The sequence below is a fragment of the Streptomyces sp. NPDC015345 genome, from assembly GCF_043078805.1.
Lineage (GTDB): Bacteria > Actinomycetota > Actinomycetes > Streptomycetales > Streptomycetaceae > Streptomyces.
Window position 1 is genome coordinate 56995 of sequence record NZ_JBIBTX010000007.1, and the last position, 112470, is coordinate 169464.

Here is a 112470-nt window from a genome sequence, read left to right on the forward strand (position 1 = left end):
CCCGCATGTCCGCAAGCGCCCGCACCCCGCTGCCGCCTTTCGACCCCGCCGACCCCCTCGGCATCGACGACCTCCTCGACCCCGACGACCTCGCGATCCGCGACACCGTGCGGTCCTGGGCCGCCGACCGGGTCCTGCCGCACATCGCCGACTGGTACGAGAAGGGCGAACTGCCCGGCATCCACGAGCTGGCCCGCGAGCTCGGCTCCCTCGGGGCGCTCGGCATGTCACTGGAGGGGTACGGCTGCGCGGGCGCGAGCGCCGTCCAGTACGGGCTCGCCTGCCTGGAGCTGGAGGCCGCCGACTCCGGCATCCGCTCCCTGGTCTCCGTGCAGGGCTCCCTCGCCATGTACGCCATCCACCGCTTCGGCTCCGAGGAGCAGAAGCAGCGGTGGCTGCCCGGGATGGCCGCCGGCGAGACCATCGGCTGCTTCGGCCTGACCGAGCCCGACCACGGCTCGGACCCGGCGTCCATGCGGACGTACGCGAAGCGGGACGGCACCGACTGGCTGCTCAGCGGCCGGAAGATGTGGATCACCAACGGCTCGGTGGCCGGGGTCGCCGTCGTCTGGGCGCAGACCGAGGAGGGCATCAGGGGCTTCGTCGTACCGACCGACGCGGCGGGATTCTCGGCGCCCGAGATCAAGCACAAGTGGTCGCTGCGCGCCAGCGTCACCAGTGAGCTGGTGATGGACGAGGTGCGGCTGCCCGCCGACGCGGTCCTGCCGGCAGTCGTCGGCCTGAAGGGCCCGCTCAGCTGTCTGTCCCACGCGCGCTACGGCATCGTCTGGGGTGCGATGGGCGCCGCCCGGTCGTCCTTCGACGCGGCGGTGGAGTACGCGAAAACCCGCGAGCAGTTCGGCCGGCCCATCGGCGGCTTCCAGCTCACCCAGGCCAAGCTCGCCGACATGGCGGTCGAACTGCACAAGGGCGTCCTGCTCGCCCACCATCTCGGGCGGCGCCTGGACGCCGGCAGGCTCCGGCCCGAACAGGTCAGCTTCGGCAAGCTCAACAACGTGCGCGAAGCGATCGAGATCTGCCGCACGTCCAGGACGATCCTGGGGGCCAACGGGATCTCGCTGGAGTACCCCGTCATGCGGCACGCGACGAACCTCGAATCGGTGCTCACCTACGAGGGCACCGTCGAGATGCATCAGCTGGTGCTGGGCAAGGCGCTCACCGGCCTCGACGCCTTCCGGTGACCCCGGCCGGGTCCCGGTGAGCGGCCTTGCCCTAGCTCTGGTTGAAAAAGCCGTCCGAGGGGCGGCTCGTGGCCTCGCCGTTGACGATGTGCGTGTCGGCGGGGGTGAGCAGGAAGACCCGCGTCGCCACGCGCTCGATCGAACCGCGCAGGCCGAAGGTGAGACCGGCGGCGAAGTCGACCACGCGCTTGGCGTCCGTGGGCTCCATGGACGTGAGGTTCATGATGACCGGGACACCGTCCCGGAAGAGTTCGCCGATCGCGCGCGCGTCCCGGAAGCTGTCCGGGGTCACGGTCCCGATCCGGCGCCCGTCGTCCACGGCCTTCTCGTCGGCCACCCGCACGCGCGGGTCGGTGACCCAGGCCTCCGGCTGACCGGGCCCCTCGTCCCGGTCGTCTTCGTAGCCGTCGTCGTAGTAACGCTCGTCGTTGTTGTCGTCGACGAGCCCAAGCCAGGCACTCGCCTTGCGCACCGATCCCATGGACGCCTCCTCTCACAGCGGTTTCCCTGCGTTCCGCATCCCTATGCTCGTCCATGATGCGGATGGTGCGCCAAGTGGATAGTCGCCGCGCGGGGTTTTCGTGACGGTACTGGTGCACAGTCAACACGCCGACGCATGCCGTACTTCAAGGGCCGTACTGTGCACGGACGCTGACATAGAGTGAAATATGATTGTCGACGGCGTATGGGTGACGGTGGGTGCGGACGGGTGAACGACTCTCGCTACGATGCGGGAGTTGATCAACTACGGGCCGCTCGGGGGAGTCGTCGTCGTGTTCGGAATTGTCAGGCCTTGTAGCCACCGCCTCGGCGAGGGACTGAAGACCCAGTGGATGGCGCACCTGTGCGGCCTCTGCCTCGCACTGCGCGGTGACCACGGGCAGTTCGCCCGCGTCGTCACCAACTACGACGGCCTCATCGTCTCCGTCCTGACGGAGGCTCAGGCCGGGCGGTCGACCGGATGGCGGCGCACCGCGGGGCCCTGCCCTCTGCGCGGCATGCGGACCGCCTCCGTCGCGCAGGGCGAGGGGGCGCGGCTGGCCGCCTCCGTCTCGCTGGTGCTGGCCTCGGCGAAGGTCAGGGACCATGTCGTCGACGGGGACGGGCTGCTGGCGCGGCGTCCGGTGGCCGCCGCCGCGCGGCGCGTGGCCAGGAGCTGGGACAAGGCGGGCGCCCGGACCGGCTCCGCGGTGGGCTTCGACACGGCGGTCCTGGTGGACGCCGTCGAACGGCAGGCCGGGATCGAGGCCTTGGCGGGGCGAGGCACCTCCCTGCTCACGGTCACCGAGCCGACCGAGACCGCGACCGCGGCGGCCTTCGCGCACACCGCGGTCCTCGCCGGACGGCCGGGCAACGCGGCGCCGCTCGCCGAGGCGGGCCGCCTCTTCGGCCGCCTCGCCCATCTGCTCGACGCGGTGGAGGACAAGGAAGCTGACGCCGCGTCGGGCGCGTGGAACCCTCTCACCGCGACGGGCACCTCCCTCGCCGAGGCCCGCCGCCTCGCCGACGACGCGCTGCACGGCATACGCCTCGCGCTGCGCGACGTGGAATTCACCGACGGCAAGCTCGCACACGTGTTGCTCGCGCACGAACTGGGCCGCTCGGTCGACCGCGCCTTCGGAACCGACGCGTGCGGGCACGGCCACCAGGTGACAGCCCATCAGCCCCCTCAGGCGGGCTCCTTCGGGCCCCCGCAACAGGGACCGCAGCAGGGCGGCGGCTCCTACGGGAACCCGGCCGGTGGTCCGTACGGCTCGCAGAATCCGTACGGCGGGGGCGGCAATCCGTACGGAGGTGGCGCGCCCGGCGGGCCGGGTGGGCCGGGTGGCTTCGGTGGCGTGCCCGCCTTCGAGCCGCAGCCGCCCAAGCCGGGCAAGCGCGGCTTCTGGGCGGGCTGCGCGGTCGCCATCGGGCTGTGCTGCACGTGCAAGATGTGCTGCGCCGACGAGTACGAAGGGCCCTGGTCCCGCAAGAAGCGCGAGGGGTGCTGCACCGGCTGCGACGGCAATTGCGATTGCGGCTGCTGCGGCATCTGTGAGTGCTGCTCCTGCTGCGACTGCGGGCTGTAGGCCGCTCGGGTAACGGGGCGTCAGCCCTCGACCTCCGGCGGTGAGATCCGGGAGGTCTTGATCGCCGAGGCCTGGGTGCCCCACTTCTTCAGGATGCGGTCGTACGTGCCGTCCTCGATCAGCTGATTCACCGCCGCCCGGAACGCCGGTGCCAGCTTCGTGCCCTTCTTGAAGGCGAAGCCGACGTCGAGGCGGCGGTACTCGCCGAGGAACCGCAGTCCCTCCTGCTGCCGCACGGCGTAACGCAGGCCGTTGATGGTGGACATCACCACGTCGGCACGGCCCTGCCGCAGGGCGGGCCAGACGGCGCCCGGCTCGGCGTACGTCTTGACGGCGTACGGCTCCTTGCCGGCCTCCGCGCAGAGGTGCTTGTTGTCCTCCAGCGTCACCTCGAAGGTGGTGCCGGCGCCGGTCGCCACGTTCAGGCCGCAGAGCTGTTCGAAGTGGGTGATCTTCGTCAGCTCGCTGTCCTGACGGACGGCGAAGCCCTGGCCGTCGTTGATGTACGTGACGAAGTCGATGGTCCTGCGGCGCTCCTCGGTCACGCCGAAGTTGCCCGTGCCGAGGTCGTACTTGCCGCTGCCGAGGGCCGGCAGGATCGCCTCGAAGCTCGCGGCCTCGCGTTTCAGCCGCAGTCCGAGGACCTTGGCGACGGCGTCCGCGAAGTCGATGTCCTGCCCGGTGATCGTCCTGCCGTCCTCCCGGTAGAAGGCCCCGGGCGGGGTGCCGCCGACGGAGGCGGCGACGCTGAGGGTGCCCCGGTCGCGTACGTCCGGCGGCAGGAGCCGGGCCGCCGCCGGGTTCTTCTCGACCGAGGAGACGACGTCCGTGGTGGGAATCCTGCCGGTCTTTCCGGCGGGGGCGGCGCCGCCCGTGGTGTCGGCGGCGCCACCGGAGCCGCAGGCCGTGAGGGCGAGGGTGGCGGCGGTGATCAGGGCGAAGGCCGCCGGGATGCGGCGGGAGCGCTCGGGTGCGGGCATGGCTGTGCTCATGGCTGTGCTCTCATGGCGTGGTTCTCCAGCTGGGCAGGGCGTAGCGGGGCGGGCGGCCGTGCGGGGGGCGGTGCGGTCGTGCGAGGGGAGGGGTGTCACCGCTCGCGGCGGGCGGAGCGGTGAGGTGCGCGTGTGAAGGCGAGGGTGACGGCGCGCGGGCGCGCGGCCGTCGAAGCGAGCGGAGCGTGAGGGCCGACTCGGGCGCGGCGGAGCGGGCTCAGCGGATGCGGAGCGGGCTCGGGCGGTGCGTGCGGCGCAGGGGGTCGGCTCAGGAGGGCATCAACAAGACGCCGACCACACTCGACCGAAGTCGATGTGGGAGCGCGTGACCAGCCACTGCTGCGGATGCATGGGCCAAGTGGAACAGGCATTCGGTGGTGCGTCAACTGCCCTGAGACGTACGGCTCATATGCTGGACAGCCTTGACAGCGGGCGCGAAACGGCCCGTAATCTCAAGGCGGATCGTGCTGAGGGGCTCGGTCCATGTGAAGGCGTCACCCGTGTTCGAACTCCCGTATCCACGGAGCCTTCCGCATGCCTTCCGGCACCTTCGCCAAAGCAGATCTCGCAGATCCCGCAGATCCCGTAGATCCCGCAGATCCCGAAGCGGCCTCCGCCGCGCCCCGCATCGTGCCCCGGCCCCGCGCGGGCCAGTGGACGGCCGCCGCTCTCGTCCTCGTGCTGCTCGCGCTCGCCGTCAGCTCCGTCGCCCGCAACGAGGCGTTCCAATGGGGCGTCGTCGCCGACTACTTCACCACGGCGGCCGTGCTGCGGGGACTCGGGCTCACGCTCTGGCTTACCGCCGCCGTCATGGTGCTCGGCTTCGCGCTCGGCACCCTGCTCGCCGTGGGCAGGCTCTCCGCCAACCCGGTTCTGCGCGCGGTCAGTTGGGGCTACGTCTGGTTCTTCAGGTCGATGCCGATCCTGGTCCAGCTGCTGTTCTGGTTCAACATCGGGGCGCTGTACCCGCAGGTGTTCGGCGTCAGGACCGTCGACCTCCTCGGGCCCGTGACCATCGCCGTCATCGGGCTCACCCTGCACGAGGCCGCGTACGCCGCCGAGGTGGTGCGCGGCGGCATCCTCTCCGTCGACCGGGGGCAGATCGAGGCCGCGCGGTCGCTCGGCCTCGGACGGTGGCGCCGCGGGTGGCGCGTCGTACTGCCGCAGGCGATGCGCTCCATCGTGCCGCCGGCCGGGAACATGCTGATCGGCACCCTCAAGGGCACCTCCATCGTCAGCGTCATCGCGGTGCAGGACCTGCTCTACTCCGTGCAGCTCGTATACCACCGCACCTACCAGGTCATCCCGCTGCTCCTGGTCGCCACCCTCTGGTACGTCGTGGTCACCTCGGTGCTCGGCATCGGGCAGTACTACGTCGAGCGGTACTACGCGCGCGGCTCGGAGCGTGCCCGGTGAGGCACTCGCTGGTGATCGTGGGCGCCGGTCCGCGCGGCACCGGGATCCTGGAACGCCTCGCGGCCAACGCGCCCGAGCTGTACACGGGCCCGGGCCTCGACATCCACCTCGTGGACCCCTACCCGCCGGGCGGCGGCCGCGTCTGGCGGCACGACCAGTCACCCCTGCTCTGGATGAACTCGCAGGCCAAGGACGTCACGATGTTCACCGACGACACGGTGGACGTCGCGGGCCCCGTCCTGCCGGGCCCGTCCCTCGACGAATGGGCCGGACTCGACGGGCGCGCCTTCGCCGGGCGCCGCGAGCAGAGCCGGTACCTGCGCTGGGTGTACGAGAAGGCCGTGGCCGGTCTGCCGCCCGGCACCGTCGTCCATCACCACCGGCGCAGGGCGGTGCGCGTGGCCGGGCCGCACGCGGGTCGCCAGGCGGTGTGGCTGGAGGGCGTCACGGCGCCGCTCGCCGCCGACGCCGTCGTCCTCGCGCAGGGCCACCTCGACGCCGAACCAGACGACAGACAGCGGGAGTTGGCGGCCCACGCCGAGCGGCACGGGCTCGTGCACCTGCCGCCCGACTTCACCGCCGACACCGACCTCACGCGCCTCGCCCCCGGCGAACCGGTGCTCGTACGCGGCTTCGGGCTCGCCTTCGTCGACCTGATGGTGCTGCTCACCGAGGGGCGCGGCGGCCGCTACGAGGGGGACGCCCACGACACGTACGTCCCCTCAGGGCGCGAGCCCGTCCTGTACGTCGGCTCGCGGCGCGGCGTCCCCTACCACTCCAAGATCGGCTACGACTGGACGGGTGAACCCCCGCCACTGCCGCGCTACCTGGGGCCCGCGCAGATCGACGAACTGCTCGCCCGCCCCGGCGGCCACGGCTTCCGGCGCGACGTGTGGCCGCTCATCGAGAAGGAACTCGGCTTCGCCCACTACCACCGCCTCCTCACCGCCCACCCCGAACGCGCCCGCATGGCCTGGCGGGACTTCGAGGAGAAGTACGACGCGTGCGCGCCCGGCAGCCCCGAGCGCGACGCCCTCGTCGCCTCCGCCGTACCCGACCCCGCCGACCGGCTCGACCTCACCGCGCTCGACCGGCCGCTCTCCGGGGTGCGCCACACCTCGTACGAAGCGCTCCAGGAGGGCCTGCGCGGCCACATCGCCCGCGACCTCGCACGCCGGCACGACCCGGCGCACAGCCCCGACCTCGCCGTCTTCCTCGGGCTTCTCTCCGTATACGGGCAGCTGACGCGGCTTGCGGACGTCGGGACATGGTGGCACGGCTTCTTCAGCCTCCTCGCGTCCGGGCCGCCCGGGCCGAGGCTGCGGCAACTGCTCGCCCTGTCGCGCGCCGGTGTCGTGCGGTTCCTCGGCGCCGACGTCGAAGTGGCCGCCGAGGGCGGGGTGTTCCGGGCCCGGAGCGCCACCCTGCCGGGGCATGTCACCGAGGCCCGCGCGCTCGTCGAGGCGCGGCTGCCGCAGCCCACCGTGGCGCGCACCCGCGACCCGCTGCTGCGCGCCCTGCACGCCGAGGGCGCGGCGACGACCGGAGCGGGCCTGCTCGCCGTCGACCCCCCCGACGGACGGGTCCTCGACCGCGCGGGCGTGCCCCACCCGCGGCGCTTCGCGCTCGGCCCGCACACCAACGCGCGCGGCGCGGGCGCCTTCACCCGGCCGCGCACCAACAGCCCGTCCTTCCGGCAGAACGACGCCACCGCGCGCGCCCTGCTCGACATCCTGGGAGCCGCACGATGACCGTCGCTGAGGCCGGTAAAGACACGGACACCGCGAACGCCATGGTCGAAGTCCGTTCAGTACGCAAGTCCTTCGGCCCCCTGGAGGTCCTCAAGGGCGTCGACCTGACGGTGGCGGCCGGGGAGGTGGCCGTGATCCTCGGCCCCTCCGGATCCGGCAAGTCGACGCTCCTGCGCGTCATCAACCACCTGGAGAAGGCCGACGCGGGGTGGGTGAGCGTCGGCGGCACGCTGATCGGCTACCGGCGTTCCGGCGACAAGCTGTACGAGCTGCCCGAACGCGAGGTGCTCAAGCAGCGCACCCGGATCGGCTTCGTCTTCCAGGACTTCCGTCTCTTCCCGCATCTGACCGTCCTGGAGAACGTCGTCGAGGCCCCCGTGTGGGCCCTGAAACGGCCCCGCGACGCGGCCACCGCGAGCGCCGTGGCCCTGCTCGCCAGGGTCGGACTCGCCGACAAGGCGGACGCCTACCCCCGGCAGCTGTCCGGAGGGCAGCAGCAGAGGGTCGCCGTCGCCCGCGCGCTCGCCCTGGAGCCGGGGCTCCTGCTCTTCGACGAGCCGACCTCCGCGCTCGACCCGGAGCTGGTGGGCGAGGTCCTCGACGTCATCAAGGACCTGGCGCGGCGGGGCACCACGATGATCGTCGTCACGCACGAGATCGGCTTCGCCCGCGAGGTCGCCGACACCGTCGTCTTCATGGACGACGGGCGCGTCGTCGAACGGGGCGCACCGGACGACGTACTGAACGCCCCGCGGCACGCCCGCACCAAGGCGTTCCTCTCCAAAGTCCTGTAGCCGCAATCCGACCCGCCGAGAAAGGTTCAGCCGATGACCGACCACGGAAACGGCCGTGGCCCCCTGCACCTCGCCGCCGCCGTCGACCTCCCCGGAACGTACGAGCCCGGCCCCTACGCAGAGCTGGCGCTGCTGGCCGAGCGCGGCGCCCTGGACTTCGTCACGCTGGGGGACTCCTTCGCGCGGCCCGGCCCCGACGCGCTCGCCGTGGCCGCCAGGATCGCGCCCGCCACCGGCCGCGTCGGACTCGTGCCGACCGTCACGACCACGCACACCGAGCCGTTCCATGTGCAGGCCGCCGTGGCCACCCTCGACTGGGTCAGCCGCGGCCGGGCCGGCTGGACCCTCGACGTGTCGGCGACCGAGGCCGAGGCCCGGCTCTTCGGGCGGCGCGGCGCCGCGCCGCCCGAAGAACTGTGGCGCGAGGCCGGTGAAGTCGCCGACGTGGCCGCCCTGTTGTGGGACAGCTGGGAGGACGACGCGGAGATACGGGACGTGGCGAGCGGCCGCTTCATCGACCGGGACAAGCTGCACCACGTCGACTTCGAGGGGCGCACCTTCTCGGTGCGGGGCCCCTCCATCGTGCCGCGGCCCCCGCAGGGCCACCCCGTACGGGTCGTCGACGCCACCGCCCCGCCCGCCCGGGAGGTCGCCGCCCGGCACGCGGACGTCGCCCTGGTGCGCGTCGCCTCCGTCCGGCAGGCCGACGCCGCGCGGGCCGAACTGCGGGGCCTCGCGGCACGGTCCGGACGCGACCCGGACACGCTGCGGGTGTTCGCCGCCCTCGACGTGGACCTCGGCGGCGGCGAGTGCGCCGCCGAGCCGGGCCACGGGGGAGGGCCGCTGCCCACCGCCGAGGGGACCGTGTACCGGGGCGGGCCCGTCGACCTGGCCGAGCTGATCGCCGACTGGCACCGCGCGGGCGCCGTCGACGGCTTCCATCTGACACCGGTCGAACCGCGCCGCGACCTGGAGCGGCTCGTCAACGGAACGGTCGCGCTGCTCCAGCACCGCGGTCGGTTCCGCACCTTCTATCCGGGCAGCACGCTCCGGGACCACCTGGGGCTCGCCCGGCCCGCCAACCGTCACACCGCGCACACCGCGCTCACGGGGGAGCCGTCATGAGCAAGCAGATCCATCTCGCCGCCCACTTCCCGGGCGTCAACAGCACCACCGTCTGGTCCGACCCGAGGTCCCGCTCCCACATCGACTTCTCGTCCTTCGAGTACCTGGCCCGCACCGCGGAGCGCGGCCTGTTCGACTTCTTCTTCCTCGCCGAGGGGCTGCGGCTGCGCGAGCACAAGGGACACATCCACGACCTCGACGTCGTCGGCAGGCCCGAGTCCCTCACCGTACTGGCCGCGCTCGCCGCCGTCACCGAGCGGCTCGGCCTCGCGGCCACCGTCAGCGCCACCTTCAACGAGCCCTTCGAACTGGCCCGCAGGTTCGCCTCCCTCGACCACCTCAGCGCGGGCCGCGCCGCCTGGAACGTCGTCACCACCTCGGACGCCTTCACCGGCGAGAACTTCCGCCGCGGTGGCTACCTCGACCGGGCCGAGCGGTACACACGGGCCGCCGAGTTCCTGGCGACGGCACGGCAGCTGTGGGACTCCTGGACACCGCAGGGCCGGCCGCGCCCCTTCGCGCACCACGGAGAGCACTTCGGAGTCGAGGGCGAGTTCACCGTGCCGCGCTCCCCGCAGGGGCACCCCGTGGTGATCCAGGCGGGTGACTCGCCGGAGGGACGGGAGTTCGCCGCATCCGCCGCCGACGTGATCTTCACCCGGCACGGCACGCCGGAGGCCGGCCGCGCCTTCTACGCCGACGTGAAGGGGCGCCTCGCGAAGTACGGGCGGACCGCAGACGACCTGAAGATCATGCCCGGTGTCACCTACGTCCTCGGCGACACCGCCGCCGAGGCCCAGGAGAAGGCCGCCGAGATCCGCCGCGCGCAGGTCTCCCCGCAGAACGCGATCCTCGCCCTGGAGCAGGTCTGGGGCGTGGACCTCTCCTCGTACGACCCGGACGGGCCGCTGCCCGACATCGACCCCGACCCCGGGTCCGAGCTGGCCCAGGGCCGCGTGAAGATCGGCGACCCCCTCGCCGTCGCGGAGAAGTGGCGGGCGCTGTCCGAGGCCAAGGGGCTCTCCATCCGCCAGACGGTCATCGAGACCACCGCCCGCCAGTCCTTCATCGGCACCCCGGAGACGGTCGCCGAGGAACTGGTGGAGTCCGTCCGCACCGACGCGGCCGACGGCTTCATCCTCGTCCCGCACCTCACCCCCGGCGGGCTCGACGACTTCGTCGAGAAGGTGGTGCCCCTGCTCCAGGAGCGCGGCGCGTACCGCACGGAATACCGGGGCGCGACGCTGCGCTCGCACCTCGGGCTGCGCGAGCCCGTATGGAAGGGTTGATCACCATGAGCACCCAGCACACGGAGCAGGCTTCGGACATGGATCCCGCGGAGGACTGGAAGCGCTGGCACGCCCTGCGCACCGAGACGGTCGCGGCCCCCTACGGGCCGCTCTCCCTCACCGGCACGCACTGGCTCGCGGACCATCCGGATGGTTCAATTCCGGACATCCCCGGGCAGTGGGCCGAGACCTCCGACGCGGTCGTCCTGACCGCCGGTGCGGAAGACGGTCTGACCGTCGACGGAGCACCCCTGGACGGCGAGGTCCGGCTGGCCGCCGACAGCGGCCCGGCAGCCGAGGCCCGCGTCGCGCACGGGGAGCGCCGGCTCGTCGTCATCCGGCGCGAAGGACTGTGGGCGGTACGCGCCTTCGACCCGGACGCCGCCACGCGCCGCGCCTTCAAGGGCATCGACGCCACTCCGTACGACGCCCGCTGGGCCGTGCCCGGGCACTTCACCCCGTACGGCGAGGACCGCACCGTCACGGTCGGCAACGCGGACGGCAAGGAGCGTGGCCTCGGGCTCAGCGGTGAGCTGTCCTTCCGGCTGGGCGGCACTGAGCACACCCTCCAGGTGAGCGTCGAGGCCGGTGGTTCGCTGTGGGCGGTCTTCGCGGACGCCACCAGCGGGGTCTCCAGCTACCGCTTCCGCTTCCTGCGGCCCGCCGCGCCCGACGCCGAGGGGCGCACCACGGTCGACTTCAACCGGGCGCTGCTGCCGCCGTGCGCCTTCGCCGACCACTTCATCTGCCCCTTCCCGCCGCCGGGCAACACCCTGGCCACGGAGATCGCGGCGGGCGAGCGGAAACTCCTCGGCCGCTGAGCCGGCCCTGACGGCAGGGAAGAGCGGGACCGGTGCACGGCCGAAAGGCGCCCTTGTGCGGCCGGTCCTCGCCCCCCAATACTCCCGAGCAGCGCTTGTCAGGAGCACGGCATAACCGGAACCCGGGCCTGCTCTTTGGCTGCGCCTCACGGGTCCTCAACCCACAAGGACCCACTGACTTCCCTCGGGAGGGAACAACGTGAGGATCAAGCGCACCATCCCCCACACCGGCATGGCGAGACGCACCCGTCTGCTCGCGATAGCCACCGGGCTCGTCGCCGCCGGAGCGCTCGCCGTCCCCGCGGCCAACGCGCAGGACGGCATGGCCACCTTCAGCGCCTCGCAGCTGGAACAGGCGAGTGACGCCGTGCTCGAAGCCGATGTCGCGGGCACCGCCTGGGGCATCGACCCGAAGACCAAGCAGGTCGTCGTCACCGCCGACAGCACGGTCTCCAAGGCGGAGATCGCCGAGCTCAAGGCGGCCGCCGGGTCCAACGCCGGGGCCCTGAAGATCGAGCGCACCCCGGGCAAGTTCCAGAAGTACATCTCCGGTGGCGACGCCACCTACGCGAGCAGCTGGCGCTGTTCACTCGGCTTCAACGTCCGCAACGGCAGCACCTATTACTTCCTGACCGCCGGGCACTGCACCGACGGCGCGGGCACCTGGTGGGCCAACTCGGCGAAGACGACCGTGCTCGGCACCACGCACGGCTCCAGCTTCCCGACGAACGACTACGGGATCGTGCGCTACACCAACACCTCGATCACCAAGTCGGGCACCGTGGGCAGCCAGGACATCACGAGCGCCGCCGACCCGACGGTCGGACAGAACGTGACGCGTCGCGGCTCCACCACGGGCACGCACAGCGGCCGGGTCACCGCGCTGAACCAGTCCGTCAACTACGGCGGCGGTGACATCGTCTACGGCATGATCAAGACCACGGTCTGTGCCGAGCCCGGCGACAGCGGCGGCCCGCTGTACGCGGGTTCCACCGCGCTCGGGCTGACCTCCGGCGGCAGCGGCAACTGCTCGTCCGGCGGCACGACCTTCTTCCAGCCGGTCACCGAGGCGCTGCGCGCGTACAACGTCAGCGTGTACTGAGCACGGCGTACTGAGCGCGTACTGAGCACGTACTGAGCAAGGCGAGCCCCCGTCCGGCCTCCGGGCGGGGGCTCGTCCGCCGTCATGGGTCTCGCCCTCTCCCGGGGGGCGAGCTACCTTCGAAGTGGACGACCGAGACGCCCACTTCGGACCCTGGGGGCCGGCATGGTCGAGGAGCTGCTGACGGCGGGCGTGGCCGCCGGGTCCGTCGGAGCGGTCTATGTCCTGGCCGCGGCGCGCGTCGTCAAGCAGTACGAGCGCGGCGTGGTGCTGCGGCTCGGAAAGTTGCAGCAGGCGGTGCGCGGCCCGGGGTTCACCATGATCGTGCCCTTCGTGGACCGGCTCCGTAAGGTCAACATGCAGATCGTGACGTTGCCCGTGCCCGCGCAGGACGGCATCACGCGGGACAACGTCACGGTGCGGGTGGACGCCGTCATCTACTTCAAGGTGGTGGACGCCGCCGAGGCCGTCATGCGGGTGGAGGACTACCGGTTCGCGGTCTCGCAGATGGCGCAGACGTCCCTGCGGTCGATCATCGGCAAGAGCGACCTGGACGATCTGCTCTCCAACCGCGAGAAGCTCAACCAGGGCCTGGAGCTGATGATCGACAGTCCGGCCATCGGCTGGGGCGTGCAGATCGACCGCGTCGAGATCAAGGACGTGTCGCTGCCGGAGACCATGAAGCGGTCGATGGCGCGGCAGGCCGAGGCGGACCGCGAGCGGCGGGCCCGCGTCATCAACGCCGACGCCGAACTCCAGGCGTCCAAGAAGCTCGCCGAGGCCGCCCACGAGATGGCGGAGGAGCCCGCGGCGCTCCAACTGCGCCTGTTGCAGACCGTGGTGGCCGTCGCCGCCGAGAAGAACTCCACCCTCGTCCTGCCCTTCCCGGTGGAGCTGCTGCGCTTCCTGGAGCGGGCCCAACAGGCCCTTCCGCAACAGCAGCCACCGGCGGGAACCGGACAGGACTAGTCCTCACAGGCTGACGACCCTCCTGTGGCGGGCCGTGTTTGCAGCGCGAATCCGGCGTGGTGCGAGGGGGTCGCACGGTGGCCGAGGGGCGCACTGCTGTTTCCGCGTGCGCGTCCTGAAGTAGACCTTGTGTGCGACCGCAATGCGTCGGGATAGTGGGCCGGGTAATTGGCATGGACGCGGCTATGTCAGCCGGCTCATTCATGCCTCGTACTCCTTGCGACCCGTCAGGCCCCCACGCCGGACGGGTCGTTCCCCCCACAGGAGGTCGTGAGTTGAAGCACCGACGCATATCCAAGCGGCGTGCCGCCGTGGCAGGCGCGGGCATCGCCGCGCTGGTCGCCGCGGGAGTCACCTTCCAGACCGCGAACGCGAGCGAGAGCACGCCGGACCCCACCCCGGACGTCCTCTCCGTGGCGAAGGCCGGAAAGCTCGCATCGACCCTGACCCAGGACCTCGGCGCGGACGCCGCGGGCACGTACTACGACGCCAAGGCCAAGACCCTCGTCGTGAACGTGCTGGACGAGAGCGCGGCGGACGCCGTGGAGTCCGCGGGCGGCAAGGCCAGAATCGTCGAGAACTCCCTCGCGGAGCTGAAGAGCGCCCGCACCACGCTCGACGAGAAGGCGGCCGTGCCCGGCACCTCGTGGGCGATGGACCCGGCCACCAACAAGGTCGTCGTCACGGTGGACCGCACGGTCGATGGCGCCGCGCTCGACAAGGTCGGCTCGATCGTGAAGAGCCTCGGCGGCAAGGCCGAACTCAAGCGCAGCAAGGGCGAGTTCAAAGCCTTCCTCGCCGGCGGCGACGCGATCTTCGGCGGCGGCTCGCGCTGCTCGCTGGGCTTCAACGTCGTCAAGGACGGCCAGCCCCACTTCCTGACGGCGGGCCACTGCGGCAACGCGGTAAAGAGCTGGTCCGACGCGCAGGGCGGCCAGGAGATCGGCACCACGGTGGAGTCGAGCTTCCCGGGCGACGACCACGCCCTCGTGAAGTACACGGCCGACACCCCGCACCCGAGCGAGGTGAACCTCTACAACGGCAGCGCCCAGGCGATCGCCAAGGCGGGGGAGGCCACGGTCGGGCAGAAGGTGCAGCGCAGCGGCAGCACCACGCAGCTCCACGACGGTGAGGTCACCGCCTTGAACGCCACGGTGAACTACCAGGAGGGCCAGGTCGACGGGCTGATCCAGACCACGGTCTGTGCCGAGCCCGGCGACAGCGGCGGCGCGCTCTTCGCCGGTGACACCGCGCTGGGTCTCACCTCGGGCGGCAGCGGCGACTGCTCCTCCGGGGGCGAGACCTTCTTCCAGCCGGTGACGGAGGCGCTGACCGCGTACGGCGCGCAAATCGGCTGAGGCTGAGACTGTCGGAACCGTGTGCGTCCCGCCCCCGCGACCTGCGGGGGCGGGGCGCACGCGGTTCCCCGCCGCTCAGGGGGCGAGGGGCCTGCCGTACTGCGTGCCGCTGAGGTCGATCGAACCGTTGGCCGGTCGTCCGCGCCGGGCGGACAGCGCGAGGGTGACGACCACGCCGACCAGCGCCCAGGCGGCCAGGACCAGGAGCGGTCCGGTGAGCGCGTTCCCCTCGAAGTACGCGATGGAGCGCGCCGACCAGGTGCCCGCGCCCGGCGGCAGCCAGGGCCCGATCGCCTTCCAGAACGCCGGGAGCATGGGCAGCGGGAAGGCGCCGCCCGCGCTCGGGTTGCCCCCGATGACGATGATGAGGACGGCCAGGCCGATGCCCACGATGCCGGTGAGCGCCTGGAGGGCGAGCGTGATCGCGCCGACCCCGAAGACGACCAGGGCGCCGAGGCCCCACAGGCCCATGACGCTGCCGGGCAGGGCGCCGAGAATGGGCCCGATGATGATCGCGCCGCCGAGTCCGCCGGCGATCGAGTAGAGCGCCATGGTGCCGAGCCTGATGATCGCGCGCGGCACGTTCGAGGCCCGGGAGCCCGCGCTGATCGCGAGGATCGACGCGCAGAGATAGCCGCCGACGCACCAGCCGACGACCAGGTAGAAGGACGAGAGCCCGTTGAAGTCCTTGTTCGAGGCGGCGGCCACGTCCTCGGTCTTCACCGTGCGCTTCTCGGCCGCGTCGACCTCGGTGAGGAGCGTGGTCAGGGTCCGCGAGAGCGCGGTGCCGCCGCCGGAGGCGACCAGGAGGGTGTCGGTCGTGCCGCGCGGGTCGACGACCAGGGCGCCGTCGATGTCGCGGTGCATGATCTGGCGCCGGGCCGTGGCCTCGTCCTTGAGGACGCGGGGGTCCAGCGGGTCGCCGGGGAGCTTGTTCAGCTTGTCGGCGGTCTGCCCGGCCGCGGGGCCCGGGGCGACCACGCCGAAGGCCACGTCCTTGGGTCTCGGGTCGTGCAGCGCCCCCACGTAGGAGGCGATGAACAGCAGCTGGAGGGCGAGTACGCCGATGACGAGCATGGCGGCTCGCGGGGTGACGGCGTTCTTCAACTCATCGGCGAACCTCATGCCCCCACGCTCCGGGGCACCGGTCGTTCTCGCAGGTGGGATGGGCCGAACGGGCGATACCCGGGGTGTCCGGGGAGGGGCCTCGCACGCCTGTCGTACATGCGTTCGAAACTTGGTCTATGGTGGAGGTGAGGGATACGAGATCGGATCGGTTCAGGGTTACAGGAGGTGCGTGTGCCCGACTTCACGCATCTGCACACCGTCTCCGGGTTCTCTCTGCGGTACGGCGCCTCGCACCCGGAGCGGCTCGCCGAGCGCGCCGCCGAGCGGGGCATGGACGCCCTCGCGCTCACCGACCGGGACACCCTCGCGGGCACCGTCCGGTTCGCCAAGGCCTGCGCGAAGGCGGGGGTGCGGCCGCTCTTCGGCACCGAGCTCGCGGTGGCGGAGCCCGCCCCGGCCAAGGGTGAGCGGCGACGGGCCCCCGTGCGCGGCGGTGCCTTCATCGACGAGTCGACCCCCCGCGTGACCTTCCTCGCCCGCGACGGCGCCACCGGCTGGGCCACGCTCTGCCGCCTTGTCACCGCCGCGCACCGCGCCGACGCCGACGGCACCGACGGACAGCCCGTCCTGCCGTGGCGGGAGAACCACGGCGAGGGCCTGACCGTGCTGCTCGGTCCCGCCTCCGACGTGGGGCGCGCGCTCGCCGCCGGGCGCCCCGACCGGGCCGCCCGCCTCCTCGCGCCCTGGCGTGAGCGGTACGGCGACGCGCTGCGCCTGGAGTCCGTCTGGCACGGCCGCGAGGGCACCGGACCCGGCTCGCTGCGCCTGGCCGCGCGCACCGTCGGCTTCGCCGCCGAGCAGGGGGTGCGGCCCGTCCTGAGCAACGCCGTGCGCTACGCCGACGCCGGGCAGGGCCCCGTCGCCGACGTCCTCGACGCCGCGCGCCGCCTCGTCCCCGTCGACCCGACCAAGGAACTGGACAGCGGCGAACGCTGGCTGAAGGGCGCCGACGACATGCTGCGCGTCGCCGAGCGCGTCGTCGAGGCCGCGGGCTTCCGCCGCGACACCGCGCACCGCCTGATCGAACAGACCCAGGCGGTGGCCGCCGCGTGCCTGGTCGACCCCGAGGACGACCTCGGCATCGGGACCGTGCACTTCCCCGAGCCGCGCCTGGTCGGCGCCGGGCGGCGCACCGCGCAGCGCGTCCTCGCCTCCCGGGCGGCGGCGGGCATGGTGCTGCGGGGCTACGACTCCCGGCGCGAGTACTGGGAGCGGATGCACCACGAGCTGGACATCATCGAGTTCCACGGCTACGCCTCCTACTTCCTGACCGTGGCCCAAGTGGTCGACGACGTACGCGGCATGGGAATCCGGGTCGCGGCGCGCGGCTCCGGCGCGGGGTCCCTCGTCAACCACCTCATCGGCATCGCGCACGCCGACCCCGTCGAGCACGGGCTGCTCATGGAGCGGTTCCTGTCCAAGCGGCGGCGCGTCCTGCCGGACATCGACATCGACGTGGAGTCCGCCCGCCGCCTGGAGGTCTACCGCGCGATCATCGGCCGCTTCGGCACTGAGCGGGTCGCGACGGTCGCCATGCCCGAGACCTACCGGGTGCGCCATGCCGTACGCGATGTGGGCGCCGCCCTGTCCATGGACCCGGCCGACATCGACCGCGTCGCCAAGGCCTTCCCGCACATCCGCGCCCGCGACGCCCGCGCCGCGCTGGCGGAACTGCCCGAACTGCGGGCGGTGGCAAAGGAGTTCGGCGACCGCGACCGGCTGTGGGAACTGGTCGAGGCGCTTGACGGGCTGCCGCGCGGGGTCGCCATGCACCCGTGCGGGGTGCTGCTCTCCGACGCCTCGCTGCTGGCGCGCACGCCCGTCGTGCCCACCAGTGGCGAGGGCCTGCCCATGTCGCAGTTCGACAAGGAGGACGTGGAGGACCTCGGCCTGCTCAAGCTGGACGTGCTCGGCGTGCGGATGCAGTCGGCGATGGCGCACGCGGTGACGGAGGTCGAGCGGGCCACGGGGGAGCGGGTCGACCTGGACGCGGTGGAGCCGGGCGACCCGGCCACGTACCGGCTCATCCAGTCCACCGAGACGCTCGGCTGCTTCCAGATCGAGTCGCCGGGCCAGCGCGACCTGGTCGGACGGCTTCAGCCCTCGACCTTCCACGACCTGGTGGTCGACATCTCCCTGTTCCGGCCGGGCCCGGTCGCGGCCGACATGGTGCGGCCCTTCATCGAGGCCAGGCACGGCCGCGCGCCCGTCCGCTACCCGCACCCGGACCTCGCGGAGCCGCTGAAGGAGACGTACGGCGTCGTCGTCTTCCACGAGCAGATCATCCACATCGTGGACATCATGACCGGCTGCGGGCGCGACGAGGCGGACCGGGTGCGGCGCGGGCTCTCCGACCCCGAGTCGCAGGGGCGCATCCGGTTCTGGTTCGCGCAGCACGCGGCGGCCAAGGGGTACGACGCCGAGACCATCGCCCGCGCCTGGGAGATCGTCGAGGCCTTCGGGTCGTACGGCTTCTGCAAGGCGCACGCCGTGGCCTTCGCCGTGCCGACGTACCAGTCGGCGTGGCTGAAGGCCCATCACCCGGCCGCTTTCTACGCCGGGTTGCTCACGCACGACCCCGGCATGTACCCGAAGAGGCTGCTGCTCGCGGACGCGCGGCGGCGCGGGGTGCCGATCCTGCCGCTGGACGTGAACCGGTCGGCGGTCGCCCACCGTATCGAACTGGTGTCTGATAACTCAGGGCCTCAGCCGGTGTGGGGCCTGCGCCTGGCCCTCTCCGATGTCCACGGCATCAGCGAGGCCGAGGCCGCGCGCATCGCGGACGGGCAGCCGTACGCCTCCCTCGTCGACTTCTGGGAGCGGGCCAGGCCCTCGAAGCCGGTCGCGCAGCGGCTCGCCCAGGTCGGCGCGCTCGACGCGTTCGGCGCCAACCGCCGCGACCTGCAACTGCACCTGACGGAGCTGCGGCGCGGCGGCCGGGGAGCGGCCGGGGCCCAGCTCCCCCTGGCCGGCGGGCGCAGGACGGCGTCCGCGGGCCTGCCCGACCTGGACGACGCGGAGCGGCTCAGCGCCGAACTGGGCGTCCTCGGCATGGACTCCTCGCGCCACCTCATGGCGGACCACGGCGCCTTCCTCGCCGAGCTGGGCGTGCTCAGCGCCCGACGGCTGCGCGAGGCCGAACACGGCGCGACCGTCCTGGTCGCGGGCGCCAAGGCCGCCACGCAGACCCCGCCGATCCGCTCCGGCAAGCGGGTCATCTTCACCACCCTTGACGACGGGACGGGCCTGGTCGACCTGGCCTTCTTCGACGACGCGCACGAGCGGTGCGCGCACACCGTCTTCCACTCCTGGCTGCTGCTGGTGCGCGGCGTGGTGCAGCGCCGCGGGCCGCGCAGCCTCAGCGTCGTCGGCTCGGCGGCGTGGAACCTCGCGGAGCTGGTGGAGGTACGCGAGGAGGGCGGCCTCGACGCGGTGGCACTGCGCCTGGCGGAGCCCGGACCCGAGCCCGGACCCGAGTCCGCCGAGTCGGAGCCCGGACAGGGCCCGGACCCGAACCCGGTGGCGGGCGGCCGCCGCATCCGCATGGCCACGGGGTACGAGATGCACCCCTGGGCGGATCTGCGCCCGGCGGGCGAGGGGTCCGCGGGCACCAGCAGGAAGTTGTGGCACCAGAGTCCGGGGAGCGCGGGATGAACACCTTCGACGACGCCCACGGTGGCGGTGCGAGCACCCTCTACGTGCGGTTCCTGCTGGCACCCATGTACGAAGCACTGCTGCCCCAACTGGTCGACCTGCTCGGCGAGTTCACCCCGCAGGTCGAGGCGCTCCCGCCCGACGCCGCCCTCATGGACGTCCGTGGCGCGCGGCGCTACTTCGACCGGAACCCCGTCGAACTGGCCGCGCTGATCCGGGTGCGGGCGCTCGCGCTGTACGGGGTGGAGTGCGCGATCGGAGCCGGACCCGGCCCGATGCTGGCGCGGATGGCCGCCCGTGGCGCCGCGCCCGGTGTGACCCGCGCCGTGCCCGAAGACCCGGAAGGCGTACGCCGGTTCCTCGCCGAGCGGCCGGTCGGCGAGCTGCCGGGCATCGGCCGCGCCACCGCCCGCACCCTGTGCGAGTACGGCCTCGACTCCCTCGGGAAGGTCGCCGCCGCGCCGCTGTCCACCCTGCAACGGCTGGTCGGCGCCCGCGCGGGCCGCGAGCTGCGCGAGAAGGCGCGGGGCATCGACCGCACCCGGGTCGTACCGAACTCCGCGGCGCGCTCGATCGCCGCCGAACGCCCCTTCTCCCGCGACGAGCTGGACCCCTTCCGGCACCGCCGCGCCCTGCTGTCCGGCGCCGAGGAGCTGGGCGTCAGGATGCGCGGCGAGGACCAGGTGTGCCGCGCGCTGACCCTCACCGTGCGGTACGCGGACCGGAGCACGACTGTCCGGACCCGGACCCTGCCCGAGCCGACCGCGCACTCCATCGCGCTGACCACGGCCGCGTACCGCATGTACGAGGCGCTCGGCCTGCAACGGGCCCGGGTGCGCGCCATCGGACTGCGCGCCGAGGGGCTCGGCCCGGCCGAACGCGCCGCCCACCAGCTGACGTTCGACCCGGCGGACGAGAAGGCCCGCCGCATCGAGGAGGTGGCCGACCGGGCCCGGGAGAAGTTCGGCCCCGGCGCGATCGTGCCGGGAACGCTGGCGGCGTGAACCGCGCCGCGCGGGACCTCAGCGCACCTTCACGGCATCCTCAGAGCATGATGAGCAGCCGCGTGTTCGGCTTGAGCTTCCTGTTCACCGAACGGCTCTGCACATAGACCTCCAGCTTGGGGTTGTTCCCCGCCTTCACCGAGACGGTGCCCTGGATGCCCGTACCGAACAGGAGGCTGCGCGCCGCGTCGCCGGTGTAGGCACGGTCGGTGTCCTTCTCGACCACGATGACCTCCTTGTTCGGCTGGACCTGGGCGCGGGCGCCCAACTGGTAGTAGCAGGCGCCGCGTTCATACGTCACACCTGGGTGCGAGTCGACGAAGGGGCGGATCTCGGCCTCCTTGTCCACCTTCAGGAGCCGGTACTTGTTCGCCGGAATCGGTTCGAGGTTCGCCCGGACCTCGTCGATCGAGATGTCCTGGCCGACGGCGAAGAGGTTCTTGGTGCCGCGCACCCCCTTCTCGCGGGCCCGCAGGAAGCTGGTGGCGGCGGCGCGCACGGTGCCGATGGCCTCCTCGACGCCCTCCTGGGAATCCGCGTCCCAGATGGCGATGTTGCCGGCCGGGAAGCCGTAGTTCTGCGCGGTCCGCTTGGCCAGGGAGTTCGGGACGAGGATCGCGGACGTCCAGTGCTCGGGAAGCCCGCCCATCTTCGCCGCGATCCTGTCGAGCCAGGGGCCGAGGATGGTCATGTCGCCGTCGTGGCGCCGGTCGCCGCCCGAGGCGTTCTCCTCGCCGTCCGTCACCACGATCTGGAGGAAGCTGTGCTCGCCGTACTCCTCCCATATGTGTCCCAGGTCGTCCAGGGACTTCAGGGAGGCCTCGATGAGGGCCGTGGCGCCGTTGTTGACGCGGTACAGGCCTCGCATGGACGGCAGGTGCTTCACGTCCATGTCCCACACCAGGTTCTCCACCCGGTGGTCGAAGGAGTAGAGGCTGATCCGCGTCTCGTGGCCGAGGCTGTCCGACTCGGCCTTGAGGCCGGCCACGAACTCGTCCACGACACGCACGAGTTGGTCCTGATGCGGCCGCATGGAACCCGAACAGTCCACGACCAGCGCGACGTGATTGACCTTGTGCTGGATCCTGTTGGCGGACATGGCTCTGCTCCTTCTACGAGGCGGCTTGCCGAGGCAGCTTGCCGAAGTGATTTCACTCTATGAGGAGGCACTGACAACGCCGTCCGGCGCTTCAAGGGGTAGCCCGTGGACGTAAGTCCGCGGGCCCATGCCCAGGTCAGGGCGGTGCGCCTACGATCGGGTCATGCATGCGACGCGGGGCGCCCCCGCTCTGCCGGCCTCACCGTCCGTCACCGCCGAGTGGGTGCCGCGCGCTTGGCGGCCGCGTGTGCGGCTGACGCCGGTGGCCTGGTGCGCCGGGCTCGGCTACCCCTTCGCCGTGTACTTCGTGATGCTCGACGGGCGCGGCGGTTTCAGTGCCCTGACCGTCGCCCCGCTGATCGTCCTCACCGCGCTGGTCGCCGCGCTCCTGCGAAGCAGGCCGCTGCCCGCGCTCATGCTGCTGCTCGCCGGGTGGGCCGCCGCGCGCACGCAGACGCAGAACATGGAGGTGGCCTACCTCCAGGTGCTGCTCGGCGATCTCGCCGTCGGCTACATCGCCGCCACCCGGCCGCGCCGCACCTCGGTCGCGGCGGCGGCCTTGGCGCTGGGCGCGCAGTTCGGCACGCATCTGACCTACCTCGGGCAGACCCCGGCCCGAGCCGTGCAGCTCGCCGTGTTCCTCGCCCTTGCGGTGCTCGCCGCGTGGCTGGGGGGCGAATCCGTGCGTGAGCGCCGTACGCACGCCGAGGCGCTCGCCGCGCAGACCGCCGAGCAGGCGGTCACCGCCGAACGGCTGCGCATCGCAAGGGAGTTGCACGACATGATCGCGCACAGCATCGGCGTCATCGCCATCCAGGCGGGCGTCGGCAGCCGCGTCATCGACACCCAGCCCGCCGAGGCACGCAACGCCCTCACCATCGTCGAGGCCACCAGCAGGGAGGCCCTCGCGGGGCTGCGGCGCACCCTGGTCGCGTTGCGCCGGCCCACAGGGCCAGGGGCGGAGCCGGCGGAGGGCGCCCTGCCCCTGGCCCCCACCCCGGGCCTCGCCGGCCTCGACCGCCTCGTCGCCTCGACGCGCGACGCCGGGGTCCGCGCCGCCGTGCGCCTGCGGGGCGAACAGCGGCCGCTGCCCGCCGACATCGACCTGGCGGCGTTCCGGATCCTCCAGGAGGCCCTCACCAACGTCGTACGGCACGCGGGCGCCGACACCTGCCGGGTGACCGTCGAGTACGGCGCCGACGAGGTGGGCGTGGAGGTCGAGGACGACGGCCGTGGCGGGCTGCCCGCGGGCGCCGGGTACGGCATCGTCGGCATGCGCGAGCGCGCCGCCCTGCTGCACGGCCGCTTCACCGCCGGGCCGCGCCCCGAGGGCGGCTTCCGGGTGACGGCCCGGCTGCCCGTGCCCACGGGGGAGACCCGGTGACGGCGGTCCGCGTCGTCCTCGCCGACGACCAGCCGCTGGTCCGCGCGGGCCTGCGCGTCCTGATGGCCGACGCCCCGGACATCGACGTCGTGGGGGAGGCGGGCACGGGCACCGAAGCGGTGCGCCTGGCCAGGGACGTACGCCCCGACGTCGTCGTCATGGACATCCGCATGCCCGGCATGGACGGCATCGAGGCCACCCGCCTGATCAAGGAGGGCGGGGGATCGGTCCGTGTCCTCGTCCTGACCACCTTCGACGACGACGAGTACGTCTACGGCGCGCTCCGGGCAGGCGCGAGCGGCTTCCTCGTCAAGGACATGGCCCTGGAGGACATCCTCGCGGCGATCCGCGTGGTCGCCGCCGGGGACGGGCTGATCGCGCCGAGTGTCACCCGGCGTCTGATCGAGGAGTTCGCCGCCCGCCCCGAGCCGGGCCCGCCGTCGGCGCCGCACTCGGTGGCGGGCGGGATGAAGGGCGGGGTGAAGGCCGCGGTGGAGGGCATCACCGGCCGGGAGCGCGAGGTCCTCACCCTCATCGGGCGCGGCCTGTCCAACGCCGAGGTGGCCGCCCAGCTCTTCATCACCGTGGCCACGGTGAAGGCGCACGTGGCACGCCTGTTCACCAAGCTCGACGCCCGCGACCGGGTCCAGCTGGTCATCATCGCCTACGAGGCGGGCCTGGTGGCTCCACCGCGGTGACGGCGGAGGGTGGCGTCACCGGAACCGTGCCAGTGAACACTGGAAGTTTTGCCGACGCGCGACTTCACTCCTCATCTACCGGCGCGTAGCTTGTCGTGTACGCAACAGCCTGGTGATCCGGATCCCGGGGCATCCCGCCATCGCACCTTCCTTGAGCCGCGAGGAGATCACACGATGCTGCCCTGGAGACGCGCCCTGCGCGCGCTCGCCGCCGCCCTGCTCATCACGGGCGCGGCCACCACCCTCGCCCCGGCGGCCACCGCCGACACCACGCCACCGGCCGCCACCGCCTCCGTGTCGAGGGGCTGGAACGACTACGACTGCGAGCCGTCCGCCGCGCATCCCCGCCCCGTCGTCCTCGTGCACGGCACCTTCGGGAACTCCGTGGACAACTGGCTCGTCCTCGCGCCCTATCTCGTCGCGCGCGGCTACTGCGTCTACTCCCTGGACTACGGCCAGTTGGAGGGCGTGCCGTTCTTCCACGGGCTCGGGCCCATCGAGAAGTCGGCCGAGCAGCTCGACGGCTTCGTCGACAAGGTGCTCGCCTCGACGGGCGCGAAGGAGGCGGACCTCGTCGGCCACTCGCAGGGCGGCATGATGCCCCGTCACTACCTCAAGTTCCTCGGCGGCGCGGACAAGGTGAACGCCCTCATCGGCCTCGCTCCCGACAACCACGGCACCACCCTGCTCGGCCTCACCAGGCTGCTGCCGTACTTCCCCGGCGTCGAGGACCTGCTGACCACCAAGACGCCGGCCCTCGCCGACCAGGTGGCCGGATCGCCATTCCTGACGAAGCTCAACGCGGGCGGGGACACCGTGCCGGGTGTGCGCTACACCGTCATCGCCACCAAGTACGACGAGGTGGTCACCCCGTACCGCAGCCAGTTCCTCGACGGCCCCGGCGTACGCAACGTCACCGTCCAGGACCTGTGCCGCGCCGACGTCTCCGAGCATGTGGCCGTCGGCATCCTGGACTGCGTCGCCCACCACGAGGTGGCGAACGCGCTGGATCCGGCGCACGCCACCCCGAGCACGTGCTTGTCCTAGGAGGACATCGCCGGGCGGTTCAGGCGTCTCATCGGCCGTGGCGTCCGGCCGCGCGGCGGCGCGTCGTGGCGAACAGCGCCGCCGCGCCGACAGCGAGAGCGGCGGCACCGCCCATCGCGATGTACGAGGTGGTGCTGTCGCCGCCGGTCTCGGCGAGGTTGCCGCCGGTGGCGGTGGCGGGCTTCTCGGCGCCGCCGTTCACCTCGGGCTCGTTGCCGGGAGCCTCCGCGACGCCGGCCTCACCGGAGGCCTTCCCGGCATCGGCGGCCGGGGCGGCCTCCGTGGCCTTGGCACCCGTCTTCGCGTCGGAGTCGCCGTGGCCGTGGTGCTCGACCGAGGACTTCTCGGCGCCCGCCGCGATCTCCTCGTCCGAGGGAGCCGACGCGGCAGGGGCGGGGGCGGAGCCGGAGCCGCCGGTGTCCTTGCCGAAGACGACGTCGGAGCAGGTGTAGAACGCCTCGGGGGAGTCCGAGCGCTGCCAGATCGAGTAGATCAGGTGGCGGCCCGACCGGGCGGGGACCTTGCCGTCGAAGACGTAGTCGCCGTTCTCCATCTTCGGGTCCTTGACCTCGACGAAGGGCTTCTCCTCCAGGTCCGACCACTTCAGGGGCTTCGTCGGGTCGTACGACGCCTTCGTGACGTACAGCGCGAAGGAACCCCTGTGCGGGGCGGTGCCCTTGTAGCGGAAGGTGTGGTTCCCGGCGGACAGCTCGCTGGACGGCCAGTCGGCGCGCGGCAGGTCGAGGCCCTTGTACTTGTCGTTGCCCGCGCTGCACAGCTTGCCGTCGGGGATGATCTGCCTCGACTTCCCGGCGGCGTTGGCGATGTTCACGCCGTTCCAGTCGTAGAAGGCCTGCGTGCCGCTCGCGGCGACGGCGGCCTTGCAGGCGGCCGACTCCGGGGACTCCGGGCCCTCCTGGAAGCAGGCCGAGACGCGGCTGACCGGATCCGTCATCGAACCGTGCGCGGCGGCGGGCTGCGCAGGCAGGACGGTCAGAGCGGTCAGGGCGAGCGGGGCGACTCCGGCGGCGGCGATCGTGGCGGCCTTGCGGCGTGCGGGCATGCGGGTTCTCCTCAAACGGCGGTTCAGGGGGGCGGGGGCGGTGGCGAACGGGCGGCACCGCCCCCCGATCACCAGCGGCACCGACGGTTCGGCACCGCCCCGGTGACCGGAAAGCTAACCCCTGAGATCCGCGAGATCCCCTGCTGAGGAGGGGAAACGGAGATCCTTATGGTGCGTTTAAGGGAGGGCTAACCAAGGGCTCAGGTGGAGCCCCGGTCACGGGTGCATCCGCGCCCCCTTCAGCACCTTGTCGACCGCGCCCCGCGGCCCATGGACGGCGAGCCCCACCACGTCCAACTCGTCCCCGGCGACGGCGCGGACGGCCGCCCGGTTGTCGGTGTCGTTGCCGGTGGCGAACAGGCCGGAGGTGAACACCGAGCACGGCAGGCCCCGCCCCAGCGCGCGCCCGCGGGCGGCGGTCAGCACCTCCTTGCCGCCTTCGAGGACGAGCACCGGCTGCCGGAACATCGGCAGGTAGGCGGTGCCGTCGGCGTCCTCGTACGGCTCCCCGACGAGTTCGGGCAGCCGTGTGCCGAGCCCGCTCACGAGGAACGCGGTCACGTTCAGCCGCTGCCAGCTCTCCAGGTCGTCCCGGAGCAGTACGGCGATCTTGGTGTCGAAGCGGACGGGCGGCCGGTCGGTGGCGGCGGCGGTGGCAGCGAGGGGAGTAGGCGCGGTGGCGGTGTCTGTGCTCATGCGTCGAGACTGCCGATCACCGCGCGCCCCGGTCTTGTACGTTCTTTGCATGGCGGCCGGCGAGAAGATCACCGCGTGGCGCCCCGCGGTGCGGGGAGTGACGGAGGTCTTCCACGCCCACTTCACGCGCCACTCCTACCCGATGCACGTGCACGACACCTGGACGCTGCTGATCGTCGACGAGGGCGCGGTCCGCTACGACCTGGAGCGGAACCCGCACGGCACCCCGCTCGGCACGGTCTCGCTGCTGCCGCCCCAGGTCCCGCACAACGGCTCCGCGGCCACCCCGGACGGCTTCCGCAAGCGCGTCCTGTACCTGGAGGCGACGGAGGACGGGCCGCTCGACACCTCGTTCATCGGACCCGCCGCGGACGCCCCCGACCTCGTCGACCCGCTGCTGCGGCGCCGCATCGGACAGCTCCACAGGGCCCTCGCGCACCCGGGCGACGAACTGGAGGCGGCCGCCCGGCTCGCGCTCGTCGCGGAGCGGCTGCGCGAGCGGCTGCGTCCCCGCCTGGCCGGGGCGACCGGACCCGCCCCCGACCGCCGGGTCGCGGCCGCCCTGCGCGAACTCCTTGACGCACGCGTGGTCGAGGGCATCGCCCTGGAGGAGGCCGCCGGTCGCCTGCACGCGCACCCGGCGCACCTGGTGCGCTCCTTCACGGCGGCGTACGGCATCGCCCCGCACCAGTACCTGATGGCCCGCCGCGTGGACCGGGCGCGGCGCCTCCTGCTGGCCGGACGGCCGCCCGGCGAGACGGCGGCGGCCTGCGGCTTCTACGACCAGTCACATCTGACCCGGCACTTCAAGCGAGTGGTGGGCGTCCCCCCGGGCCGCTACGCCCGCGGCCGCTGACGACGCTCTCACCCCAGCCACCGGTACCGCCGCTCCGGCCGCCCCGTCCCGCCGTAGCGCAGCGTCACCTCGGCGCGGCCCGTGTCCACGAAGAACTCCAGGTAGCGGCGGGCGCTCACGCGGGAGAGCGAGCCCGCCGCCGCGCACTCCGAGGCCGACAGGCCCCCGGGATGCTCCCGAAGGGTCTGCTCCACCAGCTCCGCGGTGTGGGCCGCGAGGCCCTTCGGCAGCTCCCGGGAGCCGGGCGGCCGCGCGCCGAAGATCTGGTCCACGTCCTCCTGGCGCGCCTGACCGAGCCCGTCGAGCCGTGCCCGCACCGCCGCCACGTGCCGCAACTGCTCTTGCAGCGCCGCCTGGTTGAACGGCTTGATCAGATAGTGCAGGGCCCCCGCGCGCAGCGCCGCCCGTACGATCCGGGCGTCCCGCGCCGCCGTGATGAACAGGGCGTCCACCGGCCGGCGCCCCGGATCACGCTCCTCGGCGGCCCGCAGCTCCCGGAGCACCGCGAGCCCGTCCATGTCGGGCAGATAGACGTCGAGGAGCACGAGGTCGGGGCGGAGCCGCTCCGCCGCGCCGAGCGCCTCGGCGCCGGTGTGGGCGGCGCCGACCACGGTGCATCCGGCCACCGCGGCGACGTACCGGCTGTGCAGCTTGGCGACCATGAAGTCGTCGTCCACGACCAGGACCCTTGTCATCGCCGCAGGCTATGGGCGTGACCACAACGACCACAACGTCCATAGGTTCCGGAAGAGAGACAGGTCGTCGACGCCCGGGCAACATGTGGGCCACCTCACACCCGCATGTCCCCCGCAAGGTCCCTTCGACGTACCGACTGGTGGTGGCACCCGTGCGCCTGCGCACACCCCTGGCCCTGCTCGGCGCCGCGCTCCTCACGCTCGTGGCGCCGCCCCTGCTCACCGCGGGCAGCGGCGCCGAGACCGGCACCCAGATCCCCGGCCTGCGCTTCATGGTCCCCAACACCCCCGGCGGCGGCTACGACATCACCGCCCGCACCGCGGCCAAGAACGCCGAGGACGCCGGACTCACCCACAACATCGAGGTGTTCAACCTGCCCGGCGCAGGCGGCACCGTCGGCCTGACCCGGCTCGTCGGCGAGCACGGCAACGGCAAGCTCGCCATGTCCATGGGGCTCGGCGTCGTCGGCGCCGCACGCTCCAACCACTCCCCGAAGACCCTCTCCGACACCACCCCGATCGCCCGGCTCACCGAGGAGCAGGACGTCGTCGTGGTCGCCAAGAACTCCCCGTACAAGACCATCGGCCAGCTCATCGGGGCCTGGAAGAAGAACCCCGGCAAACTGCCCGTCGGCGGCGGCTCCGCGCCCGGCGGCCCCGACCACCTCGCCCCGATGCTGATGGCGCGCGCCGCCGGGATCGAGCCGAAGAAGGTCAACTACGTGCCCTTCGACGGCGGCGGCGAACTGCTCGCCTCCATCCTCGGCAGCAAGGTCGCCTTCGGCGTCTCCGGAGTCGGCGAGTACCTGGACCAGATCAAGTCCGGGGAGCTGCGCCTGCTCGCCGTGACCGGGCCGAAGCGGGTGCGCGGCCTGGACGGGCCCACCCTCAAGGAGTCCGGCTACGACGTGGAGTTCACCAACTGGCGCGGCATCGTCGCCCCGCCCGGCCTCAGCGACGCCGAGCGCGAGAAGCTCACCGTACTGATCAAGAAGCTGCACGCCTCGCCCGAGTGGCGCAAGTCCCTCAAGACCAACGGCTGGGACGACGCGTTCCTGGCCGGCGAGAAGTTCGGCGACTTCCTGGACGCCCAGGACAAGCGCGTCGTCTCGGTGCTGAAGGAGCTGGGCCTGTGACCACCACCGACGTCACCCCCGAGCGCCCGGACCGCCGCGCCTGGCTGCGCGAGCACTCCGAACTCGGCGTCAGTGTCCTGCTGCTTGCCCTCGGCGCGCTCGTCCTGACAGACGCGCTCACCATGGACGTGGAGATCGCCCAGCGCGGCCCCATCGGCCCGAAGACCGTGCCGGTCGCCGTCGGCATCGGCCTGCTCGTCGTCGCCCTGCTCCTCGCCGTCGACGTACTGCGCGGCGGCCGCGGGGAGGCCGAGAGCGGCGAGGACATCGACCTGTCCGAACCCGCCGACTGGCGCACCGTGCTGCTCCTCGCGGGCGTCTTCCTCGCCGCCGCCGTCCTCATCGAACCGCTCGGCTTCCCCGTCACCGGCGCCCTGCTCTTCTGGGGCTCCGCGTACGCGCTCGGCAGCCGCCACCTCGACCGCGACCCGCTGATCGCCGCCGTGCTCTCCGTCGTCACGTACGTGATCTTCAACAACCTGCTCGGCGTTCCGCTGCCGGGCGGCCCCCTGATGGGAGCGCTGTGACATGAACGCCTTCACCTCCCTCATCGACGGCTTCGGCACGGCCCTCACCCCGGTCAACCTCCTGTGGGCCGCCGTCGGCGTCCTCCTCGGCACCGCCATCGGCGTGCTGCCCGGCATCGGGCCCGCGATGGCGGTCGCCCTGCTGCTCCCGGTGACGTACGGACTCGAACCGACCGGCGCCTTCATCATGTTCGCCGGCATCTACTACGGGGCCATGTTCGGCGGCTCGACCACCTCGATCCTGCTCAACACCCCCGGCGAGAGCGCCGCCGTCGTCGCCGCCATGGAAGGCCATCCGATGGCCAAGGCGGGACGCGGCTCCCAGGCCCTCGCGGCCGCCGCCATCGGCCACTTCGCGGGCGGCATGATCGGCACGCTCCTCCTGGTGGCGCTCGCCCCGACCGTCGCCGACCTCGCCGTGGGCATCGGCGCGCCCGACTACTTCGCGATCATGGTGCTCGCGTTCATCGCGGTCACCTCCGTCCTCGGCTCCTCCCGCATCCGCGGTCTCGCCTCGCTCCTGATCGGCCTCACGATCGGCCTGGTCGGACTCGACCAGATGACGGGCCAGCAGCGGTTGACGTTCGGCTCGCTCCAACTCGCCGACGGCATCGACGTGGTGATCGTCGCGGTCGGTCTCTTCGCGATCGGCGAGGCCCTGTGGGTCGCCGCGCACCTGCGCCGCACCAGCGCCGAGGCGATCCCCGTCGGCCGCCCCTGGCTCGGCAAGGCCGACGTACGACGTACGTGGAAGTCCTGGCTGCGCGGCCCTCTCATCGGCTTCCCGTTCGGCGCGATCCCGGCCGGCGGCGCGGAGATCCCCACCTTCCTCTCCTACGTCACCGAAAAACGCCTCTCCAAGCACAAGGACGAGTGGGGCAAGGGCGCCATCGAAGGCGTCGCGGGCCCCGAGTCGGCGTCGTCCGCGTCCGCCGCGGGCACCCTCGTCTCCATGCTGACGCTCGGCCTGCCCACGACCGCCGTCGCCGCCGTGATGCTCGCCGCCTTCCAGCAGTACGGCATCCAGCCCGGCCCGCTGCTCTTCGAACGCGAACCAGATCTGGTCTGGGGCCTGATCGCCTCCCTGTTCGTGGGGATGGTGCTCCTGCTGGCCCTGAACCTGCCCCTCGCCCCCCTCTGGGCGAAGCTGCTGCGCATCCCGCGGCCCTACCTCTACGCGGGCATCCTGTTCTTCGCCGCGGTCGGCGCCTACGCGGTCGGCGGCGAACCGGTCGACCTCGTCATCCTGCTCGTCATCGGCCTGATCGGCTTCGGCATGCGGCGCTACGGCCTGCCCGTCCCGCCCGCCGTCATCGGCGTCATCCTCGGTCCCAACGCCGAGCAACAGCTGCGCCGCGCCCTCCAGATCAGCGACGGCAGCGTCGCCGGGCTCGTCGACACGCCGTTCTCCGTGACGGTCTATGGCCTCGTCGTCCTCATCGTGACGTGGCCGTTGTGGAAGAAGGCACTGGTACGGGCACGTCGCCGTGACGTAGACGTGGAGGCATGACGACGACACCCGGCACCTTCACGGACATCCGCCTCGCCACCGCCGCCGACGTGCCCGCCGTGAAAGCGGTGACCGACGCGGCCTACCACCACTACATCGAACGCATCGGGCGCGTCCCCGCGCCGATGGAATCGGATCACGCGGCCGATGTGGCGGCGGGGCGGGTGTACGTCACCGGGGACCCGGTCGTCGGGCTGCTGGTCCTCGACCCCCTCCCCGAACCGAGCGAGGACGCACACCTCTTCCTGTACTCCATCGCGGTCCACCCCGATGCGGCGGGGCAAGGGGTGGGCCGACACCTGCTCACCTTCGTGGACGCCCACGCGCGGTCCCTCGGGCTGCCCGAAGTCCGCCTCTACACCAACGCGTTGATGTGGGAGAACCAGAAGATCTACCCCCGGTACGGGTACGACCTCGTGGAGCGGCGCGTCGAGGGCCCGTACGACCGGCTGCACTACCGCAAGCGGCTGACCACTTGAGGGGATCTCATCCGTCCGGCCACCAGGTCCGCTGGACGTCCTTGCGGACCTCCGGCCTCTCCCTCGGCTGGACCTCGGCTTCCTGGCGTTCCCGCACCCGGCGGCTGACGGACTTGCCGACGGGCTTGTGCGTGGTCACTCGGCGCATGGCTGCCTCCCTGCCTTACCGATGTCCACCGAAGCGGCGCGCTAGACCTCCCCGCCCCACCTTTCTGATCGAGCACCTGCCCGAACCGGCGGCCGGGGCGGGCTACGACCCCCTTGGCAGAAGCCCCCCACGCGCCAACGACTCCAGTTCGGTGAGGGCGCGCAGGGCCGCCGACGCGGCGGTGGGGTCCTTGGTGGGCAGGGTGCTTGCCTCGAACTCGTCCTCGTCCAGGCGCAGGACCGTCGCGCCGTCCGCCGAGCACCACAGGTCGAGGTCCAGGTCCTCCACCGTCAGGAGTGAGCCGTCGCGGGCCGCGGGGCGCGTCACGTCGCAGTACCAGCCCTTGAGAGTGCCGTCGGCGGCGTACACCTCCTTGATCGCGTACCACCGGTCGCGCCAGTAGTGCTCGGTGAAGACGTCGCCCGGTTCGAAGCGGACGAAGCCGAAGTCGCGGACGCCGGGGGCCGCCCAGGGGGCCCGGACCGTGATCCGGGTGCCGTCGTCCTGGAGGAGCCCGGCCGGGTAGCGGATCTTGGTGCGGCCGGCCTTGACGAGGACGACCTCCAGGGTGGTCAGGGCCTCAGCCGAGGTCTCGGACATGGCGCACCTCCGTACCGCAGACCTGGTAGCCGAACCAGTCGTTGATCGCCAGCATCGGTTCGTTCCCCGCGTCGTTGCCCGTGAACGCCTCCGTGCAGCCGGCCGCGCGGGCGCGGTGCAGGGAGTCGTTCTTCGCGAGCTTGGCGAGGCCCCGGCCGCGGTGGGCGCGCGCCGTGCCCGTCATGCCGGAGGCGTAGCGGCCCGCGCCGTCCGTGCGGGCCAGGCTGAACGCCGCGGGGCGGCCGTCCACCAGGGCCACCGTGGTGAGCTCCTGGCTGACCAGCGGATGGTGCCAGGTCTCGGCGAGCCAGTGCTCGTAGTCGGTGAACTCGGCGGCCACGTCGCCGGGTTCGTCCGCCACCGTCTCCGCGTCGAGCGCGAAGAGCGGCCGCGCGTCGTCCGCGTACACCGAGCCGCTGATCAGCTCCACCCCGGCGGGCGGCTCCCGGCGGGGCGGCAGCGTGCCGTGCGCGAGGTCCAGGCGCAGGAAGTGCGCGCGACGGCTCGCGCGGTAGCCGTGGCGGGCGGCGAAGGCGAGGTTCGCCGGCTCGTCGAGCACCCACGAGTAGACGGTGGTGGCGCCCGCGTCCGCCAGATGTTCCTCGGCGGTGCGCAGCAGGAGCGTTCCGGCGCCGGTACCGAGCCGCCGCGGGTGCACGTAGACGTTGGCGAAGCCCTGGCCCGGCTCGGGGCTGTCGTAGGCGATGCCCACCTGCGCCGTACCGATGACCTCGCCGTCGGCCTCGGCGATCAACTGCCGGTAGCTGGAGTCCGGATGGGCGTGCGCGCGGTCGAAGGACACGGACTCGGGGGTGGCGAGCATGGCCGGCACACACGCCCGCCGTACGGCGGCGAAACCCGCGTCGTCCGCCGCGGCGGTGACGGCATCAGTGCGGAGGGCTCGGACGATCACAGTCATGGGCCCGCACGGTACGCGGGGGGCACGCGGGGGTGCCTCCCATTTTCCGGGGGCACTCGGCACTCCCGGGGTCAAGGCGGGGCGCGCCGGTTTTCCGCCGGGTGACGTGTGCGGCCGGAGGCAAGTCGTGCGGGACAATCGCTCCGTGACTTTGAAGATCGACATCGACGCGGACGCGGGCGACGCGCCCTACGAGCAGGTGCGGGCCCAGATCGCCGGACAGGCGCGCTCGGGCGAGCTGCCCGTCGGCTACAAGCTGCCCACGGTGCGGGGGCTCGCCCAGTCGCTGGGGCTCGCGGCGAACACGGTGGCCAAGGCCTACCGGGCCCTTGAGGCCGACGGGGTCATCGAGACCCGGGGCCGCAACGGCACGTTCGTCGCCGCCGCGGGGGACGCCGCCGCGAAGGAGGCGTCCAACGCCGCGCAGGCGTATGCCGAGCGGGTCCGGCGGCTCGGCCTCTCCGAGGACGACGCCCTGGCCGCCGTACGCGACGCCGTGCGCGCCGCGTACGGGACGTCCGGCTAGGGCGCCGCGACAGGCCCTCCCGCGGACTGCCTCACCGCACGAGCACGACCGAGTTGATCGGCGTGAAGTCGTACGGCGCGTATTCGCCCACGTAGCGCTGCACGGGGTAGCAGTTGGTTCCGTTGTACCCCTTGCAGATCTGGAAGCCGGCGCCTCCGGTCTGGTTGTTGACGATCACGCGGACGCCGGTCACGTTGGACAGGTTGTGGGCGCCGTAGCGGTAGAAGATGTTCTTGGTCAGGATGGTGCCGTTCGCCTCACGGATGCAGACCGCTCCCGACGGACAGGGCGTTGCCGCGGCGGCGCCGGGAGCCACGGCGAGTCCGACGGCGCTGAGAGCGAGAGCCATGCCTGCGGCCGACGCAATGAGCTTGCGCAATGTTCCCCCTAGGTCGTGATGTAGGTCGTGATCTAGGTCGTGATGCCCCGGTCCGGGCATCGTGGACCCGAACGTAGACCTGGCCGACCGGGGCGCACCAGAGCGTCCGCACAGGTCGTGACCTGGGGTGCCGACGAGAATCGGGAGGCGGAAGTGTCATCGAGAATGCCATGGATGTGCGATTGAACCGTCACAGATACAGCCCCGCGTCCGCCTCCGTCCGCCCTTCCCGCTGGTCCGGGACCGAGGTCGGCGTCGTGCCGCGCCGCAGGGCGAAGAGCTCGGCGAGGGTGGCGCCGTCACGGGAGACGCCCTCCTCCGTGCCGAGCCACTCCACCGCCTCGGGGCGGGTCAGCGCGCCGACCTCGATGCGGGCCAGGCAGCGGCCGGGGCGGACGACCGCCGGGTGCAGGCGCTCCAGGTCCTCGTTGGTCGTGACGCCCACCAGGACGTTGCGGCCCTGGCCGAGCAGTCCGTCCGTGAGGTTGAGGAGACGGGACAGCGCCTGCCCCGCCGTGTGCTTCGCCTCGCCGCGGATCAGCTCGTCGCAGTCCTCCAGGAGCAGCAGCCGCCAGCGCCCCTTCGCCGTGCCGTCGTCCTCACCGATCGCGATGTCCATCAGATAACCGACGTCACTGAAGAGCCGCTCCGGATCCAGCACGCAGTCCACCTGGCACCAGTCGCGCCACGACCGGGCCAGCGTCCGCAGCGCCGACGTCTTGCCCGTGCCCGGCGGCCCGTGCAGGAGCAGCAGGCGCCCGGAGATGTCCTCCGGCGTCGTCTTCATCAGCTTGTCCATCGCGTCCGCCACCGGCGCCGTGTAGTTGGGCCGCACCTCCTCCCACGTACCGGCCGAGATCTGCCGGGTGGTGCGGTGCGGGCCGCGCCGCGGAGACACGTACCAGAACCCCATGGTCACGTTCTCCGGCTGGGGCTCGGGCTCGTCCTGCGCGCCCTCCGTGGCCTGCTTCAGGACGCGCTCGGCCAGCTCGGCGCCGGTCGCCGTCACCGTGACGTCCGCGCCGCGGTTCCAGCGGGAGATCAGCAGCGTCCACCCCTCGCCCTCGGCGAGCGTCGCGCTGCGGTCGTCGTCGCGGGCCGCCCGCAGCACCGTCGCCCCGGGCGGGAGCAGCGTCACGCCGGACTTGACGCGCTCGATGTTCGCGCTGTGCGAGAAGGGCTGCTCGCCCGTCGCGAAGCGGCCGAGGAACAGCGCGTCCACGACATCCGACGGAGAGTCGCTGTCGTCGACGTTGAGCCGGATCGGCAGGGCGTCGTGAGGGTTCGCAGACATGCCGCCATGATCCGGCACGCACCCGCCCTCGTGCATCCGGTTTGCAGTGGTGCGAGTCCTGTCGCGGTGGGGCGAAACCTGTCCCACCGCCGAAGCCCCCGATACGCTGGTCGCCGATGGGACGTCATGGGTGGTTTTCGGGGGCAGGGCGGTGGCGGCTCACCGCACTGCTCGGCGTTGCGCTGACCGCGCTGGCCCTGGTGTTCACTCTGGTCAACACGCTGCCCGGCGACGGAGGAAGCACCGCGGGCACCACCCCCGACGGCGACAAGGTGCACGGCACCCCCGCCCTCCCGCCCGGCGCGGCCGCGCCGGAGGTGGGCTGGGGCTTCACCCACACCCAGTACAGCGCGGACGACGGCGAGCGTACGGCGGTCGAACGCGTCCGCGCCGAACTCGCCGGGCAGCGGCGGCCCGTCCCACAGATCCAGCACGTCATGGGCTGGGGCGCGGGCAACCCCGAGCCGGTCAAGGGACGTTACGACTTCTCCGAGATGGACCGGCGCATCGACTTCGTCCGGGCGAGCCGGGGCACGCCCGTGGTCACCCTCTGCTGCGCCCCCGACTGGATGAAGGGCGGCGAGCCCGGCGCGGACAACACCGACTGGAGCCGGCGCGCCCTGGAGACCGCCCCGGACCGAGCGCACTACGACGACTTCGCGAAGCTCGCCGCGACCATCGCCCGGCGCTACCCCGACGTACGCCACTTCATCGTCTGGAACGAGTTCAAGGGCTTCTGGAACGACGAGAAGGCCCGCTGGGACCACGAGGGCTACACCGAGCTCTACAACCTCGTCCACAAGGAGCTCAAGAAGGTCGACAAGGACATCATGGTCGGCGGCCCCTACCTGGTCATGGACAGCGTCCACCCGCGCCAGAGCGCCAACGCCTCACAGGTCAAGGGCCCTTGGGGCCGCCTGGACCAGCGGGTCCTCGACGCCTTCACGTACTGGAACAAGAACAAGGCGGGCGCGGACTTCGTCGTCGTCGACGGAGCCAGCTACACGGCCGACGACGAGATGTTCCCCGACGAGTTCAAGGCCACCGACAAGCTGACGGCCGTCGGCGAGTGGGTGCGCGAGCGGACCGGCGGCCTGCCCCTGTGGTGGGCCGAGTACTACGTGGAGCCGGGCGACAGCCAGGACGACCGCGACGACTGGTCCGAGGCGCACCGCGTCGCCGTCCAGGCGTCGGGCCTGATGGCGATGGCCCGTGGCGGCGCCACCAGCGGCTTCTACTGGAACCCGCAGAAACGGGGCGCCAAGTGCGCGGGCTGCCTGTGGACGCCCACCCAACGTGCCGACGGCGGCCGCGAGTTGCCGATGCTGGAGCTCATCGAGCGGTTCGGCGCGGAGTTCGGCCCCGGCACGGAGTTCGAGCAGGTCACGATCGCCGCCGACGACCGGCCGGACGTCCGCGTGCTCGCCGACGACGAGGCGGTGCTCGTCGTCAACACCCTCGACCGGCGTGTCAGCGCCAAGGTCGACGGCAAGCGGTTCGACATGGAGGGGTACGAGGTGAAGTGGCTCCAGCGCTGAGCCCCGCACCCCTGCCCCCGCCCCGCCGTCACTCCCGACTCACGCCATCGACAAGAACCGCTGGATCAGCGACGCCAGCAGCACCGCGAGCAGCGGCAGCGAGAACCAGAAGCTGCTCTGGAGCCACCGCTGCTGCCGCACGCCCGGCGCCGCCGCGACCCGCACCACCTCGCGCGTGGTGAGCAGCAGCACCAGCGCGACGGCGGCGAGCGCGCCCACCACCGACCACGGCGTCCACGTCACCTTCGGCCCCACCGGCCCCGGGTCGGCCTCGGGCACCCTGCCGTCCGGCTGCTCCCGCAGGCTGTAGAGGGACGCGTCGTCGTTGGCGAAGACCTTCTTCAGCTCCCGGCGGTCGTCGAGGTGGCGCAGCAGCCGCTGCTCCCACGTCGGCGAATAGCCCGCGTCCAGCTGGAGAGAGATCGACTGGCTGCGGTTGATCATCAGGTACGACTGCGGCCCCGCGTCCCTGAGCGCCTTCACCAGTCCGGAGACCAGGACCGGGTCGGCGGGCGCGAGCGTGGGGACGTAACTGATCTTCTCCATGTCACGGGCACCCCACGGCATCGCCGGCGTCACGTTCTCGACGGTGTCGTCGCTCATCCAGAGCAGCCGCACCGTCGGGTCGTCGTGCGCGTACACGTACTCCATCGCCGCGACCTCGCCGGGCCGGATCCGCTCGAAGGGTTCGTTGCCCCAGCGCGCCACGAGGAAGCCGCCCATCAGCACGAGCCCGGCCATCAGCGCGGCCAGCGGGGCGAGGCTCACCCGGTCGCGGTCCCGCTCGTCGGCGGTGACACCCGCGCGCGGGAACAGCGCGAGCCCGGCGAGCAGGGCCGCGCCCGGCAGCGCGAACATGAAGACCCGCAGGGCCATCTCACCGCCGTACGACTGCATGGCGAAACCGAGGAACGGCACGAAGGTGAGGACGAGCAGCGAGCGCTCGCCGTACCGGCAGAAGCGCCGCCGCCACCAGCCCCAGCAGGCGAACGCCAGGACGGCGCCGGCCATCGCCACGCGCGCGTACAGCACCAGTTGGTGCGTCGAGCTGCCGCCCTCGATGCGCCCGGAGACCGAGGACGACACATTGCCGCCGACGCCGCCGACCCCGCCGAACAGTTCGTCGAAATGCCCGGACCAGTACGGCTCGGCGAGGAAGCCCAGCCAGCTGAGGACCATCACCGTGAAGAGCGTCGGCAGGCCGCGCAGCTCCGAGCGGCCGACCAGGACGAGCACCGTGAGGACGCCGAGCATGACGAACGGCGTCAGCTGGTGCGCGGGCACGGTCGCCGCGAAGAGGCCGACGAGGACCAGGAGCAGCACCGCGCGCTCCCGGCGGCCCGTCGGCTCCACCTCGCTCTCACCGGGACGCCGCTTGGCCCACAGCACGCGCGGGGCGCGGAACCACACCAGGAGTACGGCGACGAAGGCGATGTAGAGCAGATACGTGAAGCCCTGCGGGGAGAAGTAGTCCTGGCCGACCCAGCCGCTCAGCACGAAGATCCACAGGCCCGCCCACTTGGCGCGCCAGGCCGCCCGCACGGAGCGCACCAGCAGGAACATCGGCGCCAGGTAGAGCAGTTGCATGGCCGTCGGCCACCAGCGGATCACCTCGGTCATGTCCGAGACACCGCACGCCTTTGCGACGAACGTGGCCGCGGCGAAGAAGCCGGGCCAGCTCCAGCGCGCGTCAAGGTCGGGCACCGCGGTGCCCGTCCGGTCGATGTACTCCAGGAAGCCCAGGTGCTGCCAGGCCGTGGCGAACCGCGGCTCGGCCTCGATGACCGCGGGCAGCGCGTGCAGCGACACGACGGTGGCGAGCAGCGTCACCAGCAGGAGGCCCTTGAGCGGCCGGTCCATCCACAGCAGTACGGCGAACACGACGACCAGGAGCGCGGCACCGGCCAGCGTCGGCACCGGCAGCACGGAGATCAGGCCGAGCCCGCCCATGCCGTCCAGGTCCTCCTCGCCGAGGCCGAGGACGGGCAGCCAGTACAGGGCGAGCGCGGCGGCGAGCAGCAGCGCCACGAGCAGCACGCGGAGCCGGCGGGCGCGTGGGGGAGCGGACTCCTCGGGTTCCTCGGGTGTGCACTCCTCCGCGCCGCCCGGCGCGGCGGACTCCTCCCGCGAAGGCTCCGCGGGCCCCGTCGGCTCCGGAGGAGGCGAGGAAGGCCCTGCGGCCGGGGTTCTCGGCGCCCACGTGGGCCGGTGGTCCATGTCGTCCCCCTCGGTCTGCGCCACGGGCGGGCCCGGCCGCACGTCCGGCCTGCGTTCCTGGTGTTCGAAGTCGAGCTGTACGGCGAGCTGAAGCGTGTCCGAGTCCAGCGACTCCCGCAACGCCCAGGCGGGTCCGTGCCGCTCCTTGCCTCCCGGCGGGGCGGCGGGCGCGTCCGGCGTGCCGAGGCCGACGAGGTCCCCGACCGGGGCCGCCACGCCACCGGCCGGCCCGGCCGAGGGGACCGCCCGCGTCACGCGGTACAGCTTGGGCGCCGCGATCGCCACGATCACGGTCAGGCCGGCGATCTCCGCGATGCCCGCGCCGGTCAGCCCCATCCGCGGCAGCAGGATCAGCGTGAGGCCGAGGACCAGCACGCACAGCAGCCCCTGGAGCCAGGCGATCCCGGAGGTCTCGCTCTGGGCGCGCCGCACCGCGAAGTACGTCTCCATGACCACCCGCAGCAGCGCCCCCACCGCGAACCAGCGCAGCAGCCCGGTGGCGGCGTCCGCGTACCCCTGGCCGAACACGCGCAGCACGAGCGGCGCGGCCAGGAAGAGGATGCCGCAGACCGGCAGCATGATCACGGTCATCCGGCGCAGCGCCGCACGGGTGTTGGCGGCGAGCAGCGCCGGGTCGTGCGCGCCCTCGACGGTCAGGGAGGCGCCCATGTTGATGGCGAGGAGGTTGACGGTGCCGCCGATGGTGGTGGTGATGTAGAAGTACGCGTTGTCGACCGAGCTGACCTGCGAGGCGACGATCACCGGGACGAGATAGACCACGGCCAGCGAGAAGAGCGAGCCGGTGTAGTCGCCCGCGAGGAAACGGCCGATCTCGCGCAGCGTCGGCGGCCTCGCCCTGCCGTCGGTGGCCTTCACATGGCGCGGCACCAGACGCCGGAAGACCAGCCAGCCCAGAGGGATCACCGATACGAGGATGGAGGCGACCCAGGAGACGAAGACGCCCGCGGTCGGGATCGCCGCGGCCATCGCGATGAGCAGCGCCAGCTTGGCCACGGAGAAGACGGTGTTGCCGACGGGCACCCACAGCGCGTTGCGCAGCCCGGTCAGCACGCCGTCCTGGAGGGTCAGCACCGACCAGGCCACGACGGCGAGGACGAACCCGACGCCGTGGACCGGCCCGTGCAGGAAGCGGTACGAGGGCCCCCACAAGTCGAGGGTGAGCAGAAAGACCACCGCGGCGAGCGCCACCGCCACCGAACTGGCCGCGTAGGTACGGAAGATGAGGCGGCCCGTGGCGCGGCCGGCGACCGGGATGAACCGCGCCAGCGCGCCGGTCAGGGTCAGGGCGGTGAGCCCCGCGAGGAGCTTCATCGCCGCGATCGCCGCCGAGCCCTGGCCGACCGCCGACTCCGAGTAGTAGTGGGCGGCGGCCAGCCAGAAGCCGACGCCGAGCACACCGGAGATGCCCGTGTTGAGCATCAGCGCGTAGGCGTTGCGGAACAGCGGGCTGCCGCCGCCCGGCCCCGGCAGGCGTATGCCGCGCGGCCCGCCGGACGTGCCGGCGCGGGCGGAGGTCGTGTCAGACACGGGAACGGATGGCCTTCCGGCGGACCTGTCGGGCTCTGCGGACCAGCGCGTACCCCTTGGTCAGGGCATGGTCCACGGCGAATGTACGGGCGAGGGCGCGCCCCTCCACCAGGCGCTCGAACTCCTCGGCCCCGGTGGAGCGGCGCACGGTGACCCGTCGCAGGGCATAGGGGCCCTGGGCGCGGCGGGCCAGGGAGTTGCCGACGGCGAGCGACTGGGTGAACCCCGCCTCCCGCACCCGCGCGCGCACCCGGCGGCTGGAGTAGCCGTAGGGATAGGCGAAGGAGGCGGGCCGGGTGCCCAGCTCGTCGGCCACGATGTCCCGGCAGCGGCACAGCTCGGACCACAGCTCCTCGTCGCGGAGCTGGTCGAGTTCGGGATGGGTGTGGCTGTGCCCGCCGATCTCGGTGCCCGCTGCGGCCAGTTCGCGCACCTGGTCCCAGTCGAGCATCAGGTCGAGGCCGCCCCCGGTGTCGTGCTCCCCGCGCAGCCAGCCCGTGGAGACGAACAGGGTGGAGGCGAAGCCGTGCTTGGCGAGCACGGGCAGCGCGTGGCGGTGCACACCCGCGTAGCCGTCGTCGAAGGTGATCAGGACGGGGCGGTCCGGCAGCGGGGCGCCCGGCGAGCGCCAGGCGGCGGCCAGCTGGGCGGTGGTGAGCGGAGTGAAGCCCCGCTCGCCGAGCACCTCCATCTGGCGTGCGAACGCGTCGGGCGACACCGACAGATCGTGCGTCGCCTCGTTCGGCAGGCGCGCGACCGAGTGGTACATCAGTATCGGCACGGGTCCCGTGCTCATGCGGCAGCCCCCTCGCCGCCCGTGCCCCGCACCCCGCCCGGCTCCCCGCCGACCTCCACGACGCGGAACGTGGCGGCTCCCCTGCGCGCACGGACGCTGCCGAGTACGTACCCCCCGGCCGCGGCGGCCACTCCCGTCACGATGGCACCCGCGCGTCCCACTCCGCCGGGCCGCCCGAGCACGGCATCCCGCAGACCGCGGCCGACCCCGGCGGGCAGCACCCGCGTGGTGTAGCGCCGCTCGGACTCAAGGCCCTTGCCCGCGCCGACGCTCCGGGCCACCAGCGCCTTCGAGAGGCCCTCGGCGTACGCCCTCGTACGGAAGTAGCGGAACCGCTCCCGCGCCCCGGGCACCCGGTGGTGGATCACCGCCCGGTCATCGGTCAGCAGGACGGCGTCCGGCCGGGCCCGGGTGAGGCGGATGCAGAACTCCGTCTCCTCGCAGCCCAGCGGCCGTCTGTCGCCGTCCCTGCCGATGCCGGTCGCGAAGCCGCCGGCCACGTCGAAGGCGGAGCGGCGGAAGGAGGCGTTGCCCCCGAGGACGTTGCGCACCCGTGTCCGGCCCTCGGGATGCCCCCGGTACGTACAGCCGACGACCCAGTCGAACTCCTCGGGGAACCAGGCAGGCCGCCGACCCGACTCCCACAGGGGCAGGGTGCGCCCGCCGACGGCGAACACCCGCGGGTCCTCGAACCCCTCGGCGAAGTGGCGCAGCCAGTCCCGCTCGGCCACGGCGTCGTCGTCCAGGAAGGCGATGACGGAGCCGCGCGAGGCGGCGATGCCGGTGTTGCGCCCCGCCGAGAGGCCGCGGGGACCCGCGTTGGCGAGCACCCGCACCTCACCGCTCTCCCCGGCTTCCTTGTACTGCCCGGTCAGCCGGTCCAGGAGCGAGGCGTTGTGATCGACCACGAGCAGGGTCTCCCGGGCCGTCAGTGACTGCGCGCGCACCGAGGCGACCGCCGCGAGGATGTCCTCCCAGCGGTCCTCGGTGTACACGCAGACGACGACGGATATGTCCGCGCTCAAGACACCTCTCCCTGGCCCTTGCGGAAGGGAAGACCCCGCGCCGCCGCGCGCCGCACCCCGCGCCTGCCGCGGCCGGAGCGCTCGGTGAGGATCACCTTCAGTACGCGGATGCCGTCGCGGACGGCTCTGAGGTTGCTGGCGCCGTGTATCCGCAGGTACTCGTGGCTCGGGATCTCCTGCACCTTGAGCCCGGCCTTGACGACCCGGATGTTCATCAGGGTCTCGACCTCGAAGCCGGTGCAGTCGAGCTCGATCTCGTCGAGGCAGTGCCGCCAGAAGGCGTTGTAGCCGTAGCACAGGTCGGTGTAGCGCGCGCCGAACTTGGCGTTGACCACGGAGCACAGGACGTGGTTGCCGAGCTTGCGGATCGGCGTCATGTCGTCCGTGCCGCCGCCGTTGGCGAACCGCGAGCCCTTGGCGAAGTCCGCGCCCGAGACGAGGGCGGAGACGTACGAGACGATCTCCTGGCCGTCGGCGGAGCCGTCGGCGTCGACCATCACGATGATGTCGCCCGTGCACGCGGCGAAGCCGGTGATCAGGGCGTCGCCCTTGCCCTTGCCGAGCTGGCGCACCACTTTCACGTCCGGCCACAGCTCGCGGGCGACGGCCACCGTGTCATCGGTGGAGTCGCCGTCCACGAGGACCACCTCGTGGATCCAGTCGGGCAATGTCTTGAATACGTAGGGAAGATTCTCCGCTTCGTTCATCGCGGGTATCACCACACTCACCGGTGGCGTGATCGCCAAGTGCGTGGAGATCGGGCGATAGTTCCTGGAGATCTCTTCTAGCGGGTCCTGGCCGGCGTCCGCCGGGCGCACGGAAGAAGTCATGTCGGTGGTCCCTCTCGTCCGGTGGACCGCCCGCCCCCGGGCGGTCCGGTAATTGATCCGGTTCGAAAGGGGGGTTCTCACTCGAGCATGACGAAATAGATCTCCGTGCATGCCGAGTGAGCTGGCATCGCGCGGGACGTGACCCGGCCGAAGAGCGATCACCGGGCACGGCACCCCCCTACCGCGCCCCGCGCCGGTACCATCGCGATCTTGAGCCCTCCCCTGGATCGCATTACATGATGGACCGTTGCGGGTGGATGTACGACGGTATTGATGATTGAGACTGTATGGCAAGACCTGGAACGCGGCCTCACGTTTTACATGATTTGGGCAATCTATGCAGTCACATTCGGACTGCTCTATTTCTTGCCCGGCTGCTTGCTTGTCTCCTTGCCCGACTCCTTGCCAAGGGATCGGATTTGGCCGATCCGCTTGAGCGCATTATCGGCAGGTCCGAAGAATTCCGGCCTGGACAGCACGGTGTTCCGCAGTGCCCGGACCGGAGCGCGCCGCGCCCGGTGCCCGAGAGCCACCGGGTGGCGCAGCGCCACCCACCCCTCCGACACGGCCAGTTCGCGCGTCTTCAGGGAGTCCTTGTAGTCCTTCTGGCCGCGGCCGAGATCGAGGTACGCGATCCCGTCGGCGGCGGCCGCCTCGGCCATGCGCAGGTGCAGGACAAGGCCGGGCGAGTACTTGGCGAACGCCGGGTCGTACGCGGGGAACCAGCAGGCGAGGACCCGCTCGCTGCGCAGCCCGAAGTGCGCGGCGACCGGGACGTCGGCCACGTAGAGCACCGAGAGGATCCCGGCGAACGAGCCGGTCCTGGTGTGGAAGAGCCGGCGCACCAGCTCGGTGATCCAGGGGTGCGCGAAGCGGTCGCTGCGTCCCGTCCTGCGGTACTGCGCCGACTTCCAGCCCATCAGGGTGGCCAGGGCCCCGGGGTCGCGCTCGTCGTGGACGTAGCGCACCGCTCCGTGGTCGCGCCCGAGCCTGCGCTCCTTGGCGAGGGTGGTCCGGGTGAACTTCGGTGACTGGGCGCGCAGTTGGCCGAGATAGACCTCGTAGCCCCGGTCGACGTCCATGACGGGGGAGGGGAAGCTGCCGGCGGCGCCCGCCTCGAACGGACCCTGGCCGCCGACCAGGTGATCGAACTCCCACAGCACGAGCCCGCAGGCCCGCAGCAGCTCCTGGGCGTCCCAGCGGAAACCGGGACGGTGCACCAGCCCCTGGCAGTCGGAGACGCCGAGGCCGACGGCGCGGCCCACGCCGGTGACGGACCGCTGGAAGGGGAAGAACGCCGCCGGTTCACCGTCCTCGCGCACGACGGCGATCCGCACCCCGCGCCGGCCGTGCGCCGTGGCGAGGGCGAACTCTGGGGCGAGGAAGGGGTTGGCGAGCTCGGGTGAGCCGTCGAGGTGCGCCTTGGACTGAAGGGCGGTCCACGCCGCCCGGTCGGCGGCGGTGAGTTCGCCGGGGCGGTGCACGGTGATGTTCACGTCAGGTGGTCCACCTTCTCGCCGCACGGCGGCGCAGGCGCCGTGCCACTGTCAGCAGGAGAGCGAGAGCGCTGAGGGCGGTGACGGCGACGACCCCGCCGCGCACCGACCACACACGCAGCGCCAGCATGCCCTGCGCCACGAGGAGGTTGACCGCGACGGCGCCGGCCACGGCGGCCACGGCGCGGCCCAAGGGCGCGAGCGCCCGCAGCGCGGCGGCGATCGCGGCCGAGGGTGCGGCGAGGAGGAAGAAGAGGGTGAAGGGGCCGCGCAGCGGCGAACTCAGGTCGACGAGCGCGAGCGTCGCGCCGACGCCCCCCACGGCGACGGCCGCTCCCGCGAGCAGCGGCAGCAGATCCTGGTCGCGGCCCCGCCCGGTGCGCCGCCCCGTGTCCGATGGCGGCGCCTTGCTCCCGATGGTCTGCATTGGCGACTTTGCCCCCCGACGCGCCGGATGCCGGGCTTCAATGTCGCGCAGTCCCTGGCGACCCGTCAAGACGCGGAGGAAGCGTGCAGATGTTCCCGCCTGACGGCTGTGACAGGGGTGAACTCCCGGCGCGGAAAAGCGAATTGTTCGGGAAATCGTTGACATGGACACTATCGACGAGCCGGAGTGCGTGCTACCACGGTCGAGGCGGAAACCCTGCTAAGGGAGGTTCCATGAGATTGTCCCGCATCACGGCATATACATCCTCGCTCCTGCTCGCCGCCGCCTTCGCCCTCACCGGGGCCACAGCGGCTCAAGCGGACCAGAACGCCGCAGCCACCGGCTATGTGGCGCTCGGCGACTCCTACTCCTCGGGCGTCGGCGCCGGCGACTACGACAGCGCGAGCGGCGACTGCAAGCGCAGCAAGCGCGCCTACCCGGCACTCTGGGCGGCATCGAACTCACCCTCCAGCTTCAACTTCACGGCCTGCTCGGGCGCCCGTACGGGTGATGTTCTGGCGAATCAGCTGGGTCCGCTCGGATCCGGCACGGGCCTCGTCTCGATCACCGTCGGCGGCAACGACGCGGGCTTCGCCGACGTCATGACGACGTGTGTGCTCCAGTCCGAGAGCAGCTGCCTGTCCCGCATCGCCCAGGCGCGCGCGTACGTCGACTCCACACTCCCCGGCAACCTCGACAAGGTCTACTCGGCGATCAGCGCGAAAGCTCCGGCCGCCCGCGTGGTGGTGCTCGGCTACCCCCGCTTCTACAAGCTGAGCGGCTCCTGCACGACCGGCCTCTCCGAGCGCGAGCGGGCCGCCATCAACGACGCCGCCGACTACCTCAACACGGCCACCGCCAAGCGCGCGGCCGACCACGGCTTCACCTTCGGCGACGTCACCCGCACTTTCACCGGCCACGAGATCTGCTCCGGCAGCGCGTGGCTGCACAGCGTGAACTGGCTCAACATCGGCGAGTCCTACCACCCGACGGCCGCCGGACAGTCCGGTGGCTACCTCCCCGTGTTCACCTCGGCGGCCTGACCCCCACCGGCTGAACCGACGCGTACGGCGAGTAGGAGCCCCCGCCCGTCGGGGTCTCCTGCTCGCACGTCACCGAGTACGCCACGGCGTTGGACGCGGTGGTGACGGGAGCGCGTACCTCCACGCCGATCGTGTTCGTATACGTCCCGCCGCCCTGGTCGTACGCCGTCTCGACCTGACTCACCTGCTTCGTCCTGCCGCTCCCGGCGGGGAAGGACAACGTCTTCCACCCCGGCTCGCTCGGCTCCCCGGTCTTCGTGACCCAGCGGTACTCGACCTCGACCGGCACCCGCCCCACCGCGAACACCGCCGTGAAGGACGGCGCCTGACCGGCCGCCGGCGGACATCGCCCCTCGTACTGGGTGTGGGCCCCGGAGACCTGCACCTTGACGGTCTGGGCGGGCGCAGGGGTCGTACCGCCACCGCTTCCGCCGTTGTCGCCGCTCCCGCCGTCGGTCTTGCCCCCGCCGGACCCGCCGGACCCGCCGGACCCGCCGTCCGAGCCTTCCGACGCGCTGCCGTCCCCTCCCTTACCGCCCTCGCCTGCCTTGCCGTCCTCGCCGCCCTTGCCGCCCTTGCCGTCCGACGAGCCGTCACCGGCGCCTTTCGAATTGCTGCCGCCGCCGTCGCCGCCGTCGTCGCGGCCGATCAGCGCGTACGCGAGTCCGCCGAGGGTCAGCACCAGTGCGATGAGCCCGGCGATCAGGACGGCCGTGCGGCGACGCGGCGTCGGCCCGGTCGTCGCGGTGTCGGCAGCCGTGGAGGCGGGTGCGGGCCGGGGCGAGGCGGCGGGGAAGGGCGCGGGGGCAGTGGGGCCCGTCGGCCCGCGTTCGGCCGTGACGGTCGGCGGATGCGGGAGCGGGGTCTCGGTGAGCGGCCTGCCGCCCGAGACGATGAGCCGCAGATCGCGTTCGGCGTCGGCGGCCGGCATCCGCTCCTCCGGGTCCTTGCGCAACAGCCCCTCGATGACCGGGGCGAGCGGCCCCGCGGCGCGGGCGGGCGGCGGCTCCTCGTCCACGACCGCGCGCAGCGTGCTCAGCGGGGTGTCCCGGCGGAACGGCGAACTGCCCTCGACGGCCGCGTAGAGCAGCACCCCGAGGGACCACAGATCGGACGCGGGGCCGGGGCTGCGACCCAACGCCCGCTCCGGCGCCAGGAATTCGGGAGATCCGACGACCTCCCCGGTCATCGTCAGCGCGGAGCTGCCCTCGACCGTCGCGATGCCGAAGTCCGTGAGGACCACGCGGCCGTCATTGGCGATCAGTACGTTCCCGGGCTTCACGTCGCGATGCAGGACCCCGGCGTCATGGGCGGCGCGCAGGGCCGCAAGCACCTCGGCGCCGATCCGGGCGGCGCGCCGCGGCGGCAGCGCGCCCTCCGCGTCGAGCACGTCGGAGAGCGAGAGGCCCCGCACGATCTCCATGACGATCCACGGGCGGCCCTCCTCCGTCGCGACGTCGTAGACGGTGACCACGTTCCGGTGGGGGATGCGGGCGGCGGCCCATGCCTCCCGCTCCAGGCGGGCGTACAGCCGGTCGATCTCGTCCGCGGGGAGCCCGGTGGGCGCGCGCACCTCCTTGACGGCGACCTCACGCCCGAGCACGTCGTCCCTGGCCCGCCACACGGTGCCCATGCCGCCCTCGCCCAGCGGCGCCAGGAGGCGGTACCGCCCGGCGATCACGCGCTCTGGCTGACTCACGGGGCGCCCCCATCCGCAGCGGTGCGATTCTCCACAAAAGTAGCAACTGTCCGCGTGGATGACGACAGGTGAGATAGCCCACGCAAGGACCCCTGGACCGCTGGTCGGCCGAGCTGTATCTCCAAGTCGCCCTGGAATCGGTTGTATTCGGAGAGTAATCGTCAACCTCCTTGTGGGGGTGGTGAATCCTGCGACCGGGATACACGTGTGTCACGACGGGGCGATAGGGTTAACCTGCCCTGGGCCGGGTGCCCTCGTACGGGTGGGGAGTGACATGGAACAGATAACGGTGCGCAGCAGGGCGCGTGTCCCTGCGATCACTTGTGGGAGCAGCGCGAGCAGCTCGCGCCTCGACCGTCACCTCTCGGTGCTGGGCGGCCCTGCCGTCCCGCAGCGCGAGGCGCACGAGGCGACGCTGCTGATGCGTGAGCTCACCTCACGTGACGCCGTGCATGCCCGTGGCAGCAGGGGCTCTCGAGTGAGGCACGTCTCGCTCTTCGCGCCGCTGCGCAGGCTGCGGCGGACGCTTTTCGGCGGACGCTGATCACGGGTGGTCCCCGGGACTGAGCCGCCGCTCCGCGGCGGATCTTTCCCACCCACCCGCTCGCCCCTCCTCCCTCCCTCTGCCACGCGGCTCAGATCAGTGCGAACTGCCCCCCGGGTCCCTCTTCACGGTGATCGAGGACGGACGCGGGGCGCCGCGCCCCGTCGGGCGCGGGCAGTACCCCCGCTCGGCCCAGCTCGTCCACGGTGATCCGGCGACCGTCTTTCCCCGCCAACTCCTCCTGGTCCGGCGCCAGTTCCGCGATCAGTGCGAGAACCGTGATCAGCTCAAGCAGCTCAGAGGTCCAGGCCTGCGGCCATGCGGCGGGGCGGATCGCCTCCAGCGTCCCCGGCTCCGCGTCCCCTCCCGCCGCGCGCGCCGCGAACCACCGTTCGAGCACCCGCACCCCGCTCACCTCGAACTCCCACGCCTCCTTCGGCACCGGCGAGATCACACCCTCATCGCCGACCCGCAGAACCCGCTCCTCGGCTTCGTACGACAGTGAGCCGGGGCGCGCGGGCAGGGGCGCGCGGACATAGGGCCTGCGCCCTCCGGGCAGCTTCGGGCGCTCGCCGTCGCCGCGCAGATGCAGCCGCAGCAGCCGCTCACCGAGCTCCACGCCCCGGGCCCACAGATCCGCGTCGGCCGTGAGCGGTACCCGGCAGCCCGCCGCCGAGCCGGACGCCGTGGCGAGCACCCACGCGAGCAGCGCGCGAGCCGAGACCTCCTGGCCAAGCGCCTGCGACAGATGCCCGAGCAGCCCCGGCGTCACATTGGGCTCAAGGCCCCCGGGGCGGCGGAAGAGCGGCCGGATCCGTCCCGGCCGCCCGGCCGGTGAGTGGCCGTCCGGCAGCACGGCCGAGGCGAGGACCACGGGTCCCGCGGCCCCGGGGACGTACCCCTGTTCCGCCGCGAAGAGCTGGCCCGCGCCCGCGACCCGCCACAGCTCGGGCCGGGCGACGTCGATGAGGCGATGGTCGGGGATCAGCCACTGCTCGTCGAAGGGACCGTGCAGGATCCGGACGGGCTCGGGGCAGGGGCCGTGCTCCCCGGCGAGCCGGCCCGTCCCGCCCCGGTGGCCCGGGAGTTGGGCGACCGCGGTGTGCGGGGTGCGGGAGCGGGTCGGGCGGAACAGCGCCTCGCGCTCGGCGCCCTCGGCGCGGACGAGGGCGGCCCAGCGGGCCTTCAGAGAGGCGGCGTCCGGTCCCATCGGCCACCCGCGGCCCGGCCGGAGCGGTGCGACGGACCACGGCATGAGGTCCGCGAGCAGCGGCGCTTCGTCGTGCGTCACGCCCGGCATCGTACGACGGGGCCGCCCCGGCCCGTCACGTCGCGTCGAGAGTGACCGAGAAGGAGAAACGGTCGCCGCGGTAGTGGATGCGGGCCACGTCCAGGGTCCGGCCGTCCTCGTCGTACGTGATGCCCGTGTAGTGCAGGATCGGGCTGAGCAGCGGCACTTGGAGAAGGCGGGCGGTCTCCGGGTCGGCGAGGGTGGCCTCGACGGTGTCGGTGATGCGGCTGATGCGCACCCCCACCACGTCGCGCAGGACCTTCGTCATCGGCCAGCGCACGAGGTCGTCCGGGTCGATGCGGGCGGCCAGTTCCGGGCGGATGTAGTTGCGGGCGTGGTTGGTCGGCTCGCCCGTCTTCTCGTCGCTGCGCAGCCGGTGGTACGTCGCCACCTCGGCCGAGTCCGGGAAGTGCCCGGCCAGTTCGGCGGGGAGCGGGGCGGTGCGGTGTTCGAGGAGCCGGGTGGTCATGCCCGACTGCTGGGCCACGATCGCGTCGACCGAGCCGAGCAGCCGGACGGGTGAGCCGCGTCGCGCGCTCGGCTCGATGAAGGTGCCGCGCCGCCGGTGGCGGGTGATGAGCCCCTCGTCCTCAAGCTCCTTGAGCGCCTGTCGCATGGTCAGCACGCTCACCCCGTAGTGCCCCGCCAGCTGCTCTTCCGTGGGCAGCCGGAGCGGGGCGTCGGGGGTGCGGCCGAGTATCGAGGCGCGCAGGGACTGCGACACCTGGTACCAGAGCGGCAGTTTCCGATTCAGGACGATCGAGTCCGGGGCGAAGGCGGTCACGGTCTCTCCGAATCAGTCGCGCTGCAATCAGTTGCGGAAGTGGCGCTCCAGACCCTGCCATACGTCGTCGTAGCCGCGCTGAAGGTGGGACGCGGTGGCCGCCTGCTCCGTCGCCGTCACCGGCCACCGGGTCTCGAACATGAAGGCGAGGCCGTCGTCGATCTTCTGCGGCTTCAGCTCGGCGGCCGACGCCCTCTCGAACGTCTCGCGGTCGGGGCCGTGCGCGGACATCATGTTGTGCAGCGAGCCGCCGCCCGGCACGAAACCCCCTTCTCCGGCCGTCTTGGCGTCGTACGCGCCTTCGATCAGCCCCATGTACTCGCTCATCACGTTCCGGTGGAAGTACGGCGGCCGGAAGGTGTCCTCGCCCACCAGCCAGCGCGGCGCGAACACGACGAAGTCGACGCCCGCGAGGCCCGGGGTGTCGGACGGCGAGGTGAGCACCGTGAAGATCGACGGGTCCGGGTGGTCGTAGCTGATCGAGCCGATGACGTTGAAGCGGTGCAGGTCATAGACGTACGGGACGTGATTGCCGTGCCAGGCGACGACGTCGAGCGGGGAGTGGCCGTAGGTCGCGCGCCAGAGGTTGCCGCAGAACTTGTTCACCACCTCCACCGGGCCCTCGACATCCTCGTACGCGGCGACGGGCGCCCTGAAGTCCCGTGCGTTCGCCAGGCCGTTGGCGCCGATCGGGCCGAGGTCGGGGAGCTGGAAGGGGGCGCCGTAGTTCTCGCAGACGTACCCGCGCGCGCTCTCGTCGAGCAGTTCCACGCGGAAGCGGACGCCGCGCGGGATCAGCGCGACCTCACCCGGCTCGGCGCGCAGCAGCCCGAACTCGGTGCGAAGGAGCAGCCCGCCGCGCTCGGGCACGATCAGCAGCTCGCCGTCCGCGTCGCTGAACACCCGGCCCGTCATGGAGGAGTTGGCGTGGTAGAGGTGGATGCCCATGCCGGTGCGCTGCGCCGCGTCGCCGTTGCCGCCGAGGGTCCACAGGCCCGCGAGGAAGTCCGTGCCGGGCGCGGGCGCCGGCAGCGGGTTCCAGCGCAGCCGGTTCGGGTCGGGCACCGTCTCGGTGAAGGGAGCCGTGCGGATCGCGCCGTTGTCCGCGCGGGTGAACTCGGGGTGTGCGGCCGAGGGGCGGATGCGGTACAGCCACGAGCGGCGGTTGTGCGCGCGGGGCTCGGTGAAGGCCGAACCGCTCAGCTGCTCGGCGTAGAGGCCGAGGGGCGCGCGCTGCGGGGAGTTGCGGCCGTGGGGCAGGGCGCCGGGCACCGCCTCCGAGCCGTGTTCGTTGCCGAAGCCGGAGAGATAGGTCAGCTGCTCGGCCGTCTTGCGCGCGTCGCCCTCGCCCGCTCGGCTCGCGTCCCTCACATGGTCCCCGCTCATCATCGCTCCCTCGTGACTGATTCCTATGGGACACCGTAGGATTCGGATTTTGCTTCCGCAAGAGGAAACGCCCTCTTCCTGCCCGGCGGGGGCGCCCGACTCCGGCCCGGCAGCGACCGGAATGTGGTCGCGGGAAGCCGGGAGGCGCAGTGGTGCCCTACTCTCCCGGAATGCCTCACCGGAACCCGTCCAAGGAATCGCGGCCCCCGGCCTCCCTGCGCCACGTGCCCGTGCAGGAGCGCAGCGCGGAGCGCCTGACCCGGATCCTCGACGCCTGCGCCGCCGTCCTGGACGAGGTCGGCTACGAAGACCTGACCACCCGCGCGGTCGCCCGGCGCGCGGGCGTCCCGATCGGCTCGGTCTACCGCTTCTTCGGCAACAAGCGCGCCCTCACGGACGCGCTCGCCCACCGCAACCTCGACGCCTACGCCGAGCGGGTCGCCGCAAGGGTGAGCGGCGTCGGACACGCCGACTGGCGCGGCGCGGTCGACGCCGCCTTCGACGAGTACCTGGCGATGAAGCGCACCGTGCCGGGCTTCGGTCTCGTCGACTTCGGCGTCCCCTCCGCGCCGGACGCGATGCCGGACGCGAACGTCCAGGTGGCGGAGCGGGTGGCGGCCCTGCTCGCGGACCACCTCGGCAGCCCGCTGGACGAGCGGCTGCGCCGGACCGTGCTCGTCGGCGTCGAGGCGGTCGACGCGGTGCTCCAGCTGGCCTTCCGCGGCCGTCCGGCCGGGGACCCGGACCTCGTCGAGGAGGCACGGACCCTGCTGCACGCGTACTTCGCGCGGACGCTGGACTGAGCGCTGCCGTCGGACAGCTCCCGGCAGTACCGCGTTGACCTGGAGTTTTGCGCTTATTGCTCGCGCGTCAACATCTTGTTAACGCGTGATTGCGGGTCCTACCGTCAACCGGACCGCCAGACCTGGTGGGAGTTCGATGGTGAACGTTAGGTAGCCCCATGCTGACAATCCTCGGATTCGTCATGATCGCCACCTTCCTGGTGCTGATCATGATGAAGAAGATGTCGCCGATCGCGGCGCTGGTGCTGATCCCCGCGCTCTTCTGCGTGTTCGTAGGAAAGGGAGCCCATCTCGGGGACTACGTCCTCGACGGCGTCGGCAATCTGGCGCCCACGGCGGCCATGCTCATGTTCGCCATCGTGTACTTCGGCGTCATGATCGACGTCGGGCTCTTCGACCCGATCGTCCGGGGCATCCTGCGCTTCTGCAAGGCGGACCCGATGCGCATCGTGGTGGGCACCGCCGTGCTCGCCGCCATCGTCTCCCTCGACGGCGACGGCTCGACCACCTTCATGATCACGGTCTCGGCGATGTACCCGCTGTACAAGCGCCTCAAGATGAGCCTCGTCGTGATGACGGGCGTCGCGGCCACCGCCAACGGCGTCATGAACACCCTGCCCTGGGGCGGTCCGACGGCCCGCGCCGCGACCGCGCTGAAGGTCGACGCGGCCGACATCTTCGTCCCCATGATCCCGGCGCTCGCCATGGGCCTGGTCGCCGTGTTCCTCCTCTCGTACGCGCTGGGCCTGCGGGAGCGCAAGCGGCTCGGCGTGCTGTCGCTGGACGAGGTGCTGGAGAAGGAGACGGCCGAGGAGACGGTCCTCGTGGGCGCGGGCGGCGGCGACGAGCGGACGTCGCTCACCAAGAGGGCCACCGGCGGCTCGGCTTCCGGCACGGACGCCGTCCGGACGGAGGGCGCCGAGGGTACCGGGGCCGCCTCGGACGCCTCCGACGACGACGGGTTCCAGGGGCTCGACCCCCACCGCGCCACCCTCCGCCCCAAGCTCTACTGGTTCAACGCGGGCCTCACCGTTCTCCTGCTCACCGCCATGATCATGGAGTGGCTGCCGATCCCGGTCCTCTTCCTGCTCGGCGCCGCGCTCGCCCTCACGGTGAACTTCCCGCACATGCCCGACCAGAAGGCACGTATCGCCGCCCATGCGGAGAACGTCCTCAACGTCACCGGCATGGTCTTCGCCGCCGCCGTCTTCACCGGCGTCCTCACCGGCACCGGCATGGTCGAGCACATGGCCGACTGGCTCGTCGGCGCCATCCCCGAGGGCATGGGCCCGCACATGGGCCTGGTGACCGGCCTGCTCTCCATCCCGCTCACGTACTTCATGTCGAACGACGGCTTCTACTTCGGGGTCCTGCCGGTCCTCGCCGAGGCGGGCCAGGCGCACGGCGTCTCCACCCTGGAGATCGCGCGCGCCTCCATCGCCGGCCAGGCGCTGCACATGTCGAGCCCGCTGGTGCCCGCCGTGTACGTGCTCGTCGGCATGGCCAAGGTCGAGTTCGGCGACCACACCAGGTTCACGGTCAAGTGGGCCGTGCTCACCTCGCTGGTGGTGCTCGGCGCCGGAATCCTCTTCGGCATCATCTGATGCCGTACGCCATACCCGGGCCCGGTGGCAGGGGCTGGCTGCTCCGTCTCGTCATCGCCTTCGGCTTCGCGCAAGGGGCGGTTTCGATGGCGCGGCCCGCCGTCTCCTACCGGGCCCTCGCGCTGGGCGCCGACGAACGCGCCATCGGCGTGATCGCGGGCGTGTACGCGCTGCTGCCGCTCTTCGCCGCCGTGCCGCTCGGCCGCAGGACCGACAACGGGCGGTGCGCGCCGCTGCTGCCCCTCGGCGTCGTCCTGATCTCCGGCGGCTGCGCCCTGAGCGGTATGGCGGGTTCCCTCGGCGCGATGGCCGCGTGGAGCGGCGTGATGGGGCTCGGCCACCTCTGCTTCGTGATCGGCGCGCAGTCGATCGTCGCCCGGCAGTCCGCCCCCGCCGAACAGGACCGCAACTTCGGGCACTTCACCATCGGCGCCTCGCTCGGCCAGCTGGTCGGGCCGATCGCCGCGGGCGCCCTGATCGGCGCCGACATGGGCCGCACCAGCGCGCTCGCTCTGCTCGTCTCGGCGGCGGTCGGCGCGGTGTCGCTGACGTCGCTGTGGCGCATCGAGCACATGCGCCACGCGCCGGCCGTGCGGCAGCGGGACGAACAGGTTCCGGTACTCGGCATCCTGCGCGCCCGGGGCGTCCCTGCCGGCATCTTCATCAGCCTCGCCGTGCTCTCCGCGACGGACATCCTCACCGCCTACCTGCCGGTGGTCGGCGAACACCGAGGCATCGCGCCCGCCACCGTCGGGCTGCTCCTGAGCCTGCGGGCCGCGTCGACCATCGCCTGCCGCCTGGTGATGACACCGATGATCCGGCTGCTCGGCAGGACGGCACTCCTGACCGGCTCGTGCCTGCTCGGCGGAGTCCTGTGCGCGGGCATGGCGCTGCCCGTACCGGTGTGGGGCCTCGCCCTGATGCTCGCCGCGCTGGGCTTCTGCCTCGGCGTGGGACAGCCGCTCTCCATGACGACCGTCGTCCAGGCCGCCCCCGCCGGCGCCCACTCGACGGCCCTGGCCCTACGCCTCACCGGCAACCGCCTCGGCCAGGTCGCCGCACCCGCATCGGCGGGCCTGGTGGCGGGAGCGGCAGGGGTGGCGGCACCGTTCGTGATGCTGGGAGCCCTACTACTGGCGGCATCAGCCCTGGGCACACGCACCCCACACCCGTGAGGAAGCCCCCGGCAAGCCCGCGGCACGAAGACGGGCGGCGCCGCGCATGGCCTTGCCCCAGGGGCGCGGGGAACTGCGCGCCCAGCCACCAACATCCCGCACCGGCAGACCCGGGCCAGCCCGCGGCACGAAGACGGGCGGCGCCGCGCATGGCCTTGCCCCGGGGGCGCGGGGAACTGCGCGCCCAGCCCCCACAACCCGCACCGGCAGACAGCCAGAGGCACCCGGCACGGGAAACGCCCCGGAGGCGTCGACAACCTCCGGGGCGCAACTACCCGTACAAACCCACCAGTTACGGGACGATCTTGAGCAACCGGTTGGGCGAACCGGTCCCCGGGTTCGTCACGACACTCGGCGTGGAGCCGTTCACCAGAGCGGAAGCGACCTGCGCCGGCGTGGCCGACGTGTGGCCCGCCAGATAGATCGCCGCGGCGCCCGCGACATGCGGCGTCGCCATCGACGTACCGGAGATGGTGTTGGTCGCCGTGTCGCCGGTGTGCCAGCCCGCCTTGATGGAGACGCCCGGCGCGAAGATGTCCAGGACCGAGCCGTAGTTGGAGAAGCTCGCCCGAGCATCGGTGTTGCTGGTCGCGCCGACCGTGATGGCCGCGGGGACGCGCGCGGGCGAGGAGTTGGCGGCGTTGGTGCTCTCGTTGCCCGCGGCGACCGCGTAGGTCACGCCGTCGGCGATGGAGTTCTTCACCGCGGTGTCCAGCGAGGTGGAGGCGCCGCCACCGAGCGACATGTTGGCCACGGCCGGGGCCCCGGCGGTGTGGTGCCTGGTCACCCAGTCGATGCCCGCGATGACCCCGGCGGTGGTGCCGGAGCCGTTGTTGTCGAGCACGCGCACGGCCACGACCTTGGCCTTCTTGGCGACGCCGTACGTCTTGCCCGCGACGGTCGTGGCGACGTGCGTCCCGTGGCCGTTGCCGTCCTGGGCGGTGGTGTCGCCGTCCACGGCGTCGTAGCCGTTGACCGCGCGGCCGCTGATCTCCGAGTGCGAGATCCGCACCCCGGTGTCGATCACGTACGCGGTGACGCCGGAGCCCGCGGTGTCCGGGTAGGTGTAGCTGCCGTTCAGCGGCAGCCTGGCCTGGTCGATGCGGTCCAGGCCCCAGGGGGCGTTCGTCTGCGTCGCGTCGGCCCGAACCCGCTGGTTCTGCTCGACGGAGGCGACCGCCGGGTCGGCGGCGAGGCGTCTCGCCTCCGCCGCGCTCAGCTTCGCGGTGTAGCCGTTGAGCGCGGACTTGAAGGTCTTCGTGACCGAACCGCCGTACTCGGATATGAGGTTCTTGCCCTGGCCCGTGGCGGCCTTGAGGCCCGAGCTCTTCTTCAGCGTGACGATGTAGCTGCCCTTGACGGCGTCGGCGGAGCCGGCCGCGATCACGGTGCCCTCGGCGGGGGCGGCCTGGGCGGGCAGAGCGGTGACCGTGCCGAGAACGGCGGCGGCGGCGGTCGAGATCGCGGCGGCGATCACAGTCTTCTTGCTACGCGGCATTGCCATTACGAGGGAGTCCTCCTCATAGGCGGCGCGCCCGGGGTGGGGCGACGCGACTGTGGGGGGTGTGCGCGTGATCGCACACACAGAAGGGAGCGGTGCGGTCCCGCTCCCGTCGCGAGCAGTAGCGTGGCCCCTCCACGGGGGTAGATCAAGAGAGTCGACGCGTTGTCATGCGTATGTCACGTAACGGAAATCAAATTCCGGACGAATGCGCGGCGAATGTGGGGTTTTCGGCCGGGTGAGGCCCCACCCGGCCGTGACGGTCCTCGGCCGGGTCAGCTCCGCCCGCGCTCCTCGAAGTCCCATACCGCGCGCGGGCCGGGGCCGACTGTCAGGGTCGAGTGGCCCAGCCGCTCCACGTGACGCTTGTGCACGGCCTTGTTCAGTACGAACGTGAACTGCCGCAGGCCCACCCGGTCGCGCGGCACCGCGTCGAGGCGGATCGTGGTCCCGCCGCGGTCCGCGACGACGCCGCCGCCCGCCGTGGGGCGTACGACGAACCCGCCGGCCCGCAGCAGCGGCACCGTGTTGTCCAGGTCGCGCGGGGTCACCGCGAGACGTACGGAGGCCACGTCGCGCATGAGGCGGTCGCGGTAGACGTCGGGGAGGTAGCGCTCCCGGCCGACGTCACCGGGGTAGGAGGCCGGTTCCGTCTTGCCGCGCGGGTCGGCGAAGTACTCGGGCCGGTACTCCATCGCCCAGGTGCCGAAGGCGTCGTACTGATCGGTGGTGAAGACCGCGTCGAACCACGGCACCGGCACCCCGTCGCCGAAGTCGCGGGTCTGCTGGAACTGGACCGGGTCGGTGATCCCCTGGTCCCGCAGCCGTTCGAGGACGGTCGCCAGGTCTCCGTCGCGTTCGGTGGAGATGGCCAGGCCCGCCCCGCCGAGAGGCGTGTCGGGCACATCGCCCACCCCGAAGATCTCCAGGTAGGTCTCGCGGCCCTTCAGATAGCGGCCGGTCCAGGTGAAACCGTCGGACCCGGTCGTGGTGCGGACCTCGAAGTCGGCGAATTTCCGTAGATACCCGGAGTGTTCGACGGCGTCGGCGGTCTCCCGGTCGACGACTCCGTAGGCGTGGTTGTAGAACAGCAGCTGCCGCTCGCGCGGCGGCTTCTCCTCGGCGTGAGCCGTGCTCACGCTTCCTCCGGTCGCCCCGAGGAGGGCGGCGGCGAGGGTCACGGTCAGGGCCAGGGACATACGCAACTTCCGGCGCAGCAGCATACGGGCGACAGTAGGGCCGGGGAGGCGGCGGACGCGGCTGTTCCGACGAGCCTGCCGGATAAAGCCCCCGATCGGCTACGCACGGGGCTCCTGGGGATCCTGGGCCTCCTGGGCTCCTGGGGCGCCCGGCCGCCCTGGTGCCGGAAAACTATCAGCGCTAGTTTGTACTGTGGACGACTACCTGGAGGAATGCGATGAAGGCCCACGACGGCATGTACAAGGCCCACGACGGCATGTACATCGACGGCACCTGGCGCCCGGCCGCGGGCACCGACATGATCACGGTCGTCGACCCGGCCGACGAACAGCCCCTCGGCCAGGTCCCGGCCGGCACCGCCGAGGACGTGGACGCCGCGGTGCGCGCGGCCCGCGCCGCCCTGCCCGACTGGGCCGCCACGCCGCCCGCCGAGCGCGCGGCCCTGATCGGCGCGCTCCGCGACCGGCTGGTCGCCCGCAAGGACGAGATCGCCGCGACCGTCACCGCCGAACTGGGCGCCCCGCTGCCGTTCTCGCAGGCCGTGCACGCCGGGGTGCCGATCGCCGTCTGCGGTTCGTACGCCGAACTGGCCGCGACGCACCCCTTCGAGGAGAAGGTGGGCAACTCCACCGTCCATCTGGAGCCGGTCGGCGTGGTCGGTGCGATCACGCCGTGGAACTACCCCCTCCACCAGATCGTCAACAAGGTGGCCCCCGCGCTCGCGGCGGGCTGCACGGTGGTGCTCAAGCCCGCCGAGGACACCCCGCTCACCGCCCAGCTCTTCGCCGAGGCGGTGCACGAGGCGGGCGTCCCCGCAGGCGTCTTCAACCTCGTCACCGGCCTCGGCCCGGTCGCGGGGCAGGCCCTCGCCGAGCACGAGGGCGTCGACCTCGTCTCGTTCACCGGATCGACGGCGGTAGGCAAGCGGATCGGCGCCACGGCGGGCGCGGCGGTCAAGCGCGTCGCCCTGGAGCTCGGTGGCAAGTCCGCCAACGTCATCCTGCCGGGCGCCGACCTCGCCAAGGCCGTGGCCGTCGGTGTCGCGAACGTCATGTCCAACTCCGGGCAGACGTGCAGCGCGTGGACCCGCATGCTGGTGCACGACGACCGGTACGACGAGGCGGTGGAGCTGGCGGCCGCCGCCGCGGCCAAGTACGGCCCCCGCATCGGCCCCGTCGTCAACGCCAAGCAGCAGGCGCGCGTGCGCGGCTACATCGAGAAGGGCGTCGAGGAGGGCGCCCGGCTCGTGGCGGGCGGCCCTGAAGCGCCGAAGGAGCGGGGCTACTTCGTGCAGCCGACCGTCTTCGCCGACGTCACCCCGGAGATGACCATCGCCCAGGAGGAGATCTTCGGCCCCGTGCTCTCCCTCATCCGCTACGAGGACGAGGACGACGCCCTGCGCATCGCCAACGGCACGGTGTACGGTCTCGCGGGCGCCGTCTGGGCCGCCGACGACGCGGCGGCGGTGGCCTTCGCCCGCCGCATGGACACCGGCCAGGTCGACATCAACGGCGGCAGCTTCAACCCCCTTGCCCCCTTCGGTGGTTACAAGCAGTCGGGCGTCGGCCGCGAGCTGGGCGCGCACGGCCTGATGGAGTACCTCCAGACGAAGTCGCTCCAGTTCTGATTCCCAGCCGTTCGAGCCCGCCCGCTTCCCCAAGGAGTACGTGAACGTGGTCCGCGCCGCCATCCTCCCCGCCGTCGGCTCCCCGCTGGAGATCGCCGACATCGACCTTCCTGAGCCAGGTCCCGGCCAGGTGCGGGTGCGCCTCGCCGCCGCCGGGGTCTGCCACTCCGACCTGTCCCTGTCCAACGGCACGATGCGGGTCCCGGTGCCCGCCGTCCTCGGCCATGAGGGCGCGGGCACCGTGGTCTCCGTCGGCGAGGGCGTCACCGGGGTCGTCCCCGGCGACGGCGTCGTCCTCAACTGGGCGCCGTCCTGCGGCACCTGTCACGCCTGTTCGATCGGCGAGGTGTGGCTCTGCGCGAACGCCCTCGCGGGCGCGGCCGACGTCTACGCGAAGCGGCCGGACGGCACGGACCTGCACCCCGGCCTGAACGTCGCCGCGTTCGCCGAGGAGACCGTGGTCTCGCAGCGCTGCGTCCTGCCGGTGCCGGACGGGGTCCCGCTCACCGACGCGGCCCTGCTCGGCTGCGCCGTCCTGACCGGGTACGGTGCCGTGCACCACTCGGCGAAGGTCCGCGCGGGGGAGAGCGTCGCGGTGTACGGCGTGGGCGGCGTCGGCCTCGCCACGCTCCAGGCCGCCCGGATCGCCGGTGCCTCGCGGATCGTCGCGGTCGACGTCTCCCCGGAGAAGGAGGAGCTGGCGCGCTCGGCGGGCGCCACCGACTACGTGGTCGCCTCGGAGAAGACGGCCCGAGACATCCGCGGGCTCACCGGCGGCCAGGGCGTGGACGTAGCCGTGGAGTGCGTGGGCCGCGCGGTGACGATCCGCACCGCCTGGGAGTCCACGCGACGCGGCGGCCGCACCACGGTCGTGGGCATCGGCGGCAAGGACCAGCAGGTCACGTTCAACGCCCTGGAACTCTTCCACTGGGGCAGGACCCTCTCCGGCTGCGTCTACGGCAACTCCGACCCGGCGGCGGACCTGCCGGTCCTGGCCGAGCACATCCGGGCGGGACGCCTGGACCTGAGCGCCCTGGTGACCGACCGCATCACCCTCGACGGCATCCCGACGGCCTTCGAGCACATGCTCGCGGGCAAGGGCGGCCGAGCGCTGGTCGTCTTCTGACCGGGCAGCCGCCGGGCGGGTGGTGAGGCTCGGGCATGCCGTGCGGGGCGCACCGCCGCGGCGTGGAGCGGGCTTCACCCCTGCCGGGAAGGGCGCGGCGCCCGGTCACACCGCTGTGGGTGAACCGCTCACGCGTGGGAAGGACTTGGCCCCCGCCAGGAACACCAGCGTCGTCACCACGAACGGCCACGTGAAGGCGTGGCCGCCGGACGGGGCGAAGAGGGCCGCCATGGCCGGGGCGACCGCCGTCGCGGCGCCGGCGCCCACGAGTGCGTACGCGAGTGTCGCGGGCCGCGCCGGCAGGAAGACGCCGCACAGGGCGAGGGCGACGAGGACGGAGTTGTATCCCGTCGTGCCGTCGGCGATCCGCGCGGCGGGCGCGCCCAGTGCCCACGCCGTGGCGATCCCGACGGCGCTGCCGAGACACGCCACGCCCGCCGCCCGCCGGTCGGCGAGGAGGAGGCCGAGGAGCAGGAGTGCGCCCACGTACCACTGCGGCATGAAGAAGATCTGCGCGAAGTCGGCGAAGAAGCCGCGGGCCAGTTCGGCCGGCCCGAGCGCGGTGGTGCCGGTCGCGGGCCGGGGGAGGGCGGCGAGGTCCTCGCCGTGGTGCCAGACCCGCCGGAAGCCGGGCGCGCCGATGGTCATGACGCTCGCGACCAGGCAGTACGGCAGGGTGAGCGACGGCAGCCCCCAGACGCCAAGCAGGTGGACCACGGCCGCCGTCACGACCGTGACGACCACGCAGGCCGCGAGCGCGAGCAGCGCCGTCGAGAGGTGGCGCGCGCCCAGGAAGACCGCGCAGCAGAGCGCGGTCAAGCAGGCGTTGAACCCTTCGAGGCCGGTTTTGACCCGGTCGCGGTCCGCGCCGAGGAGCCGCGCGGTGGCCGTACCCACGGCGGTGCCCGCCAGGCCGTAGAGGCCGTACTCCCAGCCGGCCGCGGACAGCGCGAGGCAGAAGACCGCGCCCGCGACGGCGCTGGGCAGGAAGGTGACCTGGGCCTGCCCGCGCAGCACCTGGGTGGCGAGACCGCGGAGGCGGGGCGGGCCAAGTACCCGCGCCCCGGCCCGGGTCGAGCCCCCCGCGGCCTTCGCCGAGCCCTCGGCGCCCGGCGCATCCGTCGCGTGTCCCACGGTCCACCCCCGCGTTACGTCCGTGTTTCGTCCGGCAGGACGGGTGCAGAGTACATCTACGGTCGGCCCTCGCTTGTAGTACTGTTTCCGTAGTGGTAGGGATGTAGTACTACGGATGGAGTGGCGTCAATGGTGCGCAGGAACGACGAACGGCGTGCGGCTCTGGTCGACGCCGCCATCGAGGTGCTGGCCAGGGAGGGCGCCCGCGGGCTGACCTTCCGCGCGGTCGACGCCGAGGCCGGGGTGCCGACCGGCACCGCATCCAACTACTTCGGCAACCGCGACGACCTGCTGACCCAGGCGGGCGCCCGGGTCTACGAGCGGCTCCAGCCCGGCGAGGAGGAGGTCGAGCGCCAGCGCACCGCCGAGCCGGACAAGGAGACGTACAAGACGCTGATGCGCGAGGTCGTCGGGCGCGTCAGCGGCTTTCGCACCGGCTATCTCGCCCTGCTCGAACTGCGCCTGGAGGCGACCAGGCGCCCGGACCTGCGCGCCGTCCTCACCGAACGCGTCCGGGCGGACCTCGACGCCAACGTCGCCTACCACGAGAGCTCCGGCCTGCCCGGCGACGCGACCGCCGTGCGGCTGCTCTACCTGGCCTTCAACTGGCTCATCGTGGAGCAGCTCACGCTGCCGGGCGTGCTCTCGGAGGCCGAGCGGGACGCACTCGTGGACGCGGCGGTGGAGCGCATCGTCACCGAGTGACAGGCCCTAGAGGTCTTCGATGCCGAGGTGGGCGCCGAACGCCCGCGCCCCGGCAGGGGTTACCCGCACGGCGCGCTGCGAGCCGATCCGTACGCACCACCCCGAGTCCAGCGCGTGCCCGCACAGCGCCGCGCCCGCGACCCCGGCCAGGTGGGGCCTGCGCTCGGTCCAGTCCAGGCAGGCGCGGGCCAGCGGCCGGCGCCCACCGCGCGCGAGCTCGATGCCCAACTCCCCGAACCACGCCACGCCTTGGTCGGTCAGGGCGAAGCCGGTGTCCTGCCGCAGCAGGCCGCGTGCCGTCATCGCCCCGGTGATCGTGATCCCGAGCCGCCCCGCCAAGTGGTCGTAGCAGGTGCGGCCCCGCGCCATCGCGCTGCCCGCGCCGGACTCGCGCAGCGTGCCGGGCTTCGCGGTGGCCCCGGGCACCGCGTGGGCGGCGAGGTCCTCCACGAGCTGCGCGACCCCGGCGTCGGCGAGCCGGACGTAGCGGTGCCTGCCCTGCCGCTCCTCGGCGAGCAGCCCGCCCGTGACCAGCTTCCCCAGATGTTCGCTGGCCGTCGACGCGGCGACCCCCGCGTGCCGCGCCAGCTCACCGGCGGTCCAGGCCCGCCCGTCGAGCAGCGCGAGCAGGCACGCGGCGCGTGTCTCGTCCGCGAGGAGCCCGGCCAGGGAGGCGAGGGCGGAGGCGTTGTCGTTCTTGCCGGATCGGGGCGTCATACGGCCACGATGCCGCACCCACGCTTCGGCCGGCGCCGAAGCGTGGGGGTGCCCTGAGGGCACCACTGCCGTCAGCGCCCCCGCATCGCGCCGCCCACCTGCTCGTACTGCAACGCCAATCCGTCGAGCAGCGCCCTGAGGCCCGCCTCGAAGGCGCGTTCGTCGATGATCTGCTGGCGGTCCGCCAGGAGGTGCGCCTGGCCGAGGTGGGGGTAGTCCGCCGGGTCGTACGCCGTCTCGTCGTCCACGAAGCCGCCCGCGAAGGAGCCGAGCGCGGAGCCCATGATGAAGTACCGCATCAGCGCGCCGATCGACGTGGCCTGCGCGGGCGGCCAGCCCGCGTCGACCATCGCCCCGAACACGGCGTCCGCGAGCCGCAGTCCGGCCGGGCGGCGGCCGGGGCCGCGGGCGAGCACCGGAACGATGTTCGGGTGCCGGGTGAGCGCGGCCCGGTAGGAGACCGCCCAGTCGTGCAGCGCCGTACGCCAGTCGCGCCCGTCGTCCGCGTCGAACATCGACAGGTCGACCTGCGCGCTCACCGAGTCGGCGACCGCCTCCAGGATCTGGTCCTTGGTGCGGAAGTGGTTGTAGAGGGACGGCCCGCTGACGCCCAGCTCGGCGGCGAGGCGGCGCGTGGAGACGGCCGCGAGGCCCTCCGCGTCCACGAGGGCGCGCGCCGTCTCGACGATGCGTTCTCGGCTGAGGAGGGGCTTGCGCGGTCGGGCCATGCGGCACATAGTAGGGCTGCCAACAGAAACTAGCAGTGCTAATTTAAATGTCGACGTAAAGAGGGTGCCCGCGATGAACCTGGAGCTCAGCGAGGAGCAGACCGCCGTCCGGCAGCTGGCCGAGGAGTTCGTCGCGCGCGAGATCACCCCGCACGTCGTCGAGTGGGACCGCGCCGAGAGCGTCGACCGGGCCCTCGTGAAGAAGCTCGGCGACGTCGGCTTCCTGGGACTCACCATCGACGAGGAGTACGGCGGTTCGGGCGGCGACCACCTCGCGTACTGCCTGGTCACCGAGGAGCTGGGCCGCGGCGACTCCTCCGTGCGCGGCATCGTCTCCGTCTCGCTCGGCCTCGTCGCCAAGACCATCGCGTCCTTCGGCAGTGAGGAGCAGAAGCGGCGGTGGCTGCCGGGCCTCACCTCCGGCGAGTACGTCGGCTGCTTCGGGCTCACCGAGCCGGGCACCGGCTCCGACGCGGGCAACCTCACCACCAGGGCCGTGCGCGACGGCGACGACTACGTGGTCAACGGCGCCAAGATGTTCATCACCAACGGCACGTGGGCCGATGTGGTGCTCCTCTTCGCGCGCACGAACGACACCCCCGGGCACAGGGGCGTCTCCGCCTTCCTGGTGCCCACCGACACGCCCGGCCTGAGCCGCCGCACCGTCCACGGCAAGCTCGGCCTGCGCGGCCAGGCCACCGCGGAGCTCGTACTGGAGGACGTCCGCGTCCCGGCGTCGGCCATGCTGGCGCCCGAGGGCAAGGGTTTCTCCGTCGCCATGTCGGCGCTGGCCAAGGGCCGCATGTCGGTGGCGGCCGGCTGTGTGGGCATCGGGCAGGCCGCCCTGGACGCCGCGGTGAAGTACGCCGGTGAGCGCGAGCAGTTCGGCAAGACCATCGCCCACCACCAGCTGGTCCAGGAGCTGATCAGCGACATCGCGGTGGACGTGGACGCCGCGCGCCTGCTCACCTGGCGGGTCGCCGACCTCATCGACCGCGGGCAGCCCTTCGCCACCGAGTCCTCCACGGCCAAGCTCTTCGCCTCGGAGGCCGCCGTGCGCGCCGCGAACAACGCGCTCCAGGTCTTCGGCGGCTACGGCTACATCGACGAGTACCCGGCGGGCAAGCTGCTCAGGGACGCCCGCGTGATGACGCTCTACGAAGGCACCAGCCAGATCCAGAAGCTGGTCATCGGCCGCGCGCTGACGGGCGTCTCCGCCTTCTGAGCGCGGGCCCGCCCGCGCGGGGGCCGTGCAGGGGCTGAGTACGTGAGTTGAGTACGGGAGCGGATGTGGCGGGGCCGCCTCTGGATCAGGCTGAGGCCATGAGTGAGACTCCGGTCAAGCAGCAGAGCACCACCGCCTACTACGGTCAGGCGGTCGCGTCGTTCGCCGTGGCGCTCGGCGCGACGGCGGTCGGCATCTACAGCCTCGATGTCAGCGGCTGGATCCGCGCCTTCCTCGCCGTCTCCGTCCTGTACCTGACGACATCCGCGTTCACCCTGGCCAAGGTGGTCAGGGACCGGCAGGAAGCCGACCGGATCGTCAGCCGCGTCGATCAGGCGCGCCTGGAGAAGATCCTCGCCGAGCACGACCCGTTCAAGCCCGTCTCCTGACCGCTCGCTAAGCGCTTGCTCACCATCAGGGGTATGGTGTCCCCTCCCGAATGCTGAGGAGTGGACATGAGCGCGGCGGAGGAGACCGGCGTCGAGGAGCGGCCGTGGGGCGAGGTCAGCCCCGACGCGGCCAGGCGGCTGCTGATCGCCGCCGTCGAGGCCTTCGCCGAGCGCGGCTACCACGCGACGACGACCCGTGACATCGCGGGCCGCGCGGGGATGAGCCCCGCCGCGCTGTACATCCACTACAAGACCAAGGAAGAGCTGCTCCACCGCATCAGCAGGATCGGCCACGACAAGGCCCTCGCCATCCTGCGCACGGCGGCGGACGGCGAGGGCACCGCGGCCGAGCGGCTCGCGGCGGCCGTGCGCTCCTTCGTCGGCTGGCACGCCGCCCACCACACGACCGCGCGCGTGGTGCAGTACGAGCTGGACGCGCTGGGCGAGGAGCACCGCACGGAGATCGTCGCGCTGCGCCGCCAGTCGGACGCCGCGGTGCGGGAGATCATCAACGACGGGGTGCGGGCGGGGGAGTTCGACGTCCCGGACGTGCCCGGCACCACGCTCGCCGTGCTCTCGCTCTGCATTGACGTGGCCCGCTGGTTCAACGTGGCGGGCCACCGGACGCCCGACGAGGTCGGCGCGCTCTACGCCGACCTCGTGCTGCGGATGGTGGGTGCCCGTCCGCAGGGGGCTCAGAAGTAGTAGCGCGACACCGACTGGGCCACGCACGCGGGCTTGTCGGCGCCCTCGCGCTCGACGGTCACCTGCGCCGTCACCTGCACGCCGCCGTCCTTGGTGGGCGTCACGTCCGTGAGCGTGGCGGTCGCCCGCAGCCGGGAACCGACCGGCACGGGGGAGGGGAAGCGGACCTTGTCGGTGCCGTAGTTGATGCCCATCCTCATGCCCTCGACCCGCATGATCTGCGGCACCAGGGCCGGCAGCAGCGAGAGGGTCAGATAGCCGTGCGCGATGGTCGTCCCGAAGGGGCCCGCGGCCGCCTTCTCGGCGTCCACGTGGATCCACTGGTGATCGCCCGTGGCCTCGGCGAAGAGATCGATCCGCTTCTGGTCGATCTCCAGCCAGTCGCTGTATCCCAGCTGCCCGCCGACTCCGGCGCGCAGTTCCTCGGCCGACGTGAAGATCCTCGGCTCCGCCATGTCCCTGGCCTCCCAGACGTGTGCGACATACACCAACCGCGCGGACTAAGCGCTTGCTCAGCATGCGGGGTGTGCCGACGCGTGTCAACGGACCCGGGCCCGCCACTTGACCCTCACGTGACGCCAGGCCGCGGGCCCGTGCGCCCGTCGGCGCGGACCCCGGGAGGTCGCGGAACTGGTCGACGACTCGTCCACCGGCGCGGTCGCGCACCCGCGCAGATCTTTGACGCGCTCGGCGACGCGCGGACGGTGCTGAACGTCGGGGCCGGCTCCGGCTCCTACGGGTCGGGCCGGAGGCCGGCCGCGGGCGCCGACCGCCGCCGCCGGCCGACCGCGTCGGCACCCTGAACCCGCGGCCGGACCAGCCATTAGGGTTCGGGGGGTGCCCCAGATTCCAGAGAAGGTCCACGAACTCACGGTCGGCCAGCTGTCGGCCCGCAGCGGCGCCGCCGTCTCCGCCCTGCACTTCTACGAGTCCAAGGGCCTCATCAGCAGCCGCCGCACCTCGGGCAACCAGCGCCGCTACCACCGGGACACGCTGCGCCGCGTCGCCTTCATCCGCGCCTCCCAGCGCGTCGGCATCCCGCTCGCCACGATCCGCGAGGCTCTCGACTCGCTGCCCGAGGAGCGCACGCCCAACCGTGAGGACTGGGCGCACCTCTCGGAGCACTGGCGTTCCGAACTGGACGAGCGCATCAAGCAGTTGGGCCGGCTGCGCGACCACCTCACGGACTGCATCGGCTGCGGCTGCCTGTCCCTGGAGACGTGCGTGCTCTCCAACCCGGACGACGAGTTCGGCGAGCGGCTCACCGGCTCCCGCCTGATGGTGGAGCGCCGCTCCCGTTCCTGAGCGCGAGTGAGGGCGGCGGGCGGGGCGGCGAGCGGCCTCACTCGTACTCGGTGCCGCCCTTACGCGTCAGATACGCCGTGCTGACCGCCTTCGCGATGGCCCGCCCGCCGGTCACCGGGCTGTAGCGCTCCACGGCCGGCCGGATCACCACGCCCTCGCGCAGATGCAGCTCACGCCCCGACACCGTCTCGCGGCCCGAGGCGAGCTCCAGGACGCGGCCGGCGTCGTAGGGCCCCTCGTACAGCCGCGGCACCAGCGGCAGTTCGCCGTCGAGCAGCCGCGTCGCGTCGAGCCAGCGCACGTGGCCGTCGATCTCCGCGCTGACGTCGAAGACGGCATACCCCAGCGTGTCGCGCCGCCCGTCCGCGCCGTACGACAGGTCCTGCACCCCGTCGCCGTACACCTCGCCGAAGAGGCCGACCCGGCGCGCCCCGAGCCGCTCGGCGAGCTTCGCCGCGACGGCCGCGACGCCGTGGCCGTGGACCGCCCGCCAGTACAGATTGCGCGGATCCTCCCGCAGGGCGAGCGACTTGGCGCCGAAGCCCTTGGAGGAGACGTGGACGCGCCCGCTCCCGGCGACGTACGTCATGAGGCAGGCCGAGCCGTGCAGCTTCTCGGTCACGACGACCGGCTCGCCGGGCGCGAAGATGTCCGGATAGCGCTGGATGTTCTCGATGTCGATCCACGGGAGCAGGTCCGGCGCGGCCTCGGCGTCGCCGCTCATCGTGGGCGGGATCGGCGGCACCCACTTGGTGATGCCGAGCCGCTCCGCGAAGTCCGTGCCCTCCCGCGCCGCCCGCGCCAGGTCGACGTCCGCGAGCGCCGCCGGGCGGCACACGATGCCCTGGGACAGCTCGCCGCGCAGCCGTACCGCCTTGACCCGGTCCTGCCCGCCGCCGGCGAGACGGCCCGTGAGGCCCAGTTCCTCGATCAGCGCGGCGGGCAGGATCGCCTGCTCCGGGATGTACACCGCGCTGTCGCCGGTCCGGTAGGCGCCCTTCGCGACGACCGCGCGGTACAGGCCCACCTGGGCGAGTTCGAGGGCGTCGGCGCCCGGATGCCGGTGGATCGTCAGCGTCTCGGCGGTGACGCGCAGCGTCGACATGGGAGGGTGCTCCTCAGGTGCTCGGGAAGATCCTTCATCGCCGGTCACCCTCTCCCGAAGTCATATCAGAGGACTATCGGATTTTCCGTGTGGTATGGAACCGTGGGCGTCATCACTCAGGGGGAGGGCCGATGTCCGTTGCCATCTGCTCGTTGAAGTGGGACGCGGCGCGGAACAAGCCGCAGTCCATCAGGTACGACAGTGACGGCTACCACCTCGTGCGGTTCCCCTACGGGGCCGATGAGGAGTCGTACGACCCGTGGCACATGCATGATCCGGCCAAGGGCGGCACCAGCCCCGCGCGGTTCCCGAGCGCCCGCTCGGGGCTGATATGGCCCAGCCACGACGGCTGGGGCGTGCTCTCCGCGCTGGTCTTCTGGAAGCCGGACAGTGATCCCACCGAGTACCGCGCCCGCTTCGTCCGCGACCCGCTGGGCCTGGCGACCGGGTACGACTCGACGGGCACCACCGACTCCGCGCCCACCAGGGGCAGTCAGTTCAGGTCGTACGTCTGGCAGATGTTCGTCCACCCCCAGACGCCCGTCGGCCTGAAGATATCGGCACGCGGCGTGGGAGACGTGAAGCTCGCCACGCCGCTGACGCACGTCCAGTTCAAGCTCGCCATCCATACGGACGTGCTCACGCCCTGACCGCGCCGTTCCTCACGCCGACACCAGCGACCGCAGCGTGCGCGCCCGCGCACGGGCCACCGCGTCCGGTGTCAGGACGGGAGCGGGCACGACGATGCCGCAGCCCGTGCAGACCGCCCCGGAGGACGGCTCGTGCGCCAGGCCGCGCTTCCACACCAGGGAGGTGTCCCCGCAGACCGGGCAGGACGCACCCGGCTCCCGCTCCAGCGCCGCGATCAGGCGCCGCAGCACTTCGGCGAGGGGGGCCCGGGGGTGGACGTCGGGATCGTCGCACCAGGCGACCCCGCAGCCGCCCCAGGTGCGGCGGTGCCAGTCGTCGTCGCTGCCGGGGCGCCTGAGCCCGTCGTGCTTCTCCTTGCGGCGGCGCTCGGCGAAGTCCGCCTCGTAGGCGAGCCAGACCGCCCGCGCCGCCTCCAGCTCCTCCAGCGCGGCCACCAGCCGCGCCGGATCGGGCGACCTGTCCTCGCACCCGAAGCCCGCCCGGGAGCACAGATGGTCCCAGGTGGCCCGGTGTCCGTATGGGGCGAACCTCTCCAGGCACTTGCGCAGCGAGTAGCGCCGCAGTGCCAAATCGTTCCGCGGATCACGTACCTGTCTCGCGAGACTCCGGAATCCGGCCATCGCCCTGCACCTCCGTCACACGTACTTCGTCCTGGTACCCCGTGTTCCGTATCTGCCGCCGTCGCAGTCGAGTCGAAGTCGAAACGACGTTGCCGAGTAGACGTATCGACACGCCATTCGGCTCCCTTTCGGGACGACCCTTTTTCGCCTGCCCGCCTGAGCTGTGGTGATGCGCCCATGAGGGGGGCGCGTTGTGGTGATTCGGAAAAGGCGAAGGTTGTTCATCTTTCGAGTTCGCCAACCCGCCAGTAGCCTCCGCCGCAACCGCCTTCCGCAGGACCCGGAGGAGCACCCATGCGACCACGCACCGTCAGACTCAGAACCCTCATGGCGGGGGCCGCGCTCGCCCTCGGTGCCGGTCTCCTGGCACCGCTGCCCGGAGCCGGGGCCGCACCGGGGCAGCCGGCCGCCGGGAAGGAGCGCGAGGAGAGCACCGACTACTGCGAGGGCCGGTGCGCGGACATCCTGCCGCCGGGCGCAGGCGGCAACGCGACGCTCGCCGAGATCCTCTCCCACCGCGTCCTCGGCACCAAACCGGCGCACGCCGACGACCAGTTGGGCCCCTACGACGCGCTCTCCTCCGGTTACCCCTCACTCACCGACGACCGGCTCACCGAGTTCTTCGACGACGCCTCCTTCGGTGTGCGCGACGGCCAGGTCGCCTCCGTCACCAGGCCGCGCGACGATGTGACGATCACCCGTGACAAGAAGTACGGCATCCCGCACATCAAGGGCACCACCCGCTACGGCACGGAGTTCGGCGCGGGCTACGCCGCCGGGCAGGACCGGCTCTGGCTCATCGACCTCTTCCGCCACATAGGCCGCGGGCAGCTGACCCCGTTCGCGGGCGGCGCGCCCGCCAACCAGGGGCTTGAGCAGCAGTTCTGGCCGCAGGCCCCGTACACGGAGAAGGACCTGGAGAAGCAGGTCGAGTACATCAGGGCGACGCAGGGCGAGCGCGGCAGGCAGGCCATGGAGGACGCGCAGGCCTACATCGACGGGCTCAACGCCTACCGCGTGAAGGCGAAGAACGGCCGCTACTTCCCCGGCGAGTACGTCCTGACCGGCAAGATCGACGCGATCACCAACGCCGGCGAGATCGAACCCTTCAAGGTCACCGACATGATCGCGCTCGCCTCCGTCGTCGGCGGCCTCTTCGGCAACGGCGGCGGCGGAGAGGTCGAATCCGCGCTCTCCCTCCTGAAGGCCCAGGAGAAGTACGGCGTCGAGAAGGGCACGAAGGTCTGGGAGTCCTTCCGTGCCCGCAACGACCCCGAGGCCGTCCAGACCATCCACGACGGCACGAGCTTCCCGTACGCCGGGAAGCCGGAGGCGGCGCGCGGCACCGCGCTGCCCGACCCCGGCTCCGTCGAGCGCGAGCAGCTCGTGTACGACCGCGAGGGGGGCGCGAAGACGGGCGCGAAGGACCCGGTGAAGGCCCCGAAGAAGCTCAAGCCGCTCCAGGGCATGTACGACAAGGGCGTCCTGCCCGCCGACCTCTTCCGGCCCGGCGGCAACAAGAAGGGCATGTCGAACGCCCTGCTGGTCTCCGGCAAGCACACCGCGAGCGGCAACCCCGTCGCCGTCTTCGGCCCGCAGACCGGATACTTCGCGCCGCAGCTCCTCATGCAGCAGGAGCTCCAGGGCCCCGGCATCAGCGCCCGCGGCGTCTCCTTCGCGGGCGTCGGGATGTACGTCCAGCTGGGGCGCGGCCAGGACTACGCCTGGTCGGCGACGTCCGCCGGGCAGGACATCACCGACACGTACGCCGTCGAACTGTGCGAGCCGGGCGGCGGCACCCCCACCAAGCAGTCCACCGGATACCTCTACCGGGGCACCTGCACGCCCATGGAGAGGCTGGAGCGCAAGAACGCCTGGAAGCCGACCCTCGCAGACTCCACGGCCGCCGGCTCCTACCGCATGCAGGTCTTCCGCACCAAGTACGGCGTCGTCACGCACCGCGCGAGCGTCGACGGCAAACCCGTCGCGTACGTCTCGCTGCGCTCCACCTACCGCCACGAGGCCGACTCGATCATCGGCTTCCAGATGCTCAACGACCCCGGGTACGTGCGGGACGCCGCGAGCTTCATGAAGGCGGCGCAGCACATCAGCTATGCCTTCAACTGGTTCTACGCCGACTCGCGCGACATCGCGTACTACAACAGCGGCGCCAACCCGGAGCGGGCGGCGGACATCGACCCGGCGCTGCCGGTCAAGGCCCAACAGGCTTACGAATGGCGGGCCTTCGCCCCCGAGAACAACACATCGGCGCAGACCCCGCCCGCCGCACACCCGCACTCCGTCAACCAGGACTACTACATCTCCTGGAACAACAAGCAGGCCGAGGACTTCAGCACGGCCGGCTTCGGGATGAGCGCCGTGCACCGCGGTGACCTGCTCGACGGGCGGGTCAGGAAACTCACCGAGGAGGGCGGCGTCACCCGCGCCAAGCTGACCCAGGCCATGTCCGAGGCCGCCGTCACCGACCTGCGCGGCGAACAGGTGCTGCCGGAGCTGCTGAAGGTCGTACGCAGCAAGCCGGTCACCGATCCGCGACTGGCGAAGGCGGTGCAGCAGTTGGAGGCCTGGCGCAAGGCGGGCGCGCAGCGCAACCAGACGGCCGCGGGCTCCAAGGCGTACGCCCACCCCGACGCCGTGCGCGTCATGGACGCCTGGTGGCCGCTGCTGATCGAGGCCGAGTTCAAGCCGGGCCTGGGCAAGGAGCTGTACGACGCCCTGACCGCGCAGCTGGCCACCGACGAGGCACCCTCGGCGGGCCATGGGCCGACCGGGGCGCACGCCGGGTCAGCCTTCCAGTACGGCTGGTGGGGGTACGCCGACAAGGACCTGCGCAAGGTCCTTGGGCAGCCGGTCAAGGGCGAACTGGCCCACACCTACTGCGGTGACGGCAAGCTCGACGCCTGCCGCGACGCCCTGCTGACCACTCTCGCGCAGGCCGTCGCGAAGCCCGCCACGGAGGTCTATCCCGGCGACGACGCGTGCAAGCCCGGCGACCAGTGGTGCGCGGACGCGATCATCCACCGGGCGCTCGGCGGCATCACGCACAAGCCGGTCCAGTGGCAGAACCGCCCCACCTACCAGCAGGTCGTCGAATTCCCCCGGCACCGCCCCTAGGCCCTGTCCGACCATTCCCGCCCGCCTCCGGGCGACGACGGGAATGGTCGGACAGGCCCCGGCCGTCAGGCCATCGCGATCCGCCCCGCGGCGAACACGGCACGCGCCAGCTCCTCATGGCATACGTCGCTGTGCGCGCCGGCGGGTGGTCCGCCGCGCCGCACCACCGACGCCGCGTCCACGCTCACGCACCCCTTGGCGGGCAGCCTCTCGCCGAGCTTGATCCGCTTGGTGCCCTCCACCGCCCGGATGCCGTTGTAGCCGACGGCGCCCCAGCGCTCCCACAGGTTCAAGAAGCTCGTGGAGTCACCGGCCAGCTTCGACGCCAGGGGGTAGAGCCGCCCCAGGGCGTCGTCGTGGCGCGAATAGCAGGAGACGAGCGGGCCGTCGATACGCCGCTGTACGCCGCGCAGGGCGCCGCCGCGTGACCTGTCGTGCGGCAGCCGGTCGGCGAACGCGTAATGCGAGAAGGCCCCTTGGAGCAGCGTCACCGACTTCACCGTACGCACGTCGGCGGGCATGCCGCGCAGCGCGTACGCGACGAGGCGGGCGCCGAAGCTGTGCCCGATGAGGTGCACCCTGATCCGGGGCGCGTCGGCGGCGAGCAGGCCGATGGCGGGGCCGAGCCCCAGCTGGCCCACCGCGCCCGCCCGGCGCTTCATCGCGTAGTAGGTGCCCTGGCGCAGCAGCTCGTGGGCGCCGTTCCACACCCGCTTGCGCAGGGCGCCGAGGAGTTCGGGCTGCCCGGTGTCCGCGCGGGCCGCCGCGAGGATCTCGCAGACCTGGACCGCGTCGTCGGTGAGCATGGCGGGCTCGCCCGCGCCGGTGTCCTCGCCGAGGTGGCGGGCCGGGCTCGTCTCGCGCAGGGAGACCAGCTCACGGACGTGCCGTCCGAACTCGTAGACGCGGGAGGGGACGTCCGAGCGCTCCGCGAGCAGCTCGGCGATGCGGTCGAGGGTCGGGCCGTGGTCGGGGAAGGCGCGGTCCAGCGCCTGCCGGGTGGCCGCGTCGAGCACGGGCCCGCCCGGCGGGACGGGGGCGGCGGGCGCCGCCGAGGGCTCGAAGTCGGGGATCGGTTCGTCGGGGAAGCGGATGGCGGGCCACAGCACGCCGACGTAGCCGAGGCGCACCTCCGGCGCGGCCAGGTGCTGACAGGGGGCGAAGAAGCGCCGGTACAGCGAGCGGGCGCCCTTCTTGTCGTTGTTCCAGCCGTGCGCGAAGACCAGCAGATCGGTGACGCGTGCGCGTTCCGTGCCGGACAGCAGCGCCTCGCGCTGCGCGGTGTCGACGTCGCCGTCGGCGTCGAAGGTCAGTTCCCAGTAGGGCTCCACGCCCGTATGGTCCTGCCGCTTCGGCAACCTGGCCATACTCCGCGCACGTCAGGTCAGTTCGCGCTCCCGGGTCTCGGGCAGCGCGAGGACGCACACCAGCGACACGACCGCCATCGCGCTCACGTACCAGCCGACCGACGAGGAGCCGAACGCCGCCTGGAGCCGGGTCGCCACCAGCGGCGACACCGCACCGCCGAGCACACCGCCGAGGTTGTAGGCGAGCGAGGCGCCCGAGTAGCGCACGTTCGTGCCGAACAGCTCCGGCAGGTAGGCGCCCATCGGGCCGTAGACCACGCCCATGCAGAACAGGGCCCCGCCGAGCGCGAGCGCGATCAGCACCGGCTGCTCGGTGTCCAGGAGCGGGAAGAGCACGAACCCCCACACCACCGAGAGCCCCGCGCCCGCGAGGACCAGTTTGCGCCGCCCGTCGCCGTCGGAGCGCGTCGCGGCGAGCCAGGTACCGGCCGCGAGGAAGAGACAGGCCACGAGGGACAGCCCCAGCATGGTGTTGCGGGGCACGTCCAGGGTGCCGGTGGCGTAGGCGAGGCAGTAGGTCGTCGCGGTGTAGAAGAGGCCATAGGCGACGACCATGCCGCCCGCGCCGAGCAGCAGTTCGCGCGGATGGTGGCGCAGCACGTCGAGCGTGGGGACCTTGCTGGCCTCCTGCGCCTCCATGACCTTCGCGAACACCGGCGTCTCGCTGATCCGCAGCCGCACGAAGAGGCCGACGCCGACGAGCAGGAAGGAGAGCAGGAACGGCACCCGCCAGCCCCAGCCGCGGAACGCGTCGTCGGAGAGCACGGCCGAGAGCAGCCAGAAGACGCCGGTCGCCGCGAAGAAGCCGACGGAGGGCCCGAGCTGGGGGAAGGCGGCATACAGTCCGCGCTTCTTCTTCGGCGCGTGCTCCACCGCGAGCAGCGCGGCCCCGCCCCACTCGCCGCCCAGCCCGATGCCCTGGAGGAAGCGGAGCAGGATCAGCAGCAGCGGCGCCCAGATGCCGAGGGTGTCGTAGCCGGGCAGGAGCCCGACGAGGGCGGTCGACAGGCCCATCAGGAGCAGCGAGGCCACCAGGACGGACTTACGGCCCACCCGGTCGCCGAAGTGACCGAAGACCACCGAGCCGATGGGCCGCGCCGCGAACGCCACCGCGTACGTGGAGAACGACGCGAGGGTGGCGTTGACCGGGTCGAGGGTCGGGAAGAACGCCTCGTTCAGGACGAGGGCGGCCGCCGTGCCGTAGATGTAGAAGTCGTAGAACTCGATGGCCGTCCCGATGAAGGAGGCGACGGCCACCCGGCGCAGGCTCTCCGGGCTGCCGTCGGCGCCCTGCGCGTCGGGGGCCTGCTGTCTCTCCGCTGCTGTCGTTTCGCTCCGCACGAGCGGCACTCTCATGGTGGATGTAGGGGCCAGTCAATACTTGGGACGGCTTGTCTCGCCCAATGAGACCACCGGTGGGGCGGGCGACCGCCCCTCTTCCGCCATCACATACCGACTGGTTAGTCTGCCGTGTCAGGCGGGCCGCCCGAGCTGTGGTCGCATCGTGGTCGGGTCCGTGGTCGAGCCCGAGGTCGAAGGAGACCGGTCGTGGATACCTTGCGGGACAAGGGAGTTGTCGTCACCGGCGCGGGGGGCGGGATCGGAGCCGCGCTCGCCCGCCGCTTCGCCGCCGAGGGGGCGCGCGTCGTCGTCAACGACCTGGACGGAGCCAAGGCGCGAGCCGTCGCCGACGAGGTGGGCGGCATCGCCGTCCCCGGAGACGCCTCCGTCATCGTGCCGCAGGCCGTCGAGGCGCTCGGCGGCACGGTCGACGTGTACTGCGCCAACGCCGGGCTCGGCTCCGGCGGCGACGAGGCCGCGCCCGAGGAGGTCTGGGCCGCGGCCTGGGACGTCAACGTCATGGCGCACGTCCGGGCGGCCCACGCGCTGCTCCCCGGCTGGCTGGAGCGCGGCAGCGGCCGCTTCGTCTCCACCGTCTCCGCGGCCGGGCTGCTCACCATGATCGGCGCCGCGCCCTACAGCGTGACCAAGCACGGCGCGTACGCCTTCGCCGAGTGGCTCTCGCTCACCTACCGCCACCGCGGGCTCAAGGTCCACGCGATCTGCCCGCAGGGCGTGCGCACCGACATGCTCGCCGCCACCGGCACCGCGGGCGACCTCGTCCTCGCGCCCACCGCGATCGAACCGCAGGACGTCGCCGACGCGCTCTTCGCGGGCATGGCCGAGGACCGCTTCCTGATCCTGCCGCATCCGGAGGTCGCCGCGTACTACGAGGCACGCGCCGCCACCCCCGACAAGTGGCTGGCCGGCATGAACCACATCCAGCAGAAGTGGGAGGCGACGCAGCGGTGACCACATCCCCCGCGATCCCGGACGGCTCCATCTACGCCGCCAAGCCCTGGCTCGCCCGCCTCAACGACGCCCAGCGCGGCCCCGTCACCCCCGCCGCCTCCGTGGTGCACGCCTTCCGCGCCGCCGTCGCCAGGGCCCCCGAGCACACCGCCCTCGCCTACTTCGACGGCCGCCTCAGCTACCGCGAGACCGACGCCCTCAGCGACTCCGTCGCCGGACACCTGGCCGCGCGCGGCGTCGCACGCGGCGACCGCGTCGCGATCATCCTCCAGAACACCCCGCACTTCGTGCTCGCGCTCCTCGGCGCCTGGAAGGCGGGCGCGACGGTCGTGCCCGTCAACCCGATGTACAAGTCGGCGGAGGTCGGCCACGTCCTCGCCGACGCCGGCGTGACCGCGCTGATCTGCGCGGACCGCGCCTGGGAGACGTACCTGCGCGACACGGCGGCGGGCTCGTCCGTGCACGTCGTGCTCACCGCCTGCCAACTCGACCTCCAGAGCAGGGGCGACACCCGCGTCCTGGACTTCGAGCGCCTGCCGGTCCCGGCCGACGCCGACGACCTGGTGGCGGTCGCGCGCCAGGGGCTGCCCGCCCCCGCCGGCCGCGAACTCGGCCCCTCCGACGTGGCCCTCATCAGCTACACGTCCGGCACGAGCGGCACCCCCAAGGGCGCCATGAACTCCCACGGCAACATCACCTACAACGCCGAACGCCAGCGCACCGGCGCCGGCATCCCCCAAGGCGCCTGCTACTTCGCGATGGCACCGCTCTTCCACATCACCGGCATGGTCGCGCAGGTCGCCGCCTGCATCGCCAACGCGGGCACCCTCGCCCTCGCCTACCGCTTCGAGGCCGGGGTGGTCCTCGACGCCTTCGCCGAGCACCGCCCCGCGTACACGGTCGGCCCCTCCACGGCCTTCATGGCGCTCGCCGCCCACCCCTCGGCGACCCGCGCCCACTTCGACTCCTTCGTGCTGATCTCCTCGGGGGGCGCGCCGCTGCCCCCGGCCCTCGTGGAGAAGTTCCGCGCCGCCTTCGGCCCCTACCTCCACAACGGCTACGGCCTCACCGAGTGCACCGCGCCCTGCGCCACCGTGCCGCCCGGTCAGAAGGCGCCCGTCGACCCGTTCTCGGGGACCCTCGCCGTCGGCGTCCCGGGGCCCGAGACGGTCGTACGCATCCTGGACGAGGCCGGTCAGGAGGTCCCCTTCGGCGAGCACGGCGAGATCGCCGTGAGCGGACCCCAGGTGGTGCCCGGCTACTGGCAGCGGCCCGACGCCACCGCCCGGACCTTCCCCGGCGGCGAACTGCGCACGGGCGACATCGGGTTCATGGACCCGGCCGGCTGGCTCTACGTCGTCGACCGCAAGAAGGACATGATCAACGCCTCCGGCTTCAAGGTCTGGCCGCGCGAGGTCGAGGACGTCCTCTACACGCACCCGGCCGTACGCGAGGCGGCGGTCGTCGGCGTGCCCGACAGCTACCGGGGGGAGAGCGTCAAGGCGTACGTCAGTCTGAGTCCGGGCAGCGACACCCGCCCGGCGGAACTGACGGCGTACTGCGAGGAGCGGCTGGCCGCGTACAAGTACCCACGCGAGGTCGAGATCCTGGCGGAGCTGCCGAAGACCACGAGTGGGAAGATCCTCCGGCGGGAACTGCGTTCCCGTCCGAAGAACAGTCAGTGACACGAAAGGCAGGTGGCGGCAGTGGCCAGGACGACGGACGGTGACGGCACGCCCGTCCCGCAGCGGCTGCTGGCCGCCGCCACCCGGCTCTTCGCCGACCAGGGCTACGACCGCACCTCGGTGCAGGAGATCGTGGAGGCGGCCGGCGTCACCAAGGGCGCGCTCTACCACTACTTCGGCTCCAAGGACGACCTCCTGCACGAGGTCTACGCCCGTCTGCTCCGCGTCCAGCAGGAGCGGCTCGACGCCATCGCGGACACGGACGCCCCGATCGAGCGGCGGGTCCGCGACGCCGCCGCCGACGTCGTGGTCACCACCATCGACAACCTCGACGACGCCTCGATCTTCTTCCGCTCCATGCACCACCTCGGCCCCGAGAAGAACAAGCAGGTGCGCGCCGAGCGGCGCCGCTACCACGAGCGCTTCCGGGCCCTGATCGAGGAGGGCCAGGAGTCGGGCGTCTTCTCCACGGCGACCCCGGCGGACCTGGTGGTGGACTACCACTTCGGCTCCGTCCACCACCTGTCCACGTGGTACCGCCCGGAGGGCCCCCTGACCCCGCAACAGGTGGCGGACCACTTGGCGAACCTGCTGCTGCGGGCCCTGCGGCCTTAGAGGCCCCCCGAGGGGGCGCGGGGAACTGCGCGAGCAACCAGCCACGAGCCGCACCCACCCCAAAACCTGCCGCGGCAGACGCACCTGCGCCCCGGCGGGGGCTGAGTGCGCTTCCCGGCCTTAGGCACGCCCTGAAGGGGCGCGGGGAACTGCGCGAGCAACCAGCCACGAGCCGCACCCGCCGCAAAACCCGCCGCGGCAGACGCGCCCGCGCCCCGGCGGCAGTCTGCGCGCGATTCCCGGCCTGAGGGGCGCCCCGAGGGGGGCGCGGGGAACTGCGCGAGCAACCAGCCACGACCCCGCACCCGCCACAAGACCTGCCACGGCAGACGCGCCCGCGCCCCGGCGGGGGCCTCGGCGCACAATCCCCCGCGCCCCCAGCGGAGCTACACGTACCGCTTGAGCTCCCGCCGGGCCAAGGACCGCTGATGCACCTCATCGGGCCCATCAGCCAACCGCAGCGTCCGCGCCGCAGCCCAGAGCTCCGCCAGCGGAAAGTCCTGGCTCACCCCACCCGCGCCATGCAACTGCACGGCCCGGTCGAGGATGTCGACCACCGCCCGCGGCGTGGCGATCTTGATGGCCTGGATCTCCGTATGGGCACCGCGGTTGCCGACCGTGTCCATCAGCCAGGCCGTCTTGAGGACGAGCAGCCGCAGCTGCTCCACGGCGACCCGCGCGTCCGCGATCCACTCCTGTACGACGCCCTGCTGGGCCAGCGGCTTGCCGAACGCCGTACGCGCCACCGCCCGCCGGCACATCAGCTCGATGGCCCGCTCGGCCATGCCGATCAGCCGCATGCAGTGGTGGATGCGGCCGGGCCCGAGCCGTGCCTGCGCGATGGCGAAGCCGCCGCCCTCCTCGCCGATCAGGTTCGCGGCGGGCACCCGGACGCGGTCGAAGACGACCTCCGCGTGGCCCCCGTGGTAGTGGTCCTCGTACCCGTACACCCGCATGGCGCGCCGGACTTCGAGGCCCGGGGTGTCGCGCGGGACCAGGACCATGGACTGCTGGCGGCGTATGTCGGCGCCGTCCGGATCGGTCTTGCCCATCACGATGAAGATCTCGCAGTCGGGGTTCATCGCCCCGGAGATGTACCACTTGCGGCCCGAGATGACGTACTCGGAGCCGTCCGGTGACCGCTCGATGAGGGTGGTGATGTTGGTGGCGTCCGACGACGCCACCTCCGGTTCGGTCATCGCGAACGCCGAGCGGATCCCCCCCGCGAGCAGCGGCTCCAGCCACCGCTTCTTCTGCTCGGCGGTGCCGAACTGCGCGAGTACTTCCATGTTGCCGGTGTCGGGCGCCGCGCAGTTCAGCGCGGTCGGTGCCAACTGCGGGGAGCGGCCGGTGATTTCGGCGAGCGGCGCGTACTGGAGGTTGGTGAGTCCCGCGCCGTGCTCCGTGTCGGGAAGGAAGAGATTCCACAGGCCCTGCCTGCGGGCCTCTGCCTTCAGTTCCCCGACGACGGCCGGGGTCTCCCACGGCGAGGCGAGGGCGGCGCGCTGCTCGTCGGCGACGGCCTCGGCCGGGTACACGTGCTCGTCCATGAAGGCGAGCAGCTTGCCCCGCAGCTCTTCGGTGCGGGCGTCGAATGCGAAGTCCATGGCGCTGTCTCAGCCTTCCTGTTCCTGGAGCGTGCGGCGGCCGTGCTCGATGAAGACCGGCACCAGCTCGCCGATCCGGTCGAAGCCCGCGCCGACCGTCTGGCCGAGCGTGTAGCGGTAGTGGATGCCCTCCAGGATCACGGCGAGCTTGAACCACGCGAACGCGGTGTACCAGGAGACCGCCGAGACGTCGCGCCCCGAGCGCGCGGCGTACCGTTCGATCAGCTCGGCCGGGTCGGGGTGGCCGGGCGCGCCCGCCGTGGTGCTGACGGGGGAGTCCGGCACCTCCAGCCTCGCGCTGTACATCACGAGCAGGCCGAGGTCGGTGAGCGGATCACCGAGCGTCGACATCTCCCAGTCGAGGATGGCCTTGATCCGGTCGTCGTCGCCGATCAGGACGTTGTCCAGGCGGTAGTCGCCGTGGACGACGGTCGGCGCGGGCGAGGCGGGCAGGGAGCGCCCGAGCGCCGCGTGCAGCTCGTCGATGCCGGCGAGGTCGCGGTTGCGGGACGCGTCCAGCTGCTTGCCCCAGCGGCGCAGCTGCCGGTCGAGGAAGCCGTCGGGCCGCCCGAAGTCGCCGAGGCCGACCGCCGCCGGGTCCACGGCGTGCAGGTCGACGAGCGTGTCGACGAGGCCGAGCACGGCGGCGCGGGTGCGCTCGGGGCCGAGCGGCGCCAGCTCCTCAGCGGTGCGGTACGGCGTGCCGTCCACGAACTCCATCACGTAGAAGGGCGCGCCGATGACGCTGTCGTCGTCGCAGAGCAGCACAGGCGCGGGCACCGGCACGTTCGTGGGGTGCAGCGCCTCGATCACCCGGTGCTCGCGCTTCATGTCGTGCGCGGTGGCCAGCACGTGGCCGAGCGGGGGCCGCCGCACGACCCAGCGTGAGGCGCCGTCCGTCACGGCGTACGTGAGGTTGGACCGGCCGCCCTCGATGAGCCGGGCGGTGAGCGGTCCGCCCACCAGGCCCGGCCGCTCACGGTCGAGGTGGCCGCGCAACTGGTCCAGGTCGAGGCCCGGCGGGTGGTCTGAGCTCATCTTCGCTCCTGATCGGCGTGGCGGTGGCGTGCCACCCCATGATGCCGACCAGTCGGTATGCCGTCCAGAGCGAAAAGCGCCCCCTTGCGGGGCGCAGGGGGCGGGCGGTGACGGGCTAGGGCCTGTCTGACAATTCCCGCCTGCCTCGCGACGCCATGCACGCACTCTCGCCGCACCGGGCGCAGAGCCAAGTACATCCAGTACGAGGCCCTACGCCCGGCACGCCGAGAGCACGCACCTGACGCCGCGAGACCGCCCTCCGGGCGACGACGCGAATTGTCAGACAGGCCCTAGTGATCGTCCCAGTGCCCGGCGTGGGCGGCGTGCCGATGTCCGTCGTGCACATAGTCGACGTGGTCGCCGTGCAGGACGGAGTCATGGCCGCAGCCGTCGCCGTGCTGGTGGTCATGGCCCTGGTGGGCGACGTGACCGGCCGGCTCGCACTCGTCGTAGTGGTCGGTGTGGCGTCGGTGCAGGTGGCCGTCGTGCGCGTAGTCGACGTGGTCGCCGTGCGGCACCTCGGGATGGCCGCAGGCCGGACCGTGCACGTGATCGTGCACCGGGTGTTCGTGATGGAGCGTGGTCATGACGCGCACCTTCTGTGACTTCCGGGGAGGCTGACACTCTCAGGCTAGCCCTCGATGCCCCATTTACTCCCTTATGTCAGTCTGGCGATGTTTCCCTGCCCTCCACCCAGGTGACCCGTGCGGATGTTCCGTGAAAGCGACCCCATGAAAGCGACCCCATGAAGGCGATCAGCTACAGCGGCTACGGCGGACCCGAAGTCCTCGAATACGGCGAGGTGCGCGACCCCAAGGTCGGCCCCGACTCCGTCCTCGTGAAGGTGCGGGCCGCGGCCGTCAACCCCGTCGACTGGAAGTGCCGCGAGGGCTACCTCGACGCCCTCCTCGACCCCGTCTTCCCCGTCATCCCCGGCTGGGACGTCGCCGGAGTGGTGGCCAAGCCGGGCGCCTCCGCCCCCGAGTTCGCGGTCGGCGACGAGGTCATCGGCTACGTACGCGAGGACTTCCTCTCCCGCGGCACCTTCGCGGAGTACGTCGCCGCGCCCGTGCGCACCCTCGCCCCCAAGCCGCGCAACCTCAGCTTCGAGGAGGCCGCGGGGCTGCCGCTCGCCGGGCTCACCGCCTACCAGGTGATGGTCAAGGCGCTCCAGGTCAAGGACGGCGACACCGTCCTCGTGCACGCGGCGGCCGGCGGCGTCGGCTCCCTCGCGGTGCAGCTCGGGCGGCACGCGGGTGCCCGCGTCATCGGCACGGCCAGCGAGCGCAACCACGACTTCCTGCGGGAACTTGGCGCGGAGCCGGTGACGTACGGGGAGGGGCTGGTCGACCGTGTCCGCGCCCTGGCCCCGGAGGGTGTCGACGCGGCCTTCGACACGATCGGCGGCGACACCCTCAAGGCGTCCGCCGAACTCCTCACGACCGGCGGCAGGTTGGCGTCCATCACGGACGGTGGGGTGCTCGGCCTCGGTGGCCAGTACTGCTTCGTCCGCCCCGACGCCGCCGACCTGCTGCGGCTGACGGAGCTGGCGGAGCAGGGCGTGGTGACGGTCCACGTCGACAGGACGTTCCCGCTGGAGCGGGCCGCCGACGCCCACCGGCTGAGCGAGGAGGGCCGCACCCGCGGCAAGATCGTCGTGACGGTGGACGGGCAGGACTGACGCGAGGCTTCCGCTCTCCCGTTCGCCGACCGATGCCAGGGTTTCCCGGCCGGTGTCAGACCACCATCGCCGCCGCGCACCCCGCCAGCGCCAGGGTGCACAGCGCCGCCGTCCACGCGCCCCGCACGGTCAGCGTCCGGGGACGGCGGGCGGTCAGCGCCAGCATCCTGCGGTGGGCCACCGCGAGGAAGCCGAGCCAGAGCAGCAGGCACAGGGCGCACGCCAGGACGCCGGTGGCGGTGGGGCCGTGGTGCAGTACCGCGCGGGCGGCGAGGACCGCCGCGACCGTGCAGGACAGCGTCGTACGCCGCCACGCGAGCCGCGTCCGCTCCGGCTGGAGCCCGGGGTCGCGCTCCGGCGCCTGCCCCGGGCCCGGTCCGCTCATCCTTCCCACCCGAAGAGCACGACCACCACCATGGCGAGCGCCACCACCGCGACGACCAGGCTCAGCACCGTCGGGAAGCGGCCCGCGGGCAGATCCTCGCCGCGCCGCATGGCCCGTTCGCAGCGCATCCAGTGGTTGACCGCCCGCAGCGAGCACAGGACGCCCGCGGCGAGCAGCGCGAGCGCGAGCCCGATCCGCCAGCCCCAGCGCAGGTCCGGCAGGAACTGGTCGACGGCGAAGCCGCCGCCGATCAGCGCGAGCGCGGTGCGCAGCCAGGCCAGGAAGGTGCGTTCATTGGCGAGCGAGAAGCGGTAGTCGGGGGTGTCGCCCTCCTCGCGGATGCGTTCGGGCGCGAACCACAGCCTCAGACTCCGTACGAAATTGCTCACCGCCGCACCATAAGCCGTGCACCCGGGGGCCCAGGCGATCAGCTCGCGCGGTACGCCCTCAGCCGGTGGTGGGCGTCGAGGCCGTCCGGCACCCACTCCCATTCGCCGAGCCGCCGCTCCAACTCGTCCTCGGTGAGGAAGGCGTGCCAGGCGACCTCCTCCACCTGCGGACTCACCGGCAGCTCGCAGCGCACTTCGTAGAGGTACGCCCACCAGGACTTCCCCGCGCCGTCGTCGTAGAGGAACTTGAACAGCGGCGTGGGACGCGGCAGCCCCTGGACGCCGAGCTCCTCCTCCGCCTCGCGCAGCGCCGCGTCGTCGCAGGACTCCCCGGCCCCGACCACACCGCCCACGAACATGTCGTACAGGGAGGGGAAGACCAGCTTCGTCGCGGTGCGGCGGTGCACGAAGACGCGCCCCTCGGCGTCGCGTGCCTGGATGAACACACAGCGGTGGCGCAGCCCGCGCGCGTAGGCCTCACCGCGCGGGGCCTCGCCGATGACCTCGTCGTTCTCGTCGACGATGGTCAGCATCTCTTCACGAGGGTCGGGCAGGGGCCCGCGGTGTGTCGTCATACGGGCCATCCAACCTCACTGGCCCATGACGTACTTGACCGTGGGCCCCGCCGTCCAGCCGCCGTCGACGGCGAGTTCCGCGCCCGTCACGTACGACGCGGCGTCCGAGAGCAGGAAGACCACGGCGGCCGCGATCTCGTGAGCCTCGCCGATCCGGCCCATCGGGGTGTTGGGGTACCTGCCCTCGCCCTTCTCGATGCCGACCTCGGCGGTCATCGGGGTGTACGTCATGCCGGGGTGGACGGAGTTGACGCGGATCCGGGCGGTGCCGAGCTCCACCGCGCCGATCTTGGTGAGGCCGCGCACACCCCACTTGGAGGCGCCGTACCCGGCGGTGAGCGCGAGGCCCATCAGACCGGCCGCGGAGGAGATGTTGACGATGGAGCCGCCGCCCGCCTCCTTCATGGCCGGGACCACGGTCCGCATGCCGATGAAGACGCCGGTGAGGTTGATGTCGAGGACCTTGCGGAAGTGCTCGACGGACTCCGACTCCAGCAACTGGCCGGTCGATATACCGGCGTTGTTCACCAGGCCGTGCAGGCCGCCGAACTCGGCGGCCGCGAGGTCCGCCACGCGCCGCCAGTCGTCCTCGGAGGTCACGTCGTGGTGCGCGAAGCGGGCACGCCCGCCCAGCTCGGCGGCGGTGGCCGCGCCCTCCTCGTCGAGCACGTCGGTCAGCACGACGTTCGCACCCGCGGCGACCGCCTGCCGGGCGGCCTCGGCGCCGAGACCGCGGGCGGCGCCGGTGATGAGGACGGTCTTGCCGGTGAGGTCATGGGCAGGCGTGGTGGCAGCGGCGGCAGTGGCGGTCGTGCTGGTCATGGGGTCTCCAGAGTGGGGAGCGGGGCCCGCAACAGGGCCGCGGTGGTTTCGACGAGGTCGGCGAGGAAGACGTCCTCGCCGGTCAGCGGGGTGGTGCCCGCCAGGTACTGACGGGCACGGTCGGCCATCGCGGCGCCGATCATCGTGAGGGCGAGGTCGAGCCGCTCCAGGCGGACCGGCTCCGGGACGGCGGGGGCGAGGCACACCTCCAGCCTCCCGATCAGCTCCCAGTAGGCGGTGCCGTCGATGGTCGGATGCGGGGTGCGGGTGCGCACGCCGCTCTCGTGGCTGAGCTGCGCGGAGATCCGCAGGCAGCGCCGCCCGCGCTCGGTGCGCAGCTCGGTGGCCTCGGCGGTGACCAGGGCGGTCAGCAGGGCGCGCAGGCCGCGCGGGCCGGTGTCGCCGCCGGTGCGCGCCAGGCCGGCGGCGAGCACCCGCTCGGTGCGCTCCTGGCGGGCGGCCATCACGGCGTCCAGGAGACCGCCGCGGGAGCCGAAGTGGTACTGCACGGCGGAGGGGTTGCTCTGTCCGGCGATGCGGACGATGTCCCGCAGCTGGGCGCCGTCGATGCCCTGCGCGGCGAAGACCTCCTCGCCGGCGCGGATGAGCTTCTCCCGGGTCTCGGCACCGGATGTCCTGGCCATGACCCCCACTCTAATGCTGGCCATTAACAAAAGACACCGCCGGGATCGACCGCCCGAGGCCGGCTCGCCCGGCCCGGTCTGTTGACGTGCGCCTCCGCACTGCCCAGGATCTGACCCACCGGTAACTTCGCGGGCCCTGTCGAGGAGGACGACCCCTATGGCGTACGACGCAGATGTGATCGTGATCGGGGCGGGACTCGCCGGACTGGCGGCCACCGCGGAACTCGTCGACGCGGGCCGCCGGGTCGTCCTCGTCGACCAGGAGCCCGAGCACTCCATCGGCGGCCAGGCCCACTGGTCCTTCGGCGGGCTGTTCTTCGTGGACTCGCCCGAGCAGCGGCGGCTGCGGATCAAGGACTCCCACGCGCTCGCCCTCCAGGACTGGATGGGTACCGCCGCGTTCGACCGCCCGGAGGACCACTGGCCGCGCAAGTGGGCCGAGGCGTACGTCGACTTCGCGGCCGGCGAGAAGCGGTCCTGGCTGCACGGGCAGGGCGTGCGGTTCTTCCCCGTCGTCGGCTGGGCCGAGCGCGGCGGGTACGACGCGCAGGGCCACGGCAACTCCGTGCCGCGCTTCCACATCACCTGGGGGACGGGCCCGGGGCTGCTCGCGCCGTTCGTGCGGCGGGTGCGCGAGGGAGTGGCGCGCGGCCTCGTCGAGCTGAGGTTCCGCCACCGCGTCACCGGCCTCGGACGCAGCGCGGGCACCGTCGACACCGTCACGGGCGAGATCCTCGAACCGTCCGCCGCCGAGCGGGGCAGGGCCAGCAGCCGCGAGGTGACGGGCACCTTCGAGCTGCGGGCCCAGGCGGTGATCGTCACCTCGGGCGGCATCGGGGGCAACCATGACCTCGTCCGCGCCAACTGGCCGGAGCGGCTCGGTGCCCCGCCCGAGAAGATGATCAGCGGGGTGCCCGCGCACGTGGACGGCAAGATGCTCGGCATCGCCGAGGCCGCGGGCGCCCACCTCATCAACCGCGACCGCATGTGGCACTACACCGAGGGCATCGAGAACTGGAACCCCATCTGGGAGCGGCACGGCATCCGCATCCTGCCCGGCCCCTCGTCCCTGTGGCTGGACGCGCACGGCGACCGCCTGCCCGTGCCGCTCTTCCCCGGCTTCGACACGCTCGGCACCCTCGAACACATCATGAGGACCGGGTACGACCACACGTGGTTCGTGCTCAACCAGCGCATCATCGGCAAGGAGTTCACCCTCAGCGGGTCGGAACAGAACCCGGACCTGACGGGCAAGTCCGTGCGCGGCGTCATCGACCGCGCGCGGGCCGACGTGCCGGGACCCGTCAAAGCCTTCATGGACCACGGCGTCGACTTCGTCGTGGAGAAGGACCTCGGCGCGCTGGTGCGCGGCATGAACGCGCTCACGGGACACTCGGCGGATCCCCTCATCGACGAGGCCGCCCTGCGCCGCACCCTCGCCGCGCGCGACCGCGAGATCGCCAACCCCTTCACCAAGGACCTCCAGGTCACCGCCATCCGCGGCGCCCGCAAGTTCCTCGGCGACCGCCTCATCCGGGCCGTCGCCCCGCACCGCCTCCTGGACCCCAAGGCCGGTCCGCTCATCGCCGTACGCCTCAACATCCTCACCCGCAAGACACTCGGCGGCCTGGAGACCGACCTCTCCTCGCGCGTCCTGACCGAGGGCGGCGCGCCCCTGCCGGGCGTGTACGCGGCCGGGGAGGCCGCCGGTTTCGGCGGCGGGGGAGTGCACGGCTACCGCTCGCTCGAAGGCACCTTCCTCGGCGGCTGCCTCTTCTCGGGACGCGCGGCGGGCCGGGCCGCCGCCCGCGACGTGAGTTGAGCAGGCCTTTGCCGAGGAGGGTTCTCCCAGGTGAAGGGCGAAGTCTGAGGATTTCGCAACGAGTTGGTGAAGGAGGCAAGGGTAGGCTGGCCTTGACGCGGACTGGTGCCTACCGGTTTGCTGTGCGTGATCATCCGTACGCGAGCCGCGCCGGGGAGGAAGTCCCGCGGTGTCACCACCCCCACCCCCACTGGGCCGCTCCCGCAAGAAAAGGGCCGCGGCGCACGCCTTCGACGCCGCACTCGACGACGCCGAACTCATCGCCGCCCGAGCCGCGTTGGCCCAGGGGCGCTGGATCGAGGCGCGCGCGCTGCTCGCCGCCACCGGCGACGACTGGGACCGCAGGGGCCACCGCTTCGACGTCCTCGCGCAGGAACCTTCCACCACGGCCTGGGCCCGCGACTGGCGGCTCGTGGAACCGGAGAGCTACGACGCCGAGGTGCTGCTCGCCTTCGCCGCCGTGCACAAGGCGCTGCGCGGCAAGGAGCGTTCGGACCAGGCGCGCGCCCTGTGCCGCGAGGCGGCCGGCCGCGTCCCCGCCGACCCGACGCCCTGGCTCGCGCTGCTGCTGCTCGAACGCTCGCTGGGCCGCGAGGAGGACGTCGTACGCCTCTTCGACGAGGTCCGCCACCGCCACCCCGAGCACCACCACGCCCACCACCTGATGGTCGCCCGGCTCGCCGAGCGGCGCCCCGCGGCGGGCCAGGACCCGCTGCACGAGGTCTACGACTTCGCCTCCTGGGCGGCCGAACAGGCGCCTGCCGACTCCCCGTTAGCGGTCCTGCCGGTCGTCGCGCACGCCGAGCGCTACCGCGTCCTCGCCACCGCGGGCATGGAACCCGCCGACCCCATGGCGAGCACACACTGGACGGGGCGGCGCGCCCGCGGCGTCATGAAGGCCGCCTTCGACTGGTGGCTGGAGTGGGAGACACCCGACGAGCCGGCCCACCCGCGCTGCCACGTCGACCTCAACTTCCTCGCGCACGCGAAGTCCTGCGAGGGCAGGGCCGCCGAGGCCGCCGTGCTCTTCCACCGCATCGGACGGCACGCGACCCCGGCCCCCTGGTCCTACCCGGACCGCGATCCGCACGAAGCGTTCACCGCCGCGCGCGCCACCGCGCTCGGCTCCGCCTGAACGCCGGGACACACGCCTGAATATCCGTACCCCTGAAAGGACGACCGCGCCATGGCGACGGGCAGTTCGAGCACGAGCGGCACCAGATCCCTCAGCGAACCGACGGGTGACAGCGGGATCAGCACGTACAAGGGGCAGGAACGCGCGCTGCGCGCGGGCCGCCTCGGCACGGCGGGCCTCCTGCTCTCCGTGCTCGCCGCGACCGGCCCCCTGATGGTCGTCGCCGGCGTCATGCCCACCACCTACGGCGTGATGGGCATCGTCGGACAACCCCTGCTCTTCCTCATCCTCGGCGTCGTCCTCGCGCTCTTCAGCCTCGGGTACGCCGAGATGAGCCGGCACGTCCACAACGCCGGCGCCTTCTACGCGTACATATCCCGCGGCCTCGGCGGCACCGCGGGCGCCGGCGCCGCGCTGGTCGCGCTCGTCGCCTACAGCGCCCTCCAGGCGGGGCTGTACGGCCTGCTCGGCTTCGAGGTGTCCGGGCTGCTCCACACGTACTTCGAGATCGAGGTCGCCTGGTGGATCCCGGCGCTGGTCACCGTGGCCCTGGTCGCCGTCCTCGCCTGGCTGAAGATCGACCTCAACGCGCGCGTGCTCGGCGTGCTGCTGCTCATCGAGGTGGCGCTCGTCGTCATCTTCGACATCGCGGCCATCGCCGACCCGGCGAAGGAGGGGCTGTCCCTGCACGCCTTCAACCTGGACACGCTCACCGGCGCGGGCGTCGCCACGTCGCTGTGCTTCTGCATCGCGGCCTTCACCGGCTTCGAGCAGGCCCCCGTGTACGCCGAGGAGACCAGCCGTCCCCAGGTCGTCGTCGCCCGCGTGATGTTCTTCGCCGTCGGCTTCGTCGCCGTCTTCTTCGCGCTCAGCTCCTGGGCGCTGACGGTCGCCGCAGGGCCCTCCGGCATCGTCGGGGCGGCCGAGAAGCAGAGCGCGGGCCTGCTGTTTGACCTCACCGAGTCCCGGCTCGGCGGCACCTTCACCGACGTACTCCACGTGCTCTTCGTGACCGGCATGTTCGCGGCCATCCTCAGCTTCCACAACGTGGTCGCGCGGTACGCCTTCGCGATGGGCCGCGAGAGGCTGCTGCCCGCCGCGTTCGGCCGCACCAACACCGCGACCGGCGCCCCGGGCACCGGCTCGCTGCTCCAGACCGTCATCTCCGTCGTGGTCGTCGTGGGCTTCGCCGCCGCCGACGACGGCGGAGCGGGCGACCCGACCGCCCCCGTGCTGCACCTGTTCACCTGGGGCGGCAACATCGGCGCGCTCGGCGTCATCCTGCTGATGGCCACCGCGTCCGTCGCCGTCATCGTCTTTTTCGCCCGCCGGGGCGCCGCCCGCGCCCAGGCCTGGCGGATCGCCGCCTCCGCGCTCGCCGCGGTCGGCCTGCTCGTCATCGCGGCGTACACCGTCAAGGACTTCGACGTCCTCGTGGGCGCGGGCCCGGACTCGGCGCTCAGCTGGGTGCTGCCCGGCATCATCTTCCTGGCGGCGCTCATCGGTGTGGCGTACGGGACGATCCTGCGCTCCCGCGACCCCGAGGCGCACGCCCGCATCGGTCTGGGCAACGAGGCGTTCCAGCTGGAGAAGGCGTCTTCCTCGCCGGGGGTGTGACGGTCGCCCGACCCACCGCACGTCCGTGGCCGCGCCGGGATGCCGGCGCGGCCACGGACTCTTGAGCGGGGCGGTACGGCCCCGAAGGGCGCTAGATGATCAGGGAGAGCAGCAGGACCAGGCCTCCCGCCACCACCGAGATGATCGTCTCCATCACCGACCAGGTCTTGATCGTCTGGCCGACGTCAAGGCCGAAGTACTCCTTGACCAGCCAGAACCCGGCGTCGTTGACGTGCGAGAAGAACAGCGAACCCGCGCCGATGGCCAGCACGAGCAGCGCCGCGTGCGAGGTCGACATGTCGGCGGCGAGCGGGGCGACGAGACCGGCCGCCGAGATCGTCGCGACCGTCGCCGAGCCCGTCGCGAGCCGGATCGCCACCGCGATCAGCCAGGCGAGCAGCAGCGCGGGGATCGACCAGTCCTTGGAGAAGTCCAGGATCATCTGGCCCACGCCGACATCGATGAGCGTCTGCTTGAAGCCGCCGCCCGCGCCCACGATCATCAGGACGCCCGCGATCGGGGCGAGCGACTTCTCGACGGTCGTCGACAGGCGGTCCTTGGTGAAGCCGGCCGCACGGCCCAACGTGAACATCCCGACGATCACCGCGGCCAGCAGCGCGACGAGCGGCGAACCTATGACGTCGAAGACCCGCTGCACGGTGGTCTCGGGGTCGTCGACCACGATGTCCACCAGCGCCTTGGCCAGCATCAGCCCGACGGGCAGCAGCACGGTCGCCACCGTGGCGCCGAAGCCGGGACGCTTCTCCAGGTCCTCCGAGGGACGCTGCGGGATCATCTTCTCGGGGGCGGGTACGTCCACCCAGCGCGCCGCGAACTTCGAGAAAAGCGGACCTGCGATGATCACCGTCGGGACCGCGACCAGGACGCCGAGCGCGAGGGTGACACCGAGGTTGGCCTCGACCGCGTCGATGGCGACGAGCGGGCCGGGGTGCGGCGGGATGAGCCCGTGCATCACGGAGAGACCGGCCAGCGCCGGGATGCCGATGCGCATCAGCGAGTAGTTGCCGCGCTTGGCGACCATCAGGACGACCGGGATCAGCAGCACGATGCCGACCTCGAAGAAGAGCGGCAGACCGATGACGGAGGCGATGAGCACCATCGCCCACGGCATCGCGCGCCCGCCCGCCCGTCGCCCGCCGCCACCCTTCTGAAGAGGGACCTGCGGCCCCGCCCCGCCCCATTTGGCCAGGATCGTGTCGACGATCTGGTCGGCGCCCCCGGAGTCGGCGAGCAGCTTGCCGAGGATCGCGCCGAGCGCGATCAGCACACCCACGCCCGCGACGGTCGACCCGAGGCCGGCCGTGAAACTGGCGATGGCCTTGTCGAGCGGCGCGCCCGCGAAGGCCCCGAGCGCGAGCGACCCGACGGTCAGCGCGAGGAACGCGTGCAGCTTGAACTTGGTGATGAGCAGGACGATGACGGCGATGCCCGCGAGGACGGCGATCCCCAGCTGGGCATGGCCCGCCGAGGTGATCGGCTCGACGGGGTCCGCTGCCAGCATCTCGACGCTGAGACTGGTCACGGTGCTTTCCTTGTACGGGGCCCCGGTAGGGGGCGCGGGGAACTGCGCGACCAGCCACATCCGGCCCGCAGACAGAAATTCTTCCGAGCGAACGCTCAGCCGAGCCGGCGCAGAGCCTCAACGGCCCGCTCGGCGATCTCCTCCGGAGATCCGGCGACGTCGACGGCGACGCCCGCCTCATCCGCCCCGAGGGGCTGCAACGTGGCGAACTGCGAGTCAAGGAGCGCCGCAGGCATGAAGTGCCCCTTGCGCTGCCGCATCCGGTCCTCGATGAGCTCGCGGTCACCGGTGAGGTGGACGAAGACGACGCCGGGGGCGGCGGCCCGCAGCCGGTCCCGGTAACTCCGCTTCAGCGCGGAGCTGCTGACGACACCGCCGCGCCCCTCCCGCCCGTGCGCCCAGGCGCCGATGGCGTCCAGCCAGGGCCAGCGGTCGTCATCGGTGAGCGGGGTGCCGGAGGACATCTTCTCGACGTTCTGAGGCGGGTGGAAGTCGTCGCCCTCGGCGTACGGGACGCCGAGCCGGTCCGCGAGCAGGGGGCCGATCGTCGTCTTGCCGGTCCCTGCCACGCCCATGATCACGACCACGTGGGGGGTGTGTTGCTGCCGCATCGTGCTCTCGCTGTCTTCATCGACATCGGTCGGTTCGTTCACGTCACTGAAACCCATTAGGTATGACGAATTCAAGAGGCTGTGACATAAAAGTCTGACTTATTGTCCACGTGCCTCTCCTCGTAGGCTTTCGTCATGACCGCACAGGCCCGAGGGCTGCACTCCCGCGTACTGGAAAGCCTCGGGCCCGCCATCACCGCGGGCGAGTACCCGCCCGGCAGTGTTCTGCGCACCGACGAGCTGGCCCAGCGCTTCGAGGTGTCCCGCTCCGTGATGCGCGAGGCGGTCCGGGTCCTGGAGTCCATGCACCTCGTCGCGTCCCGGCGGCGGGTGGGGGTGACCGTACTGCCCACCGAGCAGTGGAACGTCTACGACCCGCAGGTCATCCGGTGGCGTCTCGCCGGCGCCGACCGGCCCCGCCAGCTGCGCTCCCTCACCATGCTGCGCTCCGCGATCGAACCCGTCGCCGCCGGACTCGCCGCCCGACACGCCACGGCCGCGCACTGCGCGGAGCTGACCGAGTGCGCGCTCGGCATGGTCGCCCACTCGCGCGGCCACCAGCTGGAGGGCTATCTCAAGCACGACATCGCCTTCCACCGGGTCATCCTCAACGCCTCCGGCAACGAGATGTTCGCCCGCCTCGGCGACGTCGTCGCCGAGGTGCTGACGGGACGCACCGCCCACCAGGTGATGTTCGAGGACCCGGATCCGCCCGCCGTGTCCCTGCACGTCCAGGTCGCCGAGGCGGTCAGGGAGGGCGACGCGGCCCGCGCGGAGGCGCTGACGCGCGAGATCGCCCTCGGCGCGCTCGAAGAACTGGACATCCTGGCGCCCTGACGCCGGGGCGCGGGCGGGTGGCGACAGCGGCCGGGCTCGGCGGCGAGGGGCGGGTCGGTGACAATGGACGCCATGTCCCGACGCGCCGCACGCCCCACGCCCTGCCCCTGCGGGCACCCAGAGCCGTACGAGAAGTGCTGCGGCCGCCTGCACCGCGGCGAGGCCGCCGCCGGCAGTCCCGAGGAGCTGATGCGCTCCCGCTACAGCGCCTTCGCGGTACGGGACGAGGCCTACCTCCTGCGCACCTGGCACCCGCGGACCCGGCCGCCCCGCGTCGAGTTCGATCCGGCGCTGCGCTGGGTGGGCCTGGACATCGAGGAGACCGGCGAGGGCACCGCCTTCCACACCACGGGCACGGTCACCTTCCGGGCCCGCTACACCGACGGCGGCCGCCCGGAGGTCCTGCACGAACACAGCCGCTTCGAGCGCCTCGACGGCGCCTGGGTCTACGTGGACGGCAGCTTTATCGCCTGAGCGCATCCGACGGGACCCGGCCACCGCGACCCCCGTGCGCGTGAGACTGCTGGGAAGCGGAGGTTCACACGGGGTGTGATCCGGCGGGGCGTGCCCGTGCGCCGGGCTCGCCCGAAGCCGCCGACGGGCCCAAACGCCCTGGACCGGCCGCCTGTTCGACCCCGCCGGGCGGCCCCGCACATAGGCGGGAACCCTCGCTGCGGCCGACCGGCGCCGCCAGTAGCGTCTGCCTGCCCCCCTCCCTTACGCAGTCCCGTATGCCGTGCGATGGAAGAGGCTCCCGATGGCCGACACCGGACAGCACCAGCACAGTCACGAGCGCTACATGGGCGGCACACCGGAAGCGGAGCGCCGGATCTTCGAACGCCTGGCCCATGAGCTGATGAAGGTCCAGGAGAAGAACCGGCGCGCGAGCCGGACCAAGGACCTGGAGCGCACCTTCCACGCCAAGGCCGCGCTCGGCGTGGAAAACGCCAGGATCCGCTTCCACGACGACCTCCCCGACGCCCTGCGCGGCGGCTTCGCGCAACCCGGCGCCACCTACCCGGCGACCGTGCGCCTCTCCAACGCGGGCGGCATCCGGCAGGCCGACGGCGCGCCCGACCTGCGCGGTATCGCCGTGCGCGTGGCGGTGTCCGCCGAGGAGAGCCACGACCTGCTCGCCACCAACCACCCGGTGTCGCACGCCCGTGACGCCCGCGAATTCGTGGCCTTCGCCAAGGCCATGGCGGGCGCCACCACGCGCGTACGCAAGGCCGTCGGGCTCTTCGTCAGGCTGCCGCTCGCCGTCGGCCCGTCCACGGCCGCCCGCATGCGCCGCAACATCCGCGCCGCCACCCGCCGCACGGTCGACAGCCTGGCGGGCGAGACGTACTGGAGCCGCAGCGCCATCCTGTGGGGCGAGGCGGGCCCGGTCCGCTATCTGCTGCGGCCCGCGGGCCACGCCACCGCCGGCGGCACCCGCCCCGAACGGCGCGACCCCCACCACCTGCGCCGTGACCTGGAGGCCCGCCTCGCCCGCCAGGACATCGCCTTCGAGCTGTGCGTCCAGCGGTACGTCGACGACAAGCGCACCCCCGTCGAGGACGGCGCCGTGGAGTGGCCCGAGTCCCTCACGCCCGCGCTGCCCGTCGCCACGCTCACCGTGCCGAGCCAGGACCTCGACACCGCGCGGGCGCGCGCCGCGGGCGGACGCGTCGAGACGATCGGCTTCAACCCGTGGTTCACCACGGACGACTTCCGCCCCCTCGGCAACCTCAACCGGGCCCGCAAGGCCGCGTACGAAGCGAGCGCCGCGCACCGCCACGGCCTGCGCTTCGTCCCCGAGGAACCGCCGCTGCGCAACAAGGCGCTTGGCGCCCCGGCCGACGCCGCGTTCCGGCTCCTGAACCGCGCTGTGCCCTGGCACCGGCTGCCCCTGTCCGCGAGCCTGCTCAACCTCGTCCTCCTGCGCAAGGCGCTGCGCCGCCGCAACCTCATCGACACCGACGTGCACGAGGCGCCGCCCAAGGCCATGCCGGTACCCGCCCCCGCCGACGAACACCTGCGCACCGTGCGGTCCTACGACGGGACGTACAACGACCTCTCCCGCCCCGCCATGGGCGCCGTGGGCGCGCCCTTCGGACGCAACCTCAAACCTGTCTACCGGCCCGACCTCTTCGACGTCCCGAACCCGGTGACCGTCAGCCGCCAACTCCTGCACCGCGATACGTTCCTGCCCGCGACCTCGCTGAACGTGCTGGCCGCGGCCTGGATCCAGTTCCAGGTCCACGACTGGGTCAACCACCGCCGCCACAAGCCGGGCGGCGACAGCGTCGAGGTGCCGATGCCGCCCGGCAGCACCTGGCACAACACGCCGGGCGGCCCGGCCGAGCGCGTGATGCGCTTCGCCGAGAACGAGGGCATCGCGCTCCCCGGCGGCCAGCCGCCGATCCTCTTCGCCAACACCGCCTCCCACTGGTGGGACGGCTCCGAGGTGTACGGCGAGAACGAACGGACCGCGAAACACCTGCGCGAGCCCGATGGCGGAGCCGGACTCCGCCTCGACGAGGGCCACTTGCCCCTCGGTCCGAACGGCGTCCCGCTGACCGGGTTCGCCGACAACTGGTGGCTCGGCCTCAGCGCCATGCACACCCTCTTCGCCCGGGAGCACAACGCGGTCTGCGACGCGCTGCGGCACGCCTACCCCTCGATGAACGGGGAGAGCGTCTACCACACGGCGCGCCTCGTCGTCTCCGCCCTCATCGCCAAGATCCACACGGTGGAGTGGACCCCGGCGATCCTCGCGACCGAGGCGATCGACCTCGGGCTGCGCACCAACTGGGAAGGACCGCCGGACAGCTGGCTCCAGAAGCTCGGCCTGTGGCTGCTCGAATCCCACTCGCTGACCGGCATCCCCAAGACCCTGCCGGACCACCACGCGGCGCCGTACTCCCTGACCGAGGACTTCGTCACCGTCTACCGCATGCACCCGCTGATCCCCGACGACTTCGAGATGCGCGAACACCGCTTCGGGCAGCGCCTGGAGACCCTCGGCTTCCGCGACATCCAGGGCACCGCCGCCGAGGGCGCCATCCGCAAGACGGGCCTCGCCGACACGCTCTACTCCTTCGGCATCGCCCACCCCGGCGCGATCACCCTGCACAACTTCCCGCGCGCGCTCCAGCGGTTCGAGCGCGACGGCGAGATCATCGACCTGTCCGTCGTCGACCTGGTCCGCACCCGCAGGCGCGGCGTGCCCCGCTACAACGACTTCCGGGAGGGCCTGCACAAGCGGCGCATACGCTCCTTCGAGGAGCTCTCCCAGGACCCGGTGACCCTCGCCCGGCTGAGGGACGTCTACCGCTCGGTCGACGAGATCGACACGGTCGTCGGCCTGTTCGCCGAGAACCCGCCGCACGGCTTCGGCTTCAGCGACACGGCCTTCCGCGTCTTCATCCTGATGGCGACGAGGCGGCTCCAGAGCGACCGTTTCCTGACCGTCGACTTCCGCCCCGAGATCTACACCCCGCTCGGCATCGACTGGGTCCAGAAGGGCGGCATGAACTCCGTCCTGCTGCGGCACTGCCCCGAGCTGGCGGGCCTGTTGCCGCGCGGGGCGAGCGCGTTCGCGCCGTGGCGCCAGGTGCAGCAGCCGATGGGCGACCGGGGCGGATACGAGGGCGGCTAAGACACGTCGGCCGCGACGGCGGCCGGGGCACGTCGGCGAGACGGAGTCAGGACCGCTCCGGCGAGGCCGAGGAACCGGCGGGCCCGAACCTGCGCCGGTAGTCGGACGGGCTGAGCCCCGTCTCGCGGCGCAGCCTGGCCCGCAGATTGGCGGCGGTGCCAAGGCCGCTGCGGCGCGCGACCACGTCGAGGCGTTCCTCGCCGCGCTCGATGAGGCGGCAGGCCAGGGCCACGCGCTCGCCGGTGAGCCAGGCCAGCGGTGTGGTGCCCAGCTGGGCGCGGAAGCGGCGGTGCAGGGTCGCGGGGCTGAGCCCGGCGCGCGCGGCGAGGCCGGTCACGGTGAGCGGCTCGTCCAGTCGCTCCTGCGCCCAGGCGAGCACCGGGGCGAGGGACTCGTCCCGCACCTGAGGGACCGGCCGCTCCACGAACTGCCGCTGCCCGCCGTCCCGGTGCGCCGCGAACACGAGACGCCTGCTCACGGAGTTGGCGACCTCGGCGCCGAAGTCCTTTCGCACGATGTGCAGGGCCAGGTCGAGGGCGGCCGCGCTGCCCGCCGCGGTGAGGATGTCGCCCTCGTCCACGAAGAGCACGTCCGGTTCGAGCCGCACGGCCGGAAACAGCTCCCGGAAGGAGTCGGCCCACTGCCAGTGCGTGGTGGCCCGGCGCCCGTCGAGGATGCCCGCCTCGGCGAGCGCGAAGGCGCCGGTGCACAAGCTCATGATCCGGACGCCGCGCGCGTGGGCCCGCCGGATGGCGTCCCGTACGGCCGGGGCGCGCGGCACGGTGTTGTCGGGCCGCCCCGGCAAGATCAGGGTGTCGGCGCTCTCCACCGCGTCGAGTCCGGGCACGCCGGTGAGGGTGAAGAACCCATGGTTCATGCGGACGCCGGGCCTCGGCGTGCACAGCACGGTCTCGTACAGGGCTCCGGGCAGGCCGAGTTCGGGCCGGGGCAGGCCGAACACCTCGGTGGCGGCGCCGACTTCGAAGGGATTGGTTCCCTCGTCGACGACGACCACGATCCGGTGCGGTGTCCGCCGCGCGGCCGGTTGCGAGGATCCTTGCGCCATATGCGGTTTCTAGCACTCGTGGCGGCGGTCCGTCACGTCGCAAGATCACCTCATGAACAGCGAACCCGTGACACCTGCCCCCCTGACCGGCGATCCCATCGCCCTCGACCAGGCCCTCGCCTCCTTCGACGCCTTGTGGAGCCCCCGCATCGTCACCACCGTCAACGACTACGACGTACGCGTGGCCAAGGTCGAGGGCGAGCACCTCTGGCACGTCCACGACGACACCGACGAGTTCTTCCTCGTGCTCGGCGGCGAACTCCGCATCGGCCTGCGCGAGCCCGCGGGGGAGCGCACCGTCACTCTGCCGCAGGGCTCGGTCTTCACGGTCCCGCGCGGCACCGAACACAAGCCGTCCGCCCCCGGCGGGGCCCGCATCCTGCTCTTCGAACCCACCGGCACCTCCACGGTCGGGGACCGCCACGAGGACGTCCCCGCCCACGTGGACGCCACGACGGGGCACGCGCTGACCGAGTAACCGCCACCGATCGCCGTCCCCCTCGTATGGGACCCGTCAAGACGCCCGCCACCCCCGTATGGACGGCGTCAACGACGGCCGAAAACGACCGAAAGGGAGCTTTCCTCGAACCGTTCACGCATCTACTTCCTCAGGAGCTCACGATGGCCGATGTGGCCTTCGTCGTCACCACGATCGCGGTCTTCGCGCTGGTGGCCCTCGTCGCCAAGGGGGTGACGAAGCTGTGACCGCCGAGAACGTCGTCGGCCTGGTCGTGGCCGTCGCCCTCCTGGGCTATCTCGTCCTCGCCCTCGTCTTTCCTGAGAGGTTCTGAGTACGGATATGAGCCCCGTCCTTGCCGGCGTGCTCCAATTGCTCGCTCTCATAGCCGCGCTCGCCCTGGCCCACCGCCCGCTCGGTGACCACATGGCCCGCGTCTACGGCTCCAAGAAACACCTACGCGTCGAGAAGTGGCTCTACCGGGCCATCGGCGCCGACCCCGACTCCGAGATGCGCTGGACCGCGTATCTGCGCGGCGTCCTCGCCTTCTCGGCGGCCGGGGTCCTCTTCCTCTATCTGCTCCAGCGGCTCCAGGGCGCGCTGCCCGGCTCGCCCGGCTTCCGGTCCATCGACCCGGACCAGGCGTTCAACACAGCCGCCTCCTTCGTGGCGAACACCAACTGGCAGTCGTACTCCGGCGAACAGGCCATGGGCCACGTCGTGCAGACCGCCGGCCTCGCCGTGCAGAACTTCGTCTCGGCGGCGGTGGGGATCGCCGTGGCGGTGGCCCTCGTACGCGGCATCGCGCGCTCCCGCACCGGGGAGCTCGGCAACTTCTGGGCCGACCTGGTGCGCGGCGTCATCCGCGTCCTGCTGCCGATCTCCGTGGTCGGCGCGCTCGTCCTGGTCGCCTGCGGCGCGATCCAGAACTTCGCCGGCATCCACGAGGTCGGCCAGTTCCTGGGCGGCACGCGGCAGTGGAACGGCGGCGCGGTCGCCTCGCAGGAGGTCATCAAGGAGCTGGGCACGAACGGCGGCGGCTACTTCAACGCCAACTCCGCCCACCCCTTCGAGAACCCCGGCCCCTTCTCCAACCTCTTCGAGATCTTCCTGATCCTCGTCATCCCCTTCTCGCTGACCCGCACCTTCGGCAAGATGGTCGGCTCCGTCCGCCAGGGCTACGCGATCCTCGCCACGATGGCGACGATCTGGCTCGGCTTCACCGCGCTGATGATGTGGACGGAGTTCCACCACGGCGGTCCGGCGTTCGACCTGGCCGGCGGGGCGATGGAGGGCAAGGAGACCCGGTTCGGGATCGGCGGCTCGTCGATCTTCGCGGTGGCCACCACGCTCACCTCCACCGGCGCCGTGAACTCCTTCCACTCCTCCTACACCGGCTTCGGCGGCGGCATCGAGATGCTCGGCATGCAGCTCGGCGAGATCGCCCCCGGCGGCACCGGCTCCGGCCTCTACGGCATGCTCGTGATGGCGGTCATCGCCGTGTTCATCGCGGGCCTGATGGTCGGCCGCACCCCCGAGTACCTGGGCAAGAAGATCGGCACCCGCGAGATCAAACTGGCGGCCTGCTACCTCCTGATCACCCCGGCGCTCGTGCTCGGCTTCACCGCCGTGTCGATGGCGCTGCCCACGCCCAAGGAATCGATGCTCAACTCCGGGGCGCACGGCTTCTCCGAGATCCTGTACGCCTTCACGTCCGGCGCCAACAACAACGGCTCGGCCTTCGGCGGCCTGAGCGCGGACACGACCTGGTTCAACACCACGATCGGTCTCGCCATGCTGCTCGGCCGCTTCCTGCCGATGGTGTTCGTCCTCGCGCTCGCCGGTTCGCTGGCGGAGCAGCAGCCGACCCCCAGGACCGCGGGCACCCTGCGCACCGAGAAACCGCTCTTCACCGGGTTGCTGGTCGGCACGATCATGATCATCACCGGTCTGACCTACTTCCCCGCCCTCGCGCTGGGACCGCTTGCCGAGGGGCTGGCGTCATGAGCACACACACCAAGGAACACGAGATGGACCGCCGGGACGAGGGGCCGGCCGCGACCCGCGCGCCCCACCAGGACGGGCCGAGCGGGCACAGGCCCCCGGGCGAGGGCAAGGTCGGCGCGGGCCTCTTCGACCCCGCCCAGCTGCTGAGGTCCCTGCCCGACGCCTTCCGCAAGCTGCACCCGCGGGTCATGGCCAAGTCCCCGGTCATGTTCGTGGTCCTGACCGGCTCGGTGGTCACCACCGTGCTCGCGGTGAAGGACCCGGGGAACTGGTTCGGCTGGGCGATCACCGCCTGGCTCTGGCTGACCACCGTCTTCGCCAACCTCGCCGAGGCCGTCGCCGAGGGCCGCGGCAAGGCGCAGGCCGACACGCTGCGCAAGGCCAAGACGGACACGGTCGCGCGCCGCCTGACCGGCGGCACCGAGGAGCACGTCCCCGGTACCGACCTGCGCGTCGGCGACCTGGTGGTCTGCGAGGCGGGCGACGTCATCCCCGGCGACGGTGACGTCGTCGAGGGCGTCGCCTCCGTCGACGAATCCGCGATCACCGGCGAGTCGGCCCCCGTCATCCGGGAATCCGGCGGCGACCGCTCCGCCGTCACGGGCGGCACGAAGGTCCTCTCCGACCGCATCGTCATCAAGATCACGACGAAGCCCGGCGAGACGTTCATCGACCGCATGATCAACCTCGTCGAGGGCGCGGCCCGCCAGAAGACGCCCAACGAGATCGCCCTGAACATCCTCCTGGCGTCCCTCACCATCGTCTTCCTGCTCGCCGTCGTCACGCTCAAGCCCTTCGCGATCTACGCCGGGGCCGACGACCAGACCTCCCTGATCGTCCTGACGGCGCTGCTCGTCTGCCTCATCCCCACCACCATCGGCGCCCTGCTCTCCGCGATCGGCATCGCGGGCATGGACCGCCTGGTGCAGCGCAATGTCCTCGCCATGTCCGGCCGGGCCGTCGAGGCCGCGGGCGACGTCTCCACCCTGCTGCTCGACAAGACCGGCACCATCACGCTCGGCAACCGTCAGGCCGCCGAGTTCGTGCCGGTGCGCGGCACCACCGAGGCCGAGGTCGCCGACGCCGCCCAGCTCTCCTCGCTGGCCGACGAGACGCCCGAGGGCCGCTCCATCGTCGTACTCGCCAAGGAGAAGTACGGCCTGCGCGAGCGCCACCAAGGGGAGCTGACCGGCGCCCAGTGGGTGGCGTTCACGGCGCAGACCCGCATGTCCGGAGTGGACGCCGACGGCCGCCGGGTCCGCAAGGGCGCGACCGGCTCGGTCATCGCCTGGGTCGAGGAGCGCGGGGGGCAGGTCGCCGAGGACGCGCGGGAACTCAACGACCGCATTTCACAGGCCGGTGGCACGCCGCTGCTGGTGGCGGTGGAAGACGCTGACGGCGCCCGGGTCCTCGGGGTGATCCACCTCAAGGACGTCGTCAAGGAGGGCATGCGCGAACGCTTCGACGAGCTGCGCCGCATGGGCATCAAGACCGTCATGATCACCGGCGACAACCCGCTGACCGCCAAGGCCATCGCGGACGAGGCGGGCGTGGACGACTTCCTCGCCGAGGCCACGCCCGAGGACAAGATGGCGCTGATCAAGCGCGAGCAGGCCGGCGGCAAGCTGGTCGCGATGACGGGCGACGGCACCAACGACGCCCCCGCCCTCGCCCAGGCGGACGTGGGCGTGGCGATGAACACGGGTACGTCGGCCGCCAAGGAGGCCGGCAACATGGTCGACCTCGACTCGAACCCCACGAAGCTCATCGAGATCGTGGAGATCGGCAAGCAACTCCTCATCACGCGGGGCGCGCTGACGACGTTCTCCATCGCCAACGACGTCGCGAAGTACTTCGCGATCATCCCGGCCATGTTCGCGGTGGCGTACCCGGGCCTCGACAAGCTCAACATCATGAACCTGTCGTCGCCCGAATCCGCGATCCTCTCCGCGGTGATCTTCAACGCCCTGATCATCGTCGCACTGGTGCCCCTGGCCCTGAAGGGCGTGCGGTACCGCCCGATGAGCGCGGACCGGATGCTGCGGCGCAACCTCGGCGTCTACGGCCTCGGCGGACTCGTCGCCCCGTTCATCGGCATCAAGATCATCGACGTACTCATCTCCCTCATCCCCGGCATTGGGTGACGCGCTCATGAACAACTCGGTAGGCAACACCGCCCGGCTGCTCGGCGCGGGCCTGCGCGCCCTCCTCGTCCTGACCCTGGTCTGCGGCGTCATCTACCCGCTCGCGGTGACCGGCGTCGCCCAGGCCCTCTTCCACGACAAGGCCAACGGCTCCGAGATCAAGGCGGACGGCAGGGTCGTCGGCTCCGAACTCATCGGCCAGCGCTACGACCTCCCGCTCAAGAAGGGCCAGAAGACCCCCGAGCCCGACCTCAGGTGGTTCCAGCCGCGCCCCTCCAACGGCCTCGGCGAGAACAGCGTCAACACTCAGTACGAGCTGCTCCTGTCCGGCGCCACCAACCTGGCCGGTGACAGCAAGGAGCTGATCGCCCAGGTGAAGAAGGCGAAGGCGGCCGTGGTCAAGGACAACTCCACGGCCGACCACGAGGTGGCACCCGCCGACGTGCCCCCCGACGCGGTCACCTCCTCGGGCTCCGGCCTGGACCCGCACATCTCCCCGGCGTACGCCGCCCTCCAGGTCCACCGCGTGGCGGAGAAGAACCACGTGAGCGTGGACCGGGTCCGGAACCTGGTCGACGAGCACACCAAAGGACGGACCCTCGGCTTCATGGGAGAACCGCGCGTGAACGTCCTGCGGCTCAACATCGCCCTCGCGGAACTGACCGGGCGGAGCCACGGCTCCTGACACGCCAAAGGCCCCAGTTCGATGAACTGGGGCCTTGCCGGTGTCCGAGGGGGGACTTGAACCCCCACGCCCGATAAAGGGCACTAGCACCTCAAGCTAGCGCGTCTGCCATTCCGCCACCCGGACCAGGTGTCTGTCTTCGCGGGGTGTTCCCCGCGGCGACACAGAGAACATTACCAGGCTTCCGGGGGCACTCGATCACCCCTCCACCCACCGTGAACTGCTGATGACGGCGCCCGCCCGCCCTTGGGCCCGGAGCCCGGGAGAGAGAGGATGAGAGGGACCACCAGCAGCGAATGCGGGAGGAGCCAGCGTGAGCGGGTCCAGCACGGGCAAGGCCGTCACCGGTGAGGACGAGGTCGTCGACCTCTGTCGCGAACTGATCCAGATCGATACGAGCAATTACGGCGACCACTCGGGCCCGGGGGAGCGCAAGGCCGCCGAGTACGTCGCCGAGAAGCTCGCCGAGGTCGGTCTCGAGCCGAAGATCTTCGAGTCCCACCCCGGCAGGGCGTCCACGGTGGCGAGGATCGAGGGCGAGGACCCGTCGCGGCCCGCGCTGCTCATCCACGGCCACACCGACGTCGTACCGGCCAACGCCATGGACTGGACGCACCACCCCTTCTCCGGGGAGATCGCGGACGGCTGCGTGTGGGGCCGGGGCGCCGTCGACATGAAGGACATGGACGCGATGACCCTCGCGGTCGTCCGCGACCGGCTGCGCACCGGCCGCAAGCCCCCGCGCGACATCGTCCTCGCCTTCCTCGCGGACGAGGAGGCGGGCGGCACGTACGGCGCGCGGTACCTCGTCGACAACCACCCCGACCTCTTCGAGGGCTGCACGGAGGCGATCAGCGAGGTCGGCGGTTTCTCCTTCACCGTCAACGAGAACCTGCGGCTCTACCTCGTCGAGACGGCCCAGAAGGGCATGCACTGGATGAAGCTGACCGTGGACGGCACCGCCGGCCACGGTTCGATGATCCACAAGGACAACGCGATCACCGAGCTGTCCGAGGCCGTCGGCCGCCTCGGGCGGCACAAGTTCCCCGTACGCGTCACCAAGACGCTGCGGCACTTCCTCGACGAGCTCGGCGACGCCCTCGGCACCGAGCTCGACCCGGAGAACATGGACGAGACGCTCGCCAAGCTCGGCGGCATCGCCAAGCTCATCGGCGCCTCCCTCCAGAACACCGCCAACCCGACGCAGCTCGGCGCCGGTTACAAGGTGAACGTGATCCCCGGCCAGGCCACCGCGCATGTCGACGGCCGCTATCTGCCGGGTTACGAGGAGGAGTTCCTCGCCGACCTGGACCGGATCCTCGGCCCGCGGGTCAAGCGCGAGGACGTGCACGCGGACAAGGCGCTGGAGACCACCTTCGACGGAGCGCTGGTCGACGCCATGCAGACCGCCCTGCGGGCCGAGGACCCGATCGCGCGCGCGGTGCCCTACATGCTCTCCGCCGGCACGGACGCCAAGTCCTTCGACGACCTCGGCATCCGGGGCTTCGGCTTCGCGCCGCTGAAGCTGCCGCCGGAGCTGGACTTCGCGGGCATGTTCCACGGGGTCGACGAGCGGGTACCGGTCGACGGCCTCAAGTTCGGCGTCCGGGTGCTGGACCGGTTCATCGACGCGTCCTGACGGGAGCCGGCCGGAAGGCGGCCGGTTATCGTCTGCTTTTCATGGTGAAACGACACTCCAATAATCGCCAGCGCGTGCGTACTTGACTGAAAAGAGTGAAAGCACTCTTCAGCTCGTAGCCCCCTTGCTCCTTCCTCGTTACAGGTGGTGCAGTCCGCGGCTGGGACTGCATTGCCAACAAGGAGGAACAATGATCAAGAAGATCGTCGCTGCTGCGGCTGCCACTGGTGGTCTCGTGCTCGCCGGCGCGGGCGTCGCCGCTGCCGATGCCGGTGCCCAGGGTGCCGCCGTCAACTCTCCCGGTGTCGTCTCGGGCAACGTCATCCAGGCCCCGGTCCACGTCCCGGTGAACGTCTGCGGCAACACGGTCAACGTGATCGGCCTGCTGAACCCCACCTTCGGCAACACCTGCATCAACAAGTGACGTTGTTGTGCCTCACCCCTTGAGGGGCTGAGTCCGTCGGCCCCGGAGCGCGCGCCATGCGCTCCGGGGCCGACGGGCATTCCAGGTCCGGGCAATGGCCCGGGCGTATTCCGGAAGGTAAAAGGCAGGGAACAGCTATGCGACAGGGCACCCGCAAAGGATTGATCACCATGGCGGCCGCGACGGGCGTACTCGCCATGTCCGGTGGCTACGCGCACGCCGACTCGACCGCCAAGGGGGGCGCCTCGGATTCCCCCGGAGTGCTGTCGGGCAACACCGTCCAGGCCCCCATTGACGCCCCGGTCAACGTGTGCGGCAACACCGTGAACGTCGTCGGGGTCCTGAACCCCGCGATGGGCAACAACTGCGCCAACTCCGGCAAGGGGGGCGGCTCGCACAAGCCCTCGGGCGGGGCCAAGGCCGAGGGCCGCACCAGCGACTCCCCGGGCGTCGGTTCCGGCAACACCGTGCAGGTGCCGGTGAACGCTCCGGTGAACGTCTGCGGCAACAGCGTCACCATCGGCGGCCTCGGCAACGCGACCAGTGGCAACGGCTGCGCCAACGACAGCGGCTCGGTGACCCCGCCGGGCGGCGAGAAGCCGCCGACGGACCCCGAGCACCCCGGTAAGCCGGAGGAGCCGGGCAAGCCGGGGGATCCGGGCAAGCCCGAGCAGCCCGGTAAGCCGGGAGAGCCGGGCAAGCCGGGGGATCCGGGCAAGCCCGAGCAGCCCGGTAAGCCGGGGGAGCCCGGCAAGCCGGGAGAGCCGGGTAAGCCCCATGACCCGGTCGACCCCGCCAAGCCGAACCACCCGGGCACGCAGACCGTCACCCCGCCCGAGGGGACCTCGCAGCTCGCGGAGACCGGCAACTCGCTGCCGGTCGGCCTCGCGCTGCCGATGGGCGCGGGCGTGCTGCTCGCGGGCGCCGTGCTGTACCGGAGGGCGCGGGCGGCCGCCTGAGACACCCTGTGCCCGTGCGGTCAGCTGCCGCCGGGCACGCCGGAACGGAGCGGGCCCCGCCGTCGCGGGGCCCGCTCCGTTTCCCGCGGCCCCGGATCAGACGGGCTTGCGTCCGCTCACCAGGTGGCCCGCACCTGGCGGATGATCCGTCGTTTCAGCCGCACTCTGCGGCTCCCGTCGGGGTGCAGACTCAGGCGGTCCAACTCCCAGTGTCCGTACTCTGCGTGGTCTGTCAGCAGACGTGTGGCTTCCTTGCGGGTGACCCCGCGCGGTACATACACGTCGACAAATTCGTATTCCGGCATCGCATCTATTGTGCGGGCACGGGCCCGGTACGGATAGCGTCTGCACTATGTCTGATGCTGCGCAGCCCACCGCTGCCGAGGTACGTGCCGCCGCCGAGGCGGTCAAGACCGCGCTCGACCGCCACTTGGCCGCGGTCGAACGCAGGTCGGGCGAGGACGATCCGGCCGTGTACGAAGCGTTCAACGAACTCGCCGCCGCGGCGGAGGAGTACGACGAACTTCTCTACGACCGCTATGACGAGGTCACGCCCTTCGAGATCCCCGGTACCGACGACGCGTTGCCGCCTTACCAGGGCCCGGCGGAGGCGAAGGCGCTGAGCGTGCTGATCCGCCGCGACTACGCCGTGGCGGAACCGCAGCGGCTGCTCGCCCAGGCGCAGCGGGTCGCCGACCTCGACGCGGATGGGCCGGGAGGGACCGGTCCGGCCGACACCGTGCACGGCGCGCTCGGCGTCCTCTTCGGGGAGTTCGAACCGGACGAGATCGCCTCCCGGCACAAGGAGTTCGGCCTGGAGGAGGGCGACTCCACGCTGTGGGTCACCGCGGCGGACGTCACCGCCGAGCCGGGGGAGTGGCTCGACGCTCCCTTCGACCAGGCCGACCCGCACCGGGTGGTCTGCCGCTTCGACGTCAGCTCGGTCTTCGACGACGAGCTGGATCACGACGGACTCGACGGCCTGGACGGACTCGACGGGCTCGACGGGCTCGACGCGGACCCCGACATCGACCCGGATGTGGCCGTGCCTCTCGACGAGATCGAAGAGGTCGAGGAAGCCGATATGACTGACGCGCCGGATGTGACCGGCGACGTGGCTCATGGGGCTGACGTGCCTGATGTGGCGAGGGGGGCGAAGGGGGCGGACGAGGCAGGTGATGCTCGTGAGACTGGTGGGGCAGAGCCCGGTGTTCGGGAAGCCGGTCGCTGACGTCCTTCGGAGACGTCTCCCTCGGTGAGCGCGCCGTCCCCTCAAGGGGGCGGCGCGCTCGTTCGTGGAGCCGGGCCGGGCCGCGCCCGTGGCGCCGCCCGGCTCAGCGGCTCAGGACGCCGCCGAGGGGACCTGGGGGCGCAGCAGCGTCCGCAGGCGCGTCGTACGGTCCTTCCAGAGGCGCTCCGCCACCGCGCGCGGCAGGGCCTGTTCGACGCCCTGCACGACCGACAGGTGCCGCTCGCCCCGGGTGAACGCCGTGTAGACCCACGGCCGGGTCAGCGTCTGCGCCGCGTCGCCGGGGAGCACCACGACCACGGCGGGCCAGCGCAGCCCGGCCGCCTGATGTGCCGTGAGCGCCCAGGAGTGCCGCACCTCCCGCTCCACCCGCTCCCTGCGTACGAGCACGGGGTCGCCGTCGCACTCCAGGTGCAGCCCCTCCGCGTCGGCCCGCACCACGCGGCCGAGCGTCGTGCGGCCCGCCGCCGGGACGTGGGCGACCCGGTCGCCGGGGTCGAAGCCGCCGAAGCGGCCGGGGCCGGGGTTCAGCCGCTCCTTCAGCGCGGCGTTGAGCGCGCGGGTGCCGGCGGCGCCGCCGTGCCCCGGTGTGATGACCTGCGTCTGCTCGGCGGGCACGCCGATCGCCCTCGGCACCGAGTCCGCGACGAGCTGCACCGTGCGGTGGATCGCCTCGGCGGCGTCGCGCACCGGGACCAGCACGACTTCCTTGCCTGGCGCCTCGACCGCGTTCAGCTCGCCGATGCCGATGCCGGACGTCAGCTCACCGAGGGGGCCGGGGTCCGGGGTGCGGGAGACGACGTGCGGGCAGCAGCGGGCGGCGACGAGGTCGGCGAAGACCCGCCCGGGGCCCGCCGACCACAGCACGCCCGGATCGCCGCTGAGCACCAGGCGGGCGCCGTCCGGCAGGGACTCCACGAGCATCGCCGCGGACTCCACGTCCAGCTGCGGGGCGTCCAGGACCACCAGCAGGTCAAGGGCGAGGGCGCCGTCGGCGTCGCGCCCGGGGCCCTGCGCGCCGGAGAGCAGTCCCGCGACCGTCACGGCCGCCGCCTCGTGCGTACCGGTCGCTTGCGCGAGGCGGCGCCGGCCGTCGGCGCTGTGGGCGGCCGCGCACACCCGGAGGCCGAGCGCGGCGGCGGCGGCCACCAGCGCGGCGGGCTCCGCACGCGCCGCCTCGCCACCGGAGTGCAGCACGAGGCCGTGCCCGCCCACGGCACGGATCAGCTCGGCCGTGGACCCGGAAGCCTCGCCCGCGGCTGCCTCCCAGTCGGTGTCACGGGGGCCAGGGCCGCCCTCTTGGCCGCCCTCCTTGGGCAGGGAGTTGATGATCCGGGCGAGTCCGTCGGCGAGGCTCTCCTCCGCCATGGCATACCGCTCCAGGCCGATCAGGACGCGGACGGGGCGCTCCTGCTCTTCCTGCCCGCCCTCCGGCCCTTGCCCGCCCTCGTCGTCCGAGCGCTGGACCGGCACCGTCTCGGCACCTTCGAGGGCGTCCTGGAAGACCAGGGCGTCGCCCTCCGCCAGGGCGCTGTGCACCGCGGCGTCCGGGTCGGGCACCGCGCGCTGCCCCAGGGCCGCGGTCAGCGCGGCGGCATCCAGCGCGGTGTGTCCCGCGACGGCGGCCTGCTCCAGGAGCCACACGGTGATCGCGCGGCCCCTGCGCTCGTCGCCGGGCCCGCAGTCGGGGCCGAGCAGTGCCCTCGCGAACCCGTCGGCCTGCTCGGGGCGGACACCGCCGACCCGCAGCAACTGCCAGGGGTCCGCGCGCAGTTGGTCGTCCGCGCCCTCGCCGAGCGTGGCCGCCGTCGGCGCGGCGAGCGTCTCCGGCGCGCCTCCTTCGGCGAGCACGGCACGGACCGCGGCGACACTCTCCTCGGCGGGCGCCGCCTCAGCGGAGGGGCGCGGCCGTACGGGCTCCCGCGCGGGTGGCGGGGTCGGCCTGCGCCGTGCGGGCTCGGGCTCGCGGAAGGCGCCGGCGACGGGCTTCTCGCCGCTCTCCACGGCACGCACGGCGGCGAGCAGGTCGGCGGCCGTCCCGCTCAGCTTCGTCCCGGCCTCGATGGGCCCTTCCTTGGACGCCTTGCGCTGCTCGATCCGCTCCCGCAACTCCCGCTGCGCGGCGATCTCCGCCTCGGCCTCGGACAACGCGACGGCTTCGGCGCTTTCGGCCGCGCCTTCTGCCGCTGCCCCGCCGACGCCTTCCTCCTCGCCTGGCCCGGCGGGGGCCGACGGTCCCTCGGGCAGCCCAGCGGCCTCGGCGCTCTCGGCTGTGCCCTCTGTCGCCATCCCGTCCGCGTTCCCCTGCGCGCCGCGCTCGGCGGCTGCCGAGGGACCCTCGGTCGGATCGGTGGCCTCGGTGCTTTCGCCCGCGCCTTCTGTCGGCGTCCCGTCGGCGTCCTCCACTGTGCCCGGCCCGGCGGGCACCGACGGAGGGTCGACCGGCCCGACAGCCTCGGCACTCCCGCCCCCGTTCTCCTCCGCACCCGGCCCGGCGGGCGCCGGCGGAGTCTCGCCCTGCCCGGCGGGCGACTCCGCTCGCTCCGCGGCAGCGGCTCCGGGGTCCTCCGCGGCAGCGGGTTCCGTACTCACAGCGTGCTCCAGTCGTGATCGGGATAGCGGTGCACGGGCGCCGACACATCGTCGAGCGCCTGGCAGATCTCGTCAGGAAGACTAAGGCTCTCCACTGACAATGCGGCCGTGAGCTGCTGCGCGTTGCGCGCGCCGACGATCGGGGCCGTCACTCCGGGGCGGTCGCGCACCCAGGCCAGGGCGACCTGGAGCGGGGTCGCCGCGAGTCCGTCGGCGGCCGTCGCGACCGCGTCGACGATGTGCCCCGCCGCGTCGTCCAGGTACGGCGCGACGAAGGGCGCCATGTGGTCGGAGGCGCCGCGCGAGTCGGCGGGGGTCGCGCGGCGGTACTTCCCGGTCAGTACTCCCCGGCCGAGCGGCGAGGAGGGCAGGAGGCCCACTCCCAGGTCGATGGCGGCGGGCAGCACCTCGCGCTCGACGCCGCGCTGGAGCAGGGAGTACTCCATCTGCGTACTGGCGATACGGGTGCGCGCGCCCGGCATCGAGAGCTGCCACGTCGCGGCCTTGGCGAGCTGCCAGCCGCAGAAGTTGGAGACGCCCGCGTAGCGCGCCCGGCCGCTGCTGACCGCGATGTCGAGGGCCTGAAGCGTCTCGTCCAGCGGGGTGCGGGGGTCGAAGGCGTGCACTTGCCACAGGTCCACGTAATCCGTGCCGAGGCGGGCGAGCGAGGCGTCGAGCGCGGAGAGCAGATGGCCCCGCGAGCCGTCGAAGCGCCGCTCGGGATCGGGCACGCTGCCCGCCTTGGTGGCGATGACCAGATCGCGCCGGGAGACGAGCCGCTCGATCAGGCGGCCGAGCAGATACTCGGACCCGCCGTCGCCGTACACGTCGGCCGTGTCGACGAGCGTGCCGCCCGCCTCCCAGAACACCTTCAACAGCTCGGCGGCGTCGCTCTCCTCGGTATGGCCCCACGTGAGGGTGCCGAGTCCGATGCGGGACACGCGCAGGCCGGTCCGGCCGAGATGCCTCTGCTCCATGGGCGCTGAGATTACTGGCCACACCCCGGCGACGGGCGACCCTGTGGACAAACCCGCGACTGTGGAGAACTCGGCCGCCCGTCAGGGGAACCGACCAGCCCCTGACGGATCCCGCGCCCGCGCGCTACAGTCC

102 protein-coding genes, 1 tRNA gene and 1 pseudogene are annotated in these 112470 nt (G+C 72.1%); 57 read left to right on the top strand and 47 right to left on the bottom strand.

Annotated elements, in window-relative coordinates; all coding sequences use genetic code 11:
- Positions 1-5: 5 nt before the first annotated feature.
- Complete coding sequence (locus ACF062_RS27250; protein WP_392142124.1) at positions 6-1202, top strand: acyl-CoA dehydrogenase family protein; 1197 nt, start codon at positions 6-8, stop codon at positions 1200-1202.
- Positions 1203-1233: 31 nt separating this feature from the next.
- Here ACF062_RS27250 and ACF062_RS27255 read toward each other — a convergent pair whose 3' ends face one another.
- Positions 1234-1683, bottom strand: coding sequence for a cell division protein SepF (locus tag ACF062_RS27255; RefSeq protein WP_223773807.1), 450 nt, complete (start codon positions 1681-1683; stop codon positions 1234-1236).
- Positions 1684-1975: 292 nt separating this feature from the next.
- Between ACF062_RS27255 and ACF062_RS27260 the strand changes: the two genes are divergently transcribed.
- A complete protein-coding gene (locus ACF062_RS27260) occupies positions 1976-3271 on the top strand; it encodes a DUF5685 family protein (RefSeq protein ID WP_392142679.1) in 1296 nt (431 codons plus the stop codon).
- Positions 3272-3291: 20 nt separating this feature from the next.
- Here ACF062_RS27260 and ACF062_RS27265 read toward each other — a convergent pair whose 3' ends face one another.
- A complete protein-coding gene (locus ACF062_RS27265) occupies positions 3292-4263 on the bottom strand; it encodes a transporter substrate-binding domain-containing protein (protein WP_392142126.1) in 972 nt (323 codons plus the stop codon).
- A 534-nt stretch (positions 4264-4797) separates the two neighbouring features.
- Here ACF062_RS27265 and ACF062_RS27270 point away from each other — a divergent pair.
- The 9 genes from ACF062_RS27270 (at position 4798) to ACF062_RS27310 (ending at position 14888) form a co-directional block, all read left to right on the top strand.
- Positions 4798-5679, top strand: a complete 882-nt coding sequence (locus ACF062_RS27270; RefSeq protein ID WP_392142128.1) for an amino acid ABC transporter permease — start codon at positions 4798-4800, stop codon at positions 5677-5679.
- Complete coding sequence (locus ACF062_RS27275) at positions 5676-7430, top strand: FAD/NAD(P)-binding protein (protein ID WP_392142130.1); 1755 nt, start codon at positions 5676-5678, stop codon at positions 7428-7430. The genes ACF062_RS27270 and ACF062_RS27275 overlap by 4 nt, the downstream gene beginning before the upstream one ends.
- Complete coding sequence (locus ACF062_RS27280) at positions 7427-8224, top strand: amino acid ABC transporter ATP-binding protein (RefSeq protein ID WP_392142131.1); 798 nt, start codon at positions 7427-7429, stop codon at positions 8222-8224. Before ACF062_RS27275 ends, ACF062_RS27280 begins: the two co-directional genes overlap by 4 nt.
- Before the next feature lie 33 nt (positions 8225-8257).
- Complete coding sequence (locus tag ACF062_RS27285) at positions 8258-9349, top strand: LLM class flavin-dependent oxidoreductase (protein WP_392142133.1); 1092 nt, start codon at positions 8258-8260, stop codon at positions 9347-9349.
- A complete protein-coding gene (locus ACF062_RS27290; RefSeq protein WP_392142134.1) occupies positions 9346-10638 on the top strand; it encodes an NtaA/DmoA family FMN-dependent monooxygenase in 1293 nt (430 codons plus the stop codon). Before ACF062_RS27285 ends, ACF062_RS27290 begins: the two co-directional genes overlap by 4 nt.
- Before the next feature lie 5 nt (positions 10639-10643).
- On the top strand, positions 10644-11459 hold the full coding sequence (locus ACF062_RS27295; RefSeq protein WP_392142136.1) for a DUF1684 domain-containing protein: 816 nt from the start codon (positions 10644-10646) through the stop codon (positions 11457-11459).
- A 199-nt stretch (positions 11460-11658) separates the two neighbouring features.
- Positions 11659-12561, top strand: coding sequence for a S1 family peptidase (locus ACF062_RS27300; RefSeq protein WP_392142138.1), 903 nt, complete (start codon positions 11659-11661; stop codon positions 12559-12561).
- Positions 12562-12726: 165 nt separating this feature from the next.
- Positions 12727-13530, top strand: a complete 804-nt coding sequence (locus tag ACF062_RS27305) for a slipin family protein (protein ID WP_392142140.1) — start codon at positions 12727-12729, stop codon at positions 13528-13530.
- Positions 13531-13805: 275 nt separating this feature from the next.
- Entirely contained in the window at positions 13806-14888 is a 1083-nt protein-coding gene (locus ACF062_RS27310) for a S1 family peptidase (RefSeq protein ID WP_392142142.1), read from the top strand.
- 75 nt (positions 14889-14963) lie between these two features.
- Here ACF062_RS27310 and ACF062_RS27315 read toward each other — a convergent pair whose 3' ends face one another.
- A complete protein-coding gene (locus tag ACF062_RS27315; protein ID WP_392142144.1) occupies positions 14964-16013 on the bottom strand; it encodes a DUF3533 domain-containing protein in 1050 nt (349 codons plus the stop codon).
- 174 nt (positions 16014-16187) lie between these two features.
- On the opposite strand from ACF062_RS27315, the gene ACF062_RS27320 reads away from it, so the two are divergent.
- Positions 16188-19670 carry a DNA polymerase III subunit alpha gene (locus ACF062_RS27320; RefSeq protein ID WP_392142146.1) on the top strand — a complete coding sequence of 1161 codons (3483 nt, stop codon included), beginning with the start codon at positions 16188-16190 and terminating at the stop codon, positions 19668-19670.
- Positions 19667-20674: a hypothetical protein gene (locus ACF062_RS27325; RefSeq protein ID WP_392142147.1), complete on the top strand. Its 1008-nt coding sequence runs from the start codon at positions 19667-19669 to the stop codon at positions 20672-20674. Before ACF062_RS27320 ends, ACF062_RS27325 begins: the two co-directional genes overlap by 4 nt.
- Before the next feature lie 40 nt (positions 20675-20714).
- On the opposite strand, the gene ACF062_RS27330 is transcribed toward ACF062_RS27325, so the two are convergent.
- Positions 20715-21773, bottom strand: coding sequence for a vWA domain-containing protein (locus tag ACF062_RS27330; RefSeq protein ID WP_223773795.1), 1059 nt, complete (start codon positions 21771-21773; stop codon positions 20715-20717).
- Positions 21774-21936: 163 nt separating this feature from the next.
- Here ACF062_RS27330 and ACF062_RS27335 point away from each other — a divergent pair, with 163 nt between their 5' ends.
- From ACF062_RS27335 to ACF062_RS27345, 3 genes are all read left to right on the top strand, one after another.
- Positions 21937-23157, top strand: a complete 1221-nt coding sequence (locus tag ACF062_RS27335) for a sensor histidine kinase (RefSeq protein WP_392142149.1) — start codon at positions 21937-21939, stop codon at positions 23155-23157.
- Positions 23158-23219: 62 nt separating this feature from the next.
- A complete protein-coding gene (locus tag ACF062_RS27340) occupies positions 23220-23855 on the top strand; it encodes a response regulator (protein ID WP_392142680.1) in 636 nt (211 codons plus the stop codon).
- A gap of 174 nt (positions 23856-24029) precedes the next feature.
- On the top strand, positions 24030-24902 hold the full coding sequence (locus tag ACF062_RS27345) for an esterase/lipase family protein (RefSeq protein WP_392142150.1): 873 nt from the start codon (positions 24030-24032) through the stop codon (positions 24900-24902).
- 28 nt (positions 24903-24930) lie between these two features.
- Here ACF062_RS27345 and ACF062_RS27350 read toward each other — a convergent pair whose 3' ends face one another.
- Complete coding sequence (locus tag ACF062_RS27350; RefSeq protein WP_392142151.1) at positions 24931-25965, bottom strand: lytic polysaccharide monooxygenase; 1035 nt, start codon at positions 25963-25965, stop codon at positions 24931-24933.
- 216 nt (positions 25966-26181) lie between these two features.
- Positions 26182-26661, bottom strand: coding sequence for a DUF2000 family protein (locus ACF062_RS27355; protein WP_392142152.1), 480 nt, complete (start codon positions 26659-26661; stop codon positions 26182-26184).
- Between the two features lie 49 nt (positions 26662-26710).
- Here ACF062_RS27355 and ACF062_RS27360 point away from each other — a divergent pair, with 49 nt between their 5' ends.
- Complete coding sequence (locus tag ACF062_RS27360; RefSeq protein ID WP_392142154.1) at positions 26711-27517, top strand: AraC family transcriptional regulator; 807 nt, start codon at positions 26711-26713, stop codon at positions 27515-27517.
- An 8-nt stretch (positions 27518-27525) separates the two neighbouring features.
- Here the strand turns inward: ACF062_RS27360 and ACF062_RS27365 are convergent, their stop codons facing one another.
- Complete coding sequence (locus tag ACF062_RS27365) at positions 27526-28212, bottom strand: response regulator (protein ID WP_392142156.1); 687 nt, start codon at positions 28210-28212, stop codon at positions 27526-27528.
- Positions 28213-28364: 152 nt separating this feature from the next.
- Between ACF062_RS27365 and ACF062_RS27370 the strand changes: the two genes are divergently transcribed.
- Genes ACF062_RS27370 through ACF062_RS27385 form a run of 4 tightly spaced genes read left to right on the top strand, consistent with a single transcriptional unit; the run spans position 28365 to position 31864 of the window.
- Positions 28365-29348 carry a Bug family tripartite tricarboxylate transporter substrate binding protein gene (locus tag ACF062_RS27370; protein WP_392142681.1) on the top strand — a complete coding sequence of 328 codons (984 nt, stop codon included), beginning with the start codon at positions 28365-28367 and terminating at the stop codon, positions 29346-29348.
- Entirely contained in the window at positions 29345-29875 is a 531-nt protein-coding gene (locus tag ACF062_RS27375) for a tripartite tricarboxylate transporter TctB family protein (RefSeq protein WP_392142158.1), read from the top strand. The genes ACF062_RS27370 and ACF062_RS27375 overlap by 4 nt, the downstream gene beginning before the upstream one ends.
- Before the next feature lies 1 nt (position 29876).
- Positions 29877-31385, top strand: coding sequence for a tripartite tricarboxylate transporter permease (locus tag ACF062_RS27380; protein WP_392142160.1), 1509 nt, complete (start codon positions 29877-29879; stop codon positions 31383-31385).
- Positions 31382-31864, top strand: coding sequence for a GNAT family N-acetyltransferase (locus tag ACF062_RS27385; RefSeq protein WP_392142162.1), 483 nt, complete (start codon positions 31382-31384; stop codon positions 31862-31864). The genes ACF062_RS27380 and ACF062_RS27385 overlap by 4 nt, the downstream gene beginning before the upstream one ends.
- A gap of 7 nt (positions 31865-31871) precedes the next feature.
- Here ACF062_RS27385 and ACF062_RS27390 read toward each other — a convergent pair whose 3' ends face one another.
- The 3 genes from ACF062_RS27390 to ACF062_RS27400 form a co-directional block, all read right to left on the bottom strand.
- On the bottom strand, positions 31872-32012 hold the full coding sequence (locus ACF062_RS27390) for a hypothetical protein (RefSeq protein WP_392142164.1): 141 nt from the start codon (positions 32010-32012) through the stop codon (positions 31872-31874).
- 102 nt (positions 32013-32114) lie between these two features.
- Positions 32115-32612: a DUF402 domain-containing protein gene (locus ACF062_RS27395; protein ID WP_392142166.1), complete on the bottom strand. Its 498-nt coding sequence runs from the start codon at positions 32610-32612 to the stop codon at positions 32115-32117.
- Positions 32593-33531 carry a GNAT family N-acetyltransferase gene (locus ACF062_RS27400; protein WP_392142168.1) on the bottom strand — a complete coding sequence of 313 codons (939 nt, stop codon included), beginning with the start codon at positions 33529-33531 and terminating at the stop codon, positions 32593-32595. The genes ACF062_RS27395 and ACF062_RS27400 overlap by 20 nt, the downstream gene beginning before the upstream one ends.
- Positions 33532-33676: 145 nt before the next feature.
- Here ACF062_RS27400 and ACF062_RS27405 point away from each other — a divergent pair, with 145 nt between their 5' ends.
- The gene (locus tag ACF062_RS27405; protein WP_392142169.1) at positions 33677-34057 is read left to right on the top strand and encodes a GntR family transcriptional regulator; all 381 of its coding nucleotides are present in this window, start codon (positions 33677-33679) and stop codon (positions 34055-34057) included.
- Between the two features lie 31 nt (positions 34058-34088).
- Here ACF062_RS27405 and ACF062_RS27410 read toward each other — a convergent pair whose 3' ends face one another.
- Together ACF062_RS27410 and ACF062_RS27415 are read right to left on the bottom strand one after the other, a co-directional pair.
- On the bottom strand, positions 34089-34406 hold the full coding sequence (locus ACF062_RS27410; RefSeq protein WP_392142171.1) for a hypothetical protein: 318 nt from the start codon (positions 34404-34406) through the stop codon (positions 34089-34091).
- Positions 34407-34626: 220 nt separating this feature from the next.
- A complete protein-coding gene (locus tag ACF062_RS27415; protein ID WP_392142173.1) occupies positions 34627-35730 on the bottom strand; it encodes a DUF5925 domain-containing protein in 1104 nt (367 codons plus the stop codon).
- Positions 35731-35846: 116 nt separating this feature from the next.
- Here ACF062_RS27415 and ACF062_RS27420 point away from each other — a divergent pair, with 116 nt between their 5' ends.
- Entirely contained in the window at positions 35847-37268 is a 1422-nt protein-coding gene (locus ACF062_RS27420; RefSeq protein WP_392142175.1) for a xylan 1,4-beta-xylosidase, read from the top strand.
- 39 nt (positions 37269-37307) lie between these two features.
- Here the strand turns inward: ACF062_RS27420 and ACF062_RS27425 are convergent, their stop codons facing one another.
- From ACF062_RS27425 to ACF062_RS27450, 6 genes are all read right to left on the bottom strand, one after another.
- Positions 37308-41033 carry a lipopolysaccharide biosynthesis protein gene (locus ACF062_RS27425; protein ID WP_392142177.1) on the bottom strand — a complete coding sequence of 1242 codons (3726 nt, stop codon included), beginning with the start codon at positions 41031-41033 and terminating at the stop codon, positions 37308-37310.
- On the bottom strand, positions 41026-41829 hold the full coding sequence (locus ACF062_RS27430; RefSeq protein WP_392142179.1) for a polysaccharide deacetylase family protein: 804 nt from the start codon (positions 41827-41829) through the stop codon (positions 41026-41028). The genes ACF062_RS27425 and ACF062_RS27430 overlap by 8 nt, the downstream gene beginning before the upstream one ends.
- Positions 41826-42854: a glycosyltransferase family 2 protein gene (locus ACF062_RS27435; RefSeq protein ID WP_392142181.1), complete on the bottom strand. Its 1029-nt coding sequence runs from the start codon at positions 42852-42854 to the stop codon at positions 41826-41828. The genes ACF062_RS27430 and ACF062_RS27435 overlap by 4 nt, the downstream gene beginning before the upstream one ends.
- Positions 42851-43684 (bottom strand): glycosyltransferase family 2 protein, encoded by an 834-nt coding sequence (locus ACF062_RS27440; RefSeq protein ID WP_392142183.1) that lies wholly within the window; start codon positions 43682-43684, stop codon positions 42851-42853. The genes ACF062_RS27435 and ACF062_RS27440 overlap by 4 nt, the downstream gene beginning before the upstream one ends.
- A 359-nt stretch (positions 43685-44043) precedes the next feature.
- Complete coding sequence (locus ACF062_RS27445; protein WP_392142185.1) at positions 44044-45180, bottom strand: GNAT family N-acetyltransferase; 1137 nt, start codon at positions 45178-45180, stop codon at positions 44044-44046.
- A 1-nt stretch (position 45181) separates the two neighbouring features.
- Positions 45182-45607, bottom strand: a complete 426-nt coding sequence (locus ACF062_RS27450; protein WP_392142187.1) for a hypothetical protein — start codon at positions 45605-45607, stop codon at positions 45182-45184.
- Between the two features lie 233 nt (positions 45608-45840).
- Between ACF062_RS27450 and ACF062_RS27455 the strand changes: the two genes are divergently transcribed.
- Positions 45841-46650, top strand: a complete 810-nt coding sequence (locus ACF062_RS27455) for an SGNH/GDSL hydrolase family protein (RefSeq protein ID WP_392142189.1) — start codon at positions 45841-45843, stop codon at positions 46648-46650.
- Here ACF062_RS27455 and ACF062_RS27460 read toward each other — a convergent pair.
- Complete coding sequence (locus ACF062_RS27460; RefSeq protein ID WP_392142191.1) at positions 46634-48349, bottom strand: serine/threonine-protein kinase; 1716 nt, start codon at positions 48347-48349, stop codon at positions 46634-46636. The genes ACF062_RS27455 and ACF062_RS27460 overlap by 17 nt on opposite strands.
- 274 nt (positions 48350-48623) lie before the next feature.
- Between ACF062_RS27460 and ACF062_RS27465 the strand changes: the two genes are divergently transcribed.
- Positions 48624-48893: a hypothetical protein gene (locus tag ACF062_RS27465; RefSeq protein ID WP_223773771.1), complete on the top strand. Its 270-nt coding sequence runs from the start codon at positions 48624-48626 to the stop codon at positions 48891-48893.
- A gap of 91 nt (positions 48894-48984) precedes the next feature.
- On the opposite strand, the gene ACF062_RS27470 is transcribed toward ACF062_RS27465, so the two are convergent.
- The 3 genes from ACF062_RS27470 to hmgA are packed head-to-tail and all read right to left on the bottom strand — an operon-like array spanning position 48985 to position 52354.
- Positions 48985-50193 (bottom strand): type ISP restriction/modification enzyme, encoded by a 1209-nt coding sequence (locus ACF062_RS27470; protein WP_392142193.1) that lies wholly within the window; start codon positions 50191-50193, stop codon positions 48985-48987.
- Between the two features lie 25 nt (positions 50194-50218).
- Positions 50219-50968, bottom strand: a complete 750-nt coding sequence (locus ACF062_RS27475; protein ID WP_392142195.1) for a GntR family transcriptional regulator — start codon at positions 50966-50968, stop codon at positions 50219-50221.
- Between the two features lie 27 nt (positions 50969-50995).
- Positions 50996-52354, bottom strand: a complete 1359-nt coding sequence (gene hmgA, locus ACF062_RS27480; protein ID WP_392142196.1) for a homogentisate 1,2-dioxygenase — start codon at positions 52352-52354, stop codon at positions 50996-50998.
- Between the two features lie 170 nt (positions 52355-52524).
- On the opposite strand from hmgA, the gene ACF062_RS27485 reads away from it, so the two are divergent.
- The 3 genes from ACF062_RS27485 (at position 52525) to ACF062_RS27495 (ending at position 55936) form a co-directional block, all read left to right on the top strand.
- Positions 52525-53157 carry a TetR/AcrR family transcriptional regulator gene (locus ACF062_RS27485; protein WP_392142198.1) on the top strand — a complete coding sequence of 211 codons (633 nt, stop codon included), beginning with the start codon at positions 52525-52527 and terminating at the stop codon, positions 53155-53157.
- A 158-nt stretch (positions 53158-53315) separates the two neighbouring features.
- Positions 53316-54761 (top strand): CitMHS family transporter, encoded by a 1446-nt coding sequence (locus tag ACF062_RS27490; protein ID WP_392142199.1) that lies wholly within the window; start codon positions 53316-53318, stop codon positions 54759-54761.
- Positions 54761-55936 (top strand): MFS transporter, encoded by a 1176-nt coding sequence (locus ACF062_RS27495; RefSeq protein ID WP_392142201.1) that lies wholly within the window; start codon positions 54761-54763, stop codon positions 55934-55936. The genes ACF062_RS27490 and ACF062_RS27495 overlap by 1 nt, the downstream gene beginning before the upstream one ends.
- Before the next feature lie 292 nt (positions 55937-56228).
- Here the strand turns inward: ACF062_RS27495 and ACF062_RS27500 are convergent, their stop codons facing one another.
- Together ACF062_RS27500 and ACF062_RS27505 are read right to left on the bottom strand one after the other, a co-directional pair.
- A complete protein-coding gene (locus ACF062_RS27500; protein WP_392142203.1) occupies positions 56229-57440 on the bottom strand; it encodes a S8 family peptidase in 1212 nt (403 codons plus the stop codon).
- 272 nt (positions 57441-57712) lie between these two features.
- Complete coding sequence (locus ACF062_RS27505) at positions 57713-58660, bottom strand: DUF5829 family protein (protein ID WP_392142205.1); 948 nt, start codon at positions 58658-58660, stop codon at positions 57713-57715.
- Between the two features lie 212 nt (positions 58661-58872).
- Here ACF062_RS27505 and ACF062_RS27510 point away from each other — a divergent pair, with 212 nt between their 5' ends.
- Positions 58873-60264 (top strand): aldehyde dehydrogenase family protein, encoded by a 1392-nt coding sequence (locus tag ACF062_RS27510; RefSeq protein ID WP_392142682.1) that lies wholly within the window; start codon positions 58873-58875, stop codon positions 60262-60264.
- Between the two features lie 46 nt (positions 60265-60310).
- The gene (locus ACF062_RS27515; protein ID WP_392142683.1) at positions 60311-61390 is read left to right on the top strand and encodes a Zn-dependent alcohol dehydrogenase; all 1080 of its coding nucleotides are present in this window, start codon (positions 60311-60313) and stop codon (positions 61388-61390) included.
- 105 nt (positions 61391-61495) lie between these two features.
- On the opposite strand, the gene ACF062_RS27520 is transcribed toward ACF062_RS27515, so the two are convergent.
- The gene (locus ACF062_RS27520; RefSeq protein ID WP_392142206.1) at positions 61496-62524 is read right to left on the bottom strand and encodes an urea transporter; all 1029 of its coding nucleotides are present in this window, start codon (positions 62522-62524) and stop codon (positions 61496-61498) included.
- A gap of 129 nt (positions 62525-62653) precedes the next feature.
- Here ACF062_RS27520 and ACF062_RS27525 point away from each other — a divergent pair, with 129 nt between their 5' ends.
- Positions 62654-63229: a TetR/AcrR family transcriptional regulator gene (locus ACF062_RS27525; protein WP_392142207.1), complete on the top strand. Its 576-nt coding sequence runs from the start codon at positions 62654-62656 to the stop codon at positions 63227-63229.
- A 6-nt stretch (positions 63230-63235) separates the two neighbouring features.
- Here ACF062_RS27525 and ACF062_RS27530 read toward each other — a convergent pair whose 3' ends face one another.
- Positions 63236-63946 carry an ArsR/SmtB family transcription factor gene (locus ACF062_RS27530; protein ID WP_392142209.1) on the bottom strand — a complete coding sequence of 237 codons (711 nt, stop codon included), beginning with the start codon at positions 63944-63946 and terminating at the stop codon, positions 63236-63238.
- Positions 63947-64017: 71 nt separating this feature from the next.
- Positions 64018-64674, bottom strand: a complete 657-nt coding sequence (locus ACF062_RS27535) for a TetR/AcrR family transcriptional regulator (protein WP_392142211.1) — start codon at positions 64672-64674, stop codon at positions 64018-64020.
- Between the two features lie 73 nt (positions 64675-64747).
- Here ACF062_RS27535 and ACF062_RS27540 point away from each other — a divergent pair, with 73 nt between their 5' ends.
- The 3 genes from ACF062_RS27540 to ACF062_RS27550 all read left to right on the top strand — a co-directional run bounded on the left by ACF062_RS27540 (position 64748) and on the right by ACF062_RS27550 (position 66993).
- Positions 64748-65899 carry an acyl-CoA dehydrogenase family protein gene (locus ACF062_RS27540; RefSeq protein ID WP_392142213.1) on the top strand — a complete coding sequence of 384 codons (1152 nt, stop codon included), beginning with the start codon at positions 64748-64750 and terminating at the stop codon, positions 65897-65899.
- 98 nt (positions 65900-65997) lie between these two features.
- A complete protein-coding gene (locus tag ACF062_RS27545; RefSeq protein ID WP_392142215.1) occupies positions 65998-66288 on the top strand; it encodes a YiaA/YiaB family inner membrane protein in 291 nt (96 codons plus the stop codon).
- A gap of 66 nt (positions 66289-66354) precedes the next feature.
- Entirely contained in the window at positions 66355-66993 is a 639-nt protein-coding gene (locus ACF062_RS27550) for a TetR/AcrR family transcriptional regulator (protein WP_392142217.1), read from the top strand.
- On the opposite strand, the gene ACF062_RS27555 is transcribed toward ACF062_RS27550, so the two are convergent.
- Positions 66984-67448, bottom strand: a complete 465-nt coding sequence (locus ACF062_RS27555) for a MaoC family dehydratase (RefSeq protein WP_223773757.1) — start codon at positions 67446-67448, stop codon at positions 66984-66986. The genes ACF062_RS27550 and ACF062_RS27555 overlap by 10 nt on opposite strands.
- 382 nt (positions 67449-67830) lie before the next feature.
- Here ACF062_RS27555 and soxR point away from each other — a divergent pair, with 382 nt between their 5' ends.
- Positions 67831-68298, top strand: a complete 468-nt coding sequence (gene soxR, locus ACF062_RS27560) for a redox-sensitive transcriptional activator SoxR (protein WP_392142220.1) — start codon at positions 67831-67833, stop codon at positions 68296-68298.
- Between the two features lie 37 nt (positions 68299-68335).
- Here soxR and ACF062_RS27565 read toward each other — a convergent pair whose 3' ends face one another.
- Positions 68336-69403, bottom strand: a complete 1068-nt coding sequence (locus ACF062_RS27565) for an RNA ligase (ATP) (protein WP_392142222.1) — start codon at positions 69401-69403, stop codon at positions 68336-68338.
- A gap of 131 nt (positions 69404-69534) precedes the next feature.
- Between ACF062_RS27565 and ACF062_RS27570 the strand changes: the two genes are divergently transcribed.
- The gene (locus ACF062_RS27570; protein ID WP_392142224.1) at positions 69535-70053 is read left to right on the top strand and encodes a hypothetical protein; all 519 of its coding nucleotides are present in this window, start codon (positions 69535-69537) and stop codon (positions 70051-70053) included.
- A gap of 12 nt (positions 70054-70065) precedes the next feature.
- Here ACF062_RS27570 and ACF062_RS27575 read toward each other — a convergent pair whose 3' ends face one another.
- A complete protein-coding gene (locus tag ACF062_RS27575; RefSeq protein WP_392142226.1) occupies positions 70066-70674 on the bottom strand; it encodes a hypothetical protein in 609 nt (202 codons plus the stop codon).
- 294 nt (positions 70675-70968) lie between these two features.
- On the opposite strand from ACF062_RS27575, the gene ACF062_RS27580 reads away from it, so the two are divergent.
- The gene (locus ACF062_RS27580; RefSeq protein WP_392142228.1) at positions 70969-73809 is read left to right on the top strand and encodes a penicillin acylase family protein; all 2841 of its coding nucleotides are present in this window, start codon (positions 70969-70971) and stop codon (positions 73807-73809) included.
- Between the two features lie 65 nt (positions 73810-73874).
- Here ACF062_RS27580 and ACF062_RS27585 read toward each other — a convergent pair whose 3' ends face one another.
- Both ACF062_RS27585 and ACF062_RS27590 read right to left on the bottom strand, forming a co-directional pair.
- The gene (locus ACF062_RS27585) at positions 73875-75176 is read right to left on the bottom strand and encodes a serine-threonine protein kinase (RefSeq protein WP_392142230.1); all 1302 of its coding nucleotides are present in this window, start codon (positions 75174-75176) and stop codon (positions 73875-73877) included.
- 12 nt (positions 75177-75188) lie between these two features.
- Positions 75189-76517: an MFS transporter gene (locus tag ACF062_RS27590; RefSeq protein ID WP_392142232.1), complete on the bottom strand. Its 1329-nt coding sequence runs from the start codon at positions 76515-76517 to the stop codon at positions 75189-75191.
- Positions 76518-76733: 216 nt separating this feature from the next.
- On the opposite strand from ACF062_RS27590, the gene ACF062_RS27595 reads away from it, so the two are divergent.
- The 3 genes from ACF062_RS27595 to ACF062_RS27605 are packed head-to-tail and all read left to right on the top strand — an operon-like array spanning position 76734 to position 79789.
- A complete protein-coding gene (locus ACF062_RS27595) occupies positions 76734-77489 on the top strand; it encodes an SDR family oxidoreductase (RefSeq protein WP_392142684.1) in 756 nt (251 codons plus the stop codon).
- Positions 77486-79174, top strand: a complete 1689-nt coding sequence (locus ACF062_RS27600) for a class I adenylate-forming enzyme family protein (RefSeq protein WP_392142234.1) — start codon at positions 77486-77488, stop codon at positions 79172-79174. Before ACF062_RS27595 ends, ACF062_RS27600 begins: the two co-directional genes overlap by 4 nt.
- A 21-nt stretch (positions 79175-79195) precedes the next feature.
- The gene (locus ACF062_RS27605) at positions 79196-79789 is read left to right on the top strand and encodes a TetR/AcrR family transcriptional regulator (protein WP_392142236.1); all 594 of its coding nucleotides are present in this window, start codon (positions 79196-79198) and stop codon (positions 79787-79789) included.
- 386 nt (positions 79790-80175) lie between these two features.
- Here ACF062_RS27605 and ACF062_RS27610 read toward each other — a convergent pair whose 3' ends face one another.
- The 3 genes from ACF062_RS27610 to ACF062_RS27620 form a co-directional block, all read right to left on the bottom strand.
- Entirely contained in the window at positions 80176-81396 is a 1221-nt protein-coding gene (locus ACF062_RS27610; RefSeq protein WP_392142238.1) for an acyl-CoA dehydrogenase family protein, read from the bottom strand.
- Between the two features lie 9 nt (positions 81397-81405).
- Positions 81406-82434 (bottom strand): phosphotransferase family protein, encoded by a 1029-nt coding sequence (locus ACF062_RS27615; RefSeq protein WP_392142240.1) that lies wholly within the window; start codon positions 82432-82434, stop codon positions 81406-81408.
- A 290-nt stretch (positions 82435-82724) separates the two neighbouring features.
- The gene (locus tag ACF062_RS27620) at positions 82725-83021 is read right to left on the bottom strand and encodes a hypothetical protein (RefSeq protein ID WP_392142242.1); all 297 of its coding nucleotides are present in this window, start codon (positions 83019-83021) and stop codon (positions 82725-82727) included.
- Positions 83022-83179: 158 nt separating this feature from the next.
- Between ACF062_RS27620 and ACF062_RS27625 the strand changes: the two genes are divergently transcribed.
- Complete coding sequence (locus ACF062_RS27625; protein WP_392142244.1) at positions 83180-84115, top strand: NADP-dependent oxidoreductase; 936 nt, start codon at positions 83180-83182, stop codon at positions 84113-84115.
- A 55-nt stretch (positions 84116-84170) separates the two neighbouring features.
- Here the strand turns inward: ACF062_RS27625 and ACF062_RS27630 are convergent, their stop codons facing one another.
- Genes ACF062_RS27630 through ACF062_RS27650 form a run of 5 tightly spaced genes read right to left on the bottom strand, consistent with a single transcriptional unit; the run spans position 84171 to position 86930 of the window.
- Positions 84171-84500 (bottom strand): DUF202 domain-containing protein, encoded by a 330-nt coding sequence (locus ACF062_RS27630; protein WP_392142246.1) that lies wholly within the window; start codon positions 84498-84500, stop codon positions 84171-84173.
- Positions 84497-84889, bottom strand: coding sequence for a YidH family protein (locus ACF062_RS27635; protein ID WP_392142248.1), 393 nt, complete (start codon positions 84887-84889; stop codon positions 84497-84499). The genes ACF062_RS27630 and ACF062_RS27635 overlap by 4 nt, the downstream gene beginning before the upstream one ends.
- 38 nt (positions 84890-84927) lie before the next feature.
- On the bottom strand, positions 84928-85464 hold the full coding sequence (locus ACF062_RS27640; RefSeq protein WP_392142250.1) for an NUDIX hydrolase: 537 nt from the start codon (positions 85462-85464) through the stop codon (positions 84928-84930).
- Between the two features lie 15 nt (positions 85465-85479).
- Positions 85480-86286, bottom strand: a complete 807-nt coding sequence (locus ACF062_RS27645; RefSeq protein WP_392142252.1) for a glucose 1-dehydrogenase — start codon at positions 86284-86286, stop codon at positions 85480-85482.
- A complete protein-coding gene (locus ACF062_RS27650) occupies positions 86283-86930 on the bottom strand; it encodes a TetR family transcriptional regulator (protein WP_392142254.1) in 648 nt (215 codons plus the stop codon). The genes ACF062_RS27645 and ACF062_RS27650 overlap by 4 nt, the downstream gene beginning before the upstream one ends.
- 157 nt (positions 86931-87087) lie before the next feature.
- Between ACF062_RS27650 and ACF062_RS27655 the strand changes: the two genes are divergently transcribed.
- The 3 genes from ACF062_RS27655 (at position 87088) to ACF062_RS27665 (ending at position 91504) form a co-directional block, all read left to right on the top strand.
- On the top strand, positions 87088-88752 hold the full coding sequence (locus ACF062_RS27655; RefSeq protein WP_392142256.1) for an FAD-binding dehydrogenase: 1665 nt from the start codon (positions 87088-87090) through the stop codon (positions 88750-88752).
- Between the two features lie 169 nt (positions 88753-88921).
- A complete protein-coding gene (locus ACF062_RS27660) occupies positions 88922-89887 on the top strand; it encodes a hypothetical protein (protein WP_392142258.1) in 966 nt (321 codons plus the stop codon).
- Between the two features lie 51 nt (positions 89888-89938).
- Positions 89939-91504 (top strand): APC family permease, encoded by a 1566-nt coding sequence (locus ACF062_RS27665; protein WP_392142260.1) that lies wholly within the window; start codon positions 89939-89941, stop codon positions 91502-91504.
- Between the two features lie 91 nt (positions 91505-91595).
- Here ACF062_RS27665 and ACF062_RS27670 read toward each other — a convergent pair whose 3' ends face one another.
- Both ACF062_RS27670 and ACF062_RS27675 read right to left on the bottom strand, forming a co-directional pair.
- Positions 91596-93047: a gluconate:H+ symporter gene (locus tag ACF062_RS27670; RefSeq protein WP_392142262.1), complete on the bottom strand. Its 1452-nt coding sequence runs from the start codon at positions 93045-93047 to the stop codon at positions 91596-91598.
- 95 nt (positions 93048-93142) lie between these two features.
- Positions 93143-93658: a gluconokinase gene (locus tag ACF062_RS27675; protein ID WP_392142685.1), complete on the bottom strand. Its 516-nt coding sequence runs from the start codon at positions 93656-93658 to the stop codon at positions 93143-93145.
- Positions 93659-93793: 135 nt separating this feature from the next.
- Here ACF062_RS27675 and ACF062_RS27680 point away from each other — a divergent pair, with 135 nt between their 5' ends.
- The 3 genes from ACF062_RS27680 (at position 93794) to ACF062_RS27690 (ending at position 98138) form a co-directional block, all read left to right on the top strand.
- Positions 93794-94495 (top strand): FadR/GntR family transcriptional regulator, encoded by a 702-nt coding sequence (locus ACF062_RS27680; RefSeq protein ID WP_392142264.1) that lies wholly within the window; start codon positions 93794-93796, stop codon positions 94493-94495.
- 72 nt (positions 94496-94567) lie between these two features.
- Entirely contained in the window at positions 94568-94969 is a 402-nt protein-coding gene (locus tag ACF062_RS27685) for a YchJ family protein (protein ID WP_392142265.1), read from the top strand.
- A 283-nt stretch (positions 94970-95252) separates the two neighbouring features.
- Positions 95253-98138: a peroxidase family protein gene (locus ACF062_RS27690; protein WP_392142267.1), complete on the top strand. Its 2886-nt coding sequence runs from the start codon at positions 95253-95255 to the stop codon at positions 98136-98138.
- Positions 98139-98184: 46 nt separating this feature from the next.
- On the opposite strand, the gene ACF062_RS27695 is transcribed toward ACF062_RS27690, so the two are convergent.
- Positions 98185-99204, bottom strand: coding sequence for a GlxA family transcriptional regulator (locus ACF062_RS27695; protein ID WP_392142269.1), 1020 nt, complete (start codon positions 99202-99204; stop codon positions 98185-98187).
- 52 nt (positions 99205-99256) lie between these two features.
- On the opposite strand from ACF062_RS27695, the gene ACF062_RS27700 reads away from it, so the two are divergent.
- From ACF062_RS27700 to ACF062_RS27725, 6 genes are read left to right on the top strand one after another with little or no spacing between them, the layout of a single operon-like run.
- Positions 99257-99682: a cupin domain-containing protein gene (locus ACF062_RS27700; RefSeq protein ID WP_392142271.1), complete on the top strand. Its 426-nt coding sequence runs from the start codon at positions 99257-99259 to the stop codon at positions 99680-99682.
- 26 nt (positions 99683-99708) lie between these two features.
- Entirely contained in the window at positions 99709-99909 is a 201-nt protein-coding gene (locus ACF062_RS27705) for a hypothetical protein (protein WP_392142273.1), read from the top strand.
- The gene (gene kdpF / locus ACF062_RS27710) at positions 99906-99995 is read left to right on the top strand and encodes a K(+)-transporting ATPase subunit F (RefSeq protein ID WP_037802756.1); all 90 of its coding nucleotides are present in this window, start codon (positions 99906-99908) and stop codon (positions 99993-99995) included. The genes ACF062_RS27705 and kdpF overlap by 4 nt, the downstream gene beginning before the upstream one ends.
- 8 nt (positions 99996-100003) lie before the next feature.
- Complete coding sequence (gene kdpA, locus ACF062_RS27715; protein WP_392142275.1) at positions 100004-101668, top strand: potassium-transporting ATPase subunit KdpA; 1665 nt, start codon at positions 100004-100006, stop codon at positions 101666-101668.
- Positions 101665-103812, top strand: a complete 2148-nt coding sequence (kdpB, locus tag ACF062_RS27720; protein WP_392142277.1) for a potassium-transporting ATPase subunit KdpB — start codon at positions 101665-101667, stop codon at positions 103810-103812. Before kdpA ends, kdpB begins: the two co-directional genes overlap by 4 nt.
- A gap of 7 nt (positions 103813-103819) precedes the next feature.
- A complete protein-coding gene (locus tag ACF062_RS27725; RefSeq protein ID WP_392142279.1) occupies positions 103820-104497 on the top strand; it encodes a potassium-transporting ATPase subunit C in 678 nt (225 codons plus the stop codon).
- Between the two features lie 41 nt (positions 104498-104538).
- Here ACF062_RS27725 and ACF062_RS27730 read toward each other — a convergent pair.
- Positions 104539-104623: transfer RNA gene (locus tag ACF062_RS27730), tRNA-Leu, on the bottom strand.
- 187 nt (positions 104624-104810) lie between these two features.
- Between ACF062_RS27730 and ACF062_RS27735 the strand changes: the two genes are divergently transcribed.
- From ACF062_RS27735 to ACF062_RS27745, 3 genes are all read left to right on the top strand, one after another.
- The gene (locus ACF062_RS27735) at positions 104811-106136 is read left to right on the top strand and encodes a M20/M25/M40 family metallo-hydrolase (protein WP_223773721.1); all 1326 of its coding nucleotides are present in this window, start codon (positions 104811-104813) and stop codon (positions 106134-106136) included.
- Positions 106137-106326: 190 nt separating this feature from the next.
- Positions 106327-106560, top strand: a complete 234-nt coding sequence (locus ACF062_RS27740) for a chaplin (RefSeq protein ID WP_392142281.1) — start codon at positions 106327-106329, stop codon at positions 106558-106560.
- 137 nt (positions 106561-106697) lie between these two features.
- Positions 106698-107519, top strand: a complete 822-nt coding sequence (locus ACF062_RS27745; protein ID WP_392142283.1) for a chaplin family protein — start codon at positions 106698-106700, stop codon at positions 107517-107519.
- A 116-nt stretch (positions 107520-107635) separates the two neighbouring features.
- Here ACF062_RS27745 and ACF062_RS27750 read toward each other — a convergent pair whose 3' ends face one another.
- Positions 107636-107824 (bottom strand): DUF5703 family protein, encoded by a 189-nt coding sequence (locus ACF062_RS27750; protein ID WP_127911640.1) that lies wholly within the window; start codon positions 107822-107824, stop codon positions 107636-107638.
- A gap of 47 nt (positions 107825-107871) precedes the next feature.
- Between ACF062_RS27750 and ACF062_RS27755 the strand changes: the two are divergent.
- Positions 107872-108576 (top strand): annotated as a pseudogene (locus ACF062_RS27755) (hypothetical protein); the annotation flags it as partial.
- 285 nt (positions 108577-108861) lie between these two features.
- On the opposite strand, the gene ACF062_RS27760 reads toward ACF062_RS27755, so the two are convergent.
- Positions 108862-111360, bottom strand: a complete 2499-nt coding sequence (locus ACF062_RS27760; protein WP_392142285.1) for an AAA family ATPase — start codon at positions 111358-111360, stop codon at positions 108862-108864.
- Positions 111357-112337, bottom strand: a complete 981-nt coding sequence (locus tag ACF062_RS27765; protein ID WP_392142287.1) for an aldo/keto reductase — start codon at positions 112335-112337, stop codon at positions 111357-111359. The genes ACF062_RS27760 and ACF062_RS27765 overlap by 4 nt, the downstream gene beginning before the upstream one ends.
- Positions 112338-112470: the final 133 nt, after the last annotated feature.

What these genes read in the sequence shown, in the direction of transcription:
- ACF062_RS27250 (WP_392142124.1), top strand. Translation starts at nt 6, where the DNA reads ATGTCCGCAAGCGCCCGCACCCCGCTGCCGCCTTTCGACCCCGCCGAC.
- ACF062_RS27255 (WP_223773807.1), bottom strand. Translation starts at nt 1,683, where the DNA reads ATGGGATCGGTGCGCAAGGCGAGTGCCTGGCTTGGGCTCGTCGACGAC.
- ACF062_RS27265 (WP_392142126.1), bottom strand. Translation starts at nt 4,263, where the DNA reads ATGAGCACAGCCATGCCCGCACCCGAGCGCTCCCGCCGCATCCCGGCG.
- ACF062_RS27270 (WP_392142128.1), top strand. Translation starts at nt 4,798, where the DNA reads ATGCCTTCCGGCACCTTCGCCAAAGCAGATCTCGCAGATCCCGCAGAT.
- ACF062_RS27280 (WP_392142131.1), top strand. Translation starts at nt 7,427, where the DNA reads ATGACCGTCGCTGAGGCCGGTAAAGACACGGACACCGCGAACGCCATG.
- ACF062_RS27285 (WP_392142133.1), top strand. Translation starts at nt 8,258, where the DNA reads ATGACCGACCACGGAAACGGCCGTGGCCCCCTGCACCTCGCCGCCGCC.
- ACF062_RS27290 (WP_392142134.1), top strand. Translation starts at nt 9,346, where the DNA reads ATGAGCAAGCAGATCCATCTCGCCGCCCACTTCCCGGGCGTCAACAGC.
- ACF062_RS27295 (WP_392142136.1), top strand. Translation starts at nt 10,644, where the DNA reads ATGAGCACCCAGCACACGGAGCAGGCTTCGGACATGGATCCCGCGGAG.
- ACF062_RS27305 (WP_392142140.1), top strand. Translation starts at nt 12,727, where the DNA reads ATGGTCGAGGAGCTGCTGACGGCGGGCGTGGCCGCCGGGTCCGTCGGA.
- ACF062_RS27315 (WP_392142144.1), bottom strand. Translation starts at nt 16,013, where the DNA reads ATGAGGTTCGCCGATGAGTTGAAGAACGCCGTCACCCCGCGAGCCGCC.
- ACF062_RS27325 (WP_392142147.1), top strand. Translation starts at nt 19,667, where the DNA reads ATGAACACCTTCGACGACGCCCACGGTGGCGGTGCGAGCACCCTCTAC.
- ACF062_RS27330 (WP_223773795.1), bottom strand. Translation starts at nt 21,773, where the DNA reads ATGTCCGCCAACAGGATCCAGCACAAGGTCAATCACGTCGCGCTGGTC.
- ACF062_RS27335 (WP_392142149.1), top strand. Translation starts at nt 21,937, where the DNA reads ATGCATGCGACGCGGGGCGCCCCCGCTCTGCCGGCCTCACCGTCCGTC.
- ACF062_RS27340 (WP_392142680.1), top strand. Translation starts at nt 23,220, where the DNA reads ATGGCCGACGCCCCGGACATCGACGTCGTGGGGGAGGCGGGCACGGGC.
- ACF062_RS27345 (WP_392142150.1), top strand. Translation starts at nt 24,030, where the DNA reads ATGCTGCCCTGGAGACGCGCCCTGCGCGCGCTCGCCGCCGCCCTGCTC.
- ACF062_RS27350 (WP_392142151.1), bottom strand. Translation starts at nt 25,965, where the DNA reads ATGCCCGCACGCCGCAAGGCCGCCACGATCGCCGCCGCCGGAGTCGCC.
- ACF062_RS27355 (WP_392142152.1), bottom strand. Translation starts at nt 26,661, where the DNA reads ATGAGCACAGACACCGCCACCGCGCCTACTCCCCTCGCTGCCACCGCC.
- ACF062_RS27360 (WP_392142154.1), top strand. Translation starts at nt 26,711, where the DNA reads ATGGCGGCCGGCGAGAAGATCACCGCGTGGCGCCCCGCGGTGCGGGGA.
- ACF062_RS27365 (WP_392142156.1), bottom strand. Translation starts at nt 28,212, where the DNA reads ATGACAAGGGTCCTGGTCGTGGACGACGACTTCATGGTCGCCAAGCTG.
- ACF062_RS27380 (WP_392142160.1), top strand. Translation starts at nt 29,877, where the DNA reads ATGAACGCCTTCACCTCCCTCATCGACGGCTTCGGCACGGCCCTCACC.
- ACF062_RS27385 (WP_392142162.1), top strand. Translation starts at nt 31,382, where the DNA reads ATGACGACGACACCCGGCACCTTCACGGACATCCGCCTCGCCACCGCC.
- ACF062_RS27390 (WP_392142164.1), bottom strand. Translation starts at nt 32,012, where the DNA reads ATGCGCCGAGTGACCACGCACAAGCCCGTCGGCAAGTCCGTCAGCCGC.
- ACF062_RS27395 (WP_392142166.1), bottom strand. Translation starts at nt 32,612, where the DNA reads ATGTCCGAGACCTCGGCTGAGGCCCTGACCACCCTGGAGGTCGTCCTC.
- ACF062_RS27400 (WP_392142168.1), bottom strand. Translation starts at nt 33,531, where the DNA reads ATGACTGTGATCGTCCGAGCCCTCCGCACTGATGCCGTCACCGCCGCG.
- ACF062_RS27410 (WP_392142171.1), bottom strand. Translation starts at nt 34,406, where the DNA reads ATGGCTCTCGCTCTCAGCGCCGTCGGACTCGCCGTGGCTCCCGGCGCC.
- ACF062_RS27415 (WP_392142173.1), bottom strand. Translation starts at nt 35,730, where the DNA reads ATGTCTGCGAACCCTCACGACGCCCTGCCGATCCGGCTCAACGTCGAC.
- ACF062_RS27420 (WP_392142175.1), top strand. Translation starts at nt 35,847, where the DNA reads ATGGGACGTCATGGGTGGTTTTCGGGGGCAGGGCGGTGGCGGCTCACC.
- ACF062_RS27430 (WP_392142179.1), bottom strand. Translation starts at nt 41,829, where the DNA reads ATGAGCACGGGACCCGTGCCGATACTGATGTACCACTCGGTCGCGCGC.
- ACF062_RS27440 (WP_392142183.1), bottom strand. Translation starts at nt 43,684, where the DNA reads ATGACTTCTTCCGTGCGCCCGGCGGACGCCGGCCAGGACCCGCTAGAA.
- ACF062_RS27450 (WP_392142187.1), bottom strand. Translation starts at nt 45,607, where the DNA reads ATGCAGACCATCGGGAGCAAGGCGCCGCCATCGGACACGGGGCGGCGC.
- ACF062_RS27455 (WP_392142189.1), top strand. Translation starts at nt 45,841, where the DNA reads ATGAGATTGTCCCGCATCACGGCATATACATCCTCGCTCCTGCTCGCC.
- ACF062_RS27465 (WP_223773771.1), top strand. Translation starts at nt 48,624, where the DNA reads ATGGAACAGATAACGGTGCGCAGCAGGGCGCGTGTCCCTGCGATCACT.
- ACF062_RS27470 (WP_392142193.1), bottom strand. Translation starts at nt 50,193, where the DNA reads ATGCCGGGCGTGACGCACGACGAAGCGCCGCTGCTCGCGGACCTCATG.
- hmgA (WP_392142196.1), bottom strand. Translation starts at nt 52,354, where the DNA reads ATGAGCGGGGACCATGTGAGGGACGCGAGCCGAGCGGGCGAGGGCGAC.
- ACF062_RS27485 (WP_392142198.1), top strand. Translation starts at nt 52,525, where the DNA reads ATGCCTCACCGGAACCCGTCCAAGGAATCGCGGCCCCCGGCCTCCCTG.
- ACF062_RS27490 (WP_392142199.1), top strand. Translation starts at nt 53,316, where the DNA reads ATGCTGACAATCCTCGGATTCGTCATGATCGCCACCTTCCTGGTGCTG.
- ACF062_RS27495 (WP_392142201.1), top strand. Translation starts at nt 54,761, where the DNA reads ATGCCGTACGCCATACCCGGGCCCGGTGGCAGGGGCTGGCTGCTCCGT.
- ACF062_RS27500 (WP_392142203.1), bottom strand. Translation starts at nt 57,440, where the DNA reads ATGGCAATGCCGCGTAGCAAGAAGACTGTGATCGCCGCCGCGATCTCG.
- ACF062_RS27505 (WP_392142205.1), bottom strand. Translation starts at nt 58,660, where the DNA reads ATGCTGCTGCGCCGGAAGTTGCGTATGTCCCTGGCCCTGACCGTGACC.
- ACF062_RS27510 (WP_392142682.1), top strand. Translation starts at nt 58,873, where the DNA reads ATGTACAAGGCCCACGACGGCATGTACATCGACGGCACCTGGCGCCCG.
- ACF062_RS27525 (WP_392142207.1), top strand. Translation starts at nt 62,654, where the DNA reads ATGGTGCGCAGGAACGACGAACGGCGTGCGGCTCTGGTCGACGCCGCC.
- ACF062_RS27530 (WP_392142209.1), bottom strand. Translation starts at nt 63,946, where the DNA reads ATGACGCCCCGATCCGGCAAGAACGACAACGCCTCCGCCCTCGCCTCC.
- ACF062_RS27535 (WP_392142211.1), bottom strand. Translation starts at nt 64,674, where the DNA reads ATGGCCCGACCGCGCAAGCCCCTCCTCAGCCGAGAACGCATCGTCGAG.
- ACF062_RS27540 (WP_392142213.1), top strand. Translation starts at nt 64,748, where the DNA reads ATGAACCTGGAGCTCAGCGAGGAGCAGACCGCCGTCCGGCAGCTGGCC.
- ACF062_RS27545 (WP_392142215.1), top strand. Translation starts at nt 65,998, where the DNA reads ATGAGTGAGACTCCGGTCAAGCAGCAGAGCACCACCGCCTACTACGGT.
- ACF062_RS27550 (WP_392142217.1), top strand. Translation starts at nt 66,355, where the DNA reads ATGAGCGCGGCGGAGGAGACCGGCGTCGAGGAGCGGCCGTGGGGCGAG.
- ACF062_RS27555 (WP_223773757.1), bottom strand. Translation starts at nt 67,448, where the DNA reads ATGGCGGAGCCGAGGATCTTCACGTCGGCCGAGGAACTGCGCGCCGGA.
- ACF062_RS27565 (WP_392142222.1), bottom strand. Translation starts at nt 69,403, where the DNA reads ATGTCGACGCTGCGCGTCACCGCCGAGACGCTGACGATCCACCGGCAT.
- ACF062_RS27570 (WP_392142224.1), top strand. Translation starts at nt 69,535, where the DNA reads ATGTCCGTTGCCATCTGCTCGTTGAAGTGGGACGCGGCGCGGAACAAG.
- ACF062_RS27575 (WP_392142226.1), bottom strand. Translation starts at nt 70,674, where the DNA reads ATGGCCGGATTCCGGAGTCTCGCGAGACAGGTACGTGATCCGCGGAAC.
- ACF062_RS27580 (WP_392142228.1), top strand. Translation starts at nt 70,969, where the DNA reads ATGCGACCACGCACCGTCAGACTCAGAACCCTCATGGCGGGGGCCGCG.
- ACF062_RS27585 (WP_392142230.1), bottom strand. Translation starts at nt 75,176, where the DNA reads ATGGCCAGGTTGCCGAAGCGGCAGGACCATACGGGCGTGGAGCCCTAC.
- ACF062_RS27610 (WP_392142238.1), bottom strand. Translation starts at nt 81,396, where the DNA reads ATGGACTTCGCATTCGACGCCCGCACCGAAGAGCTGCGGGGCAAGCTG.
- ACF062_RS27615 (WP_392142240.1), bottom strand. Translation starts at nt 82,434, where the DNA reads ATGAGCTCAGACCACCCGCCGGGCCTCGACCTGGACCAGTTGCGCGGC.
- ACF062_RS27620 (WP_392142242.1), bottom strand. Translation starts at nt 83,021, where the DNA reads ATGACCACGCTCCATCACGAACACCCGGTGCACGATCACGTGCACGGT.
- ACF062_RS27625 (WP_392142244.1), top strand. Translation starts at nt 83,180, where the DNA reads ATGAAGGCGATCAGCTACAGCGGCTACGGCGGACCCGAAGTCCTCGAA.
- ACF062_RS27630 (WP_392142246.1), bottom strand. Translation starts at nt 84,500, where the DNA reads ATGAGCGGACCGGGCCCGGGGCAGGCGCCGGAGCGCGACCCCGGGCTC.
- ACF062_RS27640 (WP_392142250.1), bottom strand. Translation starts at nt 85,464, where the DNA reads ATGACGACACACCGCGGGCCCCTGCCCGACCCTCGTGAAGAGATGCTG.
- ACF062_RS27645 (WP_392142252.1), bottom strand. Translation starts at nt 86,286, where the DNA reads ATGACCAGCACGACCGCCACTGCCGCCGCTGCCACCACGCCTGCCCAT.
- ACF062_RS27650 (WP_392142254.1), bottom strand. Translation starts at nt 86,930, where the DNA reads ATGGCCAGGACATCCGGTGCCGAGACCCGGGAGAAGCTCATCCGCGCC.
- ACF062_RS27655 (WP_392142256.1), top strand. Translation starts at nt 87,088, where the DNA reads ATGGCGTACGACGCAGATGTGATCGTGATCGGGGCGGGACTCGCCGGA.
- ACF062_RS27665 (WP_392142260.1), top strand. Translation starts at nt 89,939, where the DNA reads ATGGCGACGGGCAGTTCGAGCACGAGCGGCACCAGATCCCTCAGCGAA.
- ACF062_RS27675 (WP_392142685.1), bottom strand. Translation starts at nt 93,658, where the DNA reads ATGCGGCAGCAACACACCCCCCACGTGGTCGTGATCATGGGCGTGGCA.
- ACF062_RS27680 (WP_392142264.1), top strand. Translation starts at nt 93,794, where the DNA reads ATGACCGCACAGGCCCGAGGGCTGCACTCCCGCGTACTGGAAAGCCTC.
- ACF062_RS27685 (WP_392142265.1), top strand. Translation starts at nt 94,568, where the DNA reads ATGTCCCGACGCGCCGCACGCCCCACGCCCTGCCCCTGCGGGCACCCA.
- ACF062_RS27690 (WP_392142267.1), top strand. Translation starts at nt 95,253, where the DNA reads ATGGCCGACACCGGACAGCACCAGCACAGTCACGAGCGCTACATGGGC.
- ACF062_RS27695 (WP_392142269.1), bottom strand. Translation starts at nt 99,204, where the DNA reads ATGGCGCAAGGATCCTCGCAACCGGCCGCGCGGCGGACACCGCACCGG.
- ACF062_RS27700 (WP_392142271.1), top strand. Translation starts at nt 99,257, where the DNA reads ATGAACAGCGAACCCGTGACACCTGCCCCCCTGACCGGCGATCCCATC.
- ACF062_RS27705 (WP_392142273.1), top strand. Translation starts at nt 99,709, where the DNA reads ATGGGACCCGTCAAGACGCCCGCCACCCCCGTATGGACGGCGTCAACG.
- kdpA (WP_392142275.1), top strand. Translation starts at nt 100,004, where the DNA reads ATGAGCCCCGTCCTTGCCGGCGTGCTCCAATTGCTCGCTCTCATAGCC.
- kdpB (WP_392142277.1), top strand. Translation starts at nt 101,665, where the DNA reads ATGAGCACACACACCAAGGAACACGAGATGGACCGCCGGGACGAGGGG.
- ACF062_RS27725 (WP_392142279.1), top strand. Translation starts at nt 103,820, where the DNA reads ATGAACAACTCGGTAGGCAACACCGCCCGGCTGCTCGGCGCGGGCCTG.
- ACF062_RS27740 (WP_392142281.1), top strand. Translation starts at nt 106,327, where the DNA reads ATGATCAAGAAGATCGTCGCTGCTGCGGCTGCCACTGGTGGTCTCGTG.
- ACF062_RS27745 (WP_392142283.1), top strand. Translation starts at nt 106,698, where the DNA reads ATGCGACAGGGCACCCGCAAAGGATTGATCACCATGGCGGCCGCGACG.
- ACF062_RS27750 (WP_127911640.1), bottom strand. Translation starts at nt 107,824, where the DNA reads ATGCCGGAATACGAATTTGTCGACGTGTATGTACCGCGCGGGGTCACC.
- ACF062_RS27765 (WP_392142287.1), bottom strand. Translation starts at nt 112,337, where the DNA reads ATGGAGCAGAGGCATCTCGGCCGGACCGGCCTGCGCGTGTCCCGCATC.